Here is a 115343-nt window from a genome sequence, read left to right as displayed (position 1 = left end):
GCTTCCGACCCTCCTTGAGCACGCCCGGGGCCGAAAGGTTGAAGCGGTACGGGAGGAGATTCGGGCGGCTGCTTGAATGGGACGCGTGACCCGAGCCAATCTGGACAAACAGCCGCACGAAGTCGCCTCCATGTTCGACGACGTGGCGGCCAACTACGACCTCACCAACGACGTGCTGTCGCTCGGCCAGGACCGCCGGTGGCGCAAGGAGGTCGCGAAGGCGGTCGACGCGCGGCCCGCGCAGAAGATCCTCGACCTCGCCGCCGGCACCGCCACCTCCTCGCAGCCCTTCGCGCGGGCGGGCGCGTACGTCGTCCCGTGCGACTTCTCGCTCGGCATGCTGCGGGTCGGCAAGCAGCGGCACCCGTGGATGCCGTTCACGGCGGGCGACGGCACGAAGCTGCCCTTCCGGGACGACGTCTTCGACGCGGTGACGATCTCCTTCGGCCTGCGCAACATCCAGGACACCGAGCAGGCGCTGCGCGAGCTGTACCGCGTGACGAAGCCCGGCGGCCGCGTGGTGATCTCCGAGTTCTCCCACCCGACGTGGGCCCCGTTCCGCACGGTGTACGAGGAGTACCTGATGCGCGCGCTGCCGCCGGTGGCCCGCGCCGTCTCCTCCAACCCGGACGCGTACGTCTACCTCGCCGAGTCCATCCAGTCCTGGCCGGACCAGCCCACCCTCGCGGGCCTCCTCCAGAAGGCGGGCTGGTCCAAGGTCGCCTGGCGCGACCTCACCGGCGGCATCGTCGCCCTCCACCGCGGCTTCAAGCCCCAGTAACCCGCCGCCTCGCCCGCTCCCGTCGCGGTCCCAGGATCCCGCCGGGCGATGCCCACCCGCCGTCCCTGTGGGCAGGCGTCCCGCTGGGGCCCCTGGACGAAGTCCTCGGGGGAGGGACGGGCGGGCACAGGACGGCGCCCCGTTGCCGGGCCGAGGCTTCCCGCGCCTGAACCCGCACCACGAGCACGGCGCGCAGTCGGTGCGGGTTCAGGCACAGGAGCGGAGGCACCCGCGAACGGTGCCGTTCCGTTGTGTCCACCCTCCCCCGAGCTCTCGGCTTCGCTCGAGCAGGGGGACCCCCACCGCCCCAGCGGAACGATTGCCCGCAACGGAGCGGCGGCGCGTCGCCCGCGGGGGCGCAGGGGGTGGCCCCCCGGGTGCGGGCGGGTGGTCGTCCTAGACTTCGCTACGACCCTCTTCGCCGACCTTTCGGGAGATTCGCCGTGACCGAGAACCCCCTCTCCGAGCACAGCGCAGACGTGATCGTCGTCGGGGCGGGCCCGGCCGGCTCCACCACCGCGTACTACCTGGCGAAGGCCGGCCTCGACGTGCTGCTCCTGGAGAAGACGGCGTTCCCGCGCGAGAAGGTCTGCGGCGACGGCCTCACCCCGCGCGCCACCAAGCAGCTCGTCGCCATGGGCATCGACATCTCGGAAGAGGCCGGCTGGCTGCGGAACAAGGGCCTGCGGATCATCGGCGGCGGCGTCCGGCTCCAGCTCGACTGGCCCGACCTGGCCTCGTACCCGGACTACGGACTGGTCCGCAAGCGCGACGACTTCGACGAGATGCTGGCGCGCCAGGCGCAGAAGGCCGGCGCGCGGCTGTACGAGCGCTGCAACGTCGGCGCGCCGGTCGTCGACGAGCGCACGGGCCGCATCACCGGCGTCCACGCCAAGCTGGGCGAGGAGAAGACCGAGGTCACCTTCCACGCCCCGCTGGTCGTCGCCGCCGACGGCAACTCGACGCGCCTCTCCCTCGCGATGGGCCTGCACCGCCGCGAGGACCGCCCGATGGGCGTGGCCGTCCGCACGTACTTCACGACGCCGCGGCACGACGACGACTACCTGGAGTCGTGGCTGGAGCTGTGGGACAAGCGCGGCGCCGAGGACCGTCTCCTCCCCGGCTACGGCTGGATCTTCGGCATGGGCGACGGCACGTCCAACGTCGGTCTGGGCATCCTGAACTCCTCCTCGGCCTTCCGCGAGCTGGACTGGCGCGAGGTCCTGAAGGCCTGGTGCGCCTCGATGCCGGAGGACTGGGGCTTCACCCCGGACAACATGACGACGCCGATCCGCGGCGCCGCGCTCCCGATGGCGTTCAACCGCCAGCCGCACTACACGAAGGGCCTGTTGCTCGTCGGCGACGCGGGCGGCCTGGTCAACCCGTTCAACGGCGAGGGCATCGCCTACGCCATGGAGTCCGGCCAGATCGCCGCCGACGTGATCGTGCAGGCCCACGCCCGCGCGACCCCGGCCCAGCGCGAACTGGCCCTGCACAACTACCCGAAGATCCTGAAGGACACCTACGGCGGCTACTACACCCTGGGCCGCGCCTTCGTGAAGCTCATCGGCAACCCGAAGGTCATGAAGATCGCGACCCAGCGCGGCCTCACCCACCCGGTGCTGATGAAGTTCACGCTGAAGATGCTGGCGAACCTCACGGACCCGACGGGCGGGGACGCGATGGACCGCATCATCAACGGCCTGTCGAAGGTCGCCCCGAAGGCCTGACCGCTCGGCACGGCCTTCCGCACGGTACGACGAAGGGCCGTCGCTCCCCCGAGGAGTGACGGCCCTTTCGTACGGTTCCGATCGCGGGGATCAGAGGATGCGGACGGCGCCCGACGGCGTGTCCCAGTCCAGGGAGCGCTCGACGACGCCCGTGGACGGGTTCTGCGCGCCGACGTACTTGCCGCCGCCGACGTAGATGGCGACGTGGTACGAGCCGCTGCGGCTGCCCCAGTACAGGATGTCGCCCGGCTGGAGGTTGCTCAGGGAGACGGACGTGCCCATGCTCGACTGGGAGTACGAGATGCGCGGCAGGTCGATGCCGGCCTGGCGGTAGGCGGCCTGGACGAGGCCGGAGCAGTCCCAGGAGTTGGGGCCGGTGCCGCCGGAGACGTACGCGTCGCCGACCTGCGCCTTGGCGAAGGCGACGATCGCGGCGGCGGAGCCGGAGGCGACCTGGGTCGACTCGGACGCGGACGACGACGAGGACGACGAGGAGTCCGAGTCCGAGGAGTCCGACGCCGAGGTGGCGGTGATCCGGGTGCGGGCGGCGTCGCGGGAGGCGCGGGCCCGGGCCTCGGCGGCGCGGGCCTCGGCGGCGGCGCGCTCGGCCTCCGCCTTCGCCTCGGCCTCCTGGCGGGCCTTCTCGGCGCGCTCGGCCTCGGCCTTGCGGTCGGCCTCGGCCTTGGCCTTCTTGGCGTCCTTGGCGGCCTTCTCCAGGGCGGCGGCCTCCTGGGCCTCCAGGCTCTGGTCGAGGGCCTCCTGCTCGGAGGCCTCGGCGGAGGCGGCCACGGCGCTGGAGAGGTCGGTGCCGAGCGAGCCCAGCGTGGGCATCTCGATGGTCTCGGTCACCGGCTCGGCATTCGCCGGTCCGGCAGCACCGGCCACCGCGATGGTGCTGAGGACGCCACCGGCGACACCGGCGCGGAGCGCGAGCTTGGAGGCGCTGCGGCGGGGCTTCCGGTGGCTGGGTATGTGAGCGGTCTGGGACATGGGTACAACCGCTATCAGGGCTTCACGGTTCCCTTCAAGAAACGTGGGTTGCGCCACAGTTACGACCGGAACCCCTCAATCCGCTTCGCTGTCGCCCTTATTGACGCCGTAACGGGCAAATCGGGCGCGACTCATTGTGCCCTTGATCATGGGTTTTCAATGAGATGCCCGAATTGCCCTTCGCTTACCACCTCTTCACGCCGATGGCCAAGCCCTGTTCTTTTCGGCCTCGGGAGATGTGGCGCAGGTCACAGGGTCGTCTCGTGAACGCATGCACACGGAGTCGGGTCGTCCACTTCGGTCCCGCCGACCCCCTCGGACGGGCGACGTGGACGCCTATATCACCCGGATGCGTCCACAGCCAATTTGCTTGTACAGCCCATCTCTTGATAGGGCAACACCCCTCCGACCAGCGATTTCCGGTCCGAATGTCACACCTGGTGATCACCTGGGCGCTTCACGCGACAAGATCACTGCTCATCCGACTTCATGATCCTTCGTCAGGTGGTAGAGATCACAAATCCGTTGGCGACCCCCGTGTCGCAGATCACAGAGGGGCGGGCTTAAGATACGCGGACGTCGGGCTTGTGAACTGCCTCACATGGGGGCGATCTTTCGCGGACCCGACGGTGCGGTCCAACGGTCAAGGACGACTGGAAGGAGCGAGGAGCGTGAATGCGTACGCGCCCGTCCTCGTGCTCGGTGCCCTGGGTGCGGGGTTTGCGATCTTCTCCGTGGTCATGGCCACGCTGATCGGGCCAAAGCGGTACAACAGGGCAAAATTTGAGGCGTACGAGTGCGGCATCGAGCCGACGCCCACGCCCGCCGGAGGCGGTCGCTTCCCCATCAAGTACTACCTGACGGCGATGCTCTTCATCGTCTTCGACATCGAGATCGTCTTCCTCTACCCCTGGGCCGTCACCTTCGACGCCCTGGGGCTTTTCGGGCTCGTGGAGATGCTGCTCTTCGTGCTCACCGTCTTCGTCGCCTACGCCTACGTGTGGCGGCGCGGCGGCCTGGAATGGGACTGAGGGGCTGAGGAGCACCCATGGGACTCGAAGAGAAGCTGCCCAGCGGTTTTCTGCTGACCACCGTCGAGCAGGCCGCGGGCTGGGTCCGGAAGTCATCCGTCTTCCCCGCGACCTTCGGCCTCGCCTGCTGCGCCATCGAGATGATGACCACCGGCGCCGGCCGCTACGACCTCGCCCGCTTCGGCATGGAGGTCTTCCGCGGCTCCCCGCGCCAGGCCGACCTCATGATCGTCGCCGGCCGGGTCAGCCAGAAGATGGCTCCCGTCCTGCGACAGGTCTACGACCAGATGCCCAACCCCAAGTGGGTCATCTCCATGGGCGTCTGCGCCTCGTCGGGCGGCATGTTCAACAACTACGCCATCGTGCAGGGCGTCGACCACATCGTGCCGGTCGACATCTACCTGCCCGGCTGTCCGCCGCGCCCCGAGATGCTGATGGACGCGATCCTCAAGCTCCACCAGAAGATCCAGACGTCCAAGCTCGGCGTGAACGCCGAGGAGGCGGCCCGCGAGGCGGAGGAGGCGGCGCTCAAGGCGCTGCCGACCATCGAGATGAAGGGCCTGCTGAGGTGACCGACGCACGCGCGGCCACCGGGCCGCAGCCGACGACGAAAGCCGCGCCCTCGCGCCGCGCGGGCGGAGAAGGGAACGGGAGCACACGGTGAGCGACGAAACCCCGAACCCCGAGAAGGAGCTGTCCGAGCAGAACCTGCCCGGCCAGCGCGGCGAGCACGGGGAGGAGGTACGGGTCCAGCGCGGCATGTTCGGCGCGAACAACGGCGGCGACACCTCCGGCTACGGCGGCCTCGTCCGCTCCGTCCGCCTCCCCGGCCCCGCCGTCCGCCCCTACGGCGGCTGGTTCGACGAGGTCGCCGACGAACTCGAAGGCGCCCTGGAGGAGCAGGGGCTCGTCCCCGGGAACGCCATCGAGAAGACGGTCGTCGACCGCGGCGAGCTCACCTTCCACATCGAACGCGAGCACCTCGTCCGCGTGGCCCGCACCCTGCGCGACGACCCGGCGCTCCGCTTCGAGCTCTGCACCGGCGTCTCCGGCGTCCACTACCCGGGCGACAAGGGCCGCGAGCTGCACGCCGTCTACCACCTGCGCTCGCTCACCCACGGGCGGCTGATCCGCCTGGAGGTCTCGGCCCCCGACCACGACCCGCGGATCCCGTCCCTCGTCGCCGTCTACCCGACGAACGACTGGCACGAGCGCGAGACGTACGACTTCTTCGGCATCGTCTTCGACGGCCACCCCGCCCTCACCCGGATCATGATGCCGGACGACTGGCAGGGCCACCCGCAGCGCAAGGACTATCCGCTCGGCGGCATCGCCGTCGAGTACAAGGGCGCCCAGATCCCGGCTCCGGACCAGCGGAGGTCGTACTCGTGAACAGCACAGCATCCAGCCCCCGCGAAACCACCGAGGGATCCGTCTACACGGTCACCGGCGGAGACTGGGACGAGGTCGTCCGGTCCGCGGCCAAGGCCGACGACGAGCGGATCGTCGTCAACATGGGCCCGCAGCATCCCTCCACCCACGGCGTGCTGCGGCTCATCCTGGAGATCGACGGCGAGACCGTCACCGAGGCCCGCTGCGGCATCGGCTACCTCCACACCGGCATCGAGAAGAACCTCGAGTACCGGACCTGGACGCAGGGCACCACCTTCGTCACGCGCATGGACTACCTCACCTCGTTCTACAACGAGACGGCGTACTGCCTCGGCGTGGAGAAGCTGCTCGGCATCACCGACGACATCCCCGACCGGGCCAGCGTCATCCGGGTTCTCCTCATGGAGCTCAACCGGCTCTCCTCGCACCTGGTGTGCATCGCCACCGGCGGCATGGAGCTCGGCGCCACCACGATCATGATCTACGGCTTCCGGGACCGCGAGATGATCCTGGACCTGTACGAGCTGATCACCGGCCTGCGCATGAACCACGCCTACATCCGGCCCGGCGGCCTCGCCCAGGACCTCCCGCCCGGCGGCGTCGACGCCGTGCGTGAGTTCGTGAAGACCATGAAGAAGAACCTGCCGGAGTACGACAAGCTCGCCACCGGCAACCCCATCTTCAAGGCCCGCATGCAGGACGTCGGCTACCTCGACCTCACCGGCTGCATGGCCCTCGGCGCCACCGGACCGATCCTCCGGTCGGCGGGCCTCCCGCACGACCTGCGGAAGTCCGACCCGTACTGCGGCTACGAGAACTACGACTTCGAGGTCCCCACCGCCGACACCTGCGACTCCTACGGCCGCTTCCTCGTCCGCCTGGAGGAGATGCGCCAGTCGCTGCGGATCGTCGAACAGTGCCTCGACCGCCTGGAGCCCGGCCCGGTCATGGTCGGCGACAAGAAGATCGCCTGGCCCGCCCAGCTCGCCCTCGGCCCCGACGGCCTCGGCAACTCCCTCGACCACATCAAGAAGATCATGGGCACCTCCATGGAGGCCCTGATCCACCACTTCAAGCTGGTCACCGAGGGCTTCCGGGTCCCGGCCGGCCAGGCGTACGCGGCCGTCGAGTCCCCCAAGGGAGAGCTCGGCGTGCACGTGGTCTCCGACGGCGGCACCCGCCCCTTCCGCGTCCACTTCCGCGACCCGTCCTTCACCAACCTCCAGGCCATGGCCGCGATGTGCGAGGGCGGCCAGGTCGCCGACGTCATCGTGGCCGTCGCCTCCATCGACCCCGTGATGGGAGGCGTCGACCGATGACGGAGAACGTCAGCCTCGGGATGCCCCAGCTCCCCGCGGCCCCGTACCCGGCGGACGTCCACGCCCGTCTGACGGCGGACGCGAAGGCGATCATCGACCGCTACCCCGGCTCCCGCTCCGCGCTCCTGCCGATGCTGCACCTCGTGCAGTCGGAGGAGGGCCACGTGACCCGCACCGGCATGCAGTTCTGCGCCGACACGCTCGGCCTCACCACCGCCGAGGTCACCGCCGTCGCCACCTTCTACACCATGTACCGCCGCAGGCCGTCCGGCGACTACCAGGTCGGCGTCTGCACCAACACCCTCTGCGCGGTCATGGGCGGCGACGCCATCTTCGAGGAGCTCAAGGAGCACCTCGGCGTCGGCAACGGCGGGACCACCGACGACGGCGCGATCACCCTCGAACACATCGAGTGCAACGCGGCCTGCGACTACGCCCCCGTGGTGATGGTCAACTGGGAGTTCTTCGACAACCAGACCCCCGAGTCGGCCAAGAAGATGGTCGACGACCTCCGCGCGGGCCGCACCGTCGAACCCACCCGCGGCGCTCCCCTCTGCACCTTCAAGGAGACCGCCCGCATCCTCGCCGGCTTCCCCGACGAGCGCCCCGGCGCCGTCGCGGCCACCGGCGGCGCGGGGCCCGCCTCCCTCGTCGGCCTCCGGCTGGCCAAGGGCGAGACCCCGCAGCCCACCCGCATCGTCCACCCGCGCGGCGAAACAGCCGGTCAGGAGGGAGAGTGATGACCTTGGCCGCCGAGATCGACTCCAGCAGCCCCGAGAAGCTGCTCTCCCCGGTCCTCTCCGCCTTCTGGGACCAGCCCGACTCCTGGACCCTGGAGACGTACGAACGCCACGAGGGCTACCAGGGCCTCAGGCGCGCGCTCGCCATGAGCCCCGACGACCTCATCGCGTACGTGAAGGACTCCGGCCTCCGCGGACGCGGCGGCGCCGGCTTCCCCACCGGCATGAAGTGGCAGTTCATCCCGCAGGGCGACGGCAAGCCGCACTACCTCGTCGTCAACGCCGACGAGTCCGAGCCCGGCACCTGCAAGGACATCCCCCTCCTCTTCGCCAACCCGCACTCCCTCATCGAGGGCATCGTGATCGCCTGCTACGCGATCCGCTCCAGCCACGCCTTCATCTACCTGCGCGGCGAGGTCGTCCCCGTCCTGCGCCGCCTGCACGAGGCGGTCCGCGAGGCGTACCAGGCCGGCTACCTCGGCCGGAACGTCCTCGGCAGCGGGCTCGACGTCGAACTCACCGTGCACGCCGGCGCCGGCGCGTACATCTGCGGCGAGGAGACCGCTCTCCTCGACTCCCTCGAAGGCCGCCGCGGACAGCCCCGGCTCCGGCCCCCCTTCCCCGCCGTCGCCGGCCTCTACGCCTGCCCCACCGTGGTGAACAACGTCGAGTCCATCGCCTCCGTTCCCGCGATCCTCCAGCGCGGCAAGGAGTGGTTCACCTCGATGGGCAGCGAGAAGTCCCCCGGCTTCACGCTCTACTCGCTGAGCGGGCACGTCGCCTCGCCCGGCCAGTACGAGGCCCCCCTCGGCATCACCCTGCGCCAGCTCCTCGACATGAGCGGCGGCATGCGCCCCGGACACCGGCTCAAGTTCTGGACCCCCGGCGGCTCCTCCACCCCCATGTTCACCGACGAGCACCTCGACGTGCCGCTCGACTACGAGGGCGTCGGCGCCGCCGGCTCCATGCTCGGCACCAAGGCCCTCCAGTGCTTCGACGAGACCACCTGCGTCGTCCGGGCCGTCACCCGCTGGACCGAGTTCTACGCCCACGAGTCCTGCGGCAAGTGCACCCCCTGCCGCGAGGGCACCTACTGGCTCGTCCAGCTGCTCCGCGACATCGAGGCCGGCCGGGGCGTCCTGTCCGACCTCGACAAGCTGAACGACATCGCCGACAACATCAACGGCAAGTCGTTCTGCGCCCTCGGCGACGGCGCCGCCTCGCCGATCTTCTCCTCGCTGAAGTACTTCCGCGAGGAGTACGAGCAGCACATCACGGGCAAGGGCTGCCCCTTCGACCCGGCCAAGTCGACCGCCTGGGCGGACAACCACAAGGAGGTGACCGCATGACCGTCACCGCGTCCACCCCGGCGGGCGGCGGAAGCCCGGCCGTACCGCCGGAGGACCTCGTCACGCTGACCATCGACGGCGTCGAGATCTCCGTCCCCAAGGGGACCCTGGTCATCCGCGCCGCCGAACAGCTCGGCATCGAGATCCCCCGCTTCTGCGACCACCCCCTCCTCGACCCCGCCGGCGCCTGCCGCCAGTGCATCGTCGAGGTCGAGGGCCAGCGCAAGCCGATGGCCTCCTGCACCATCACCTGCACCGACGGCATGGTCGTCAGGTCGCAGCTGACGTCGCCGGTCGCCGAGAAGGCCCAGCACGGCGTGATGGAGCTGCTGCTCATCAACCACCCGCTGGACTGCCCGGTCTGCGACAAGGGCGGCGAGTGCCCCCTGCAGAACCAGGCCATGTCGCACGGACAGGCCGAGTCCCGCTTCGAGGGCGTCAAGCGGACCTACGAGAAGCCGGTCCCGATCTCCACCCAGGTGCTGCTCGACCGCGAGCGGTGCGTGCTCTGCGCCCGCTGCACCCGCTTCTCCAACCAGGTCGCCGGCGACCCGATGATCGAACTGATCGAGCGCGGCGCCCTCCAGCAGGTCGGCACCGGCGAGGGCGACCCCTTCGAGTCGTACTTCTCCGGCAACACCATCCAGATCTGCCCGGTCGGCGCCCTCACCTCGGCCGCCTACCGCTTCCGCTCCCGCCCCTTCGACCTGGTCTCCTCGCCGTCGGTGTGCGAGCACTGCGCCGGCGGCTGCGCCACCCGCACCGACCACCGGCGCGGCAAGGTCATGCGCCGCCTCGCGCAGAACGACCCCGAGGTCAACGAGGAGTGGATCTGCGACAAGGGCCGGTTCGGCTTCCGGTACGCGCAGCAGCGCGACCGCCTGACGACCCCCCTCGTCCGCAACGCCGACGGCGTCCTCGAACCGGCCTCCTGGCCCGAGGCCCTGGAGGCCGCCGCCCGCGGGCTCGTCCGCGGCCGCACCGGCGTCCTCGCCGGCGGCCGGCTCACCGTCGAGGACGCCTACGCCTACGCCAAGTTCGCCCGCGTCGCCCTCGACACCAACGACGTCGACTTCCGTGCCCGGATCCACTCCGGCGAGGAGGCCGACTTCCTCGCCTCGCACGTCGCCGGCCGCGGCCGGGACCTGGACGGTTCCGGCGTCACGTACGCCTCCCTCGAAGCCGCGCCGATGGTGCTGCTCGTCGGCCTGGAGTCCGAGGAGGAGGCCCCCGGCGTCTTCCTGCGGCTCCGCAAGGCCTGGCGCAAGCACGGGCAGAGGACGTACGCCGTCGCCAGCCACGCCACCCGCGGCCTGGAGAAGGCCGGCGGCACGCTGCTGCCCGCCGCCCCCGGCACCGAGACCGAGTGGCTCGACGCCCTCACCTCCCGGGTCGGCCTCGACTCCACCGGCTGGGCCGCCTCCGAGGCCCTCCGCGAGGCCGGCGCCGTCATCGCCGTCGGCGAGCGGCTCGCCGGAGTGCCCGGCGCGCTCACCGCCGCCCTGCGGGCCTCCGCCGCCACCGGCGCGCGGCTCGTGTGGATCCCGCGCCGGGCCGGCGAGCGCGGCGCCGTCGAGGCCGGGGCGCTGCCCAGCCTGCTGCCCGGCGGCCGGCCCGCCACCGACCCCCGCGCGCGCGAGGAGGTCGCCGCCGCCTGGGGCGTCCGCGAACTCCCGCACGGCTACGGCCGCGACACCGGCCAGATCGTCGAGGCGGCCGCCTCCGGCGAACTCGCCGCGCTCCTCGTCGGCGGCGTCGACGTCGACGACCTGCCCGACCCGCGGCGTGCGCGCGAGGCCCTCGAAGCGGCCTTCGTCGTCTCCCTCGAACTGCGCCCCGGCGCCGTCACCGAGCGCGCCGACGTCGTCCTGCCGGTCGCCGCGGTCGCCGAGAAGTCCGGCACCTTCCTCAACTGGGAGGGCAGGGCGCGGATGTTCGAGGCCGCGCTCAAGCCGGAGCAGATGACCCGCCCGCTCGCCCCCGGCGACGCGCGCGTGCTCCACATGCTCGCCGACGCCATGGACGCCCACCTCGCCCTGCCCGACCTGAAGGCGGCCCGGCGCGAGCTGGACCGGCTCGGCCGCCGCGCCGAGGACCGGGCCTCCGAGCCCACCGCCCACGCGGTCCCGGCCCCCCGGCCCGGCGACGGCGAGGCCGTCCTCGCCGGCCACCGGCTGCTCCTCGACCTCGGCCGCCTCCAGGAGGGCGACGAGGCGCTGGCCGGCACCCGCCACGCGGCCGTCGCCCGGCTCTCCGCCGGCACCGCCGCCGACACCGGCGTCAAGGACGGCGACCTCCTGGAGGTCACCGGCCCCGCGGGCTCCGTCACCTTCCCCCTCCAGGTCACCGAGATGCCCGACCGCGTCGTCTGGCTCCCGCTGAACTCCACCGGCCGCGGCGTCCTCGCCGACACCGGCGCCCACCCCGGCACCCTGGTCCGCATCGGCCCGGCCGCCCCTTCGACTTCGCCGGAGGTGCAGGCGTGAACACCCTCCTCGCCGCGGAGGACCTGTCCATGTTCGGGACGGACCCCTGGTGGCTCGTCGCGATCAAGGCCGTCTTCTGCTTCGCGTTCCTGATGGTGACCGTGCTCTTCTCCATCGTGTGGGAGCGCAAGGTCGTCGCCTGGATGCAGCTGCGCATCGGCCCCAACCGGCACGGCCCCTGGGGCCTCCTCCAGTCCCTCGCGGACGGCATCAAGCTGATGCTGAAGGAGGACGTGATCGTCAAGCGGGCCGACAAGGTCGTCTACGTCCTCGCCCCGATCGTCGCCGCCATCCCCGCCTTCATGGCGATCGCCGTGATCCCCTTCGGGCCGGCCGGCAACGAGGTGTCGATCCTCGGCCAGCGCACCACGATGCAGCTCACCGACCTGCCGATCGCGATGCTGTACATCCTCGCGGTCGCCTCCGTCGGCATCTACGGCATCGTCCTCGCCGGCTGGTCGTCGGGCTCGACGTACCCGCTCCTCGGCGGCCTCCGCTCCTGCGCGCAGATGATCTCGTACGAGATCGCCATGGGCGCCGCGTTCGCCTCCGTCTTCCTCTACTCCGGCTCCATGTCGACCTCGGCGATCGTCGAGGCCCAGCAGGACCGCTGGTTCGTCATCCTGCTGCCGGTGTCGTTCCTCATCTACATCGTGACGATGGTCGGCGAGACCAACCGCGCCCCCTTCGACATGCCGGAGTCCGAGGGCGACCTCGTCGGCGGCTTCAACACCGAGTACTCGTCCATCAAGTTCGCGATGTTCATGCTCGCCGAGTACGTGAACATGGTGACGGTCTCCGCCGTGTCGGTGACCCTCTTCCTCGGCGGCTGGCGGGCCCCGTACCCGATCAGCACCTTCTGGGAGGGCGCCAACCACGGCTGGTGGCCGATGCTCTGGTTCGTCCTCAAGGTGCAGCTGCTGCTCTTCTTCTTCATCTGGCTCCGCGGCACCCTGCCCCGCGTCCGCTACGACCAGCTGATGAAGCTCGGCTGGAAGGTGCTCATCCCGGTCTCCGTGGTCTGGCTGATGCTGGTCGCCACCGTCCGGGCGCTGCGCAACGAGAACATCGCCTTCACCAACATCGTGCTGTACGTGGCCGGTGCCGTCCTCGTGGTGCTGCTCCTCTCCTTCGTCGCCGACCTCTTCCGCGACCGGAAGAGGGAGGAGGCGGCGGGCACGGCCGAGCAGCCGGCCTTCGACCCGATGGCCGGCGGGTTCCCCGTACCGCCCAAGCCAGGACAGACCCTGCCGCCCGTGCCCCGGCGCAGGCCCCGCCACGAGCGGGACCTCGTTGTCAGTGGTGGCCCCGATACTGCTACCGAGAGTGACGAAAGGGGGACGGATCGTGTCTGACTTCCAGAATCCGGTGGCCGGCTTCGGCGTGACCTTCAAGGCCATGTTCAAGAAGCGGCTGACCGAGCAGTACCCCGAGCAGAAGAAGACGACGGCGCCCCGCTTCCACGGCCGGCACCAGCTCAACCGTCACCCGGACGGCCTGGAGAAGTGCGTCGGCTGCGAGCTGTGCGCCTGGGCCTGCCCCGCCGACGCCATCTACGTGGAGGGCGCGGACAACACGGACGAGGAGCGCTACTCGCCCGGCGAGCGGTACGGCCGCGTCTACCAGATCAACTACGCCCGCTGCATCCTGTGCGGGCTGTGCATCGAGGCGTGCCCGACGCGCGCGCTGACGATGACCAACGAGTTCGAACTGGCCGACTCCTCCCGCGAGAACCTGATCTACACCAAGGAGCAGCTCCTCGCGGGCCTCGACGAGCAGATGGTCGACACCCCGCACGCGATCTTCCCCGGCATGACCGAGCAGGACTACTACCGGGGCCTGGTCACCGAGGCCGCGCCCGGGACCGAGCGCCAGGTCGCCGTGTCCAAGGGCGAGGAACCGCAGGAGGCCGCGTCGACCACCGGCGAGAACGAGCCCGCGTCGGGGAAGGTGGTCGGCCGATGAGCGCGCTCGCCGCCTACGCCACCTCCACCGGCGAGGCGTTCCAGTTCTGGGTGCTCGGCACCGTCGCCGTCGTCGGCGCCCTGTGCACCATCCTCATGAGGAAGGCCGTGCACTCGGCGCTCTGCCTGGCCGGCACGATGATCGTCCTCGCGGTCTTCTACCTGGCCAACGGCGCGTACTTCCTCGGCATCGTGCAGATCGTCGTCTACACCGGCGCGATCATGATGCTCTTCCTCTTCGTCGTCATGCTGGTCGGCGTCACGGCCGCGGACTCGCTGAAGGAGACCATCAAGGGCCAGCGCTGGTGGGCCGCCGCCTGTGGCCTCGGCTTCGGCGTCCTGCTCTTCGCCGGGATCGGGAACGCGGCGCTGACCGAGTTCGCCGGCCTCGGCGCGGCCAACGCCGCCCACGGGGGGAACGTGGAGGGCCTCGCGGCCCTCATCTTCACCAAGTACGTCTTCGCCTTCGAGATCACCGGCGCCCTGCTGATCACCGCCTCCGTCGGCGCGATGCTCCTCACCCACCGGGAGCGCACCGAGCGGGCCAGGACCCAGCGCGAGCTGGCCGAGCAGCGCGTGCGCGAGGGCAAGCACCTGCCGCCGCTGCCCGCCCCCGGCGTCTACGCCCGGCACAACGCGGTGGACATCGCGGGCCTGCTGCCCGACGGCACCCCGTCCGAGCTCACCGTCATCTCGACCCTGCGCAAGCGGGGCCAGGTGCGGGACGTGTCGACGGAGGCGCTCGCAGACCTCAAGGCCCTGGAGCAGCGCTCCGCGGAGCGGCTCGGCCGCGACCGGGAAGAAGAGGAGGCCGGACGGTGAACCCCGTCAACTACCTGTACCTCGCCGCCCTGTTGTTCACCATCGGCGCGGTCGGGGTGCTGATCCGGCGGAACGCGATCGTGGTCTTCATGTGCGTGGAGCTGATGCTCAACGCCTGCAACCTCGCGTTCGTCACCTTCTCCCGCATGCACGGCAACCTCGACGGCCAGATCATCGCCTTCTTCACGATGGTCGTGGCCGCCGCGGAGGTCGTCGTCGGGCTCGCGATCATCGTGTCCGTCTTCCGATCCCGCCACTCGGCCTCGGTCGACGACGCCAGCCTGATGAAGCTGTGAGGGGCTGACCGTGGAAAATCTCATTGCGCTCCTCATCGGGGCACCTCTGCTCGGCGCGGCGGTCCTGCTGTGCGGCGGGCGCCGGCTCGACAGGGCCGGGCACTGGCTCGGCACGCTCCTCGCGGCCGTCTCCTTCGTCATCGGCCTCGCGCTCTTCGCCGACATGCTCGGCAAGGCCGCCGACGACCGGGCGATGCACCAGCACCTGTTCTCCTGGATCCCCGTCGAGGGCTTCCAGGCGGACATCGCCTTCCAGCTCGACCAGCTGTCGATGACCTTCGTCCTGCTGATCACCGGCGTGGGCACGCTCATCCACGTGTACTCGATCGGGTACATGGAGCACGACGAGCGGCGCCGCCGCTTCTTCGGCTACCTGAACCTGTTCGTCGCCGCGATGCTGCTGCTCGTCCTGGCGGACAACTACCTGCTGCTGTACTTCGGCTGGGAGGGCGTCGGCCTCGCCTCGTACCTCCTGATCGGCTTCTGGCAGCACAAGCCCAGCGCGGCGACCGCCGCGAAGAAGGCCTTCCTGGTCAACCGGGTCGGCGACATCGGCCTGTCGATCGCGATCATGCTGATGTTCACCACCTTCGGCACCTTCGCCTTCGGCCCCGTCCTGGAGTCGGCGGGGGAGACCGGCGAGGGCACGCTGACCGCGATCGGCCTGATGCTGCTCCTCGCGGCCTGCGGCAAGTCGGCCCAGGTGCCGCTGCAGTCCTGGCTCGGGGACGCGATGGAGGGCCCGACCCCGGTCTCGGCCCTCATCCACGCGGCCACCATGGTCACCGCCGGCGTCTACCTGATCGTCCGCTCCGCCGACATCTTCAACGCGGCCCCGGACGCGCAGCTCGTCGTCACCATCGTCGGCGCGGTCACGCTGCTCTTCGGTGCGATCGTCGGTTGCGCGAAGGACGACATCAAGAAGGCCCTCGCCGGATCCACGATGTCGCAGATCGGATACATGATCCTCGCGGCCGGACTCGGCCCGATCGGCTACGTCTTCGCGATCATGCACCTGGTGACGCACGGCTTCTTCAAGGCCGGCCTGTTCCTCGGCGCCGGTTCGGTCATGCACGGCATGAACGACGAGGTCGACATGCGGAAGTACGGCGGCCTCAGGAAGTACATGCCGGTCACCTTCGCCACCTTCGGCCTCGGCTACCTCGCCATCATCGGCTTCCCGGGCCTGTCCGGCTTCTTCTCCAAGGACAAGATCATCGAGGCGGCCTTCGCCAAGGGCGGCACCGAGGGCTGGATCCTCGGCGCGGTCACCCTGCTCGGCGCCGCCATCACCGCGTACTACATGACGCGCGTGATGCTGATGACCTTCTTCGGCGAGAAGCGCTGGCAGCCGGACGAGCACGGCCACGAGCCGCACCCGCACGAGTCCCCGAAGTCCATGACGGTCCCCATGATCCTGCTGGCCTTCGGCTCGGTCTTCGCGGGCGGGATCTTCGGCATCGGCGACCGGTTCGTGAACTGGCTGAAGCCCGTCACCGACTACGAGCACGGCCACCCGCCGATCAGCGCCATGGCCGTCACCTCGGCCACCGTCGCCGTCATGGTGATCGGCGTCGGCCTCGCGTACCTCCAGTACGGGCGCCGCCCGGTTCCGGTCGTCGCGCCGCGCGGCTCGCTGCTCACCCGGGCCGCCCGCCGCGACCTGCTCCAGGACGACTTCAACCACGCCGTCTTCGTCACCGGCGGCACCCACCTCACCCGCTCGCTGGTCTACGTCGACCACAGCCTGGTGGACGGCGTCGTCAACGGCACGGCGGCGGGCGTCGGCGGGCTCTCCGGCCGGCTGCGCAAGCTCCAGAACGGCCACGTCCGCTCGTACGCGGTCTCCATGTTCGGCGGTACGGCGGTCCTCATCGCCGCGACCCTGCTGATGAGGGCGGTGTAACTCCCATGTCCTTCCCGCTCCTGACGGCGACGGCAGCGGTGCCGGCGGTCGGTGCGATCCTCACCGCCGCCGTGCCCGCCGCCCGCCGCACCGCCGCCAAGTGGCTGGCGCTGCTCGTCTCGCTGGTCACGCTGGTGCTGGCCGGGATCGTCTTCGCCCGCTTCGAACCCGGCGGCGACCGCTACCAGCTCACCGAATCCCACTCCTGGATCAAGGACTTCGGGGTGCGGTACGAGCTCGGCGTCGACGGCATCGGGGTGGCGCTCATCGCCCTGACCGCGCTGCTCATCCCGTTCGTCATCCTGGCGGGCTGGCACGACGCCGACCCCCTGGAGACGCAGTCCAAGCGGTGGCGCCCGACCCAGGGCTTCTTCGCCCTGATCCTCATGGTCGAGGCGATGGTGATCCTCTCCTTCGAGGCCACCGACGTCTTCCTCTTCTACATCCTCTTCGAAGCCATGCTCATCCCGATGTACTTCCTCATCGGCGGCTTCGGCGACCGCGCGCACAGCGGCACCGACGAGAACGCGGCGGCGCAGCGCTCGTACGCGGCGGTCAAGTTCCTGCTGTACAACCTGGTCGGCGGCCTGATCATGCTGGCCGCGGTCATCGGCCTGTACGTGGTCGCGGGGAACTTCTCGCTCACGGAGATCGCCGAGGCGCGGGCGAACGGCTCGCTGGAGATGGCGTCCTCCACAGAGAAGTGGCTGTTCCTCGGCTTCTTCTTCGCCTTCGCGGTGAAGGCGCCGCTGTGGCCGCTGCACACCTGGCTGCCGAACGCGATGGGGGAGGCGACCGCCCCGGTCGCCGTCCTCATCACCGCGGTCGTCGACAAGGTCGGCACCTTCGCGATGCTCCGCTTCTGCCTCGGCCTCTTCCCCGAGGCGTCGAAGTGGGCGACGCCCGCGATCGTCGTCCTCGCCCTGATCAGCATCGTGTACGGGGCGCTGGTCGCGGTCGGCCAGCGGGACATCAAGCGGCTCGTCGCCTACGCGTCGATCTCCCACTTCGGCTTCATCATCCTGGGCATCTTCGCGATGACCAGCCAGGGCCAGTCGGGCGCCACGCTCTACATGGTCAACCACGGCATCTCGACCGCCGCCCTGATGCTCGTCGCCGGCTTCCTGATCTCCCGGCGCGGCTCGCGGCTCATCGCCGACTACGGCGGTGTCCAGAAGGTCGCCCCGGTCCTCGCCGGCACCTTCCTGATCGGCGGCCTCGCGACCCTGTCGCTGCCCGGACTCGCCCCGTTCGTCAGCGAGTTCCTGGTCCTGGTCGGCACCTTCGCCCGCTACCCGGTGGCCGGGATCGTCGCCACCACCGGCATCGTCCTCGCCGCGCTGTACGTCCTCGTCCTCTACCAGCGGACGATGACGGGCCCGGTGAAGGAGGAGGTGCGGTCGATGCCCGACCTGCGGCCGCGCGAGCTCGCCGTCGTCACCCCGCTGATCGCCCTGCTGCTCTTCCTCGGCGTCTTCCCGAAGCCGCTGACGGACGTCGTGAACCCGGCGGTCCGGCACACCATGTCGGACGTGCAGCGGACCGACCCCCAGCCCGAAGTCCCCGTCCAGACCGTGGAGGCGGCCAAGTGAACGCCCTCGCTGTCCACAACCTGTGGACGACGGCTGCCGAGCCGCTGAACAAGATCCCGGCACCGAAGATCGAGTACACCCAGCTCGCCCCGGTCCTGATCGTGGTCGGCGCGGCCGTCCTCGGGATCCTCGCCGAGGCCTTCGTGCCCCGCAAGGGCCGCTACCTCGCCCAGGTCTTCCTGTCGGTCCTGGCCCTCGCCGCCGCGTTCGCCGCGGTCGTCGGCCTCGCGGCCGGAGGCTACGGCACCACCAGGGCCGGCATCGCGGCCATGGGCGCCATCGCCGTCGACGGCCCCGCCCTCTTCCTGCAGGGCACCATTCTCCTCGCCTCGATCGTCGCGATCCTCACCTTCGCCGAGCGCAGGCTCGACCCGGCCGACCACGGCCACAAGGTCGACTCCTTCGCCGCCGAGGCGGCCGCCGTCCCCGGCGGCGACCACGAGAAGGCCGCCGTCAAGGCGGGCTTCACCACCACCGAGGTCTTCCCGCTCGCGCTCTTCGCGATCGCCGGCATGCTGGTCTTCCCGGCCGCCAACGACCTCCTGACCCTCTTCATCGCCCTGGAGGTCTTCTCCCTCCCGCTGTACCTGCTCTGCGCCGTAGCCCGCCGCAAGCGGCTGATGTCGCAGGAGGCGGCCGTCAAGTACTTCCTGCTCGGCGCCTTCTCCTCGGCCTTCCTGCTCTTCGGGATCGCCCTGCTCTACGGCTACGCGGGCTCCGTCTCGTACGCCACGATCGCGGACGTCGTCGACGGCGCGGTCACCTCGGTGAACCCGGCGCTCGCCGGCACCATGGGCAACGACGTCCTCCTCCTGATCGGCTTCGCCCTGCTCCTCATGGGCCTGCTGTTCAAGGTCGGCGCCGTCCCCTTCCACATGTGGACCCCGGACGTCTACCAGGGCGCCCCGACCCCGGTGACCGGCTTCATGGCCGCCGCCACCAAGGTCGCCGCCTTCGGCGCGCTGCTCCGGCTGCTGTACGTCGTCCTTCCCGGCCTCACCTGGGACTGGCGCCCGGTCATGTGGGGCGTCGCGATCGTCACGATGCTGGGCGGCGCGGTCGTCGCCATCACCCAGACGGACATCAAGCGCCTGCTGGCCTACTCCTCGATCGCCCACGCCGGCTTCCTGCTGGCGGGCGTCATCGCGGCCACGCCCAGCGGCATCTCGTCGGTCCTGTTCTACCTGGGCGCCTACTCCTTCGTGACGATCGGCGCGTTCGCCGTCGTCACGCTGGTGCGGGACGCGGGCGGCGAGGCCACCCACCTCTCCAAGTGGGCCGGACTGGGCCGCCGTTCGCCGCTGGTCGCGGCCGTCTTCGCGGTCTTCCTGCTCGCCTTCGCCGGCATCCCGCTGACCTCCGGGTTCTCCGGCAAGTTCGCGGTCTTCAAGGCGGCGGCGGAGGGCGGCGCGGGCGCGCTCGTCGTGGTCGGCGTCATCGCCTCGGCGGTGGCGGCCTTCTTCTACATCCGGGTGATCGTGCTGATGTTCTTCAGCGAGCCGAAGGCGGACGGCCCCACGGTCGCCGTGCCCTCGGCCCTGACCACCGTCACCATCGCGGCGGGCGTGGCCGTCACCCTGGTGCTCGGCCTCGCGCCGCAGTACTTCCTGGACCTGGCGAGCCAGGCGAGCGTCTTCGTACGCTGACCCCACACGGACGGGGCCCGGCTCGGGGGCGAGCCGGGCCCTTCCGCGTACCCGCTACTTCTCCGGGCAGGGGCCGCAGTGCACCCGGGGGTTGTACGGGGCGAAGACGCCGGCCGGGTTCTTCTTGTAGATCCAGGCGTGCAGGGAGTAGACCTCCCCGAGCCCCGGGATCGGGTCCGGCCCGTCGAAGTCCCGGTCGAAGGCGCGCGGCACCGGCTGCCCGGTGTCCGGCACGACCCACTCCAGGGCGACCAGCTCCCGCTTCCCGCTCCCGTGCTCCTCCGCGTAGATCACGGCCGCGGGCCGCGCCGGTTCGGTGGAGCCGATGTTGGCGGGGTTCACGTAGTGGTACCCCATCCCGCCGAGCCTCGCGTCGCTGGTGTCCTCGACGCACACGTCGGTGCGCCGGAACCCGTCGGCGATCGCCTTCTCCTCCGACCGGTACTTCTTCGTCGCCTCGTACGTCTTGTACAGGTCCGGATGCGGGAACCCGTGGTCGCCGCCCGCCACCGGGGCGACGGGCCCGGCCGAGACGGCCGGAGCGGCGGCCCCCAGGGCCAGCGCGACGGAAGCGGTGAGGGCGAAGGCGGCCCTGAGGGCCCGGGGACGTGCGGACATACGGATGTACTCCTCTGGAAGGGGGGAAGCGCCCACCGGGCGCCGGGTCCGGAGCCGGCTCCTCCCCGGAGCCCGCCGCAAGGAGCATCGAACGCCCGCCTCCCACCCGCACCCGGGGCTGGCCCAGCGGAGTGGACACGGGGGGTGACGCCCCCTCTCCGGCAACGGGGGAGTCCCCGGCCCCGGCGGATGCCGGGACCGGGGACTCCGTGTCGTGCGTGCGGGTGACGCTAGGCGAGGTTCTGGAACGGGGTCCAGCCGCCGGTGCCGACGAGCGTGCCCGCGCCCAGGGCGTTCGGGTAGAAGTACAGCTGCCCCCCACCCGTGGTCGCCCAGAGGTCCGAAGTGCCGTCCCTGTTGGCGTCGGGCACGGCGGTGAACAGCGGACGGTTCGTCGCGGTCCAGCCGGTGCCGATGACACTGGAGGTGGAGCCCGCGCCGAGGCCGCCGCCCTGGTTGTCGCTGCCCGGGTAGAGCTTCAGCTCGCCGTTGGTCCTGTGCCTCGCGAGGAGGTCGACCTTTCCGTCCTTGTTGAAGTCGCCGGGAGCGGCCAGGGAATAGCCGGTCCAGCCACCGGTGCCGATCAGCACGGGCGCCTTGACGTCGTCGAGCAGGGACGAGCCCGAACCGAAGTACAGCCACAGCTGGTCGCCCTGCTTGACGAGCAGGTCGGTGCGGCTGGGACGGTCGACGCCCGCTTCGATCTTTCCGTCGCCGTTGAGGTCGGTCGGACCGTCGACGTCGCCCAGGGCGACGATCTCGGTGGCGTCCTTCCAGTGGTTGTTGGCCGCGTACTTGGTCGTGAAGGTCTCCATGTCGAACTGGCAGGCCTTGGAGACGCCGTCGGCTTCCTCGCCGATGCGTGAACAGGCGTGTCCGAAGCCGTTGTTGGGGTAGACCCGGAGCTCCTTGCCCTCGTCGGTGGGGACCAGGGCCACGAGGTCCTCGTAGCCGTCGGCCGTCCAGTCGCCCCGGCGGGTGATGGAGGAGCCGCTGAAGTCCTGGTCAGAGGCGACCGCGTACGGGGCGTGGCGGCCGTTGCCCGTGCCGGCGTAGAACCAGAGGTCGCCGTCCGAGCGGATGCCGTAGAAGTCGGCGAGGCCGTCACCGTTGAGGTCACCGGGCTTGTCCGGGATGCCCGTGCCGTCGGCGTAGAACGGGTACCGGGTCGTGTCGGAGATGTTGCCGCCCGCGTCGATCGACCGCACGCTGAGGGTGTGCCGGCCCACACTCGGCGGGGTGAGGGGCAGGGCGAAGGTCACGTCGCCGGCCAGACCGTTGGTCATGCTGCGGACGGTGGGGTCCCAGTCGGTCCAGTACTCGATCTTGGGCTGGGTGCCGGCGTCCAGGGCGGTCACGTTGAACGTTCCCTGGGTGCGGGCCAGACCCGTCGTCTCGGGCCAGCCGTCGGTGCCGTTGGGGAACTGCGTCGAGCTGACCGTCGGGGCCTTGCTGGGCCGGGTGGCGTCGAAGTCGAAGCTGCAGGAGTCGGTCCAGGGGCTGGACAGCTCGCCGTCCTCGGCGCGCGCGAACCAGTAGAACTTGGCGGTCCCGGTCATGCCCGCGGCGGCCTGGAGCTCCTTCATCTTCTCCTTGGTCACGACGAGCTTGGCATTGCGACCGGAGACGACGTCGACCCTGACGTCGACCTTGGGGCCGGAGTCGTAGTGCCCGTAGGGCCACAGGACGAAGCGGGCCTTGACCATGCCACCGTCAGGGTCGGTGAACTTGCCCTGGAGGGTGATGTCGGTGTTGCCGATGATGGGGGTCCCCATGGACGGCAGGTTCGCCTGGCAGGCGGCGGTCCAGGTGTCCGGCGTGGTGTCGAGGGTCTCGGGCACCTTGGGGTACGTGTTGTACGTCGTGGTGAGTCTGGCCGTCCCGATGTCGAACTTCTTCCATGCCAGGACGTCGGTCTCGCTCGTGGCGCGGAGCCCGAGCGTGATGTTGGTCCACCGCTTGGTAGCGGCTTCCTTGGCGGCGGAGGTGGCGTCGAAGGCGATGTCCGAGCCGGTGCAGCCGACATACCCGTGCGATTCGTTGCGCGTGTCGAGCTTCCTGGCCCACATGGTGGAGTTGTCCGTGTTGGCCCACGTGGTCGCGGAGGAGATGCCTCCGGTGAGCCACAGCTCCACACTGCGGGCGGTGCACGAGTAGGACCAGACGTTCTTGATCCTGAACGTGGAGCCCTTGATCAGCTTCTTCGTGTTCCACAGGTTGTTGGAATCCATGCGGAAGAAGGAGCGTGCGAGCCCGTTGGTGAAGTCCTCGTACCCGACGCGGGCCAGGTTCGTGCCGACCGGGCCGTCCGGGTTGTGCCAGCCGGCTCCGCCGAAGTACGCCGTGTTGGGGGTGGCCTTGTAGACGAGGGCCCACTCTTCCCGCCCCCCGTGTGCGGAGTACTCGGGGTCGATGTAGACCGGGTAGGTGGTGTCCTTGCCCTTGAGGAGCGACTGGTCCGGGGCGAGGGTCATCGCCTTGCCGTCGAACGACACCTTCATCGTGGCCTGCTTGGCCCCGTCTCCCGGAGTGAAGGGCTCGCTCGGGGGCTTCGGCGCCGCCGCCCTGGCCGCCGCGGCGGGAGGGGCGGCGGATGAGCTGTCCCACATGCGCGGCGCGGGAGCGGTGAAGACCTCCTGGCCGGCCGGGTCGGTGGCTCGCATGTTGCCGTGGGCATCCTTGGCGACGGACAGCCCGTTTGCGCTCATGGCCATGCGGATCGACGCCAGGGCGGGGTTCGACGCGGCCTGGGGCGTCTTGACGACCAGGAGCTGGCTGAAGCCCGAGTTGCCCGCGCGCAGCTTGAGGTCGACTCCGGGGAGTACCTCGGGGTAGGTCGCCGTGTCGCCGTCGAGGCGGGGCTCGGGAAGGCTGTCCGTCCAGCTGAAAGCGAGCGAGCGGTTGCTGTGCGCCAGCGTGACCGCCGAGCCGGTGCCGCCCCCGGAGAAGGAGATGCCGGCCTTGGTGGCCTTGGTGGTGATCCGCCCGTCGGCCCCCTTGACCAGGGTCGTGTCGATGGGAACGAAGGTGTTGTCCTTCTCCGTCCACCGGGGCAGTACGTACCGCTCCTCGGTGAAGGTGCCGGACGGGTCGGCGAAGAGCTGCGACGTCTCCGTGCGCTGGGCGATGACCTCGACCCGGCGGCCCTTGTCCTGGGCCTCCTTGCTCGCCTTCTCCTCGGGGGACGGCTGCGGCGCGGCCGTCCTCCCGGGGTTCGCGCTCTCCGTGGCAGGTGTCGCGGCCCCCTGCGGCGACAGTGCCGTGCCGAGCAGTGCGGCCGCCGTGGCGGCCACGACGGCTGCGGAAACCGCCGATCTCTTTCTTGTTGTCTGATTTTCCATATTTTCCCCTCCCTTAATCAGTCGACCCGAACACTAGATCGTTCACGGCTCGTTGTCGGTCCAGGGAGGCCCGTGGTGAAGGGTTGGCTGGAAATGGCCAATGAAGCACTCCTCTTTCGGTTGATTGTCTGCCTCTGAAGCATTGATTCCAGGTGAACTTGACTGATCTCGGACCCTTTTCCGGCCAGGTGAATATTTCTCTGGCATGAAGTTGTTAGTTTCGGTCGGTTATTTACCTGCATGCCGCTGGCGTGCGTGAAATGGGTGGGGAAACCGCATATGAGTGGAATAAGAAAAACGCCGAAATCAAGACAAACTTTCGGGACGGTCTCCGTCCTGACCGCGGGGTTCCTGGCCGCTGGGTTGCTCGGGGGGCCCGTCGCCGCCGCAGCGGTCGCGTGGGAGCCGCAGAAGCCCAAGCAGCTCGACCCCATCGAGGTCGAGCCGGTGAAGGCGTCCGGGAAGGCGGCCAAGAAGAAGGCGTCGTCCGACACCGTCTGGACGGCGCCCGACGTGACCTGGCCGGCCGCCGCCACTGCGGAGCAGGGGCTGGGCCGGGCCTCCGTCCTGCTGTCGTCGGCGAAGGCGGGGGCCCCGGTGTCGCCGCTCGTCGATCCGGCGGTCTCCGGGGTCCGCGTCTGGAAGCAGAACGCGAAGAGCGGCGAGCGGACGCGCGTCCGCGTCCTGGGCCGTGACACGGCGAAGAAGCTCGGCGTCGAAGGCGTCGTGCTCACCGTCGCCCCCCTCCAGAAGGCGACCGGCGACGTCCAGGTCGAGCTCGACTACGACGCCTTCCGCAACGCCTACGGAGGCGACTGGGCCTCACGTCTGACGCTCAAGGCACTGCCCGCCTGCGCGCTGACGACTCCCGAGGCCAAGGGCTGCGGCAAGGCGACGACGCTGCCGACGCTCAACGACACCGAGACCGGGAAGCTCAGCGCCCCCGTCGCGCTGTCCGCCACGGCGGGCGAGGCCACCGTGCTCGCGGCCACGGCCGCGGCCGGCGGCGCCTCCGGAGACTTCCGGGCCACGTCCCTGTCGCCGTCCGCCTCCTGGTCCGCCGGCGGCAGCAGCGGCGGCTTCAGCTGGAACTACGACATCACCGTGCCCGACGTGCCCGGCGACGTCAGCCCCAAGCTGTCCCTCGGTTACAGCTCCCTGGCCATCGACGGCCGGACCGCCGGCACCAACAACCAGCCCGGCGGCATCGGCGACGGCTGGACCATGGAGCCCGGCTACATCGAGCGCCAGTACGTCTCCTGCACCACCGACTCCAGCGGCACCAACGGCACCGCGAAGATCGGCGACCTGTGCTGGAAGAAGGACAACGCCCTGCTGAACCTCGGCGGGCGCACCAGCCAGCTCGTCAAGGACAGCACCACCGGCGACTGGCACATGGAAGCCGACGACGGCACGACCATCGAGAAGGCGACCAACGCCGGCGCCGACAACTTCGGCGACAACAACGGTGACGACAACGGCGAGTACTGGAAGGTGACGACGCCGGACGGCACCCGGTACTACTTCGGCGCCAACCGGCTCGACACCTGGGTCTCCGGCAAGCCGGAGACCCGGTCCACCTGGACCGTCCCCGTCTTCGGCAACAACGCGGGCGAGCCCTGCTACCAGGCTACGTTCAAGGACGCCTGGTGCCAGCAGGCATGGCGCTGGAACCTCGACTACGTCGTGGACCCGCACGGCGACGCCATGACCTACTACTGGGGCGAGGAGGTCAACCACTACGGCCGCAACGTCAACTCCAGCACCGGAGCGTCCACGGCGACCGCCTACGACCGCAGCGGCTACCTGAAGCGCATCGAGTACGGCCTGCGTCAGACCGACCCCTACGCCCAGCCGTCCGCCAAGGTCGAGTTCACCAACACCGAGCGCTGCCTCACCGGCTGCACGACCTTCGACGCCACCAACGCGAAGAACTGGCCGGACGTCCCGTTCGACCAGTACTGCGCCTCCGGGACCGAGTGCAAGGACCGCTACTCGCCTTCCTTCTGGACCCGCATGAAGCTCTCCACCATCGCCACCTCCGTGTGGTCCGGCGGGGCGTGGAAGGCCGTCGACAGCTGGGCCCTGGCCCAGAACTTCCCGGCGACCGGTGACGGCGGCGCCCCGCCGCTCTGGCTCAAGTCGATCACCCGCACCGGTCACACCGGCACGGGCGCGGTCACGCTCCCCGCGGTCACCTTCAACGGCACGCCGATGCGCAACCGCGTGGAAGGCGCCACCACGGGCGGCGACCCCGACCCCGTGCCGGGCCTCTGGCGCTACCGCATCACCGCCGTCAACTCCGAGTCCGGCGGCACCATCGGCATCGGCTACACCGCGCCCGACTGCTCCGCGACCAGCGTCCCCTCGCCCGACGCGACGAACACCCGGCGCTGCTACCCGGTCAAGTGGTCACCGCCGGACGCGCCGGCCGACAACTACGAGCCGTACCTCGACTGGTTCCACGCCTACGCCGTCGACTTCATCCTGGAGGCCGACAACACCAGCGGGATGCCGGACAAGCGGACCCAGTACACGTACCCCGAGGGCATGGCCTGGGCCAAGGCGCAGGACGACGAGTTCACCGACGCCAAGCACCTCACCTACGGCGACCGCAAGGGCTACGGCCTGGTCCAGGTACGGGGCGGCGCCGCCCCCTACCCGAAGACCCTCAAGGAGTACCGCTACTTCCGGGGCATCCCGGGCGCGGCCGTGAAGGACAGCGAGGGACAGTCGGTCACCGACCACGCGGCCTTCGCCGGCATGACGCGAGAGGAGTCCACCTACAACGGCGACGGCGGCAAGCTGGAGACGACCAAGAGCTACACCCCGTGGGTGTCCTCCGCCACCGCGACCGAGAACCGAGCCGAGGGGCTCCCCGCCCGGCACGCGTACGTGACCGCCGGAGCGAAGGAGCGCACCCGTACGGCCGTCGGCCAGACATGGCGCGTCACCGAGACCCAGCGCACCTACGACGGCAACGGCAACGTGCTCACCGACTCCCGGCTCGGCGACACCGCCAAGTCCGGCGACGAGGAGTGCGTCACCACCAGCTACGCCCCCGGCGACATCCTCGGACTGCCGTCCGAGATCAAGACGGTGGCCAAGCCCTGTGGCGCCCCCACGGTGCTGCCCGCCGACCTGGTCTCCGTCGAGCGCCGCTACTACGACGGCGCGACCTCGCTCACCGCCGTCCCGACGAAGGGCGACGTCACCCGCCTCGACGAGCAGGACGCCGCGGGCACCGGTTACCTCACCACGGCGACCCACACCTACGACCAGCACGGCCGAGAGCTGACCGACACCGACGCCCTCGGGAACACCACGACGACGGCCTACACGCCGACGACGGGCATCCCGACGTCCCAGAAGGTCACCAACGCCCTCGGCCACGCCGCGACCACCACCTACGACCCGGTACGCGGGGTCGCGACGGCGGTCGTGGACGCCAACGGCAAGCGCACGGACGCCGTGCACGACGGCCTCGGGCGCGTCCTGAAGGTCTGGCAGCCGGGCTGGCCCAAGACCGGCAACGAGACCCAGCCCTCCGTCCAGTACGAGTACAAGATCTCCCGGACCGAGGCCAACGCGGTCACCACCAAGACGCTCAAGCAGGACGGCACCTACCGGGCCACGTACGCCCTGTACGACGGCCTGCTCCGGGAGCGGCAGACGCAGGCCCCGGCCTACGGCACCGCGCACACCGTCCTGACGGAGACCCGCTACGACACCCGCGGCTGGGTCTCGAAGAGCTTCGCGCCCTACTACGGCGAGGTCGCCCCGTCCGCGACGCTGTACACGGCCAAGGACGAGCACCAGGTCGACAACGCCACCATCAACACCTACGACGGTCTCGGCCGCGTCACCAAGGCGGAGTCGCTCTTCCGCGGCGACCTGAAGTGGCAGACCACGACCGCCTACGCGGGCGACCGGGTCACCGTCACCCCGCCGCAGGGCGGCACCGTCACCACGAAGGTGCTCGACGCCAGGGGGCGGACGACCCAGCTCATCGAGTACGCGGGCGCCGGGCAGACCGACCCCCGGACGACGACGTACACGTACGGCAAGTACGGCGAGCCCACCTCGGTCACCGACCCGGCGGGCAACACCTGGAGCTACACCTTCGACAGCCGCGGGCAGAAGACCGGGGTGAACGACCCCGACAAGGGTGCCGGCGTCCTCACCTACGACGCGCTGGGCCGGATCGTCACCGCCAAGGACGCCCGGAACACCACGCTGACCACGGTCTACGACAAGCTCGGCCGCAAGACCGAACTGAAGAACGGCACGACCACGCTCGCGAAGTGGACGTACGACACCCTCGCCAAGGGGCAGCTCACCAGCAGCAGCCGCTTCGTCGCGGGAGCCGAGTACAAGGAGCAGGTCGGCGGCTACAACGACCGGTACCAGCCCACGTCGAGCAGCCTCGTCGTCCCGGCCGCGGCCGGTGGCCTCGCCGGCACGTACACCTGGGGCTACGGCTATGACGAGAAGACCGGCGCCCCGCGGTGGACGGACAACCCGGCGGTCGGTGACATCCCCGCCGAGTCGGTCGTCACCGACTACAACGCCGAGGACCTGCCGTACCGGACCGTGCGCGGCGGCATCGTGCTCGTCGCCAACGTCCTGTACGACCAGTACAGCCGTCCCACCCGGACCGAGTTCAGCGACGTCCTGGACAAGAAGGTCTGGCGGGACCAGGCGTACGACCCCCACACCGGCCGCGTGATCGAGACGGTCACCGACCGGTTCCTCGCTCCGCAGCGCGTCAACCGGTCGCAGTACGCCTACGACCCGGCGGGCAACGTCACCAGCGTGACCAGCACCACCGGGCAGGACGCCACCGCGTCCGTCGACCGGCAGTGCTTCACCAACGACCAGCTCGGCCGGCTGACCGAGGCGTGGACGGGCAAGACCGACTGCGCCACGGCACCGAGCGCCACGAGCGTCGGCGGGCCGAACGCGTACTGGCTGACGTACGGCTACGACAAGATGGGCAACCGCACCGAGCAGCAGGACAAGCTCGGTTCGGTCACCACCGCGTACACCCACCCCGCCGGCGGCGAGACCCGTCCGCACGCGGTCCAGCAGGCCACCGTCACCGGCGGTGCCGACAACGGGCGCGTCAGCACCTTCGAATACGACGCGACCGGCAACACCACCAAGCGCACCATCGGCACCAAGGTGCAGGACCTCACCTGGGACGCCGAGGGCCACCTCGCCACCCTGGCCGAGGCCGGCAAGACCACCAGCTACGTCTACGACGCCGACGGCAGCCGACTCCTCACCAAGAACGGCGACGGCACGCAGGTGCTGACGCTGCCCAACGGCGACGAGCTGAAGCTGGCGGCGAACGGGACGACGAAGACCGGCACCCGGTACTACACCCACGGCGGCGAGACCGTCGCGGTCCGTACCGGCACGACCGTGTCCTACCTGGTCAACGACCACCAGGGCACGTCGATGACGGCGATCAACGCGAGCACGCTGGCGGTCACCCACCGCAAGCAGCTCCCCTTCGGCGAGCTGCGCACGGCCCAGTCGAACGCCTTCGGCCCCCGCGGCTTCGTCGGCGGCACCAACGACCCCACGGGCCTCACGCACCTCGGAGCCCGCGAGTACGACCCGACGCTGGGCCGCTTCCTCTCGGTCGACCCGGTCGTCGACTTCAACGACCCGGCCCAGATGAACGCGTACTCCTACGCCCACAACAACCCGCTCACCAAGTCCGACCCGACGGGCCTCCGCCCCGACGGCCCGGTGGGCGGCAACGGCGCCGCGGACTACTACTGGGCCCAGGAACGCGGCATGACGACGGGGTACTACACGCAGAAGGGCGGGCGGTACGTCTGGAACCAGAGCCCGCGCAAGGACCGGGAATCCCAGAAGAAGTACAGGGCATACCGTGCGGACCCCGCGAACTACAAGGTGTTCCACTGGGACGCCAAGAAGGATGCCAAGGCGAGGAAGGCCGCCGACGCCCGGAAGGCCAAGCGGGAAGCCGAGGCCGCGCAAGCGGCTGCGGAGGCGCAGAAAAAGAAGAACGGCATCCTCGACAACATCATGGAGGGCAACTGGTCAGCTGCCTGGGACCAGTCGAAATCAGGGCTCCACGACACCTTCGGCACCTGGGAGGGCTGGAAGAACCGAGTACTGCCGGCTGCCAGCTTCGGGGCCTGCATCGTGGTCTCGGCAGGCCTGTGCACCGTCGGGGGTCTCCTGGTCACAGGAGCTACCTTGGTCGGTGACGGCGTGACCACAGGGAGTTGGAACTGGGCCGCAGCCGGCAAGGGCGCCGGGTGGACTGTCCTGGGAGGGGGTGCGGGGCGGCTACTCGCGGGGAGCTGGAAAACCTCGGCCATCGTGAGCCGCACTCGCGTCAAGACCGTCTATCAGGCAGAGAACGTCACCATCTACGGGTATCGCAAGACGGTCGAATGGGGGGCCACGTCTGCGAACATGGGTCTCAACGCAGGTCTCTCCATGTCGTTCTGCGGCGTAGGGGCGTCGAGCCTGGGAAACGCGCCGATCGCCAAGGTCTGTTGATGCGAGGCCGGGAGAGGAGTGAGGCCAGTGAGTGTGGAACCGGTGGTGCTGAGGCGGAGCTCCTGGATGGCGATCTCCTGGGCCGTCGTCGCGGGACTGGGGATCGGCATGATCGTGGCCGTGTACCGGGTGACCGAGGTGAACGGCTTTCGGATGGGCTGGCAGGGGATTCCGGCCTTCCTGGCGCTTGCCGGGGCCATCGGCAGGGTCGCGAACTGCAAGGTGATCCTGGATGAGCAGGGGCTCACGGTGGTGAATCCGTTCCGTACCCATCGCCTCCCGAAGCCGGCGGTCAAAGATGTTTCGGTTGACGAGGGAGGGACACTGGAGATTCACCTGGAGGGGGGCCGGGTCGTCTCGGCATTCGCCTTCGGGGGTTCGGTCGTCGATCACTTCATGGGGTCGAGTGCAAAGGCACAGCGAAGGATCGACGTATGGCTGAAACCCACTCGGCCGGGCATGCATTCCGAGGACTCCGGCGCTGCGAACGTGCGGGATGCCCTTCCTCGGATCACCTGGACGCGATGCGAAAGCGCTGATGCGTCCCTCGCCCTGTGTGTTGTGCTGACGATCTCTGGTGCGATCTGGATGGCTCTCACCGGAAACTGACGCCGATAGCGGCGCGTGGGCCCCTCTTCCCGTGGGCCCCAGTGGGAAAGCCCCGCAGGACTCGGCGAATTCCGGGGGTCGTTGCAACACGTGGTGAGTTGATCAAGCCGCGAGTAGCTTAGCGAGACGCTCGGCTGGGGTTTCCCAGCCGAGCGTTTTGCGTGGCCGGCTGTTGAGTTCGGCGATGACGGCGGCCGGGTGCTCGGGGGTGTGGACGGACAGGTCGGTGGCCTTGGGAAAGTACTGCCGGAGCAGGCCGTTGATGTTCTCGTTCGAGCCGCGCTGCCAGGGGCTGGCCGGGTCGCAGAAGTAGACCGGGATGTCGGTGGCGATGGTGAACGCCTTGTGGGCGGCCATTTCCGTGCCCTGGTCCCAGGTCAGGGATCGCTTCAAGTGCGGCGGGAGCGACCGGACAACCTCGACCAGGGCGTCACGGGTGCTGGATGCGCTGTGGTCCTTGGGGAGTGGTGCCAGCAGCACGTAGCGGATGGAGCGCTCGACGAGCGTGGCGATGGCCGACTTGCCTTCCTTGCCGATGATCAGGCCGCCCTCCCAGTGGCCGGGGACGGCCCGGTCGGCGACCTCGGGAGGCCGCTCGCTGATCATGACCATGTCCCGGATGCGCTGCTGGCGCTTGCAGGACTGCCGGTGCGGCCGGCGCATAGTCCGTCCGGTGCGCAGGGCACGGGCCAGTTCGCGGCGGAGTTCTCCGCGGCCCTGGACGTAGAGGGCCTGGTAGATCGTCTCGTGAACCACGAGCATCTCCGGCCGGTCGGGGAAGGCGGACCGCAGAGCCTGACAGATCTGCTCGGGGCTCCAGCGCAGGGCGAGGTGGTGCTGGATGAAGTCGCGCAGCTCGGGGTTCTGCCCGATCTTCCCGGTCTTCGGACGTGGGCGACGTTCCTCGGCACGTCGCTGAGCAGCATGCGGCCGGTAGGTCCATTCCTTGCCCCGCCAGAGTGCTCCGTTGCGGCGTATCTCCCGGCTGATGGTGGACGGGCTGCGGACCAGCTCAGCGGCTATCTGCCGGACGCAGGCGGTCGGCGATGTGAATGCGGTCGGCCTCGCGGAGGTAGCGCGAGGGCTCGGACGTCGGGGCCTGAACGGTGATGGGAGGTTTCGGCTTCCCCGTCGGAGGAGAGTGCCAGCCGTTACGCCACCGCTTGCCGGTCCGCGGGTTAATACCGGCGATCCGGCTGGCCTCTCGATTGTTGTAGCCCTGCTGCATGAGCTGGAGATGTACCTCCCGCTCACGCAGCAGACGGCCACCGCCCCCAGGTTCCCGGTTCTCCCGGATCTTGAAGTCCATCGCACCCCTTGAACTGGGGTGTTGCGACGACCGCTAGAACGGAAGCTCCCTGCGGGGCTTTCGTGCCGTTGGGCTGGTCTGATGCGTCCTCGTCTGACCTGCGCCCGTGTCATCGTGGACTCTGGAGTAATGGTCTGTACCTGTTGGGGGGATTCCGTGCGCGGGACCACCGTCTTACCCGGGGAGCCCTGTGAAGCGCCCCGGGACGGGGAGCCGCCGGTGCACCGGCTGGAGGTGCGGTTGCCCGATCGGGTGCCGTTCGCGGCCGGGGGGTTCGATGCGATGGGGCCCATGTCGCGGGCCGACTATCCGCACCGGCACACCTTCTACGAGATCGTGCACGTCGTGGCGGGGACGGGCGTGCACGTCATCGACGCCGAGCGGTACGACGTGCGGCCGCCGCAGCTCGGGGTGATCCTTCCCGGGCAGGTGCACCGGTGGGAGGGGGTGCGGGGGCTCGACGGGTCGCTCGTGCTGTTCACGCCGGAGTTCCTGGTGGGCGGGGCGGAGGACGAGGAGCTGCTGCGGCGACTGGGGGAGCGGCCCTGGGTGGACCTCGACGCCGGCGCGCACGAGCGGACCTCGTTGTTGATGGGGGAGTTGGCGGAGGAGTACCGGGGCGGGGACGACGGGTTCGCGGGGGTGCTGCGGTCGTTGCTGCACGTGCTGCTCGTGCGGGCCGCGCGGGTGCCCGGCGGGCGGGTCGTGGTGCCGCCGCGAGGGGTCGCCGGGGAGTTCCTGCGGATCGTGGCCGACGCCGGGGGCGGCGGGCTGTCCGTGCGGGAGTGCGCCGGGCGGATCGGGGTCACGCCGGGGCACCTCAACGAGGTCGTGCGGGCCGCCACCGGGCGGACGCCCGCCGCGCTGCTGCGGGAGGCGCGGGCGCGGGAGGCGCAGCGGCTGCTGATCGCCACGGGACTCTCCGTGCGGCAGGTGGGGGCCCGGGTGGGGTTCGAGGATCCCGCCTACTTCTGCCGGTTCTTCCGGCGGGAGGTGGGGGTGAGTCCGGGGGGCTTTCGAAAACACCACGAGCGCCCTGTTCCGTCCATCGAAGCGGACGCCCCGCCCCCCTAGGTTCGTGCCGATCCCAGACCCCACCTGAGGAGCCAGGCACATGGACAGCGAGAGCAAGACCAGTACCGGGCACGTCACCCGCAAGACCGTGCTGCGGGCGGCGCTCGCGGCCGGCATGGCCGCGCCGGCCGTGCTCATGGGAGTCCCGGCGCTCGCCCGGACGCTGAGCGGGAGCGAGGCGGCCCTCGACCTCACCCCGGAGTGCGACGACGGCGACGACCTGACCGTGCCGCAGATGGAGGGGCCCTACTTCAAGCCCAACTCCCCGCTGCGGAGCGCCCTGAAGGACGGACCGGGGACGCCGCTGACCGTCAGCGGCTACGTGTTCGGGCGGGCCTGCCGGCCGGTGTCCGGCGTGCTGCTCGACTTCTGGCAGGCCGACGCCAACGGGGCGTACGACAACACCGGGTTCAAGTTCCGCGGGCACCAGTTCACCGGCGCCGACGGGTCGTTCAAGCTCACCACGATCGTCCCCGGCCTCTACCCGGGCCGCACCCGGCACCTCCACGTCAAGGTGCAGGCGCCCGGGCGGCCGATCCTCACCACCCAGCTGTACTTCCCGAACGAGCCCCGCAACAACACCGACAGCATCTTCGACCCGCGGCTGCTCATGACCGTCCGGGACGCGGGCGGCGGGCGGGAGGCCGCCTTCGACTTCGTCATCGACGTGCCGCAGAACCCGGGTCCGACGCCGACGGCCACGCCCACCACCGCCCCGCCCGGCGGCACGTGGACCGCCGGGCGGTCGTACGCCGCCGGGGACCGGGTCACGTACGGCGGCGTGGGCTACGTCTGTCTCCAGGCCCACACCGCCATGGCCGGCTGGGAGCCGCCGAACGTGCCCGCCCTCTGGCGGATCGGCTAGCTACGCCACCGCGGGGGCGATCCGGCCCCGGACCTCGCCCAGGCCCACCCGGGTGCCGTCCGGGCCGGGCGCCCACGCGGTCAGCACGACCTCGTCGCCGTCCTCCAGGAACGTCCGCTTGCCGCCGGAGAGTTCGAGGGCGTCGCGGCCGTTCCAGGTGAGTTCGAGGAGCGAGCCGCGCTGGTTCACCTCGGGGCCGGAGACCGTGCCGGAGCCGTACAGGTCACCGGTGCGCAGGGAGGCGCCGTTCACCGTCATGTGCGCGAGCTGCTGCGCGGCCGTCCAGTACATGGTGGAGAACGGCGGCTCGGCCACCACCTCGCCGTTGATCTCGACGGTGATCCGCACGTCGTAGCCGCCGGGCTCGTCCTCCGCCGCGTCGTCCAGGTACGGCAGGAGGGGGAAGTCCCGGGCCGGCGGCGCGACACGGGCCGCGTCCAGGGCCTCCAGGGGCGTCACCCACGCCGACACCGAGGTCTGGAACGACTTGCCGAGGAACGGGCCGAGCGGCACGTACTCCCACGCCTGCACGTCCCGCGCCGACCAGTCGTTCAGCAGCGTCAGGCCGAAGACGTGGTCCCGGAAGGCGGAGAGCGGCACCGGGGTGCCGAGCTCCGACGGGGTGCCGACGAGGAAGCCGACCTCCGCCTCGATGTCCAGCTTCACCGACGGGCCGAAGACCGGCGCCGCGTCGGCGGGCGTCTTCCGCTGCCCGCAGGGGCGCACCACGTCCGTGCCCGAGACGACGACCGTGCCCGCGCGGCCGTGGTAACCGATCGGCAGGTGCTTCCAGTTGGGCGTCAGCGGGTCGCCGTCCGGGCGGAACATCCGGCCCACGTTGGTGGCGTGGTGCTCGCTCGCGTAGAAGTCCACGTAGTCCGCGACCTCGTACGGCAGGTGCAGCGTCACCGCGTCGAGCGGGTGGAGCAGCGGCTCGATGTCGGGGCGGTGGGCCGGGACCGTCACCCAGGCGGTCAGCGCGCGGCGCACGTCCCGCCAGGCGGTCCGGCCGGCGGCGAGCAGCGGGCCGAGGCCCGGCCGGTCGAGCAGGGAGGCGAACGGCGACCCCAGCGCGTGTGCCGCGGCCCCGGCGTCCAGCACGTACCCGCCGATCCGGACGCCGAGCCGGCGCCGGCCCGGCTCGTCGCCGGTGGAGAAGACGCCGTACGGGAGGTTGTGCGGGCCGAAGGGATCGCCCTCGGCCAGGTCGAGCGGGCTGTGCTCGGACATCGGTACGTGCCTCACTTTCCAGCTGGGTATACGGGACACGTTACGACGAGGGCGGACGCGACGGCAGTGTCCGATGGCCGGTGTTCACCGTCCGGCTGGAGGGGCATCCACCGCTGGATACCGGATATATGGCGGCAGAACGCATCACGAGCGGGGCGCGGCTTCCGGGGGCTCCGCCGTGTGCGGACGCTCGGCTCCCGGCCACACGACCGGCGCTCCTCCGGCGGGAGCCGCCGGGCGTTCCATGCGTACCGGACCGGGAGGGAACACCGCACTGCCCGGACCGACCATGTCGCCGCCCGCCACGTACCGGTGCAGCCACTCCGCGAATCCCATGCGGTACTCGTGGAAGTCCTGCTCGTCACCGTCGCAGGTGAGGATCCTCCAGCCGTCCGCCTGCCCGCCCTTCGCGGCGAACACGTACTCGCCGCGGTCGGTGGTGGCGAGCGGGACCATTCCCGCCCTTCCACCGAACCGGGGGCCGGTCTCCTCGAAGCCCGGACAGGCGACGTCCTCGTCCCACGAGGTGTCCCGGAAGGCCCGCATGGTCTGCTCCGTCCACGGGGCGAGGTCCTCCGAGGGGTGGAGGAGGTAGAGGTGCCGGTTCGCCTGGGCGGGGGCGTAGGCCTCCACGATCCTCTTGCAGTCGTCGGGGAGGGCGACACCGAGGCCCGCCTCCAGGCGCCGCCACGCCGCGTCGGAGTCGGCGTGGGCCGGGCTCGGCTCGCCCAGCACGGCGAACACGGCTTCCAGGTGCTGCATGACCGGATGCCTTCCTGTTGTCACGGGCAGGGGGAGGGTACGGGACGGAGCGGGGCCGGGCGGCGGGCGCGGATGACATGGATCACAGAGAAACCGGCCGGGAAGAGGGCAACTGTCCGGGTGCGGGCGGTTTGTTCCAGGCGACGTGTCCGCACCGCTTCCGAGCTGGGGAAACGGGCCTGTCGCCGGGTCCGTCCGGGTCCTACGATCACGGTGGTGGCGCCCCCGCGTGAGGACTTCCGCGGGCGCGCACCCCCCTTTCTCTCTTCTCCTGACCAGGAAAAGGTCCGCCCGTGAAGATTCGCCGCATGCTCGCGACCGCCGTCGCCGCCGCCGTCACCACGCCCGTCGTGCTCCTCTCCGCCGGGCCCGCCTTCGCGGAGACCCCGAAGCCGACCCAGCCGGCCACGGCCCAGGACGAGGCCCCGGACGGGCCCGAGGAGGACGACTTCGCCGAGTACGAGAAGCTCATCGAGGCCGTCGCGACGGCCGAGGCGAAGCTGGAGTCCCTCAAGGCCGAGCGCAAGGCGCTCGTCGCAGACCTCAACGCCGGCAACATCGACCCGGCCGTCAAGGCCGAGTACGAGGCCGCCAAGCTGGCGTACGACGGGGCGAAGACCGCCCGCGGGGCCGCCGACACCGCGCTCACCGAGGCGCAGGCGGACCTCGACGCGGTCCTCGCGGACCCGAACGCCACGGCCGAGGCCAAGGCCGCCGCCGAGCAGGCCGTCACCGCCGCCAAGGAGACCGCCGCGTCCGCCCTCACCGCCGAGACGGACGCCAAGACGCGCTTCGACGCGGCCGCCACGGCCCGGGACGACGCCCGGGTGGCGCTCGCCCGGCAGATCAGCCTGCTGGACCCGAAGATCGAGGCCGCCGAGCAGGAGCTCGCCGACGCCGAGGCGGCCCTGGAGGCGTACGAGGGCGCGGACTGCGTCGAGGACCGCTCCGTCGTCTCCACCCTCACGGGCCCCAAGACCATCACCATCGGTTCCAGCGCCGACTTCTCCCTCACCGTCGAGAACACCTCCGACCGTGACCTCGACTCGGTGCGCTCCTACCTCTTCGCCGCGCACGTGCCGGAGTCCTGGGAGGACATCCTGGACGAGGAGGACCCCGACTTCGGCCAGTACTTCTCCATCGACTGGAAGTCCGCCGCCAACCCGAAGTGGACCGAGCTCGACTTCGAGGACGAGGCCATCGAGCTGGGCGCGATCGCCAAGGGCGGCAAGGCCGACGTCACCCTGCGTCTGACCGTGGACGCGGACGCCCCCGCGGGCGAGGGCATCTCCTTCACCACCGCCGAGTACGAGAACGGCGACGGCTCCTGCGGCATCAGCGAGCAGTACGCGAAGGCCTCCTTCGACATCGTCGAGCCGAAGGGGGAGCCGACGCCGCAGCCGACGGCGGAGCCGACGCAGCAGCCCACCGCGACCCCGTCCCCGTCGACCTCCACCCCCGCCCCCGCGCCGTCCTCGAACGGTGCCGCCCCGCAGGGCGGCCGGGGCGGCGAGCTCGCCGAGACCGGCTCGTCCGACGTCCTGCCGCAGCTCGGCATGGCGGCCGGTGCCGCCCTCGTGCTCGGCGCGGGTGCCGTGTTCGTGGCGCGTCGCCGGAAGGCCGACGCCTAGGAATCCCCGCGATCCCCCGTACGGTCCCGGCCTCAGCCGGCCGTGCGGGGGATCCGCTTTTCCCCGGTGCGGTGGAAGACGTCGGCGTCGCGGAGGGCGAGCCGTTCGGGGCGGGCCTCCTCGGGGGCCTCCAGGGGCTTCGGGGGCGACGTCGCAGAGCCGGGCGGCGATCTGGCCGGTCGGCGCGGGCGTCATGAGGCGGAGGGCGACGCGGGGGCGGCCGAGGATCTCGATCGGCTCGCCGTCGGCGAGCTCGGTGGTGTCGCACTCGTCGCCGGGCAGGCCCCCGCTGTTGCCGTGGCCACGGACGTCGACCCGTACGGAGGCGTAGCCGTGGACCGCGCACCAGGGGCGGCGCTGCCGGTCGCGGGGCGCGGTCCGGTCGGTGAGCCGGTGGGGCGGTACTCCAGGAGGGCGGGGACGGGCTCGTCGGTGACCGGCCGCCACGCGCGCGTACAGCGGGGTCCCGTCCGGCATCGGGGCGCGGAGGTCCTCGTGCCGGGTCTCGTGCGGGAAGCCGGTACGGATCTTCGTCATCGGGCGCTCACCTCAGTGGGCGGGGCGCGTCGTGCGGCGCGGTCCCCGGGGGTGCCCGAGGGAGGCGCCGTCGTCCTCGGGGGGCGGCCGCTCGCCGTTCGCGTCGGTGCCGATCGTTGTTCGGGACAAAACGGCTACTCGTGATCGTATGAGCTGATACCGAACATACCGGGGGTGACGGGAAGGCGCCCACGGTGATCGAAACGTGACCGGATACGCTGGCTTGAGTGAATGGACCGACACATCGACAATCCCCGTCGGCGGCGTACGGTCCGGAGCGTCAAGGACCAGCGTCAGCAGACGTCAGCAGACAGGAGATCCCCTCGTGACCGTCGTCGGGCCGTTCGGTCTTAGCGTGCGGGACCAGGCTCTCGAGGCCGATGTCCAGACGGGGTTGGCGGCCGTCGAGGCCGGCCTCCTCGACGCCACCAAGAGCGATGTCCCCTTCATCACCGAGGCCGCCCAGCACCTGGTGCTCGCCGGCGGCAAGCGGTTCCGGCCGTTGCTCGTGATGCTCGCCGCCCAGTTCGGCGACCCCCACGCGCCCGGCGTCGTGCCCGCGGCCGTCGTCGTGGAGCTCACCCATCTGGCCACGCTCTACCACGACGACGTCATGGACGAGGCGGCCGTGCGCCGGGGCGTGCCCAGCGCGAACAGCCGCTGGGGCAACTCGCTCGCCGTCCTCACGGGTGACTTCCTCTTCGCCCGCGCCTCGCACACCCTCGCGGACCTCGGCCCGGAGGCCGTACGGATCCAGGCCGAGGCGTTCGAGCGGCTCGTCACCGGCCAGATCCTGGAGACCGCGGGTCCCGTCGACGGCCGCGACCCCGTCGACCACTACCTCGACGTCCTCGGCGGCAAGACGGGCTCCCTCGTCGCCGTCTCCTGCCGCTTCGGCGCGATGATGTCCGGCGCCGACGAGTCGGTCGTCGACATCCTCACCCAGTACGGCGAGCGGCTCGGCGTCGCCTTCCAGCTCGCCGACGACGTCCTCGACATCGCCTCCGAGGGCCACGAGTCCGGCAAGACCCCCGGCACCGACCTCCGCGAGGGCGTCCCCACCCTCCCCGTCCTGCGCCTGCGGGCCACCGCGGCCGCCCACGGCCGCCCCGAGGACCTGGAGCTCGTCGCCCTGATCGACGGCGACCTCACCGACGACGACCGGCACGCCGAGGTGCTCCGGCGGCTCCGTCTCCACCCCGCCCTGGAGCAGGCCCGCCGGGACACCGTGCGGTACGCGGAGGAGGCCAGGGCCATGCTGGCGCCGCTGCCCGACGGCTACGCGAAGTCGGCCCTGAGGGAGCTGTGCGACGCGGTGGTGCACCGGGCGGGCTGACCCGCGAGGTCACCGGGGGAAAGGAAGCCGCCCATGATCGGCGTGGTCGTCGTGGACGACGAACCACTGGTCCGCTCCGGCCTGCGCGCGATCCTCGGTTCCGCCGCGGACATCGGCGTCGTGGCCGACTGCGGTGGCGCGGAGGCGGTCGCGGTGGTCGAACGGCACCGCCCCCAGGTGGTCCTGCTCGACATCCGTATGCCCGACGTGGACGGGCTGACCGTGCTGGCACGCCTCGCCGCCGTGTCACCGCCGCCGGCGGTCGCCATGCTGACGACCTTCGACGCCGGTGAGTACGTCGATCGGGCCCTGCGCAGCGGGGCGGCGGGATTCCTGATGAAGAACACGTCCCCCGAGCAGCTGGTGCACGCCGTACGGGTGCTCGCCGGCGGCGGGCGGGTGCTCGGACCCGAGGCGGCCGGCCCCGTCATCGGCGGGTACCTGGCCTCGGCGCCGGCGGACGACGCGGCACGGCTGGTGGCGGGCCTGACCGAGCGCGAACGCCAGGTCCTCGCCCTGGTCGGCCACGGGATGTCCAACCGGGAGATCGCCGCGACGCTCCACCTGGCCCACGGCACCGTCAAGGACCACGTCAGCGCCATGCTGACGAAGCTCGGCGGTGTCAACCGGGTCCAGGCCGCCGTCGTCGCCGAACGCGCGGGCATGATCGCCGGGCGCGGCGCCGCACCCCGGCGGTGAGGGGCGGCATGAGGGCGCGGGCGTACGTCCCCGGGCCCCGTACGCGTCGGAAGGCGACCGCCGCCGTCGGAGCGCCGCTTCCCGCCGCCGACGTAGCGTCGCCCCCCGCCGCCGACGCAGGCCGTTCCCGGCTCTCCGTCGCCGGGCGACTGCGGCGTCTGGGGCCGGCGGCCCTTCCCGTCGGTGTCGCCGTGGTGGACGGACTGGCCGTCAACGGTCCCCACGACGGGCCGGGGCTGTGGCTCGCGCTCGCCGCCGCGGGCGCCCTCGTGGTGCGCCACCGCCTGCCCGAGGTGGCGCTGACCGTCGGACTCCCGGGCCTCTACCTCGGCCATCTGGCCTTCGCCCCGCTGATCGCCCTCTACTGCGTGGCTTCCGTGCGCCGGGGAACGCTCGGGGGTGTGGTCGGCGCGGCCCTGGTGGCACTGGCCCAGTTCCTCCCGCACCCGCCCGGCGACCTGCTGCTGCTCGGCCTCGACCGGGAGACGCTGCTGGCCGCGCTCGACTCCTGCGCATTCGGTGCTGGGGCCTTCGTCCTGGGCCGCTCGGCGCGGCAGCGGCGGGACCGGCTGCGCGAGGCGGCCGAGAGCCGCGAACGCGAGCACCGGTTGCTGACCGAACGCGTCCTGGCGGCCGAACGGGCCCGGCTGGCCAGGGAGATGCACGACGTCGTCGCCCACAAGGTCAGCCTGATCAGCCTGCAGGCCGGGGCCCTCCAGGTCACTGCCCTCCCGGACGCGCCCGCGACCTTGGAGACCGCGCGGGTCATCCGCGAACTGTCGGTCGCCACGCTGACCGAACTCCAGCACCTGCTCGGGGTGTTGCGAACGGCGGGGGGCGAGGCCGGGGAACTGGTCCCACAGCCTCGCCTGGCCGACCTGCGGGCGCTGGCCGAGGCCGGCGCCCCGCAGGTCGGACTCCGGGTCGGAGAGCTCCCGGACGGGCTGCCCGAGGCCGTCGACCGCGCCGTCTACCGCACGGTCCAGGAGGCGCTCACCAACGTCCGCAAGCACGCCCCCGGAGCCGACGCCGACGTCCACGTGTGGTCGGACACCGATGCCCTGCACGTCGCGGTGCGCAACACCGCGCCCGACCGGGCGGCCGCCCCTCTCGGGCTGCCCGACGGCGGGCACGGTCTGATGGGCCTGCGGGAACGGGCGCAGTTGCTCGGCGGCACGTTCGCCGCGGGCCCGCTCCCCGGCGGAGGGTTCCTGGTCCGCGCCAGCTTCCCCGTGCCCCCGGCCCGGACGCCGCCGCGGGCCTAGGAGGCGCCGAGGAGTTCGGCGGGGAGGGCGGCCCGGGCGCCGACGACCTCGACGCCGAGCAGCCGCCCCGACGCGTCGAAGTCGAGGTGCAGGTCCGCCGCACCGCCCGGCACCTCGACGGTGACCTGCTGGACGGCGGCCCCGTCCGCGATGTGCGCGACGAGCGAGACGTACGCGGTGTCGTTCTCCTGGTCGTACTCGATGTGCATGGTTTCGCTCCCTGGGGTCTCGGATCAGTTGCGGCCGACGGAGACGACGTTCCCCTTGTTGTTGACCACGACCCAGATCTTTCCGCTGGTGTACTTCCAGGTGCCCGCCGACTTGCCCCGCGACTTCTTCCCGTGCTTCACGGCGTTCGCGATCATCTGCTCGCTGATGCCCCGCTGCGCCATGCGCTGCGCCGCGTGCTTGGAGATGCTCTTGACGCCGCTGGTCAGCAGCAGGCGCCCGGCGACGATGGCGAGGGGGATGAACCACGCGGGGTCGGCCACGACCGGGTAGGCGGTGTTCGGCCCGGTGCGGATCGTCTGGACGAGGGCGCCGCCCTCGACGCGGTAGTCGGTGGGTACGGCCTCCCCGGCGGCGTCCTTCGCCCACGGTGCGTCGAAGGTCCCCAGGTGCTCCCCGCCCCGGCTGACCAGGACGCTGCCGTCCTCCAGCTGCTCGGTCTCCGCGTCGGCGGGCAGGTCGAGCGGGAATCGGTACTCGGTGGGGGCGTCCGCGTCCCGGAGGGTGATCAGGGTGCGCACGCCGTCCCGGTTGGGCTGGACGGCGAGGTCGAAGTCCTCCTTCACGTCCGCGTACACCACGGTGCCGTGGGCGCCGGTCGCGGCACGGACGTCGGTGGCGCCGGGCAGGCCGAGCCGGACGATGTCGCCGCCGTAGGCGGACTCCACCGCACCGGACGCCGTGGCGGGTACGAGGATGCGAGCGGCGTGCGCGTCCGCGGGCACCTCGACGCGGGTGGCGCCGTCACCCAGGGCGGTTCCCGGGACGAGGTCGGCGGTGCCGGTGACGCGCTCCACCGTCTCGGCCGCCCGGGCGACGCGGTCGGCCGAGGGCACGCCGGTGTCCGCCTGGGCGAACGCGGTGGTCATCAGCACGGATCCGGCGGTGCAGCCCGCCACGAGTATCCGGGCCAGGGTCCGGTGGCGGGGGGACGATCCGTTCATGGTGCGAGGCATGTGCGTCCTTGCTGACGGCCCGGTACGGGCCCGTGGTGAACAATGGCGCCCTCAGCCTGGCGAGCGGCGCCCGCCGGCGGTATCCGCCCCTCGGCGTGACCCGTCCCCGCCGACCGGCGGGGTGGGCGGCCCCGGGGACGTCATCCCGTCCCTAGGGGATGTCATCCCGAAGGGGTACGCGAGGTTGATTCCCCGGGCTGACGATTTCCGGCGCCCGTCCTGGTGAGATGGAGTCATCGAGAGACAGTCCGCCAGGGCACGGAGGGATCACAGACCATGGCAGCACAGCGCAAGGCAAGCAGGTACGTCGTCCCGGTCGCGGTGGCCGGCATCGCCGCCGCGACCATCGGACTCGTCCCGGCGCTCGCCGCGTCCGGTGACCCGGACCTGCCGGAGATCACCGCCCAGCAGCTCGTCGAGAAGATCGCCGCCTCGGACACCCAGACCCTGTCCGGCACCTTCAAGATCTCCACGGACCTGGGCCTGCCGGCCTTCGACGGCCTGCTCGGCGGGCTCGCGGACGGCATGGCCTCCGGCGCCGGCGAGGGCTCCGGCTCGGCCGAGGGCACGGCGGACCCGTCCGCGCAGCTCACCAAGCTGGTCTCCGGCACGCACACCCTGAAGATCGCCGCCGACGGGCCCGAGCGCCAGAAGCTGACGCTGCTCGACGGCAAGGAGCAGTACAGCCTGATCCACGACGGCGACGACGTGTGGGCGTACGACTCCCGCTCGAACACGGTCCTCCACGAGAAGGCCGACGCGGGTGCGGAGGAGGACGGCGGCCGGGCCCCCGAGAAGGAGCTCCCGGCCTCCCCGAAGGAGCTCGCCGACGAGGTCCTGAAGGCCGCCGGGGACACCACCTCGATCACGGTCGGCGGCACGGCGAACGTCGCGGGCCGCGACGCGTACCGGCTCGTCGTCGAGCCGAAGCAGCAGGGCTCGACGGTCGACTCGATCACCATCGCGGTGGACGCGGCCACCGGGACCCCGCTGAAGTTCACCCTCGACTCCACGAGCGGCGGCAAGCCGGTCGTCGACGCGGGCTTCACGAAGGTCGACTTCGGCAGGCCGGCGGCCTCGGAGTTCGACTTCACCGTCCCGAAGGGCGCGAAGGTCACCGAGGGCGACCAGCTGGAGAAGGAGTTCGGCGAGGGCCGCGGCGACCACGGCAAGGCCCCGGAGGACCTGGAGAAGGCCCTCGGCGACTTCGGCCTCGGCGGCGCCGACGCGAACGGCCCCGAGGTCATCGGCGAGGGCTGGACCGCCATCGCCGTCTTCGACTCCGGCGCGCCGGCGCCGAAGACGGAGGAGGCGCCGAAGGAGGTCCAGGGCTTCCTGGACTCGCTCGGCGACAAGGTGAGCGGGAAGTTCGGCTCCGGCACCGTCTTCAAGACCAAGATCGTCAACGCGCTGATGACGGACGACGGCAAGGTCTACGTCGGCGCGGTGACGCCGCAGGCGCTGGTGGACGCCGCCGACGCCGCGAAGTAGCACGGACGTTGGTGCCCCGGGTGGGTCGGGAGCGTGTCACCGGCCCACCCGGGTGGCTTCGTGTCGCCTCCCCGCCTACGGGAAGGTCAGCTTGAACCCGTTGACGTAGCCGACGTCGGCGGACGCCACGTCCTGCGCGCGCAGCTTCCACACGCCGTTGGCGACCTCGCTGGAGGCGTTCACGGTGTAGGTCTGCTGGATGTTGTCGGCGCTGCCGCCACTCCGGTTGTGCAGGTTGTAGACCGTGCCGTCGGGCGCGACGAGGTCGACGACCAGGTCACCGCGGTAGGGGTGGACGATGTCCACGCCGACGGCGAGGGCGGCCGGCGCGTTGCCCGCGACGCCGGAGACGGTCACGGAGGAGGTCACCGCGGCGCCGTTGTCCGGGATGGAGACGTCGGCGGTGTTCTCGAAGACCGTGCCGGTGGGCGGCGTGCTGGTGCCGGAAAGGGTCCAGATCGCGTGCGCGATGGCGTCGCTGTTGCGGTCCAGGGCCGTGTCGTTGATGTTCGCCGTGGTGTCGCAGGAGGAGTGGTAGCAGCGGTCGAAGGCCGTGGCCGTACCGCCCCACTTGGACACCTGGGCGCTGGTCTTCACCCGGCTGGCGCCGGTGAAGAGGCCGCCGACGGGGATGCCGACGTTCTTGAAGGACGCGTGGTCGGAGCGGCCGTCGCCCTCGGTCTCGATCTCGGTCGGGACGCCGATCCCGGCGAAGTAGTTCTTGAAGGTCGCCTCGATCGCCGGGTCGTCGTCGTAGACGAAGTAGCCCGGGTTCGGCGAGCCGATCATGTCGAAGTTGAGGTAGCCCTTGAGCTTCGCGCGCTCGGTGGTGGCGAGGTTGTTCACGTAGTACTTCGACCCGACGAGGCCGAGCTCCTCCGCGCCCCACCAGCCGAAGCGCAGGTGCTTGGAGGGCTGGTAGCCGGAGCGGGCGACGGCGAGCGCGGTCTCCAGGATCGCGGCGGAACCGGAGCCGTTGTCGTTGATGCCGGGGCCCGAGGAGACCGAGTCGAGGTGCGAGCCGGCCATGACGACCTGGTTCGGGTCGCCGCCCGGCCAGTCGGCTATCAGGTTGTAGCCGGTGCTGCCGTTGTACGTGAACTGCTGGACGGTCGTGGTGTATCCGGCCGCGTCCAGCTTCGCCTTCACGAAGTCGATGGAGGCCTTGTAGCCGGGCCGTCCGTGCCCGCGGTTGCCGCCGTTGGCGGTCGCGATGGACTGGAGGTCGGTCAAGTGCTGCTTGACGTTGGCGACCGGGATGTCCGGGGCGGCGGTGGCGCCGGCGGGTGCGGCGGTGGCCGGGGCGGCGCCGGCGAGGGCGCCCAGGACCAGGGCGGAGGAGCCGGCCAGGGCGGCCAGTCTCACGGAGAGCTTCATGTGGGGGCTCCGGATTCCGAACGGGGATGGGACGGAACGTGCGAGCGCCTCGCGCCGTGGGTGACGCGAGGCGTTGGAGCTGTACGGGTGGCACGCGCGGGGCGCAGGGGTGTGTCGGGGATCCCTACGGCCGGTGTGCGTTGCTGAATGCTCAGTGACATGACGATGTCCCGTCAAGACCTGATTCCGGTCAGGGGTGTTCGCTGAACGGACGCCTCGGGGCGGCGACTCGGCGGACGCATTCCCTCCGGCGGATGCCCGGCGGATGCCGCCCGTGTGCGGTGGCTCGGCGGACGTACTCCCTCCGGTGGGGCGCCCGGCGGACGCCGTCCGCGTGCGCGCTGGGGAGGTGCTTGCCGCGGTGGTTCGGGCGGTGGACGTCTTCCGGGGGTGTCCGCCGGACGTACTCCCTCCGGCCCGCCGGGCTCGGATCGGTTCTCGCGTGCCGTCCGGGCTCGGAGTCGGGTTCTCGCGTGCCGTCCGGCAGGATCGTCAGGCGCTCCCGGGGCGGGGCGTGGGCGGAACGGCGGGTACCGCCCGCCGCGCCGGCGGGCCGGGCCCGCTCACTCCTCCGTGAGCAGGGCCACGGTCGTGCGCACGGACGCGTCGGGATCGTCCGCGAGCAGCGCGAGCACAGCGGTGGCGGCAGGCGTGCCGCACGCGACGAGCCCTTCGGCGGCGGCCTCGCGGACGGCGGGGGAGGGGTCGCGGCCGAGGACGGTGAGGAGGAGGGCGGCGGCCTCGGTACGCCGGTGGGCGACGGCCTCGGCGACGCTCACCCGGACGGCGGTCTCGGCGTCCCCCGCCAGCTCGGCCAGCAGCCGGTCCGCCCCGGGCGTCGACCAGGGGGCCACCGCCCGCGCGAGTTCCTGCCGGATGCCGGCGTCCGGGTGGGCCGCGAGCGGCGCGAGCCGCTCCACCGGCCCGCGCCGGCGGAGCCCGTACCAGCGGAGCGTGTCCCGCAGCGCGACCGTGTCCGCCCGCGCCTCGGCCCGGTCGAGGCGGGCGAGGAGGACGCGCGAGGCGGGCGCGGGCCCGTCCATCGGGTGCGGCCGCCGCTCCCGCAGCCGCCGGGACCCGTACGCGCCGGGCTGGACGCACCCCGCGCACACGCACGGCGCGACCCCGTGCGCCCCGGGGAAGTGCCGCCACCCGGCGACCTGCCGCACCGCCCGCACCTGCCGCACCTCGCCCCGCGCGACGGCCCGGGGCAGGAACACCTCCCACCCGAGCGCCCCGTCCCCCAACTCCCGTATCCGCCGGACGGCTTCGGCCGCGGTGACGTCCTCCCGGCTTCGCCCGTACCGCCCCACCGCCACCGGCTCCCCGTCCGGCAGCCGCACCTGCACGGCGACGATCCCCCGGGGGCCGGGTCGACGCGCCAGCTCCCGCAGCCACTGGTGCGTCAGCGCGTACGAGGGGAGCACCGGGAAGAGGTGGACGCCGCCCCGCTCGCCCCCGGCCTTGATCCCGCTCCGCCGGATCGCCGCCGCGCGGGCGGCGGGCGTCAGGTGCACGAAGGTCGCCATGCGGCGATGCTAGTGCCGTGCCCTGGAGGACCTTCCGGACGTCCGGCCGGGGTGGAGCGATCGGGCGGAGCGCGTGGGCGGAGCGGCGGAACCGACCGCGCCTGTGCGGTATCTGAGCGGGCATGTGGGAGTTCCTGTTCTTCGTCCTGGTCTTCGGGCCCTTCCTGGCGCCGTGTGTCGTGCTGTGCACCGCCGTCCCGCTCGCCTGGAGGGCCTGTACCCGGCGGCCGGTCCTGTCCGGGCGGCTTCCCCGCTTCACCACCTGTGTCCTGGCGGCGGTTCTGGGCGGCGCGGGGGCGTACGGCGCCTACTCGTGGGGTGTGATGTCGGGGTTCCACGTCCTGGACCCGGACCAGATGTGCGCGTCGAAGGGAGCCCGGGGGGACCACGTGGTGACGCGATGGACGTTGCCGCTCAGCACGCGGTGCGTCACGTCGGACGGCGCCGGAACCGAGCTGGTGCCGGACTGGGTGAACCCCGTGATCTTCATGGGCCTTGCGCTTCTGCTGGTGGCGCTCGTCGCCGGAACCCTCGCGAAGGCACGGGGACGTCGCGCCGTCGAGTCAGGACCGGCGGCCCGCCCCCGGCCCTCCGACGCCGGCTCTCCGTTCTGACGCACCTCGCCGTCCTGGGCGGTTCCGCCGCCGTCCTGTGCTTCGTGGAGATCCACTGGCGGGCGGGGGGGAAACCCCGACCACCGGGCCGCCGACCCGACACCGTGACCGGTCGGACCGGCCTAGGCGGCGGCCGCGGCCGTGCTCGCGCACGCGCGGCACCGGCCCGGTTCCGGCGCGCGGAAGGCGCGGTCGCAGTCGTCGCAGTTCTGGAAGGGGTCGGGGGGCGGCGGGGCGACGGGCCCGGCGGGGAGGGGCGGCGGCACGAGCGCCGCCAGCCGGTACGCCAGGAGCCCCGCCGGATGCGCGAGGTCGTGGGGGAGGTCGGCGCAGAGCGTACGGCTCACCGCCTCGGGATGCGCCCCGCGCTCCAGCCACTCGGTCACCCCCGGCGCGAGCCGCCGCACGTCCCGCTCCGACAGCAGCAACCGGGGCTCCCGCCCCCGCAGCCCGGCGAGGAGCGCGGCGGCGGCGCGGTGCCGCTCGGGAAGGAGTGACCGCGTCGGTGCGGCTGCCGTTGGGACCGACAGCCGCTCAAGGGCTTTTGGGGCCGGAGGCTCCTCCTGGGCCTGGGGGACCTCGGGTGCCTCTGGTTCCTCCTGGATCTCCGGGGTCTCTTCGGCCTCCGGAGTCTCCCGTACGGCACGGGGCTCAGCCCCCGGCCGGTTGTACGAGATCGTGCGCGGGATGAACCGCCCGTCCGGCAGCCGCTCCCGGGTCCGCGAGAGGAAGCCGGCCGCCTCCAGCTCCCGCAGGGCCGCCGCGATCTTCATCTCGCTCAGCCCCTTGGTACGGGCGGCGAGCGCCTTGATCCCGACGGACGCACCGGCGGGCAGCGACTGGATGATGACGGCGAGCCCGACCGCCGGGATCGTCAGATCCGGGTGCTGGGCGAGGTCGTTGCTGATGACGACGTAGCGGCTGGTGAGCCGGACGTTGCGGTGAATGAGCCCACGGTCGTGCGGGCGCGCGTTAGGGTGCACGGAAGCCATCGGGAAGAGGTCTACTTCCTCGTTGGTCAGGCCCTCGGCCGGGATGCCAGTCCCGCCGGGGGCCGTCGCATTTCAAGTGGAGTGGTGGCTGGAGCATATGCCACGCAACCCGCCCCGAATCCAGCCCAGTTGCCACAGATCACCCAGGAGAGTGACGGGGCTCCGGCGGGGAGGCTGGAGGGGTTGGGTAGGGCTTTCCCCGGGATTTTCTTTTTACGTCGCGCACCGCCGCGACGCGAGCCCCCACGACGCGGGAAAGCCCTCACGGCAGGGGGAGTTCGGCCCAGACGGTCTTCTGCGGAGCGGGCCCCTGCCGCACTCCCCACCCCCGGGCCAGCGCCCCGACGAGCAGGAGCCCGCGTCCGCTCTCGGCGTCGGGGGAGGCCTCCTCGGGACGGGGCACGTCGTCACCCCGCGTGTCCGTCACCTCGACCCGCACCACCGCGCCGGTCGCGACGACCCGCACCCTGAAATCCCTCCCCGGCACGTGCCCGTGCGTCACCGCGTTGTTCGCCAGCTCGGCCACGACCTGCTCCACCGCCTCGACCATGTGCTCCAGCCCCCAGGAACGCAGCTGCTCGCCGGCGAGCAGCCTGGCCAACCGCGCCCCTCTGGGCGTCGAGGAAAGCTGAAGGGTGAAGTGGCGTGCGGTCGCCATGAGTTGGCTGCTTTCGGGGTTCATGCGACCAAGCGTGAGGGGCGGTGCCTACGCTGCGCACCAGAAACGCCCTTACGTACGGTTACTGTCCAGGGACTGTCCCGTCTTGTCTCGACTGTCTCGGGCCGCGCTCCGGGTAGAGGGCCGCCACAAGGAGGTGGGCACGCATGAGCGTGGACGAGGTGGACGGTGTCGTCGTCGAGGACGCGGGCTGGGAGGTGGACCCCGGCGACGAGCCCGGGAAGGCCGTCCTGGCCACGGTCGGTCGCCATCTCAAGACGTGGCGCGAGGCGAAAGGGCTGAGCGCGGCGGAGTTGGGCGAGCGGACGGGTTACGGCGAGGACATGATCCGCAAGCTGGAGCGGGGTGACCGGATCCCGAGGCCGGAGTTCCTGGACAAGGCGGACGAGGTCCTTGGCGCGGATGGGCTCCTTGCGGACATGAAGCAGGACACCTCGGAGATCCGCTACCCGAAGCCGATCCGGGACCTTGCGAAGCTGGAGAGGCGGGCGGTCGAGTTCTGCATGTACACGAACTTTGACGTTCATGGACTGCTACAGACGGACGAGTTCTCACAGGCGATGATGCGGACCTGGCGTCCGGCGTACACCCCCGAACAGCTGGAGCGGTACTCCGTAGCGCGCGAGGGTCGCCGTGCGGTGCTGCGGAAGGTCCCGGCGCCCGAGTTCAGCTTTGTGCAGGAAGAGGTGTCGCTGAGGAGGCCCGTCGGCGGGAGAATGGTGCTGCGTCGTCAGCTGGAGCACCTGCTGGAGGTGAGCGAGTTGCCTCATGTTTCGCTCCAAGTGATGCCGACCGGGTGCGCCGACCATCCCGGAACGAGCGGAGTGATCGAGATCCTGAAGTTCGGGGACGGTACGGCGGTGGGGCGTATGGACGCCGACTTCGGCGGCCGCCCGGTGTCCGACCCGAAACGCCTCCGGCTCCTGGACCTGCGCTATGGCATCATCCGATCCATGGCCCTCACTCCAGCGGAGTCGCGGGACTTCATCGAACAGCTGCTGGGAGAGACATGATCGGCGCGCCCGAACTGGATTGGTTCAAGAGCAGCTACAGCAACGGTGGCAACGGCGAAACGTGCGTCGAAGTCGCCACCACTCCCGGCACCGTCCACGTCCGCGACTCCAAGAACACCGAGGGCCCTCGTCTCGCGTTCGGCCCGGCCGCGTGGGCCGGGTTCGTGGCGTACAGCTCGGAGAAGTAGCGACGTAACCGAAACGGTTCGACCGTTCCGTACGGGAAGGCGTCGCCGCGCTGGGGGTCGACCCCGCCTTCGTCCCGGAGCCCTGAGGCTCTCCCGGCCCGGTCAGCGGGTGGCTGCCCGCGCGGCCCGTTCCACCTGCGCGTAGTGGGCGTCGCGGGCAGCCGCGTCGCGGTCGGTGGCGTGCTGGGCCGTCAGGCCCGTGACGCCGTCGAGGCGTTCGCGGAGGATGTCCGCGTGACCGGTGTGGCGGCTCGTCTCGGTGAGCATGTGGACCAGGACGGTGGAGAGCCGCACGTCGGGGCGGGGCCACCAGGGGACGTGGCCGGGGGCGTCGAGGGGGAGCGCGGTGATCGTCGCGTCGGCGTGGGCCCAGGCGCGGCGGTAGCGGTCGACGATCTCGTCGCGCGTCTCGTGCTCGGTCGCCCACAGGTCGGTGCCGTGCGTCGCGGGGTCGTCCCAGCGGGGGAGGGGCTCGGGGAAGGGGCGGTCGAAGACCATGCCGAAGTACGAGGACTCCAGCAGCGCCAGGTGCTTGACCAGGCCGAGGAGATTGGTGCCCGTCGGGGTCAGGGGGCGGCGGACGTCGTACTCGCCGAGGCCGTCGAGCTTCCAGAGCAGCGCCTCGCGCACCCTCCGGAGACCGTTGTGGAGGTGATCCTTCGCGAAGTCCTCGATCATGACGTGAGCCTGGCAGGCACGGGCCGGAGCCACAAGCCCCGGCCCTACCAGGGCAGGGGCTCGCCGTCCCGGAAGAAGCCGCCGGTGGGGCCGGAGTCGGGCAGGGTGGCGGCCCGGACGATGCCGGTGGCGCCCTGGTCGACGGGGGCGCCGCCCGGGCCGCCCATGTCGGTGGCGATCCAGCCCGGACAGACGGCGTTGACCAGGATCCGCTCGGCGCGCAGTTCGTCCGCGAGCTTGCGGGTCAGGGCGTTGAGGGCGGCCTTCGAGACGCCGTAGGCGGGCGTGCCGCCGGACATGTCCGCCAGGGAGCCGGATTCGCTGGAGACGTTCACCACGCGGGCGTGGGACGAACGCCGGAGCAGCGGCAGGAACTCCTGCGTGGTCCGCCAGGCGCCGAAGAGGTTGGTCTCCAGGGTCCGGCGGACCTCGTCGAGGTCGACGGAGACGGCCCTGCGGGCCGTGTCGTAGTTGACGGCCGCGTTGTTCACGAGGACGTCGAGGCGCCCGAACTCCTCCTCCACGCGCCGCGCGAGGGCCCGGACGGAATCCGCGTCGGTGACGTCCAGCCGGCACGGCACCAGCGTGCCGGACACGCCGGGGGCCGGCTCGGCGGCGGCCCGTTCGGCGTCCTCCAAGCGGCGTGCGGACAGCAGGACCGTGTGCCCGAGTCCGGCGAGCCGGCGTGCGGTCTCCCGGCCGATGCCCCTGTTGCCGCCCGTGACCAGCGATACCGGCGCAGCCGTGCTCATGCCCGCTCCCCTCCGGCGGACGATCCGCCGTCGGGAAGCACGCTATGCCGTCGCCCGGCGCGGGGGGATCGGGCCCGGGGCGGAGACGGGACGGGCCTTCGGACGTACCCCGGAGGTCAGAGCGGGCGCCCCCTCCGGAGGCCGGAGCGGGCGTGCCCCGGGAGCGAGGGCGGGCGTACCCCCGGAGTCGGCGCGGGCGCCCCGGAAGTCAGAGCGGGCGTACCGCCTCGGCCTGCGGGCCCTTGTTGCCCTGGGTCACCTCGAACTCGACGCGCTGGTTCTCGTCGAGGGACTTGTAGCCGTCGGTCTGGATCGCGGAGTAGTGGACGAACACGTCCGCGCCACCGCCGTCCGTCGCGATGAAGCCGTACCCCTTCTCCGCGTTGAACCACTTCACGGTCCCCTGCTGCGGCATCCCCGACGCTCCTTCTTCCGGTCGCGCCCGCGGTGCCGATCACCGCGGACGGAGCGTGTCTCCCCACCCGCGGGAGCGCTTACACCTCCGCCGGCCCGCGGCCCGCACGCGTGGACGGGGCTTGTACGGACCGGAGTTGGCCGACGGGAGGGTGGTGGCGGCATGTCGCCGAGCCGGAGCGAGGCCCCCGCCCTACTCCCAGGTCGCCGTGTCCGGGTCGATGCCGTGGGCACGGGCACTCGCGTCCACGATCCCGCTGAACCAGGCCGCCAGGCCCGGGCGGACGCCGTCGTAGTGCGCGGCGAAGCCCGGATCCGACGCGTACATGCGGGCGAGGCAGACCTGCATCCTCCTCGTCAGCGGGAAGTAGGCGGCGAAGACGGCGCGGTGGCGGTCGACGAGGGCGTTCGCCTCCCGGCTTCCCGGCGTGACGCCCGCGTCCAGGGCTGCCGCGAGGTCGCGGTCCAGGGCGGCCGTCGCGTCGTGGACGGCCTGCCACTCCTCGGGGGTGCGGTCCGCCGCACGCTCGGCGTACTGCCGCCACTGCGGGGTGTCCCCGTACCGCTCCCGGGCCTTCACCGGGCCCTCCGGGTCCCAGTCCGGGCCGAAGATCGCGGCCTGCTGCTCGGCGGTCAGCAGCAGGCCCCGCTCGTGCGCCTCGATCATCCGGTCCAGGCCCGCGCCGAGCCGCCGGAGCCGTTCGACGCGCTCCGCGACCTGCGCGCGCTGGGCGCGCAGCGCGGCGGGGACGTCGGTGCCGGCGTCGTCCAGGACGGCCCGGATCCGGTCAAGGCCGAGACCGAGCTCGCGGTAGACGACGACGCGGTGCAGACGTTCGAGGTCGGCGGCGGTGTAGAGCCGGTACCCGGCGCCCGTACGCAGCGAGGGCCGGGCCAATCCGATCTCGTCCCAGTGGTGCAGCGCGCGGACGGTGACGCCGAGGCGCGCGGAGACCTGGCCGACGGTGAGGCCGTCGGTGTCGGTGTCGTTCCCGGTGCCGGCGGCGACGCCAGTGGTGGTGGCGTCAGGGGCGTCGGTGTGCGCGGCGGACGGCGGGTCAGTGTCGGGCATGCTCCTCATTCTCGTCGGGGTGGGGGGTAGTGGCCGGCCCGGTGATGCCGATCTCGGCGAGGTTCCGCGCCTCCTGACTGGCGGGGTCGTACGGCTTCGCGGCCGTGAGGACGATCCGCGCCCTCTCCGGAGTGATCACCTCGACGTCGCGGGTGTTCCAGGGGGTGTCCCGGGGGCTGTCCTCCGACACGGAGTCGGGGCGGACCGCCCGGCAGGCGTCGACGATCCCGTCGATCTGGCCGAGCACGCACGAGAAGCCGACGCTCATCGCCGGGGCCCCGGCCGGGACGGAGCCCGCCGCGACGAGCAGGACGTCCTGGAACGCCCAGCGGCGCAGGTGCACCAGGACGCCGGGGACGGAGAACAGCTCGAAGAAGCCGAGGCCGCGGGTCCAGAAGTCCACGGAGGCGGCCAGGTCGGCGGTGGGGACGGTGACGAAGGCGGGCATGCCGTAGATGCCGCGGAAGGGCTCCGGCGGCACGGCGTCGGGGCCGGGGGCGGGGACGGGGCTGACCTCGAAGGCGTCGTAGTGGCCGACGCCGTCGGCGTGGTTGTCGCTCATGACCGTCAGCCTTCAGCCTCACGTCGCGTGAGGGTCAAGTCCTGGTTCTCCGGGCCCGGGGCCCGCCGGTGTGGTTGGCTGCCGGGATGACTCAGGACCTGGAGACCATGACGTTCGATTCGGCCGAGGCGTTCGAGGCGTGGCTCGCCGAGCACCACTCCGTCCGGCCCGGCATCTGGCTCAGGATCCGCAAGAAGACGCCCGGAGTCGTCGCCCTGGACTACGCCCAGGCGCTCGACGTGGCGCTCTGCTACGGCTGGATCGACGGGCAGAAGGCGAAGCTCGACGACGTGTGGTGGCTCCAGCGGTTCACCCCGCGCACGCGCACCAGCAGGTGGTCCAAGATCAACCGGGACAAGGTGGCGGCCCTGATCGCGCAGGGCCGGATGCGACCGCCCGGGCAGGCCGAGATCGACCGCGCGAAGGCGGACGGCCGCTGGGAGGCGGCGTACGACAGCCCGAAGGCCGCCACGGTGCCGGACGACCTCGCCGCGGCCCTCGCGGCCGAGCCGGCCGCGGCGGCCTTCTTCGAGACGCTCGACGGCCGGAACCGGTACGCCGTCCTGTACCGGATCCAGGACGCCAAACGGGCCGAGACCCGGGCGCGCCGGATCGCGACGTACGTGGCGATGCTGGCGAAGGGGGAGAAGCTCCACCCGTGACGCCCGGCGCCGGCCGGTTGTCGGAGGGGGCGCGTAACGTGCCCGCGGTCGGGACCGACACCACGCGCTCCCGCTCCCGCTCTCGTACTCCCGCTCCCGTACTTGCTCCCGCTCTCGTACTCGCTCCCGTACTCGCGCTCGGAAGGATCTCCGTGGACGTACTGCTCGTCGCCGGTCTGTGGCTCGACGCGTCCGCCTGGGACGACGTCGTCCCCGAACTCGCCGCCCTCGGCCACCGGGCCGTGCCGGTCGCCCTCCCGGGGCAGGGGGACGGCGACGGGTCCGCGACCCTCGCGGACCAGCGGGCCGCGGTGCTCGCCGCGGTCGACGCGGCGGAGGGGAAACCGCTGGTCGTGGGGCACTCGGCGGCGGCGACCCTGGCCTGGCTGGCCGCCGACGCACGGCCGGGGAAGGTGGGCGGGGTCGCGCTGGTCGGCGGCTTCCCGGCCCCCGACGGGCGGGCGTACGCCGACTTCTTCCCGGTCGTGGACGGCGTCGTGCCCTTCCCCGGCTGGGGCCCCTTCGAAGGCCCGGACGCGGCCGACCTGGACGAGCGGGCCCGGGAGCGGATCGCGTCCACCGCCGTACCCGTGCCCGAGGCGGTCGCCAGGGGGGTCGTGCGCCTCACCGACGAGCGCCGCTTCGACGTGCCCGTCGCCCTCGTCTGCCCCGAGTTCACCCCCGCCCAGGCGCGGGAGTGGATCGCCGCGGGCGAGAGCCCCGAACTCGCCCGCGCCCGCCGCCTCACCTGCCTCGACCTCGACTCGGGGCACTGGCCGATGGCCACCCGCCCACGCGAACTGGCCGCGGTGCTCGCGGAGTCCGGTCGCCACCTGCTCGCGGGGGCCTGACGGCGCTCAGTCCGCCGTCACGCCCCAGTAGCCGATCTCCGACGGCTCCCCGTCCTCGTACAGGACCGTGCAGTTGCCCTGGGCGCGGTCGGGGTAGAGCTCGTGGTCGGCGGCCAGGGCGGCCTCCCACCGCTCGCGGGTGGGGCGGCCGTCCGGGCACCAGGCGCGGATCTCGTCCGGCGTCAACGGCCGCATGTACGGCCCCCATTCCGTGAAGTCGGCGGCGACCGTGTGGACCTGGTCCAGGACCGAGCAGGTGCCGCCGGTCAGGACGTACTCCACCCAGTCCTGGCTCTCCCACAGCTCCGCGATCGTGCGGCCCGTGAAGCCGTGGTCGTCCTTCGCCAGCTCCTCGTCCTGCGCCCGCCGGAACGCGACCGCCAGGTCGGCGTCGTACGGGCCCGTCTGCCACCATCCGTTGCCACCCATGCCCTCCGCCCCTTCCCCCTGTGGGTATTCCTCTGAGGATCTTCCTTCCGGTGGGGAGCGTAGGGCCCGGGTGCGACAACCTAGGCTGCTGCGCGTGGACATAGACCTCGGCAACGGAATCCTCGGCGCCGTCCTCGGCGTCGTCTTCGCCACCCTGTTCCAGCAGTCGGCCCAGAACCTCTGGTTCAAGGCGCGGCGCCGCGCCGCGGGGAAGGTGCGGAGCCTGACGTACCGGCCCGAACACGGCGGCGCCTGGAGCACGTTCTCGATCGGGCCGCTACACACCTCCGCGCTGATCGTCGAAGGCGACGGGGAGCGTCCGATCGCGCCTGGGTCCGTCCACGTGCAGGTGCTCGACGGCGCGGTCGAGCTGCCCGCCGAACTGGCGCCCTGGCGGGCCGAGATCGAGGCCGAGGAGACGCGGGCCGCCGCGGCCGGCGAGCGGCGGCCGGTCTGGAACGGGGAGCGGTACGCGGTCGAGTCCGTCGAGGTGACCCGTACGCCCCTCGACGAGGCCCCCGAGGTGCACCTGCGGCTGCGGCCCACCGACTACTACACCTTCCTCGCCGCCCAGCAGCTCGACCGGCGGCTGCCCGACGGCTCGACCCCGCGCGGACGCTGGCTGGACCCCGACGCGCCGCTGACCGCGCCCGCCTTCCTCCAGTGCAGCTTCGGCGTGAACGTCGCCGTCGTCACCGCCGACGACCTGCTGGTGGTCAGCCGGCGCGGGGACCGGGTCAGGACCGCGCCCGGCCTGTGGAACTCCTCCGTGAACGAGGGCCTCGCCCGGAACATCGACTCCTCCGGCCGTCACGCGCCCGACCTGCACGCGGTCGCCCGGCGCGGCATGCGCGAGGAACTCGCCCTGGATCCGCGCGAGTACACGCTCGCGCTGCTCGCGTTCGTGCTCGACGTCGAGAGCCGGATGTGGAGCGCCCACTTCACCGCACGGCTGACCGGCCTGACGGGCGAGGAGCTGCGGGCCCGCACGAGCCGGGGCGTCGCGGACCGCTGGGAGCACACCGCCATGGAGTACGTGCCGTTCCGCACGGCCGACGTGGTCCGCCACCTCCTCGCGCCGGAGCGGCGCCACCGCTGGGCCCCGCTCGCGCCCGCCCTCTTCCACCTCGCGCTCGTCCACGCCCACGGCCGCGCGTCGGTGGAACGGGCGGAGGCGGCGGTGGTACGGCGTCTTTAGCGGCAGGCCGTCGCCGCCGCCGTCGTCGTGCCGGGACGCCTTCGCGTCGCCGTCGCCGGGAGCGGGGGCGGACCGTACGCTGGAGCGCATGGCATGCCGCATCAGTGAGTTGATCCTCGAATGCGCCGACCCCGAACGGCTCGCCGCGTTCTGGAGCGAGGTCCTCGGGTACGTCGAGATCGGCCGGGAGGACGACGGAAGCATCGAGATCGGGCCGCCCGGCGTCGGCTTCGGCGGACCGCAGCCGACCCTCGTCCTCAGCCCGAACAGCGCACCCCGCGCCGAGAAGCTCCGCCTCCACATCGACGTCAACCCGACCGACCGCGACCAGGACGCCGAACTGGAACGGCTGCTCGCCCTCGGCGCGAAGCCGGCGGACGTCGGGCAGACGGGCGAGGAGAACTGGCACGTCCTGGAGGACCCGGAGGGCAACGTCTTCTGCCTCCTGCACCGGCGCATCGACCCGGCCTAGGGGTCCGAATGCCGCCAGCGGCACGGGGACGGCGGAGTGAGGCTGGGCACATGAACCACTACACACCGCGGGCCGTCGAGCCCGCCGTCCTCGCCGAGCTCCGGTCCGTCGACGACGCCGGGCGCCCCTGCGTCCCGTACACGGCGGAGGAGGGCGGCGAACCGCTGCGCTGCTGCCTGCGCCGCGCCCGCCCCGGCGAGCGGGTCGCCCTCGTCGCGTACGCCCCGCTGCGGCGGTGGGCGGCCGCCACCGGGGCGGCGCCGGGGGCGTACGACGAGGTGGGACCGGTGTTCGTCCACGCGAAGGAGTGCGAGGGCTTCGACGCGAACGGGGAGGCGTACCCCTTCGAGCGGGCGGGCGCGCTGCGGACGGTGCGGCGGTACGGGGCGGACGGCCGGATCCGCGGCGGGCGGCTCGTCGAACTTCCCGGCCTGGAAGAGGCGTTCGACCAAGCCTTCGCGGATCCGGCGGTCGCGCTGGTGCACGTGCGGGCGGTGGAGTACGGCTGCTTCCACTTCGAGGTGCGACGCGACTAGCGCTCTGTCGCCGCTGCCCCCGCTGCTACTGCACGCAGAACTCGTTGCCCTCGGGGTCGGTCATCACCACCCACGAGCCGCCCTGCTCCGCCACCCGCCGCCGCACGGCGGCGCCGAGCTTCACCAGGCGCTCCACCTGGGCGTCGCGCGCGTCGGGGCCGGCGTGCACGTCGAGGTGGAGGCGGTTCTTCACGGTCTTCTCCTCGGGGACCCGCTGGAAGAGGATCCGGCGGCCGAGACCGGCGCCGTTCTCCTCCGACAGCGGGTCGTCCGGGTGCCGTACGGCGGCGAGGTCGTGCCACCCGAGGCGCTGCTCCGGCGTGCCGGGGCGCACGGTCAGGGTCGCCTCGGGCGGTACGGCCCCGATGGCGAGCAGCTTTGCCACGAGGGCGCTGTGGTCCTCCTCGACGTAGCCGAGGGCGGCGGCCCAGAAGGCGGCCTGCGCGTGCGGGTCACGCGCGTCGATCACGACTTTCCAGTGCAGCGGTTCCGTCGGTTCCATCCTCCACGTATACCGCGCGCCACCGACACCAGGCCGTCGTCCGGGCGCGCTCGTCGCCCTCGCCACCCTCGCCGCCCTCCGTGCCCGCCGCCGCGAGCCGGCCGGGTCCGCGCGGGAGGTGCTGGTCCGAGCCCCGGCCGGGCCCGTACGGGAAAGGCCCCGCCCGAGTCGTCGGGCGGGGCCTTCGGCCGGAAGCGGAAGCGGGAGCGTACGACGGGTCAGCCGCGGGGCTCCCGGGCCGTGACCGGGGCCGTCGCCGTCGCCGCCTCCTCCGCCAGCCGCTCCGCCGCCGACGCCGCGGCGCGGGTGACGGCCGCGCGGCTGCGGCGGGCGGTGCGGAGGGCGTCCCAGGTGAGGAGCGTCAGGGCCAGCCAGACCAGCGAGAAGCCCGCCCAGCGCTCGGCCGGCATGGCCTCGTGGAAGTACGCGACGCCGAGGAGGAACTGGAAGGTCGGGGCCAGGTACTGCAGCAGGCCCAGCGTGGAGAGCGGGAGCCGGATCGCCGCCGCGCCGAAGCAGACCAGCGGGATCGCGGTGACGACGCCGGTCGACGCGAGGAGCGCCATGTGCCCGGCGCCCTCCGTGCCGAAGGCCAGCTCGGAGCGCGAGCCGAGGAGGACCAGGTAGCCGAGGGCCGGCAGGAAGAGGACGGCGGTCTCGGCCGCCAGGGACTCCAGGCCGCCGATGTTCACCTGCTTCTTCACCAGGCCGTAGACGGCGAAGGAGACGGCGAGGACGAGGGAGATCCACGGCGGGCGGCCGTAGCCGGCCGCCAGGACGAGCACGGCGGCGAAGCCGATGCCGACGGCCGCCCACTGGGCGGGGCGGAGGCGTTCCTTCAGGACGAGGACGCCGAGCGCGATCGTCACGAGCGGGTTGATGAAGTAGCCGAGCGAGGCCTCGACGACGTGGCCGTTGTTGACCGACCAGATGTACAGGCCCCAGTTCACCGTGATGACGGTCGCGGCGATCGTCAGCAGGCCGAGCTTGCGCGGGTCGGCGAGCAGCTCCTTCATCCAGCCCCAGCGGCGCAGCGCCAGCAGGGCGAGGCCGACGAAGGCGAAGGACCACACCATCCGGTGGGCCAGGATCTCGCCCGCGCTCGCGGGCTTGAGCAGGGGCCAGTAGAGGGGGACCAGGCCCCAGATCGCGTACGCGGCGACGCCGTACGCGAGACCGGCGCGGTTCTCGCCGCCCGCGGCGCCCGCGGCGACCGTCTCCGCCGCCCCGCCACCGGCCCCCTCGGCCGTCCCGTCGGCCGTCGCACCGGTCCCGCCGGTCCCGGTGACCGTGCTTCTTCCCCAGCCCATGGATGCCTCCCGCCCTGCGCCGCGCTGTTCCGACGACGGTAGCGCCGCACGGGGCACGCTGTCATGTGTGTACCGCTATACGGTCATGACCTTGAGCGCCTCGGCGACCGTCGTGCCGATCGGGGTGGTCGGGCGGCTGATCAGCCGCGCCAGGTCGCCGGTCCGGACGGCCAGCGCGCCCCGCCCGATCGCCTCGTCCACGTCGACGAGGATCGCCGCGAAGGGCTCCGGGACCCCGGCGCCGGTCAGGATCTCCAGGTGGGTTTCCGCCGGCACGTCCGTGTACGCGATCGGCCGCCCGCTGCGGGCGGCGATCTCCGCCGCGTACTCGGCGAGCGACCAGGCCTCGTCGCCGCTCAGCTCGTACGCGCGGTTCAGGTGCCGCCCGTGCTCCTCGTCGGGGCCGGTCAGCACCGCCGCCGCGGCGGCCGCGTAGTCGGCGCGGGTGGCGGAGGCGATCCGGCCCTCGCCGGCGTTGCCGACGACGGCGCCGTGGGCGAGGACGGGGGCGAGGTTGTCGGTGTAGTTCTCGCTGTACCAGCCGTTCCGCAGGAACGTGTACGGCAGGCCGGAGGCCAGGATCAGCTCCTCCGTCGCCTTGTGCTCCGCCGCCAGGTCGAAGTCGGCCCCGGGCCCGCCCAGGACGCCGGTGTACGCGAGCTGGGCCACGCCCGCCGCCTTGGCCGCGTCGATCACGGCGGCGTGCTGCGGCACCCGCTGCCCGACCTCGCTGCCGGAGATCAGCAGCACCCGGTCGCCCGCCTCGAAGGCGCCGGCCAGCGTCTCCGGCCGGCTGTAGTCCGCGATCCGCAGCTCGACGCCGCGGTCCGCGAGGTCGGCGGCCTTCTCCTTGTTCCGCACGACGGCGGCGACGGCCCCGGCGGGGACGGCCGGGTCGGCGAGGAGGGCGTCGACGACGAGACGGCCGAGCTGTCCGGTGGCTCCGGTGACGACGATGCGCATGGGAATTCCTTCGGGGAGGGATGCGGGAGGGACGAACACACTCACCGTACGTCTGGCACTAACCAATCGAAAGTACCCACTTTGAAGTAAGGTACTGGCATGAAGGTGAGCACCGAGGTCGCGGTCAAGCCCCTGCTGGCGGACGTGGACGGCGCCATGTGCCCGTCCCGGCTCGTCCTGGAGCACGTCACCAGCCGCTGGGGCGTCCTCGTCCTGATGGCGCTCCTGGAGCGCTCGTACCGCTTCAGCGAACTGCGGCGCAGGATCGGCGGCGTCAGCGAGAAGATGCTCACGCAGACCCTCCAGACCCTGGAGCGGGACGGCTTCGTCCACCGCGACGCCAAGCCCGTCATCCCGCCCCGCGTCGACTACACCCTCACCCCCCTCGGCGAGGACGCCGCCGGACGGATCACGGCCCTCGCCCTCTGGACCGAGTCCCTCGTCCCCGACGTCGAGGCCGCCCGCGCCCGCTACGACGAGGCCCGCGGCCGATGACGCCGCCGCGCCCGTCGGGCGGTACGCGGCCGAGGTGATCGAGAAGGACGTCCCCCGCCGCCCCGGCCGCTTCCGGGAGGCCGGCGAGGAGGGGCGGGAACCCGTCGAGGCCCCCGACGGGCCGAGGGGCGCGGCCGGTGACCCGGCCGCGCCCCTCGGGAGATCCGTGACCGGCCGTCAGCCGACCACCGTCCAGGTGTCGTTGCCCGCGAGGAGCCGCCCGAGGTCACCCTCGCCCTGCTGCTCCACGGCCCTGTCCAGCTGGTCGGCCATCAGGGTGTCGTAGACCGGGCGTTCCACCGACCGGAAGACGCCGATGGGCGTCTGGTGGAGGGTGTCGGGGTCGGCGAGGCGGGAGAGGGCGAAGGCGGTCGTCGGGGAGGCGGCGTGCGCGTCGTGGACGAGGATCCGCGACTCGTTCTCCGGGGTGACCGCGACGACCTCCAGGTCGCCGGTGGCGGGGTCGCGGACGACGCCCTTGCCGTGCTCGGCGCCGAAGCGGATCGGCTGCCCGTGCTCCAGGCGGATGACGGCCTCCGCGGCCCGGTCCTTGTCCTTGAGGACCTCGAAGGCGCCGTCGTTGAAGATGTTGCAGTTCTGGTAGATCTCCACCAGCGCCGTGCCGTCGTGGTCGGCGGCCTGCCGCAGCACCTCGGTGAGGTGCTTGCGGTCGGAGTCGACCGTCCGGGCCACGAAGGACGCCTCCGCGCCGAGGGCCAGCGACACCGGGTTGAAGGGGGCGTCGAGGGAACCCATCGGGGTCGACTTGGTGATCTTGCCGACCTCGGAGGTGGGGGAGTACTGGCCCTTGGTGAGTCCGTAGATCCGGTTGTTGAAGAGCAGGATCTTCAGGTTCACGTTGCGGCGCAGGGCGTGGATGAGGTGGTTGCCGCCGATCGACAGCGCGTCGCCGTCGCCGGTCACCACCCACACCGACAGGTCGCGGCGGGAGGTCGCCAGGCCGGTGGCGATGGCCGGGGCGCGGCCGTGGATGGAGTGCATCCCGTAGGTGTTCATGTAGTACGGGAAGCGGGACGAGCAGCCGATGCCCGAGACGAAGACGATGTTCTCCTTCGCCAGGCCGAGCTCGGGCATGAAGCCCTGGACGGCGGCGAGCACGGCGTAGTCGCCGCACCCCGGGCACCAGCGGACCTCCTGGTCCGACTTGAAGTCCTTCATGGACTGGGCGGCCTCGGCCTTGGGCACCAGACTCAGCAGGTTCTCAGGCATCGATGGCCTCCTTGAGCGCGGCGGCGAGCTGCTCGGCCTTGAACGGCATGCCGTTGACCTGGTTGTGGCTGCGGGCGTCGACGAGGTACTTCGCGCGGATCAGGGTGGCGAGCTGCCCGAGGTTCATCTCGGGGATCACGACCTTGTCGTACCGCTTCAGGACCTCGCCGAGGTTCTTCGGGAAGGGGTTGAGGTGGCGCAGGTGGGCCTGCGCGATGTGGCCGCCCTCGCGGCGGATGCGGCGTACGGCGGCGGTGATCGGGCCGTACGTCGAGCCCCAGCCGAGGACCAGGGTCCGGGCGCCGTCCGGGTCGTCGGCCTCGATGTCGGGGACGTCGACGCCGTCGACCTTGGCCTGGCGGGTGCGGACCATGAAGTCGTGGTTGGCGGGGTCGTACGAGATGTTGCCGGTGCCGTCCTGCTTCTCGATGCCGCCGATGCGGTGTTCGAGGCCGGGGGTGCCGGGGACGGCCCAGGGGCGGGCCAGGGTCTCCGGGTCGCGCTTGTACGGCCAGAAGACCTCGGTGCCGTCGGCCTGGGTGTGGTTCGGGCCGGTGGCGAAGGCCGTGCGCAGGTCGGGCAGCGCGTCGACGTCGGGGATCCGCCAGGGCTCGGAGCCGTTGGCGAGGTAGCCGTCGGAGAGCAGGAGGACCGGGGTGCGGTACGCGAGAGCGATCCGGGCCGCCTCCAGGGCGGCGTCGAAGCAGTCGGCCGGGGTCCTCGGGGCCACGACCGGCACCGGCGCCTCGCCGTTGCGCCCGTACATGGCCTGGAGCAGGTCGGCCTGCTCGGTCTTGGTGGGGAGGCCGGTGGACGGGCCGCCGCGCTGGATGTCGACGATGAGGAGCGGCAGCTCCAGGGAGACCGCGAGGCCGATCGTCTCGGACTTCAGGGCCACGCCCGGGCCGGAGGTGGTGGTGACGGCGAGCGAGCCGCCGAAGGCGGCGCCGAGGGCGGCGCCGATGCCGGCGATCTCGTCCTCGGCCTGGAAGGTCCGCACGCCGAAGTTCTTGTGCTTCGACAGCTCGTGCAGGATGTCGGAGGCCGGGGTGATCGGGTAGGAGCCCAGGTAGAGCGGCAGCTCCGCCTGGCGGCTCGCGGCGATCAGGCCGTAGGACAGGGCGAGGTTCCCGGAGATGTTCCGGTAGGTGCCGGTGGGGAACGCGCGGGTCGCGGGGGCGACCTCGTAGGAGACGGCGAAGTCCTCGGTGGTCTCGCCGAAGTTCCAGCCGGCCCGGAAGGCGGCCACGTTCGCCTCGGCGATCTGCGGCTTCTTCGCGAACTTCTGCCGGAGGAAGTTCTCCGTGCCCTCGGTCGGCCGGTGGTACATCCAGGAGAGCAGTCCGAGCGCGAACATGTTCTTGCTCCGCTCGGCCTCTTTCCGGGACAGCCCGAACTCCTTGAGCGCCTCGATGGTCAGCGTCGTCAGCGGCACGGGGTGGACCCGGTAGCCGTCGAGCGAGCCGTCCTCCAGGGGGCTCTGCGCGTACCCGACCTTGGCCATGGCCCGCTTCGCGAACTCGTCCGTGTTCACGATGACCTCGCCGCCGCGCGGCACGTCGGCGATGTTCGCCTTCAGCGCGGCGGGGTTCATCGCGACCAGCACGTTCGGCGCGTCGCCGGGGGTCAGGATGTCGTGGTCGGCGAAGTGCAGCTGGAAGGACGAGACGCCCGGCAGGGTGCCGGCGGGCGCCCGGATCTCGGCCGGGAAGTTCGGCAGGGTGGAGAGGTCGTTCCCGAAGGACGCCGTCTCCGAGGTGAACCGGTCACCCGTGAGCTGCATGCCGTCACCGGAGTCACCCGCGAACCGGATGATCACCCGGTCGAGTCGGCGGACTTCCTTCTCGGCGCCGTCACGGCCCTCCACGGGGGCGCTGCGCTGCTCCCCGAGCAAGGCTTCACCGGCCTCGCTACTGACCTGGCTGGTCACTTACTGGACCTCCCTAGCGGCAAGCGGGACTCTGCGGCCCACCCTACGACGGTGAGGTGCGCCTTCCCGGGACTTCTCACATGGTGGGCCTCTGCTTGAGATGCCCTTTCGCCGTACATTGTCCTGTTGTGCACCTACCCGGATTGCACCGGAACGCGGTATTCCGCCTCGTTCTTTCCTCCTAGGTCCGCCCTAGGTCCCCACGAGGTCCGCTCCAGATCCGGACAGGCGTCCGGAACGGTCGCATCCGACAGGGTGACGGACGGACGGGGTCCGGGAACGGGAGACCGGCTCGGAGTCCGGGAAGGCGGGCGGCTCACGACCTGAGGTACGTCAGCACCGCCAGGACCCGGCGGTGGTCGCCCTCGCTCGGCGAGAGGCCCAGCTTCAGGAAGATGTTGCCGATGTGCTTCTCCACCGCGCCGTCGCTCACGACCAGCTGCTTCGCGATCGCCGAGTTCGTCCGCCCCTCCGCCATCAGACCCAGGACCTCCCGCTCGCGCGGGGTCAGATGGGCCAGGACGTCCTGCTGCCGGCTGCGGCCGAGCAGCTGCTGCACCACCTCCGGGTCCAGGGCCGTACCGCCCTCCGCGACCCGCACCACCGCCTCGGTGAACTCGCGCACCTCCGCGACCCGGTCCTTCAGCAGGTAGCCCACGCCCCGCGTGGAACCGGCCAGGAGTTCGGTGGCGTACTGCTCCTCCACGTACTGCGACAGCACGAGCACGGCCAGCTCCGGGTACTCCGCCCGCAGCCGCACCGCCGCCCGCACCCCCTCGTCCGTGTGCGTCGGCGGCATCCGCACGTCCGCCACCACCACGTCCGGCAGCGCGCCCGCGTCTGCGAGCTCCGCCACCGTCTTCACCAGCGCCTCGCCGTCCCCGACCCCCGCGACGACCTCGTGCCCCCGGTCCGTGAGCAGCCGCGTCAGCCCCTCGCGCAACAGCACCGAATCCTCGGCGATGACCACCCGCACCCGGTCCGCCACCTCTCCCACGCCCACGTCCGCCGCCCCCAGTCCCTGCGATAGCCCTGCGATACCCGATCACGCGGCCCGGTCGGCGCCGCGTGATCAAGCATCGCAGGAAAGCCCCCGCCGGGGCGCGGGACCGGGACACGGAACCGGGGTCGCGGCCCCGGGCGTTCCGGACCCCTCAGGCGCGCCAGGGGAGCTCGGCCGTCACCGTCGTCGGACCGCCCCCGGGCGAATCCACCGCGAGGACGCCGTCCACCGCCCGCAGCCGCTCCGCGAGCCCCGCGAGGCCCTGTCCGCGCGCGGGGTCCGCGCCGCCGACGCCGTCGTCCCGCACCTGGAGCATCAGCCGCGCGCCCGACCGCCACACGTCCACCGAGGCCCGCCGCGCCCGCGCGTGCCGGGTCACGTTCTCCAGGAGCTCCGTCACCGTGAAGTAGGCGAGGCCCTCGATCGCCGCCACCGGCCGCCCCGGCAGGTCCACCGTCACCGACACCGGCACCGCGCAGCGGGCCGCCACCGACGACAGCGCCGCGTCCAGGCCCCGGTCGGTCAGGACCGCCGGGTGGATGCCCCGCGCCAGGTCCCGCAGCTCCTTCAGCGCCAGCTTCACCTCGCCGTGCGCCTCGTCCACCAGCACCGCCGCCGCCCCCGGGTCGCGGGCCAGCGTCTCCCGGGCGAGGCCCAGGTCCATCGCCAGCGACGCCAGCCGCGCCTGCGGCCCGTCGTGCAGGTCCCGCTCGATCCGCCGCAGGTCCGCCGCCGCCGTGTCCACGGCCGCGCCCCGGTCCGACTCCAGCTCCGTCACCCGCTCCGCCAGCCGCCCCGGCCCCAGCAGCCCCGCCGCCAGGACCCGGTCCACCGCCGTCAGCCCCCGCACCACCGGCGGCCACGCCAGTACGAACAGCAACCCGATCCCGCAGGTGACGGCGATCTCGAAGGGCGAGTCCAGGTACAGGGCGTGGGTCTCGTCCCCGTACAGCTGGATGCCGTCCTGCCCGAGGTACGCCGGGAAGACCCACCGCCACAGCGGATACGTGAACAGCCCCCAGCCCCACGCGAAGAACGTCAGCGACACGGAGAACGAGAACACCGCCCACGGGAAGTGCGCGATCCCGTACAGCAGGTGCCGCCACGAGGCCCCCGACCGCAGGGACGCGGCCATCCACGAGAACGCCCCGCCCGTCCGCCCCCGCACCGGCTCCGGCGCGGCCACGTGCGCCCCGAGCAGCCCCCGCACCCGCGCCCGCTCCACCGCGCCGAACGCCCGGCTCACGGTCAGCGAGGCGGCCAGCACCGGCACCCCGAGGAAGGTGATCAGGAGCCCCAGGCCCGCGGAGGTGAGGGCGACGGCGAGCGAGAACCACAGCACGCTCAGCGGCAGCCCCACCAGGGTGAAGAGGAACCCGCGCCAAGTCCGCCCCTGGAAGGGCGCCCGGAGCGCGGCGGGAACGAGGCTCGAATCCATGGGGAGGTCCTTCTACTCGTCACTGGGTACGCGACCAGGGTTCCGTCCGGGACCCCCTCGGCACCATGAGGCGGGTCGGCGTCTCCGCAGGGGGGATATCCCTACCGGCGGGAGACGGGGGAGACGGGGGAGCCAGGGAGTCAGAGGGGGGCAGGGAGTCGGGGGGCAGGGAGCCAGGGGGGCAGGGGCGAGGGCGACCGGAGACCGGAGACCGGGCCGTCAGGCGGCCGTCATGCCCACCGGCCCCAGAGACCCCACTGGGCCTACAGACCCCACTGGGCCTACAGACCCCACTGGGCCTACAGACCCCACTGGGCCCACAGACCCCACAGATCCCACTGGCCCCACCGGCCCTGCCGACCCCACCAGACCCGTCAGGCCTGCCGCGTCCGCCACGGCAGCTCCGCCGTGACCGTCGTCGGGCCGCCCTCGGGGGAGTCCACGACCAGCAGGCCGTCCACCGCGCCGAGGCGTTCCGCCAGGCCCGCCAGGCCCGTGCCGGCGCCGTCGAGACGCGCGCCGCCGACGCCGTCGTCCCGCACCTGGAGCAGCAGGCGGTCCTTCGCCCGCCACGCCTCCACCGAGGCCGCGCGGGCCTTCGCGTGCTTGGACACGTTCTGCAGCAGCTCCGAGACGGTGAAGTACGCGATCCCCTCGATCGCCTCCGCGGGCCGCTCCGGCAGGTCCACCGTCACCGTCGCCGGCACCGTGCACCGGCCCGCGAGCGACGACAGCGCCGCGCCGAGCCCCCGGTCGGTCAGGACCGCCGGGTGGATGCCCCGCGCCAGGTCCCGCAGCTCCTGGAGGGCCAGCTTCACCTCGCCGTGCGCCTCCGCGACCATCTCGGCCGCCGCCTCCGGGTCCTCGTGGAGCTTCTCCTTCGCGAGCCCGAGCCCCATCGCGAGGGCCACGAGGCGCGCCTGCGCCCCGTCGTGCAGGTCCCGCTCGATCCGCCGCAGGTCGGCCGCCGCCGTGTCCACGACCACGCCCCGGTCCGACTCCAGTTCGGCGATCCGCCGCTCCAGCTCGTCCGAGGGCGAAAGCAGCCCCCGCACCATGCCCCGGTCCGCCGCCGCCAGGCCCCGCGCGATGAACGGCAGCACCGGCCACAGCGCCACCAGCGACACCAGGACGACGGAGAAGGTGACGATCCCCCACGGCAGCCGCATCAGCCCGTACAGCTGCGTCCGCCACGCCACCGGGTCCTTGAGCCGCGTCCACAGCCACGGCACCGCGCCGCCCGGCCGCGGCAGCGGCGAGGGCTCCGCCACGTCCGCGTCGAGGAGCGCCCGCGCCCGGGCCCGCTCGGACCGGCCGATCCCCCGCGCGCCCGACAGGCCGACCGCCAGCAGCGGCAGGCCGATCACGGTGACGGACAGGGCGACCCCGACGGCGACCGTGGTGACGGCGTAGACGAAGCCGACGAGGGCGGTGGGGAGGTTGAGCAGCAGGAAGGAGATCTCCTTCCAGGTCTCCTTCCCGTACGCGGTCCGCCGCCGCGCGGGCGGGTCCCCGGCCGCGACGGCGGGGGCGGAAGGGCTCGGGTGATCAGCGGTCATGCCCCCAGCCTGCCGTCCCCCGCCCGCCGCGGGCCATGGGGGAGGTGGGTGTCGGCCAGGGGGGATAACCCCACCCGCACCTGCTTACGCTGCTTTTAGCAGGGCCTAGACTCGCGTCGGTGAATTCGGCCAGGAAACCGGCGAGGGACCGAGAGGGGCGGCGGACGTGCGGGAACCGACCGTAGTCGCGGCGGGATATTTCGATACGTACTCCGTCGTCGGCCTGCTCGCCGTCGTCGGCGTGCTCTTCGTGGCGGTCGCCTTCGGCGCCGGCCGGCTGCTCCGGCCCGTCGTGCCGACCCCGGAGAAACTCCTCACCTACGAGTGCGGCGTCGACCCGGTGGGGGAGGGCTGGGCCCACACCCAGGTCCGCTACTACGTGTACGCCTTCCTCTACGTCATCTTCGCCGTCGACTCGATCTTCCTCTTCCCGTGGGCGACGGTCTTCGCCGCGCCCGGCTACGGCGCCACCACCCTCGTCGAGATGTTCGTCTTCCTCGGCTTCCTGGCTGTCGGGCTGCTCTACGCGTACAAGAAGGGCGTCCTGGCATGGACGTAACACCCGACACCACTCCCGGGGGCGGCCCCGTCCCCCTGCCGGCACCGAAGCTCGGCACGCTCTCCCGCCTGGCCCCCGAGCCCATGAAGGTGGTCCTGAACTGGGGCCGTCGCTACAGCCTCTGGGTCTTCAACTTCGGCCTCGCCTGCTGCGCGATCGAGTTCATCGCCGCGTCCATGGCCCGGCACGACTTCATCCGGCTCGGCGTGATCCCCTTCGCGCCCGGCCCCCGCCAGGCCGACCTGATGATCGTCTCCGGCACGGTCACGGACAAGATGGCCCCGGCCGTGAAGCGGCTCTACGAGCAGATGCCCGAGCCGAAGTACGTGATCTCCTTCGGCGCCTGCTCGAACTGCGGCGGCCCGTACTGGGACTCGTACTCCGTGACCAAGGGCGTCGACCAGATCATCCCGGTCGACGTGTACGTCCCCGGCTGCCCGCCCCGGCCCGAGGCGCTGCTCCAGGGCATCCTCAAGCTCCAGGAGAAGATCGCCCGCGAGAGCCTGGGGGAGCGGTACGGCACGACGGCACGGCCCTCGGTGTCCCAGCTCACCAGCCCGCTGGTCCCCCCGCCGCCGGGAGGCGACGACCGATGAACCGCTACGACTCCCTTCCCGAAGCCGTGACGGACCTGTTCGGCGACGAGGCGGCGGCGGAGCGGGCGTACGACCTGCTGACCGTCGACGTCCCCGTCACGGAGTGGCTCGACGCGCTGCGGACCGCCCGGGACGAGCTGGGCTGCACCTACTTCGACTGGCTGAGCGCGGTGGACGAGCCGGGCACGGGCTTCCGCGTCTGCGCGCACGTCGTGGCCCTCGGGGCCGGCGCCCCGCGGCGCCTGCTCCTGCGCACGACCGTGCCCCACGAGGCCGCGGCCCTCCCCACCGCCATCGGCGTGTACGCGGGCGCGGCCTGGCACGAGCGCGAGACGCACGAGATGTTCGGCGTCGTCTTCGAGGGCCACCCGAACCTCACGCCGCTCCTCCTCCCCGAGAACTTCGAGGGCCACCCCCTCCGCAAGGACTTCGTCCTCGCCGCCCGGGTCGCCAAGGCGTGGCCCGGCGCGAAGGAGCCGGGCGAGTCGCACGACGGCGGCCCCAAGCGCCGCCAGATGCTCCCGCCCGGAGTCCCCGACCCCAACGAGTGGGGCCCCCTCAAGGGCCAGCTCCCCCCGGCCCCCGAGCGCCCCGCCCGGGGCGCCGCCGCCGACCGCCCCCGCCGCACCCGCACCACCGCGGAGGGCTCGGCCACCCAGGACGCCCCGGTCCGCCGCACCCGCACGGCATCGGCGGGCTCCGCGAGCCAGACCGCCCCGGCGGCGCCCGCGACCCCGGACGCCCCCGAGGCGGGCGCCCGCCCGCCCCGCCGTACCCGCTCCGCCTCGGAGGGCTCCGCGAGCCAGCAGGCCGCGCCGGCCCCGCGCCGCACGCGCAGCGCGAGCCAGGGCTCGGCGAGCCGGCAGACGCCGGCGGCCCCGCCGGAGGCCGGGGAGGCCCCGGCGGCCGCCTCGCCGCCCCCGCGCACCCGCGGCTCCGACGCCCCCTGGCACCACGCCGTCCCGGCGTTCGACGAGCCGTCGAAACCGACCGCCCCGGAAGGCGAGCCCCCGACCACCGGGCCCGCCCCGGACGCGAAGCCCGGCACCGAGCCCGCGCCCGGCGCGAAGCCCGGCACCGAGCCCGCCCCGGACACGAAGCCCGCGCCCGACGGCGAGCCCGCCCCGGAAAGCGAGCTCCCGGCCGCCGAACCCGCCCCGGACACGAAGCCCGGCACCGAGCCGGAGTCCGGCACCGACACCCACCCCGACCCCGACCCCGCCGGAGGCGATCCGCGTGACTGACGCACTCGATGTCGCCGTGCGGCTGCTGCTCGTCTTCGTCGCGTTCCTCGTGCTGCCGCTCGTCGTCGGGCAGACCGAGCACAAGGTGATGGCGCACATGCAGGGGCGGCTCGGCCCCATGTACGCCGGCGGTTTCCACGGCTGGGCCCAGCTCGTCGCCGACGGCGTGAAGTTCGCGCAGAAGGAGGACGTCGTCCCGAAGGACGCCGACCGGCGGGTCTTCCAGCTCGCGCCGGCCGTCGCCCTCCTCCCGTACCTGCTCGTGCTCGTCGCGATCCCGGTCGCACCGGGCTCCGTCGGCGCCGTCGTCGACGCGGGGATCTTCTTCGCGCTCGCCGTCATGGGCGTCGGCGTGCTCGGCAGCCTGATGGCCGGCTGGGCGTCCGCGAACAAGTTCTCGCTGCTCGGCGGCCTGCGCACGGCCGCGCAGCTGCTCGCGTACGAGCTGCCGATGCTGCTCGCCGCCGCGTCCGTCGCGATGGCCGCCGGCACCGTCTCCCTCACCGGCGTCCTCGACGCCTTCGCGTGGTGGTGGGTGCCGTGGCAGATCGTCGGCGCGCTCGTCTTCTTCGTCGCGGGCCTCGCCGAGCTCCAGCGCCCGCCGTTCGACATGCCGGTCGCCGACTCGGAGATCATCTTCGGCGCGTACACCGAGTACACCGGTCTCCGCTTCGCGCTCTTCCTGCTCGCCGAGTACGCCGGCATCGTCGTCCTCTGCGCCCTCACCACCGTCCTCTTCCTCGGCGGCTGGCACGGCCCCTGGGGCGACGACGGCCTCGGCTGGCTCTGGACCCTCCTGAAGACCGCCGTCCTGGCCTTCGTCGTGATCTGGCTGCGGGTCTCCTACCCGCGCCTGCGCGAGGACCAGCTCCAGAAGCTCGCCTGGACGGTCCTCGTCCCGCTCGCCCTCGCGCAGATCGCGCTCACCGGCATCGTGAAGGTGGCGATCAACTAGATGTCCCCGAAGATCCCCGGCTCCGGCCTCGCCAAGGGCCTCGCCGTCACCCTCCGCACGATGACCCGGAAGACGGTCACCGCGCAGTACCCGGACGCGCAGCCCGAGCTGCCGCCCCGCTCGCGCGGGGTGATCGCGCTGTTCGAGGAGAACTGCACGGTCTGCATGCTGTGCGCCCGCGAGTGCCCCGACTGGTGCATCTACATCGACTCCCACAAGGAGACGGTCCCGGCCGCCGCCCCCGGCGGCCGCGAGCGCAGCCGGAACGTCCTCGACCGCTTCGCCATCGACTTCTCCCTCTGCATGTACTGCGGGATCTGCATCGAGGTGTGCCCCTTCGACGCCCTCTTCTGGTCGCCGGAGTTCGAGTACGCCGAGACGGACATCCTGGAGCTGACCCACGAGCGCGACAAGCTCCGCGCGTGGATGTGGACGGTCCCCGAGCCGCCCGCGCTCGACCCGGGGGCCGAGGAGCCCAAGGAGATCGCCGCCGCCCGCAAGGCCGCCGAGAAGGCGGCCGCCGCCGCGGCCCAGGCAGCCGCCGACGCCCAGGCCGACGCCCCGCAGCAGGAGGGCCCGCAGTGATCCTCGCCGCCCCGCCGGCCCACCCCGGCTTCCTCTCGCCCACCGGCGTCGAGGTCGCCTTCCTCCTGGTCGGCCTCGTCACCCTCGGCGCCGCCGTCGTCTCCGTCACCACGAAGCAGCTCGTGCACGCCGCGCTCTGGCTCGTGGTCGCGCTCGGCGGCCTCGCCGTCGAGTACCTCCTGCTGACCGCCGAGTTCATCGCCTGGGTCCAGGTCCTGATCTACGTCGGCTCCGTCGTCGTCCTGCTGCTCTTCGGGCTCATGCTCACCAGGGCGCCCATCGGCCGCTCACCGGACGCCGACTCGGGCAACAGGCCCGTCGCCCTCGCCGTCGCCGCGGCCGCCGCCGCGGCGCTCGTCTGGGTGGTCTGGGACGCCTTCCGCAAGAGCTGGATCGACCTGGAGGGACCCGCCCAGGGGTCCACCGGAGTGACCGGCGAGATCCTCTTCCGGCACTGGGTGCTGCCCTTCGAGGCGCTCTCGGTGCTGCTGCTCGCCGCCCTGGTCGGCGCCATCGTCCTGTCCCGCAAGAAGCCGGAAGGGGAGCGGGACTGATGCACCTCGCCTACCCCGCCGTCCTCGCCGCGCTCCTCTTCTGCGTCGGCCTGTACGGCGTCCTCGCCCGCCGCAACGCGATCCTGGTCCTGATGTCGGTCGAGCTGATGCTCAACGCCGTCAACCTCAACCTGGTCGCCTTCGACGTCTGGCTCCGCGACGCCCTCCACGCCGGCCAGGCCCTCACCCTCTTCACCATCGCCATCGCCGCCGCCGAGATCGGCATCGGCCTCGCGATCGTCCTGATGGTGTACCGCAACCGCGGCACGGCCGACGTCGACCGCCTCCGCGACACGGCGGAGTCCCCCGAGACCCCCGAGAGCCCGGAAAGCACCGCCGAGAAGGCCGAGGCCGCCGCGTGACCACCACGACCCTCGCCGCCCTCGTCCCCGTCCTGCCCTTCCTCGGCGCCGCTGCCGGACTCGCCCTGGGCCGCACCGCGCCCGGCTTCGTCCGGCCGCTCGCCGTCCTCCCCACGCTCGCCGCCGCCGTCCTCGCCGTCCTCGTCGCCGTCCGCCAGGGCGGGAACACGGTGATCGAGGCCGCCACCGAGCTGACGCCCACCGGCTCCGTGCCGATCACCCTGGGCCTCCACATCGACGGCTTCGCCGCCCTCGTCGCCGTCCTCGTCGGCGTGGTCGCGAGCTGCGTGCAGATCTACTCGACCGGCTACCTCCGCGAGGACCCGCGCTACCCCTCGTACGCGGCCCTCGTCTCCCTCTTCACCGCCGCGATGCTCCTCGTCGTCTACTCGGGCGACCTGATGGTCCTCCTGGTCGGCTGGGAGATCATGGGCATCTGCTCGTACTTCCTCGTCGGGCACTACTGGGAGACCCCCGAGGCGCGCTCCGCCTCCCTGAAGGCCTTCCTCGTCACCAAGCTCGGCGACGTCCCGTTCCTCTTCGGGCTCTTCGCGCTCGCCGCCGACGCCGGCACCTTCCGCATCGACGGCATCCTGTCCACCGTCGCGAGCGGCGGCCTCGACCACCCCACCCTGGTGGCCCTGCTGCTCCTCGCCGGCGTCGCCGGCAAGTCCGCGCAGTTCCCGCTGCACACCTGGCTGCCCGACGCCATGGCCGGCCCGACGCCGGTCTCCGCGCTCATCCACGCGGCCACCATGGTCGCCGCCGGCGTCTACTTCGTCGCCCGGCTGCTCCCGGTGTTCGCCGCCTCCGCCGCCGCGCTGACCGTGCTCGCCGTGATGGCGGCCGTCACCATGGTCGGCTCGGCGCTCGCCGCCCTCGCCCAGGACGACATCAAGCGGGTCCTCGCCTACTCGACGATCGGCCAGCTCGGCTACATGGCCGGCGCGCTCGCCGTCGGCGACCGGGGCGCCGCGGTCTTCCACCTCCTGTCGCACGCCGCCTTCAAGGCGCTGCTCTTCCTCGCCGCCGGCGCGGTCATCCACGCCGCCGGCACCAACTCGCTCACCGCCATGTCCCGGATGGGCGGCCTGGCGAAGCGGATCCCCGACGCGTACTGGACGATGACCGTCGCCCTCCTCGCGCTCGCCGCGATCCCGCCGTTCGCCGGCTTCTTCTCCAAGGAGGCCGTCCTGGTCGCCGCCGAGCACACCGCGCTCGGCGACCGGCCCGGCGTCCCCGCCGGCGCCGGCTGGACCGTCCTCGTCGCGGGCCTGCTGACGGCCCTCCTCACCGCCGCGTACGCGCTCCGCCTCTGGCTCCGGACCTTCCGCGGCCGCGGCGCCGAAGCCCCCCATCACGGGCGTCAGCCGATCGCGATGACCTCCGTCCTCTGGGTCCTCGCCGTCCCCTCCCTCGGCTTCGGCCTGAGCGCGCTCGTCCTCGACGACTGGTTCGACGGCGAGAGCCTCCTCCCGACCCTCACCACCGCCGTCCTCGGCACCGGCCTCGCCGTCGCCGGCGGCGCCGTGACGTACGCCGTCTGGCGGACCGTCGCCGCCAGGGCCGTACCCCCGATGGCCACCCCGCACGTCGCCCACCCGGACGCCGACGCCGGTCTCGTCGAGGCCGAGGCGCTGCGCCTGCCGCACCCCGCCGAGGACCCGGCCGACCCCGGCCGCGTCCTCCTCGGCCCGCTGCACGGACCGGCCGCCGACGGCTTCCACCTGGACGCCCTCTACCGGACGGTGTTCGTCCGCCCGGTGGTCGGCGCCGCGTCCCTGGTCCGCTTCCTGGACCGCGAGGTCGTCGACACCTACGTGAGCGGCGCCGCGAACACCGCCAAGGGCCTCGGATGGCTCGTCCGCCGCGCCCAGACAGGCAACGTGCAGACCTACCTGAGCGCCCTGCTCGCCGGCTCCGTCGTCCTGGCGATCGCCGCCGTCGCCCTCGCCAACGCCTTCGCCGGAGCGTGAGCCGTGATCGATATCAGCGAATCCGTGATGCAGTTCCTCCTCGCGTTCATCGTCGCGGCCCCGCTCCTGGGCGCCGCCGCCGCGCTCCTGCCCGCCCCGCCCGGACTGAAGGGGAAGTCGCCCGACCAGGCGGTGCTCCGCCACGGCGTCACCGTCACCGGCGCGATCCTCCTCGCCGCGCTCGCCCTCGCCGCCGGCTTCGACCACGACGACCCGTCGAGGATGCAGGCGACCACGGACGTCAGCTGGATCAGGGCCCTCGACGTGCGGATCCACCTCGGCGTCGACGGCATCTCGCTCCCCCTCCTGGTGCTGACCGCGCTGCTGACCTTCCTCTGCGCGCTGCACTCGTACTTCAAGCCGCCCGCGGGCCCGTCCCCGAAGGCCTTCGTCGCGCTGCTGCTGGTCCTGGAGGCCGGCACCCTCGCCACCTTCGCCGTCCTCGACCTGGTCCTCTTCTTCCTCGCCTTCGAGATGGTCCTGGTCCCGATGTACTTCCTCATCGCCCGCTGGGGCGGCGAGGGCCGGCGGGCCGCCGCCGGGAAGTTCATCCTCTACACGCTGCTCGGCTCCGTCGTCATGCTGCTCGGCCTGCTCCTCGTCGGAATAAAGGGCGGCACCTTCGACATGGTGGCGCTCGCCGCCGACAACGGCCGCGGACTGACCACGTCGGTGCAGGTCACCGCCGTCCTCGCGATCGGCGTCGGGCTCGCCGTGAAGACCCCGATGTGGCCGCTGCACTCCTGGCTGCCGGACGCCCACACCGCCGCCCCCACGGTCGGCTCGGTCCTCCTCGCCGGCGTGCTCCTCAAGATGGGCACGTACGGCTTCGTCCGCATCGCGCTGCCCGTCGCCCCCGACGGCATGCGCACCCTCGCCCCCTACCTGGCCGCCTTCGCCGCCGTCGGCATCGTCTACGGCTCCCTCGCCTGCCTCGCCCTGGCGCGGCCCGGCGCCAAGGGCGACCTCAAGCGCCTGATCGCGTACTCATCCGTCGGCCACATGGGCTTCGTCCTCCTCGGCATCGCCACCCTGACCCCCACCGGCGTCAACGGCGCCCTCTTCGCCAACATCGCCCACGGCCTCGTCACCGGCCTGCTGTTCTTCCTCGTCGGCGCGGTGAAGGACCGGTACGGCACCGCCGACCTCGACACCCTCGCCGGGGCCACCGGCGCCGCCCTCTACGGCCGCGCCCCCCGCCTCGGCGCCCTCCTCGCCTTCGCCGCCGTCGCCTCCCTCGGCCTCCCGGGCCTGGCCGGCTTCTGGGGCGAGATGCTCGCCCTCTTCGCCGCCTTCGACCCGGCCGAGGGGCTCAGCCGCCCCGCGTACCTCGTCTTCATGGTCCTCGGCGGCCTCGGCACCCTGCTCACCGCCGCGTACCTGCTGATCGTGGTCCGCCGCGTCTGCATGGGTGGCCCGCGCCCGGCCGGCGAGCCCGAGCTCGCCGACGTCCGGGCGTACGAGCTGGCCGCCTGGACCCCCCTCGTCGCCCTCACCGTCCTCGCCGGACTCTGGCCCGCGGTCCTCCTCGGCCTCACCGACCCGGCCGTCCAGCAGCTCCTCGCGGGAGGCACCCAGTGATGACCGCCGACGCCTCGCTCGTCCAGTCCGTCGACTGGGCGACGATCGCGCCCCCCACCCTCACCGCCCTGGTCGCGCTCGGCGTCCTCGTCGCCGACCTCTTCGTGCCCGCCGCGCGCAAGCAACTCCTCGGGTGGATCTCCCTCGCCGGCCTCGCCGCCGCCCTCCTCCTGCTCCTGCCGCTGCGCGCCGGCGACCGCGCCACCTTCTGCCTCACCCCCGGCGCCCAGACCGCCGGCCACGTCCAGACCACCGGGTGCAGCTACACCGCCGACCACTTCACGCTGGTCGTCCAGCTCCTGGTGCTCGGCGGCGCCCTGGTCGCCGCCCTGCTCTCGCTGCCCGCCACCCGGGAGAAGCTCCCGGCCGGCGAGTACTGGTTCCTGCTGCTGTCCTCCGCCGCGGGCGCCGCCCTGCTGCCCGCCGCCCGCGACCTCGCCACCCTCGTGGTCGCCCTGGAAGTGGCCTCGCTGCCCGCCTTCGCGCTCGTCGGCCTCAAGCGCGGCGACCGCCGCTCCGGCGAGGCCGCCCTCAAGTTCTTCCTCTCCTCGGTGACCGCCACCGCCGTCACCCTCCTCGGCGTGAGCTTCGTCTACGCCGCCACCGGCACCCTCCACCTCACCGAGATCGCCGCCCGCCTCGGCGAGGTCCCCGGCCCCTTCCACACCCTCGTCCAGACCGGCGTCGCCCTCACCCTCGTCGGCTTCGCCTTCAAGATCGCCGCCGTCCCCTTCCACTTCTGGGTCCCCGACACCTACAGCGGCGCCCCGCTGCCCGTCGCCGCCTACCTGTCGGTCGTCGGCAAGGCCGTCGGCTTCACCGGCCTCATCCTGGTGACGGTCGTCGCCTTCCCCTCGTACGCCGACGTCTGGGGCCCGGCCCTGGCGGTCCTCGCCGCCCTCACCATGACGGCCGGCAACGTCGCCGCCCTCCGGCAGGACCCCACCCGCGAGCGGAGCGCCGTCCGGCTGCTCGCCTGGTCCTCCGTCGCCCAGGCCGGCTACCTGCTGGTGCCGATAGGAGCCGCCGCGTACTCCAGCGACGAGCAGGTCGGCGCCACCGTCGCGTACGCCCTCATGTACGCCGCCGTGAACCTCGGCGCCTTCGCGGTCGTCGCCCTCGTCGCCCGTACGCACCCCGGCAAGCGGATCACCGACCACGCCGGGCTGTACGCCACCAGCCCCGCCGCCGCCCTCGCGCTCGCCTTCTTCCTCCTGAACCTGGCCGGTCTGCCCCCGGGTATCATCGGCCTCTTCGCCAAGGTGACCGTCTTCTCGTCGGCCGTCGACGCGGGCCTCGGCTGGCTGGCCGTCGTCATGGGCGTCAACGTCGTCATCGGCCTCGCGTACTACCTGCGGTGGACGGCCCTGCTGTTCCGCACGCCGGAGCACGCCCCGGAGAAGCCCGGGAGGACCGCGCACCGGGCCCCCGCGCCCGTCACCCTGGCGATCGCGCTGACCGCCGCCGTCGGAGCCGTCCTGTCGGGCTACCCGCAGTTCGTCCTCCGCTACGCGACGACCAGCCTCTTCTGACCCCCACGCACCCCCCCACTAGGAGCAACACCCCGTGCTGAACGGATTCAAGGACTTCATCCTCCGCGGGAACGTCGTCTCGATGGCCATCGGCCTCGCCGTCGGCTCGGCGTTCACGGCCGTCGTCACCGGCTTCAGCAAGGCGTTCATCACCCCGCTCATCGGCCTCGCCACCGGCTCCGTCGGCGACTTCAGCGAGGCGAGGTTCAGCATCGGCAAGACCGTCTTCCCGTACGGCCTCGCCATCGCCGCCACCATCGCCTTCGCCATCACCGCCCTCGTCCTCTACTTCCTCTTCGTCGTCCCCATGGCGAAGGTCCAGGAGAGGTTCGCGAAGGAAGAGGCCGCCGACCCCAAGTCCGAGAAGCGCGACTGCCCCCGCTGCTACGCGGAGATCCCGGCCATCGCCTCCCGCTGCGCCCACTGCACCAGCGAGGTCGAGCCGGTCGCCGACGCCCTCGTCAAGGCGGGCCTCGCCCCGGGCGCCGACAAGGTCCCCGCCGCGCGCTGATTCGGCCGGGATCACCCGGACGGCGCAACCCCTCCCCGGTGCGGCCGGGGGAACCGCAGCCTCCCGCCTGGCGTTGACCAGTACGTGAGGGTCCACTGGACCGGGGGTCCTCCCCCGACGAAGTCCGGGGAGGACCACGAAGCAAAGGGTTCCCCTGCCGCACCACTTGGAGGGCGTACCGTGCACCGCCGGCACAACGGGCTGAGGACCGCCGTACTCCTCGGAGGGCTCTCCGCCCTCATCATCGTCATCGGCAGCTTCTTCGGCCGTACGGGCCTGATCGTCGGACTCGTCGTCGCGATCGGCACCAACGCGTACGCGTACTGGAACAGCGACAAGCTGGCGCTGCGGGCCATGCGCGCCCGCCCGGTCAGCGAATTCGAGGCCCCCGCGCTCTACCGGATGGTCAGGGAGCTCTCCACCCAGGCCCGCCAGCCGATGCCGCGCCTCTACATCTCGCCGACCCAGGCGCCCAACGCCTTCGCCACCGGCCGCAACCCGCGCAACGCCGCCGTCTGCTGCACCGAAGGCATCCTCTCCCTGCTCGACGAGCGCGAGCTCCGCGGCGTCATCGGCCACGAGCTGAGCCACGTCTACAACCGGGACATCCTCATCTCCTCGGTCGCCGGAGCCCTCGCCTCCGTCGTGATGTTCCTCGTCAACTTCGCCTGGCTGATCCCGGTCGGCCGCTCCAGCGACGACGACGGCCCCGGCCTCCTCGGCTACCTGATGGTCCTCGTCCTCGGCCCGGTCGCCGCCTCCATCATCCAGCTGGCCATCTCCCGCTCCCGCGAGTACGAGGCCGACGCCTCCGGCGCCCAGCTCACCGGCGACCCGCTCGCCCTCGCCGACGCCCTCCGGAAGCTCGAAGCGGGCACCAAGCAGCTCCCGCTGCCGCCCGAACCGCGCATCGAGACCGCGAGCCACATGATGATCGCGAACCCCTTCCGCCCGGGTAAGGGACTCTCCAAGATGTTCTCGACCCACCCGCCCATGGCCGAGCGGATCGCCCGGCTCGAAGAGATGGCAGGTCCCCGCCCGTGAAGACCGTCCTCAACGTCATATGGCTCGTCCTCTCCGGCTTCTGGCTCTTCCTCGGCTACCTCCTCGCCGGCCTCGTCCTCTGCATCACGATCATCGGCATCCCCTTCGGCCTCGCCGCCTTCCGCGTCGGCCTCTACGCCCTCTGGCCCTTCGGCCGCACCGTCGTCGACAAGCCCGGCGCCGGTGCCGCCTCCTGCGTCGGCAACGTCCTGTGGCTGGTCCTCGCCGGCTGGTGGCTCGCCCTCGGCCACGTCGTCACCGGCGTCGCGCTCTGCGTCACGATCATCGGCATCCCGCTCGGCATCGCGAACTTCAAGCTCATCCCCGTCTCGCTGCTGCCCCTCGGCAAGGACATCGTCCCCACCGACCAGGCGTACGGCGGCCAGGTGCCCGGGCAGCAGCAGTACGGTCGCCCGGGCTTCTGAGACCGGCCGCGCCGTGCAGAACCCGCGCTACGCCCTGCTCTCCGGCCTCTACGCCGTCGCCCTCTGCCACGACGTCAGGGGCCTCTACGGGGACGCCGTCCCGCCGCCGCGCGCCCGCCACGAGCTGCGCGGCTGCGAGCCGCGCGGCGAACTGGCCCGGGCCGTCACCCAGGCCATCGTCGAAGGCACCGCCCCGCTCGGCACCCTCGACGTCGAGACCCACGACGGCGCCTGGCGGCTCACCGCCGTCCGCGTCGTCGGCGCCCGCGGCGACGTCGTCACCGTCGAGTCCGCGGGCACGCCCCGCCGCCTGCACGGCGCGGCCGGCGCCGTTCCCTGCGGCAACCTCGTACGGGTCTCACCGGAGCCCCCGGCCGAGCTCACCCACGGGGAGGTCACCTTCCTCGGCTGCTCCCCGCGCGGCGCCCTCCGCGACGCCCTCGCCACGGGCGCCCGGGAGTTCGAGGCCGTCCGCTACCAGGTCCTCGACGGGATGGCGGCCTCGCAGCACGAGGCCGAGGCCGGCCGGGTCACCGGCGTGGGCGCCTCCCGCCACCACCACGGACTCGTGGACCTGAGCGTCGCCTTCCCCCGCTCCGGCCTGCTGCCCCACCAGCACCGCGAGGTCTGGGACCTCTTCCACGGGTACGCGCCGCCGTCCGAGCCCGGCACCTGGCGCCGCTTCGGCGGCACCGCCCGCGCCGAATGGCTGAACCAGGCCGCCCGCCGCGCCCACCGGGCCTCCCAGCCCGCCCCCGGAAACACCTATGAACTCGACGGCCGCGGGATCACCGACGCGGACGCCTTCCTCTGCGCCCTCGGCGAGGCCGTCCTCGGCCCCGGCCACGCCTTCCCGACCGGCTCCCCCCGCGCCCTCGGCGAGGAGCTCTCCGGCTGCACCCTGATCTGGCGGCGCGCCGACATCGCCCGCGCCTGCCTCGGCGTCACCCCGCTCCTCACCGTCCCCCGCCCGGCCACCTTCCAGGAATGGGTCGACGGCCTCAGGGCCGAGGGGGTCCGGGTCGTCCTCGACTGACCGCGTACGCCACCACACCGGCCGCCAGCACCCCGGAACCGGCGAGGACCGACCCCAGCGGCAGCGCCCCCGCCAGCGCCGCGCAGCCGGCGAGCCCCAGCACCGCCAGGAACCGGTCCCGGCGGCCCAGCGTCCACGCCGAGGCGTTCGCGATCCCGTAGTAGACGAGCACGCCGAACGACGAGAAGCCGATCGCGCCCCGCACGTCCGCCGTCGCCGCCGCCACGGCCACCACCGCGCCCACCACGAGCTCCGCCCGGTGCGGCACCCGGAAGCGGGGGTGCACCACGGCGAGCCCGGCCGGCAGATAGCCGTCCCTGGCCATCGCCAGCGTCGTCCGGGACACCCCGAGGATCAGCGAGAGCAGCGAGCCGAGCGCCGCCACGGCCGCGCCGGCCGTGACCACCGGCACCAGCCAGGAGGAGCCCGCCGCCCGCACCGCGTCGGCGAGCGGCGCGGCCGAGTCGGCCAGCGCGAGCGGCCCGAGGGCCAGCAGCACCCCCACCGCGACCAGCGCGTACACGCCGAGCGCGATGCCGAGCGCGAGCGGCACCGCGCGGGGGATCGTCCGGGCCGGATCGCGCACCTCCTCGCCGAGCGTGGCGATCCGCGCGTACCCCGCGAACGCGAAGAAGAGCAAACCCGCGGCCTGGAGCACCCCGCCCGCCGTGACCTCCCCGCCGAGCCCGAAGCGCCCGTCGGGGGCGCCCGCGAAGGAGGCCGTGACGACCGCCGCGAGCACCGCGAGCACCCCGGCCACGATCACCCGCGCCAGCAGCGCCGACTTCTGCACGCCTCCGTAGTTGACGGCCGTCAGGGCCACCACGGCGGCCACCGCCACCGCGTGCGCCTGGTCCGGCCACAGATAGGCGCCGACGGTCAGCGCCATCGCTGCGCAGGAGGCCGTCTTGCCCACCACGAAGGCCCAGCCGGCCAGATACCCCCAGAAGGGCCCGAGCCGTTCGCGACCGTACACATAGGTGCCGCCGGACTCCGGATACAGGGCGGCGAGCCGGGCCGAGGCCATCGCGTTGCAGTACGCGACGACCGCGGCGAGCCCCAGCGCGACGAGCAGCCCGGCGGAGGTCCCGGCCGCACCGGCCGCGGGCCCGAGGGCGACGAAGATCCCGGCGCCGACCATGGCGCCGAGACCGATGACGACGGCGTCCAGGACGCCGAGGGACCGGCGCAGTGGTGCGCTCACGAGCGACCTGTCTCCCGCAGAGTGAGGTTGAGCCGCCCGGTGAGCCCGAGCGACGGGTCGGCGGTGCCGGGAAACACCCTCGGCACACCGTGGTACGCCCAGCGCGATTCCCGCCCGAAGACGAACAGGTCCCCGGACGCCAGTTCCACATCGTTCCACGGCCGCCCGCGCCCCTCGGCGTTGCCCAGCCGGAAGACGCAGCGGTCCCCGAGGCTCAGCGACACCACCGGCGCCCCGGACCGCTCCTCCTTGTCCTGGTGCATCCCCATCCGGGCGCCGTCCCCGTAGAAGTTCACCAGCGCGGTGTCCGGCGCGAAACCGCCGTCGTCCCCGTACGCCTCGGCCACCGCCGCCCGCCCCAGCGCGACCAGCCACTCCGGCAGTTCGACGGCGACGGCGTCGAGGTACCGGTACGGCACCCACTGCCGGCCCAGGCACAGCGACCGCACCGACATCACGCCCCCGCCGGGCAGCACGGTGTGCCGGTACGCCAGCGGCCCGCGCCCGAACTCCCGGCAGGCGGCGACCATGGCGCGCTGCCGCTCGACCGGCAGCCAGCCCGGCACGTGCACCGCCCCGGGCGCGATCTCGGCCCGCTCGCGCGGAAACAGCCCCTCGGTCACCCGAGGGCCCCCTCCAGCGCGAGCAGCGCCCGCTTCCGCTCCAGACCGGCCGCGTACCCGCGCAGGCTCCCGTCCGCGCCGATCACCCGGTGGCAGGGCCGCACCACGAGCAGCGGATTGCGCCCGATCGCCGTGCCCACCGCCCGCACCCCGGCCCCGCCGGCCCCGACCCGCCGCCCGATCTCCCCGTAGCCGACGGTCTCCCCGTACGGGATCTCCTCCAGGGCCGCCCAGACCCGCCGCTGGAACTCCGTCCCGGCGTCCGCGGCCAGCGGCACCTCGAACCGCTCCCGCCGCCCGGCGAAGTACTCCTCCAGCTGCGCCGCGACCTCCGCGAAGGCCTCCTGGTCGCGTACCCAGCCGTCCCCGACCGCGACCGCCCCCTTCTGCTCGGGCAGCGAGAGCGACCGCAGCGCGAGACGGCCCCCCGTCGAGAGCCGCCCGGTCAGCAGCATCTCGCCCAGGGGGCCGCCGGCGTACGCGTACACGGTGATGTCGTCCATGACTCCAGTGTGCGAGCCCCGCCGACCCGTCGACCGGCGGCTTTCGGACACGTACCTACCGGTAGTTCACGAACTGGATCGCGAAGTCGAAGTCCTTGCCCTTGAGCAGCGCCTGCACCGCCTGGAGGTCGTCACGGCTCTTCGAGCTGACCCGCAGCTCGTCGCCCTGCACCTGCGCCTTGACGCCCTTGGGGCCCTCGTCGCGGATGGTCTTCGCGACCTTCTTCGCGTTCTCCTGCGAGATGCCCTCGGTGACCGACGCGAAGAGCTTGTACTCCTTGCCGGACAGCTGCGGCTCGCCCTCGACGTCCAGCGACTTCAGCGAGATGCCCCGCTTGATCAGCTTGGACTGGAAGATGTCGAGGATCGCCATCACGCGCTCCTCGCCGTTCGCCTGCATCAGGATCTTCTCGCCCGACCAGGAGATCGAGGCGTTGGTTCCCTTGAAGTCGTAGCGCTGGGAGATCTCCTTCACGGCCTGGTTGAGGGCGTTGTCGACCTCCTGCCGCTCGACCTTGGAGACGATGTCGAAACTGGAGTCGGCCATGACTCGTGGCTCCTTGCTCGGATGCTGTGGGGTACCCCCAAAGCCTAGGGGGTGACCCGCCGCCCGAACCGCTGATCAATCCGGTGGCGAACCACCCCCGGGGATCAGGTATCGTTTACGTCGTTGCCACGGAGCACCGCCGAAAAGCGGGAAACCAAGGCGACGGATCCCATGGCGGTGTGCCCGAGTGGCCAATGGGAGCGGACTGTAAATCCGTCGGCTTAGCCTACCCAGGTTCGAATCCTGGCGCCGCCACGCGATACGAGAAGGTCCCCGGTGTTCGCACCGGGGACCTTCTCCGTTTCCGGGGGGAGATGCGGTCGGGGGGTCAGTTGCCGGCCACGTCCTTCACCGCGACCACGACCGGGGTCGAGCCCGAGACGAGTTCCAGGGTCAGGCCGGCCGTGCCGGGGGAGTCCACCAGCTCGGCCAGGACCGCCGCCACGTCGTCCCGGGGGACCGGGCCGCGGCCCGTGCGGGCCTCCAGGCGGACCAGGCCCGTGCCGGCGTCGTCGGTGAGCATGCCGGGACGCAGGACCGTCCAGTCCAGGCCCGGACGGGACCGGACCGCGTCGTCCGCCGCGCCCTTCGCCCGCAGGTAGACGTCGAAGACCTCGTCGCCCGCGTGCCCGGCGTCCGCGCCCATCGACGAGACGACCACGAAGCGCCGGACGCCCGCCCGCTCCGCCGCGTCCGCGAGCAGGACCGCCGCGTCCCGGTCCACCGTGTCCTTGCGGGCCGCCCCGCTGCCCGGGCCCGCGCCCGCCGCGAAGACGGCCGCGTCCGCGCCCCGCAGGACCTCCGCGACCTCCTCCACCGACGCCGACTCCAGGTCGAGCACGACGGGCTCCGCGCCCGCCGCCCGCAGGTCCTCCGCCTGCTCCGGGCGGCGGATCAGCCCGACCGCCTCGTGTCCGCCCGCCGAGAGCAGCCGCTCCAGGCGCAGGGCGATCCGTCCGTGTCCTCCAGCGATGACGATGCGCATGCTCCGACCGTACGACTCAGCGGGCCGCCGGGCCTCCCGGATCGGTCCGCGCCTGCCGCGGCAGGTCCAGCGCCGCCGCCGAGTCGCAGTACTCCCGCACCGCGCTCGTCCGCGCCACCACCCGCCCCCGGTGCACCACGATCCGGCTGTACGCCGGCGACAGCACGCCCGCGAGCCGTTCGCCCCGCACCGCGAGCAGCTCCGCCGGGAAACCCGCCTCCACCCGCACCTCCGGAAGGCCCATCGCCTCCCGCGCCCGCGCGCTCACCGCCCCGTACGCCTCCGCCGGCTCCAGGCCCTCCAGGGAGGCCAGCAGGAAGGCCGCCTCCAGCGGGTCGCCGCGCCCCACCGGGTTCGCCGCGTCCCGCAGCGCCCCGCCGCCCGCCGCGAGCCGCACCCCCGCCGACCGCAGCAGCCGCACCGGGGCCGTGCCCCGCCGCTCGGTCCCCGCGCAGCCGCCCTGCGGCAGGCACATCACCGTCACGCCCGCCGCCGCGAGCCGGTCCGCCGCCCGGCCCGCCACGTCCTCCGGCAGCCGCGCGAGGCCCGCGCACGGGCCGATGGTCACTCCGGGCCGCAGCCCGCCGGCCATCGCCGCGAGGCGCGCGAGCCGCGCCGGGTCGTCCCCGTCCGTGTGCAGGTCCACCGGCACCCCGTGCTCGGCCGCCACCGTCAGGACCGCCTCCACGTACCCCGCCGGGTCCGGGTCCAGGTCCGGGCAGCCGCCCACCACCCCGGCGCCCATCTTCACCGCGTCCCGCAGCAGCGCGAGCCCGTCCGCGCCCGCCGCCCCGGTCAGCAGCCGCGGCACCGCCACCGCCGAGAGGTCCACGAGGCCGCGCAGCGACCGCCGCGCCTGGAGCACGGCCTCCAGGGGCCCGAGCGCGTGCACGTCGCCGATCCGCACGTGGGCCCGCAGCGCGGTCGCCCCGTGCCCGAGCTGGAGCAGCGCCGCCTCGGTGGCCCGCCGCTGCACCTCGTCGGGGGCGTACGAGACCGGGCCGGCGGTGTCGGCGGAGAGGGCCGTGTCGGCGTGGGCGTGCGGTTCGGCCGGCGCGGGCAGCAGCAGATAGCCGGCCAGGTCCACCCGGGCGCCCGCCGTGCTCAGGCTCCCGGCGGTGCCGACGGCCTCGATCCGGCCGCGGACGAGGCGCACGTCCACGGTCCGCCCGTCGGTCAGCCGGGCGTTCGACAGCAGGAGCGAGCTCGTGTCCTCGGTCGCCGCGCCGCCCGCGTCGTCGGAAGGCGGGCGGGGCTGCTTGCTGTCGGCCGACATCGGGCTCCTCACCAAGTCACCAAGATCGAGATCACGCAGCGTGGGGCAGAGCCTAGGGGCGGGCACGGCCGCCTTCGAGGAGGAGCGCAATAGTCGTACCGATGAGTCCACGAGTGGCGTACGAGGCGGGTGCGAGCCCCTCCCGGGCGGCCGGGGGAAACGGATTTGGGTGATGGGCGAAGGACCGTGTAATGTCTTCCTCGCTCGCCCCAATAGCTCAGTCGGCAGAGCGTCTCCATGGTAAGGAGAAGGTCTACGGTTCGATTCCGTATTGGGGCTCTGGTGAAGGGAATCCCGCCTTCGGGCGGGATGACCGACATCAAAGCGGTGTAGCTCAGTCGGTAGAGCAAGCGGCTCATAATCGCTGTGTCACCGGTTCAAGTCCGGTCACCGCTACACACAGTAGCCGATTGCGGGGTCGGTCCTGCGATCGGCTACTCTTTCATGTCCCCTACGTTCCGGCGTGGGGGGTGCGACCCATCCATTCCCAATCCGTCCGTCAAGGAGCACTCACGTGGCTGCCACCGACGTCCGCCCGAAGATCACGCTGGCCTGCGTGGAGTGCAAGGAGCGGAACTACATCACCAAGAAGAACCGGCGCAACAACCCGGACCGTCTTGAGATGAAGAAGCACTGCCCCCGCTGCAACTCGCACACCGCGCACCGCGAGACGCGCTAATCAGGCTCGTTCACGAGGCCGCCCCCCTCTCAGGGGGCGGCCTCGTGGCGTTTTTCGCAACAGATCCAGCAGGAGGTATCGAGGCCATGGCGCTCGACCAGTCCTTCGTGGGGCGGACCTATCCGCCCACCCCGGCCTACGAGGTCGGCCGCGAGAAGATCCGCGAATTCGCCGAGGCGATCGGTGACGCGAATCCCGCGTACACCGACGCGGAAGCGGCCAAGGAACTCGGCCACCCCGATGTGATCGCGCCGCCGACCTTCGTGTTCGCCATCACGTTCAAGGCCGCCGGCCAGGTCATCGAGGACCCGCAGCTCGGCCTCGACTACAGCCGCGTCGTCCACGGCGACCAGAAGTTCGCCTACACCCGGCCCGTCCGCGCCGGCGACCGCCTCTCGGTCACCTCCACCATCGAGGCGATCAAGTCGCTGGCCGGCAACGACATCCTGGACATCCGCGGCGAGGTCCACGACGAGACCGGCGAGCACGTCGTCACCGCCTGGACCAAGCTCGTCTCCCGCGCCCCCGAGGAGGCCTGACCATGACCGCGAAGATCGCCTACGACGAGGTCGAGGTCGGCACCGAGCTGCCCGCGGGGACCTTCCCCGTGACCCGCGCCACCCTCGTCCGGTACGCCGGCGCCTCCGGGGACTTCAACCCCATCCACTGGAACGAGAAGTTCGCGGTGGAGGTCGGCCTCCCCGACGTCATCGCCCACGGCATGTTCACCATGGCCGAGGCCATCCGCGTCGTCACCGACTGGGCCGGCGACCCCGCCGCCGTCGTCGAGTACGGCGTCCGCTTCACCAAGCCCGTCGTCGTCCCGAACGACGGCGTCGGCGCCGTGATCGAGGTCTCCGCGAAGGTCGCCGCCAAGCTGGACGACCGGCAGGTGCGGGTGGACCTCACGGCCACCAGCGCGGGCCAGAAGGTCCTGGGCATGAGCCGGGCGGTCGTCCGGCTGGCGTGACGGTGACGGCTGGCTTTTCTGTGCGCCAGTTTGGCGCACAGAAAAGCCAGCCCCCGTACCCTTGTGCCCGTGCAGCAGCTCAAGGACGCCCCCCTCGCCCCCCTGACCACCTTCCGGCTCGGCGGCCCCGCCGCCCGGCTCGTCACGGCCACCACCGACGACGAGGTGATCGCGGCGGTCCGCGAGGCCGACGCGTCCGGGACGCCGCTGCTCGTCGTCGGCGGCGGCTCCAACCTGGTCATCGGGGACAAGGGCTTCGACGGCACCGCGCTGCACATCGCCACCACCGGCTTCTCCCTCGACGGGACCCGCCTGGAGCTCGCCGCGGGCGAGGTCTGGACGGACGCGGTCGCCCGGACCGTGGAGGCCGGGCTCGCCGGCGTCGAGTGCCTGGCCGGCATCCCCGGCTCGGCCGGTGCCACCCCGATCCAGAACGTCGGCGCGTACGGGCAGGACGTCTCCGCCACCATCAGCGAGGTCGTCGCGTACGACCGCCGGGCCGAGGAGACGGTCACCCTCACGAACGCCGAGTGCGCCTTCTCGTACCGGCACAGCCTCTTCAAGGAGCACCCGGAGCGGTACGTCGTGCTGCGGGTCCGCTTCGAGCTCGAGGACGCCGACGGGCTCTCCTCCCCGATCGCGTACCCGGAGACCGCCCGCGCCCTCGGCGTCGAGGCGGGCGACCGCGTCCCGCTCGCACGCGCGCGCGAGACCGTCCTGAAGCTCCGCGCCGGCAAGGGCATGGTCCTCGACCCCGAGGACCACGACACCTGGTCCGCCGGCTCCTTCTTCACCAACCCGATCCTCACGGCGGGGGAGTACGAGGCCTTCCTCGCGCGCGTGGCCGAGCGCCTCGGCCCCGACGCCGCCGCGCCCGCCTACCCGGCCGGCGACGGCCGCACCAAGACCTCCGCCGCCTGGCTCATCGACAAGGCCGGCTTCACCAAGGGGTACGGTTCCGGCCCCGCCCGCATCTCCACCAAGCACACCCTCGCCCTGACGAACCGCGGCGAGGCCACCACCGAGGACCTCCTGGCCCTCGCCCGCGAGGTCGTCGCCGGTGTCCGCGCCGCCTTCGGCATCACCCTCGTCAACGAACCGGTCATGGTCGGCGTCGAGCTCTAGGACCCCTCGGGCCCTAGTAGGCGACGCCCACGCCCCGGCGGACCGTCGACGGGTCGGCGAGGACCGCCAGCATCGCGTGGGCCACGTCCGCGCGGGCCAGGGTGCGGCCCCTGGGCGGGGTGCCGCCGACGACCGTGCGGTAGCGGCCGGTGAGCGGCCTGTCGGTCAGCCTGGGCGGCCGGACCGAGGTCCAGTCGGCGGCGCTCGCCGCCAGTTCGGACTCCATGACCCGCAGGTCGGCGTAGACGTCCTTCAGGACGTTGCCGACGACCGCCAGGACGGCCTTGTCCAGCAGGCCGTCGCCCTCCGCGGCGGGGCCCACCGGGGCCGCGCTGACCACGACGAGCCGCCGCACGCCCTCCGCGTCCATCGCCGCGAGCACCGGCCGCGTGAGCCGGGCCGCGACGCCGGAGGCCGCGTCCGCGCGGTTGCGGGCGCCCAGGCCCGAGAGGACCGCGTCCCGGCCCGCCACCGCGCCGCGCAGGGCCCCGGCGTCGGCGAGGTCGCTGCGGAAGACCTCCAGGCGCTCGCCGGTGACGGTGAACCGCGCGGGGTCCCGGACGACCGCCGTCACCTCGTGACCCGCGTCCAGCGCCTGCCGGACGACCTCCCGGCCCACACCACCGGTCGCACCGAAGACGGTGAGCTTCATGACGCCCTCCCACACTGGTAAGTGAGTACTCACTCACCTCAGGGTGGGTGGATACTCGCCTACGCGTCAAGAGTGAGTGGAGGACGCATGGAACAGAAGCCGACCCGGGTCCGGATCGTCGACGCCGCGCGCGACCTCATGGGCACCGTGGGGCTCGCCCGCACCACCACCAAGGAGATCGCCCGGGCCGCGGGCTGCTCGGAGGCCGCGCTCTACAAGCACTTCGCGAGCAAGGAGCAGCTCTTCCTCACCGTCCTCACGGAACGGCTCCCGCGGCTCGGCGGCCTCCTGGAGGCGCTCGCCGCCGACCCCGGCGGACGCACGGTCGAGGAGAACCTCACCGAGGTCGCCCGGCAGGCCGCCCGCTTCTACGAGCACTCCTTCCCGATCGCCGCCTCGCTCTACGCCGAGCCCCGGCTCAAGGCCCGCCACGACGCCGCCGTCCGGGAGCTCGGCGCCGGCCCGCACCGGCCGATCGAGGGGCTCACCGCCTATCTGCGGGCCGAGCAGCGGCACGGCCGCATCGGCCCGGACGCCGACCCGAGGGCCGCCGCCGCGCTCCTCCTGGGCGCCTGCGCGCAGCGGGCCTTCGCCTACGACGCGCTGCCGGAGGGGGAGCAGCCCCCGCCCGTCGAGGACTTCGCCCGCGCGATCGCCCGCACCCTGATGCGGGGACTCAGCTAGCCAGCCAGTCGTCGATCCCCGCCAGGAGCGACTTCCGGACGTCCTCCGGGGCCGCCGAGCCGCGGACCGACTGGCGGGCCAGCTCCGCCAGCTCCGGGTCCGTGAATCCGTGGTGCCGGCGGGCGAGCTCGTACTGGGCGGCCAGCCGGGAGCCGAAGAGGAGCGGGTCGTCGGCGCCGAGGGCCAGCGGGACGCCCGCCTCGAAGAGGGTGCGCAGGGGGACGTCCTCGTGCTTCTCGTAGACGCCGAGGGCCACGTTCGAGGCGGGGCACACCTCGCAGGTCACGCCCCGCTCGGCGAGCTTGCGCAGCAGCCGCTCGTCCTCCGCCGCCCGTACGCCGTGCCCGACGCGGGACGCCCGCAGGTCGTCCAGGCAGTCGCGGACGGAGGAGGGGCCGGTCAGCTCACCGCCGTGCGGGGCCGCCAGGAGCCCGCCCTCGCGGGCGATCGCGAAGGCCCGGTCGAAGTCGCGGGCCATGCCCCGGCGCTCGTCGTTGGAGAGCCCGAAGCCGACCACGCCCCGGTCCGCGTACCGCACCGCGAGCCGGGCCAGCGTGCGGGCCTCCAGCGGGTGCTTCATGCGGTTCGCGGCCACCAGGACCCGCATCCCGAGGCCGGTCTCCCGGGAGGCGGCGTCGACCGCGTCCAGGATGACCTCCAGGGCCGGGATGAGGCCGCCCAGGTGGGGCGCGTACGAGGTCGGGTCGACCTGGATCTCCAGCCACCCGGAACCGTCCCGGACGTCCTCCTGCGCCGCCTCCCGCACCAGCCGCTGGATGTCCTCGGGGGCGCGCAGGCAGGAGCGGGCGATGTCGTACAGGCGCTGGAAGCGGAACCAGCCGCGCTCGTCGGTCGCCCGGAGCTGAGGGGGCGTGCCGCCCTTCAGCGCCTCCGGGAGGTGCACCCCGTACTTGTCGGCCAGTTCGAGGAGGGTCGAGGGCCGCATCGAACCGGTGAAGTGCAGGTGCAGGTGGGCCTTGGGCAGGGTGCTGAGGTCGCGGGGGTGCTCCATTGCCCGATCCTGCCTTACCCGAATGGCGGTATGCACGGCGATTCCCCGATCGATACCCGCCCGAACGCAAAAACGGGCCCCGGTTCCGCCGGAACCGGGGCCCGTCTCGTACGGCCTGCTCAGTCGCGGGCCTCGGCCAGCAGCTTCTGCATGCGGGACACGCCCTCCACCAGGTCCTCGTCGCCGAGCGCGTACGACAGGCGCAGGTAGCCGGGGGTGCCGAAGGCCTCGCCCGGGACGACCGCGACCTCGGCCTCGTCCAGGATCAGCGCGGCCAGCTCGACGGAGGTCTGCGGGCGCTTGCCGCGGATCTCCTTGCCGAGGAGCCCCTTCACCGACGGGTACACGTAGAACGCGCCCTCCGGGGTCGGGCAGACGACGCCCTCGATCTCGTTGAGCATCCGCACGATGGTCTGGCGGCGGCGGTCGAAGGCCCGGCCCATCTCCTCGACGGCGTCCAGGTTCCCGGAGACGGCGGCGAGCGCGGCCACCTGGGCCACGTTGGAGACGTTGGAGGTGGCGTGCGACTGCAGGTTCGTCGCGGCCTTCACGACGTCCTTCGGGCCGATGATCCACCCCACGCGCCAGCCGGTCATCGCGTAGGTCTTCGCGACGCCGTTGACCACGATGCACTTGTCGCGCAGCTCCGGCAGGACCGCCGGCAGCGAGGCGGCGGTGGCGCCGCCGTACACCAGGTGCTCGTAGATCTCGTCGGTGAGGACCCACAGGCCGTGCTCGACGGCCCAGCGGCCGATCGCCTCGGTCTCGGCCTCGCTGTAGACGGCGCCGGTCGGGTTCGACGGGGAGACGAAGAGGACGACCTTCGTCTTCTCCGTGCGGGCCGCCTCCAGCTGCTCCACCGAGACGCGGTAGCCGGTGGTCTCGTCGGCGACGACCTCCACCGGGACGCCGCCGGCGAGGCGGATCGACTCCGGGTAGGTGGTCCAGTACGGCGCCGGGACGATGACCTCGTCGCCCGGGTCGAGGATCGCGGCGAAGGCCTCGTAGATCGCCTGCTTGCCGCCGTTGGTCACCAGGACCTGGGAGGCGTCCACCTCGTAGCCGGAGTCGCGGAGCGTCTTGGCGGCGATCGCGGTCTTCAGCTCGGGCAGGCCGCCGGCCGGCGTGTAGCGGTGGAACTTCGGGTTCTTGCAGGCCTCGACGGCCGCGTCGACGATGTAGTCCGGGGTCGGGAAGTCGGGCTCTCCGGCGCCGAAGCCGATCACCGGGCGCCCGGCGGCCTTGAGTGCCTTGGCCTTGGCGTCGACGGCGAGGGTGGCGGACTCGGAGATCGCACCGATCCGGGCGGAGACCCGACGCTCGGTGGGAGGGGTAGCAGCGCTCATGCGGCCATCGTCCCAGACCGTTTCCCGGCCCGGCACACAGGTTTCAGGGAGCGGACAGGAGCGGTCGATACCGGTCGCGGAGAGGCCCTCGGGCAGGTCGGCGCGGTTCCTGTTCGACGTGAGGCCCCAAGACCACGTACACTCACTCCTCGTTGGCCCGCAGCCACCCCGTCACACATGGGGTAGGTTGGGGGACACCGCAAAGGGTCGTAGCTCAATTGGTAGAGCACCGGTCTCCAAAACCGGCGGTTGGGGGTTCAAGTCCCTCCGGCCCTGCTACACACACCGCCAGGCTGTGTGCGCATGTACGTCTTCATTGCATTGTCGTGCGGCTCCACCCGGGCGCGGCACGGCCACGACCCGGAATCAGGTGAGAGATCGTGACGGACGCCGTTGGCTCCATCGACATGCCTGATGCCGAAGACGCCGAGTCGAAGAAGAAGGGCCGCAAGGGCGGCAAGCGCGGGAAGAAGGGCCCCCTGGGCCGTCTCGCCGTCTTCTACCGGCAGATCATCGCCGAGCTCCGCAAGGTCGTCTGGCCGACGCGTAGTCAGCTCACCTCGTACACCACGGTCGTCATCATCTTCGTGGTCGTGATGATCGGCCTGGTGACCGTGATTGACTTGGGCTTCCAGGAAGCAGTCAAGTACGTCTTCGGCTGACTTTTTGTTCCACCCCATCTGTATCGCAGGAAGAAGCAGCCACCGTGTCTGACGCGAACCTGAACGACGCCTTCGAGTCCGAGTCCGTCGAGGACGAGCTGGACATCGTCGAGGCCGCCGACGAGGACGAGGACCTGGACGAGGCTGCGGACGCCGCGGCGGGCGACGTCGAGGACGACGCGGACGACACCGAGGACGCCGAGGACGCGGACGAGGAGTCCGTCGACGAGGACGCCGACGACTCCGAGGCCGATGCGGCCGACGACGTCGAGGCCGAGGTCGAGACCGAGGAGGAGGCCGAGCCGGCCGCCCCCGTCGACCCCGTCGCCGCCCTCCGCGAGGAGCTGCGCACCCTGCCCGGCGAGTGGTACGTCATCCACACCTACGCGGGCTACGAGAAGCGCGTGAAGGCCAACCTGGAGCAGCGCGCCGTCTCGCTCAACGTCGAGGACTTCATCTACCAGGCCGAGGTGCCCGAGGAAGAGATCGTCCAGATCAAGGGCGGCGAGCGGAAGAACGTCAAGCAGAACAAGCTCCCCGGCTACGTCCTCGTCCGCATGGACCTGACGAACGAGTCCTGGGGCGTCGTCCGCAACACGCCCGGCGTCACCGGCTTCGTGGGCAACGCCTACGACCCGTACCCGCTGACCCTGGACGAGATCGTCAAGATGCTCGCCCCCGAGGCCGAGGAGAAGGCCGCCCGCGAGGCCGCCGAGGCCGAGGGCAAGCCGGCTCCGGCCCGCAAGCTGGAGGTCCAGGTCCTCGACTTCGAGGTCGGCGACTCGGTCACCGTCACCGACGGCCCCTTCGCCACCCTCCAGGCCACGATCAACGAGATCAACCCGGACTCGAAGAAGGTCAAGGGCCTCGTCGAGATCTTCGGTCGCGAGACCCCGGTCGAGCTCAGCTTCGACCAGATCCAGAAGAACTGACGACACAAGTTTCCGGACAGGTCAGAGGGGCTGCCACAGCCCCTCTGACCTGCTCGGTTTTTGGACGCACAGCCATACCCGTTATCGTTGTGCGGTATGCCTCCATCCGGATGACCGGACGGATCGGCTGAAAACTCTCACTAGGACCCGGAGAGAGCTATGCCTCCCAAGAAGAAGAAGGTCACGGGGCTTATCAAGCTCCAGATCAACGCCGGTGCGGCCAACCCGGCCCCGCCGGTCGGCCCCGCGCTCGGCCAGCACGGCGTCAACATCATGGAGTTCTGCAAGGCCTACAACGCCGCGACCGAGTCGCAGCGTGGCTGGGTGATCCCGGTGGAGATCACGGTCTACGAGGACCGTTCCTTCACCTTCATCACCAAGACCCCGCCGGCCGCGAAGATGATCCTCAAGGCCGCGGGCGTGGAGAAGGGCTCCGGCGAGCCGCACAAGACCAAGGTCGCCAAGATCACCGAGGCGCAGGTCCGCGAGATCGCCACCACCAAGATGCCCGACCTCAACGCGAACGACCTGGACGCCGCGTCGAAGATCATCGCCGGCACCGCCCGCTCCATGGGCATCACGGTCGAGGGCTGATCACCCCCCCTCGTGACCTCAGTGGTAGGGCCAAGCGCTGGCCCGCACCACGACTCCAAACCTGAACACACCAGGAGTAGAAGTGAAGCGCAGCAAGTCCCTCCGGGCTGCCGACGCCAAGATCGACCGGGAGAAGCTCTACGCCCCGCTCGAGGCCGTGCGTCTCGCCAAGGAGACCTCCACCACCAAGTTCGACGGCACCGTCGAGGTGGCCTTCCGTCTGGGCGTCGACCCGCGCAAGGCCGACCAGATGGTCCGTGGCACCGTGAACCTTCCGCACGGCACCGGCAAGACCGCCCGGGTCCTGGTCTTCGCGACCGGTGAGCGTGCCGAGGCCGCGGTCGCCGCGGGCGCCGACATCGTCGGCTCCGACGAGCTGATCGACGAGATCGCCAAGGGCCAGCGCCTGAACGAGTTCGACGCCGTGGTCGCCACCCCGGACCTCATGGGCAAGGTCGGCCGCCTCGGCCGCGTGCTCGGTCCGCGTGGTCTCATGCCGAACCCGAAGACCGGCACCGTGACCCCCGATGTCGCCAAGGCTGTCAACGACATCAAGGGCGGCAAGATCGAGTTCCGCGTCGACAAGCACTCGAACCTGCACTTCATCATCGGCAAGACGTCCTTCGACGACACGCAGCTGGTGGAGAACTACGGCGCGGCCCTGGAGGAGATCCTCCGCCTGAAGCCGTCCGCCGCCAAGGGCCGCTACATCAAGAAGGCCGCCATCAGCACCACGATGGGCCCCGGCATCCCGGTCGACGGCAACCGCACCCGCAACCTCCTCGTCGAGGAGGACCCGGCCGCGGTCTGAGCCCTTCCGGCTTAGGCGCAGTCCGTCCTGAAGCCGCCCCCCGTTCCTCTCCGGAGGAACGGGGGGCGGCTTTATTTGCGTCTCCTCCTGTCGTAGCCGTCGGATACGGTTCAAGAGAACGCAAAGACGATGATCACGAAGATCTAGGGGTGGGGAACACCTATGAGCAAGTCCACCTGGAAGCGCGCGGGCGTCGCGACCCTCTCCGCGGCGGCCCTCGTCGCGGGCCTGGCCGGCTGTGACGACGGCGACGCGAAGGCGGTCGGCAAGGCCCTCGGCGACCCGCTGCAGGCCCTGACGGCGGCGTACGAGAAGACCTCGGCCGCGAAGTCCGCCAAGATCCAGATGACCATGAGCATCGAGGGCGTCGGCGCCGAGTCCGGCACCATGGAGATGACCGGCGTCCAGGGCTGGGCCCCGGCGTCGATGGACATCACCATGAAGGGCTCCATGCTGAGCGCGGGCAACCCCGACGCGCCCGAGCAGATGCGCATGGTCATGCTCGACAACGTCATGTACATGGACATGGGCGAGAAGCAGGCCGCCGAGATGGACGGCAAGCGCTGGATGAAGCTGGACCTCAAGGCCGCGGCCGCGGAGTCCGGCGACAAGGCCCTCCAGAAGCAGATGACCGGCGGCCTGGACAACATGAACCAGGACCCGTCCCAGCAGCTCGCCCTGCTGCTCGACTCCCCGGACCTCAAGCACGTCGGTGCCGAGAAGGTCAACGGCATGGAGACCGAGCACTACAAGGGCACGCTCACCTTCGAGCAGATGCTGGCGGCGAACGAGTCCTCGAAGCTCCTCTCCAAGGAGGAGCACGACAAGCTCATCGAGAACGTGAAGAAGACCGGCCTCAAGGGCTACGAGACCGAGGTCTGGGTCAACAAGGACGGCTACCCGGCCCGTATGGACATCGGCATGGAGATGGCCGAGGGCAAGGTGCGGATCCGCGCCGACTACAGCGACTACGGCACCCAGAGCGCCGTCGAGGCCCCGCCGGCGAGCGAGACCGTCGACCTCTTCAAGATGCTCCAGGAGGCCGGCGCCGGCGAGGGCGCCCAGGGCTGATCCGCCCTGGATTTGCCCTTGGATCGGGACATCACGTACTCTTCCACAGAAGCCAAAGACCGCTGGTCGTTGCTGTGCCCTTACCGGGTGCGGTGGCCGAAGGATCCGTTGACGACGGACGACCCGCGCAGGTGACTGTGGAGAGTTCCCGGATGTTCCATCCGGTCGAGCTGAGCCCCGTGCGCCTGCGCCCGGGGCGTTTTCGTTTGTTCAGCCCCTTCTGAGCGGTCCTCATCACCCGGAAGGAGGCGAACGCACTATGCCGACGCCCAACAAGGCTGCATCGGTGGCCGAGCTCACGGACCAGTTCCGCAGCTCCAACGCCGCCGTGCTGACCGAGTACCGGGGTCTCACCGTGGCGCAGCTCAAGACGCTGCGTCGCTCGCTCGGTGAGAACGCCCAGTACGCCGTGGTGAAGAACACGCTGACCAAGATTGCGGCCAACGAGGCCGGGATCACCGCACTGGACGAGCACTTCGCTGGTCCGACCGCGGTCGCCTTCGTCACCGGTGACCCGGTGGAGTCGGCGAAGGCCCTGCGTGACTTCGCCAAGGAGAACCCGAACCTCATCATCAAGGCCGGTGTCCTTGACGGTAAGGCTCTCTCCGCCGACGACATCAAGAAGCTTGCGGACCTCGAGTCCCGCGAGGTTCTGCTCAGCAAGCTGGCCGGCGCCTTCAAGGGCAAGCAGTCTCAGGCTGCTCAGCTCTTCCAGGCTCTGCCGTCGAAGCTCGTCCGCACCGTGGACGCGCTCCGTGCCAAGCAGGCCGAGCAGGGCGGTGCCGAGTAATTCGGCTCGCGCATTGATCCGCGCCGCGTAGTGCGCGGGTCGTAGCGGGCCGTTACGCCCGCCTCTATAGACACATCGGCACCTGCCGAATTAGTGGAAGGATCGCCCATCATGGCGAAGCTCTCTCAGGACGACCTCCTCGCCCAGTTCGAGGAGATGACCCTCATCGAGCTCTCCGAGTTCGTGAAGGCCTTCGAGGAGAAGTTCGACGTCACCGCCGCCGCGGCCGTCGCCGTTGCCGCCCCCGCCGCCGGTGGTGGCGACGCTGCCGGTGCCGCCGAGGAGCAGGACGAGTTCGACGTCATCCTCGAGGGTGCCGGCGACAAGAAGATCCAGGTCATCAAGGTCGTGCGCGAGCTCACCTCCCTGGGCCTCAAGGAGGCCAAGGACCTCGTCGACGGCACCCCGAAGCCGGTCCTCGAGAAGGTCGCGAAGGACGCCGCCGAGAAGGCCGCCGAGGCCCTCAAGGGTGCCGGCGCCACCGTCACGGTCAAGTAAGGCCGTTTCGGCTCGCTGAGCTGACTCTCGCCCCCGTGTAACGCGGAGGCACCGAAAGGCGATCATCCATCTGGGTGGTCGCCTTTCGGCGTTCCCGGGACCCGCGTGGCGGGGGTCCTCAGGGCCGCTGGAAGCGGAGTATGGTGATCTTCGCCGTGCGCCGCTCGCGGGCGGGGGCCTTGACGAACGGCACGCCGCGCGCAATTCTCAGGACGCGTCGTCACAACGATCCGATTCCGAGGCATGGATCGACGACCGAACGGGCAGTATCGAGGTGCGCCGCACGGCGCGAGTACCGCGGAGTTGAGAGCAACGAGGGTCGCGAGGAAGTCGCCCTGGACATCAGTGGGCCAAGTGGCTACACTGTCCCTTTGCGCTGCCTGTTAGCTGCCTCCTGCCCGTCACCAGGGGCATACCTTCGCATCAGCTTCGTGGACCGACCCCGTCTGACCTGGCCTTTTAGCCACTTCAGGAAACGTCTGCCGTGAAGCGTTGCTGGGGACCGGTACGCGCGTAGTGAGTCCGAGCCCTCGGAAGGACCCCCTCTTGGCCGCCTCGCGCAACGCCTCGAACAACATGAACAACGCCGCCAGCACCGCCCCGCTGCGCATCTCCTTCGCAAAGATCAAGGAGCCCCTCGAGGTTCCGAACCTCCTCGCGCTGCAGACCGAGAGCTTTGACTGGCTGCTCGGCAACGCCGCCTGGAAGGCTCGCGTCGAGGCCGCCCTCGAGTCGGGACAGGACGTCCCCACGAAGTCCGGTCTGGAGGAGATCTTCGAGGAGATCTCCCCGATCGAGGACTTCTCCGGGTCGATGTCGCTGACCTTCCGCGACCACCGCTTCGAGCCGCCGAAGAACTCGATCGACGAGTGCAAGGACCGTGACTTCACGTACGGCGCCCCGCTCTTCGTCACCGCCGAGTTCACCAACAACGAGACCGGCGAGATCAAGTCCCAGACGGTCTTCATGGGCGACTTCCCGCTCATGACGAACAAGGGCACCTTCGTCATCAACGGCACCGAGCGTGTCGTCGTCTCGCAGCTCGTCCGCTCGCCGGGCGTCTACTTCGACTCCTCCATCGACAAGACGTCCGACAAGGACATCTTCTCCGCCAAGATCATCCCGTCCCGGGGCGCCTGGCTGGAGATGGAGATCGACAAGCGCGACCTCGTCGGCGTCCGCATCGACCGCAAGCGCAAGCAGTCGGTCACCGTCCTCCTGAAGGCCCTCGGCTGGACCACCGAGCAGATCCTCCAGGAGTTCGGCGAGTACGAGTCCATGCGCGCCACCCTGGAGAAGGACCACACCCAGGGCCAGGACGACGCGCTGCTCGACATCTACCGCAAGCTCCGTCCGGGCGAGCCGCCGACCCGCGAGGCCGCGCAGACGCTGCTCGAGAACCTGTACTTCAACCCCAAGCGCTACGACCTGGCCAAGGTCGGCCGCTACAAGGTCAACAAGAAGCTGGGCGCCGACGCTCCGCTGGACGCCGGGATCCTGACCGTCGAGGACATCATCGCGACGATCAAGTACCTGGTGAAGCTGCACGCCGGCGAGACCGAGACCGTCGGTGACAGCGGCGCGTCGATCGTCGTCGAGACCGACGACATCGACCACTTCGGCAACCGCCGTCTGCGCAACGTCGGCGAGCTCATCCAGAACCAGGTCCGCACGGGTCTGGCTCGTATGGAGCGCGTCGTGCGCGAGCGCATGACCACCCAGGACGTCGAGGCGATCACGCCGCAGACCCTGATCAACATCCGGCCGGTCGTCGCCTCCATCAAGGAGTTCTTCGGCACCAGCCAGCTGTCCCAGTTCATGGACCAGAACAACCCGCTCTCGGGTCTGACGCACAAGCGTCGTCTGTCCGCGCTGGGCCCCGGTGGTCTCTCCCGCGAGCGGGCCGGCTTCGAGGTCCGAGACGTGCACCCGTCCCACTACGGACGCATGTGCCCGATCGAGACCCCCGAAGGCCCGAACATCGGTCTGATCGGTTCGCTCGCCTCGTACGGCCGCGTCAACGCGTTCGGCTTCATCGAGACGCCGTACCGCAAGGTCGTCGACGGCCAGGTCACCGACGAGGTCGACTACGTCACCGCCGACGAGGAGGACCGGTTCGTCATCGCGCAGGCCAACGCCGCGCTCGACGACGACCTGCGCTTCACCGAGAACCGCGTCCTGGTCCGCAAGCGTGGCGGCGAGGTCGACTACGTCGAGCCGTCGGACGTGGACTACATGGACGTCTCGCCGCGCCAGATGGTGTCGGTCGCGACCGCCATGATCCCCTTCCTCGAGCACGACGACGCCAACCGTGCCCTCATGGGCGCGAACATGATGCGCCAGGCCGTCCCGCTCATCAAGGCGGAGGCCCCGCTCGTCGGCACCGGCATGGAGTACCGCTGCGCCACCGACGCCGGCGACGTCCTCAAGGCCGAGAAGTCCGGCGTCGTCCAGGAGCTGTCGGCCGACTACATCACGGTCGCCAACGACGACGGCACGTACAACACGTACCGCCTGCACAAGTTCTCCCGGTCGAACCAGGGCACCTCCGTCAACCAGAAGGTCGTCGTCGCCGAGGGCGACCACGTCATCGAGGGCCAGGTCCTCGCCGACGGTCCCGCCACCGAAGACGGCGAGATGGCGCTCGGCAAGAACCTCCTCGTGGCGTTCATGCCGTGGGAGGGCCACAACTACGAGGACGCGATCATCCTGTCGCAGCGCCTCGTGCAGGACGACGTCCTCTCCTCGATCCACATCGAGGAGCACGAGGTCGACGCCCGTGACACCAAGCTCGGCCCCGAGGAGATCACCCGGGACATCCCGAACGTCTCCGAGGAGGTCCTCGCCGACCTCGACGAGCGCGGCATCATCCGCATCGGTGCCGAGGTCGTCGCCGGCGACATCCTGGTCGGCAAGGTCACGCCCAAGGGCGAGACCGAGCTCACCCCGGAGGAGCGCCTGCTCCGCGCGATCTTCGGCGAGAAGGCCCGCGAGGTCCGTGACACCTCCCTGAAGGTCCCGCACGGCGAGACCGGCAAGATCATCGGTGTCCGCGTCTTCGACCGCGAGGAGGGGGACGAGCTTCCCCCGGGCGTGAACCAGCTGGTCCGCGTCTACGTCGCCCAGAAGCGCAAGATCACCGACGGTGACAAGCTCGCCGGCCGCCACGGCAACAAGGGTGTCATCTCCAAGATCCTCCCGATCGAGGACATGCCCTTCCTGGAGGACGGCACCCCGGTCGACATCATCCTCAACCCGCTGGGCGTCCCGTCCCGAATGAACCCGGGACAGGTCCTGGAGATCCACCTCGGCTGGCTCGCCAGCCGCGGCTGGGACGTCTCCGGCCTCGCGGACGAGTGGGCGCAGCGCCTCCAGGCCATCGGCGCCGACCAGGTCGCCCCCGGCACCAACGTCGCGACCCCGGTCTTCGACGGTGCCCGTGAGGACGAGCTCGCCGGTCTGCTCCAGCACACCATCCCGAACCGCGACGGCGAGCGCATGGTGCTCCCGACCGGTAAGGCGCGCCTGTTCGACGGCCGCTCCGGCGAGCCGTTCCCGGACCCGATCTCGGTCGGGTACATGTACATCCTCAAGCTGCACCACCTGGTCGACGACAAGCTGCACGCGCGTTCGACCGGCCCGTACTCGATGATCACCCAGCAGCCGCTGGGTGGTAAGGCCCAGTTCGGTGGCCAGCGCTTCGGTGAGATGGAGGTGTGGGCGCTGGAGGCTTACGGCGCCGCGTACGCCCTCCAGGAGCTGCTGACGATCAAGTCCGACGACGTGACCGGCCGCGTGAAGGTCTACGAGGCCATCGTCAAGGGCGAGAACATCCCTGAGCCCGGCATCCCCGAGTCCTTCAAGGTGCTCATCAAGGAGATGCAGTCCCTGTGCCTCAACGTGGAGGTGCTGTCCTCGGACGGCATGTCCATCGAGATGCGCGACACCGACGAGGACGTCTTCCGCGCAGCGGAGGAGCTCGGCATCGACCTGTCCCGGCGCGAGCCGAGCAGCGTCGAAGAGGTCTGACGGGAGTCCGGCGGACCTTGAGTGATCAAGGTCCGCCGGCCCCAGGACCCCCGTATCAGACCCCACAGCCTTACAACCCTGAGAGGGATTGACGCATAGTGCTCGACGTCAACTTCTTCGACGAGCTCCGGATCGGTCTGGCCACCGCTGACGACATCCGTCAGTGGAGCCACGGCGAGGTCAAGAAGCCGGAGACCATCAACTACCGCACCCTGAAGCCCGAGAAGGACGGACTCTTCTGCGAGAAGATCTTCGGTCCGACCCGGGACTGGGAGTGCTACTGCGGCAAGTACAAGCGTGTCCGCTTCAAGGGCATCATCTGTGAGCGGTGTGGCGTCGAGGTCACCCGCGCCAAGGTGCGCCGTGAGCGGATGGGCCACATCGAGCTGGCCGCTCCCGTCACCCACATCTGGTACTTCAAGGGCGTCCCGTCGCGCCTCGGGTACCTGCTCGACCTCGCCCCGAAGGACCTGGAGAAGGTCATCTACTTCGCGGCGTACATGATCACCTTCGTCGACGAGGAGCGCCGCACGCGCGACCTGCCGTCGCTGGAGGCCCACGTCTCCGTCGAGCGCCAGCAGATCGAGCAGCGCCGCGACTCCGACCTGGAGAACCGCGCCAAGAAGCTCGAGTCCGACCTGGCCGAGCTGGAGGCCGAGGGCGCCAAGGCCGACGTGCGCCGCAAGGTGCGCGAGGGTGCCGAGCGCGAGATGAAGCAGCTGCGCGACCGCGCGCAGCGCGAGATCGACCGTCTGGACGAGGTCTGGTCCCGCTTCAAGAACCTCAAGGTCCAGGACCTGGAGGGCGACGAGCTCCTCTACCGCGAGCTGCGTGACCGCTTCGGCACGTACTTCGACGGCTCGATGGGTGCCGCGGCGCTGCAGAAGCGCCTGGAGTCCTTCGACCTGGAGGAGGAGGCGGAGAAGCTCCGCGAGATCATCCGCACCGGCAAGGGCCAGAAGAAGACCCGTGCGCTCAAGCGCCTCAAGGTCGTCTCCGCGTTCCTGCAGACCGCGAACAGCCCCAAGGGCATGGTTCTCGACTGCGTGCCGGTCATCCCGCCGGACCTCCGTCCGATGGTGCAGCTGGACGGTGGCCGCTTCGCGACCTCCGACCTGAACGACCTGTACCGCCGTGTGATCAACCGCAACAACCGTCTGAAGCGTCTGCTCGACCTCGGTGCCCCCGAGATCATCGTGAACAACGAGAAGCGGATGCTCCAGGAGGCGGTCGACGCCCTCTTCGACAACGGCCGTCGCGGTCGCCCGGTGACGGGCCCCGGCAACCGTCCGCTGAAGTCCCTCAGCGACATGCTGAAGGGCAAGCAGGGTCGTTTCCGTCAGAACCTGCTCGGCAAGCGTGTCGACTACTCGGCGCGTTCCGTCATCGTCGTCGGCCCGCAGCTCAAGCTGCACCAGTGCGGTCTGCCGAAGGCCATGGCCCTGGAGCTCTTCAAGCCGTTCGTGATGAAGCGCCTGGTGGACCTGAACCACGCGCAGAACATCAAGTCGGCCAAGCGGATGGTCGAGCGCGGCCGCACGGTCGTGTACGACGTCCTCGAAGAGGTCATCGCCGAGCACCCGGTCCTGCTGAACCGTGCGCCCACGCTGCACCGCCTCGGCATCCAGGCCTTCGAGCCGCAGCTGGTCGAGGGCAAGGCCATCCAGATCCACCCGCTCGTCTGCACCGCGTTCAACGCGGACTTCGACGGTGACCAGATGGCCGTGCACCTGCCGCTCTCCGCGGAGGCGCAGGCCGAGGCCCGCATCCTGATGCTGTCCTCGAACAACATCCTCAAGCCCGCCGACGGCCGCCCGGTGACGATGCCGACCCAGGACATGGTCCTCGGTCTGTTCTTCCTCACCACCGACGGCGAGCTGCGTGACGTCAAGGGCGAGGGCCGCGCGTTCGGCTCCACGGCCGAGGCGATCATGGCGTTCGACGCCGGCGAGCTGTCGCTGCAGTCGCAGATCGACATCCGCTTCCCGATCGGCACCGTTCCGCCGCGCGGCTGGGTCCCCCCGGTCGCGGAGGAGGGCGAGCCGGAGTGGCAGACGGGTGACTCGTTCCGTCTGAAGACGACGCTGGGCCGCGCGCTCTTCAACGAGCTGCTGCCCGAGGACTACCCGTTCGTCGACTACTCGGTGGGCAAGAAGCAGCTCTCCGAGATCGTCAACGACCTGGCGGAGCGCTACCCCAAGGTCATCGTGGCGGCGACGCTCGACAACCTGAAGGCGGCCGGCTTCCACTGGGCGACCCGTTCGGGCGTCACCGTGGCCATCTCCGACGTCGTCGTGCCCGAGGCCAAGAAGGCCATCGTCAAGGGCTACGAGGAGCAGGACGAGAAGGTCCAGAAGCAGTACGAGCGCGGTCTCATCACCAAGGAAGAGCGCACTCAGGAGCTCATCGCGATCTGGACCAAGGCGACCAACGAGGTCGCCGAGGCGATGAACGCGAACTTCCCCAAGACGAACCCCATCTTCATGATGGTTGACTCGGGTGCCCGAGGAAACATGATGCAGATGCGGCAGATCGCCGGTATGCGTGGTCTGGTGTCGAACGCCAAGAACGAGACCATCCCGCGTCCGATCAAGGCGTCCTTCCGCGAGGGCCTGTCCGTCCTCGAGTACTTCATCTCGACGCACGGTGCCCGTAAGGGTCTGGCCGACACCGCCCTGCGTACCGCCGACTCGGGTTACCTGACCCGTCGTCTGGTGGACGTCTCGCAGGACGTCATCATCCGCGAGGAGGACTGTGGCACCGAGCGCGGTCTGAAGCTGCGGATCGCGGCCAAGGACGAGGCCGGTGTCCTGCGGAAGACGGACGACGTCGAGACCTCCGTGTACGCGCGGATGCTCGCCGAGGACGTCGTCGTGGACGGCAAGGTCATCGCGCCGGCCAACGTCGACCTGGGTGACGTGCTCATCGACGCCCTGGTCAACGCGGGCGTCGAGGAGGTCAAGACCCGCTCGGTCCTGACCTGTGAGTCCGCCGTCGGCACCTGTGCCTTCTGCTACGGCCGCTCGCTGGCCACCGGCAAGCTGGTCGACATCGGTGAGGCGGTCGGCATCATCGCCGCCCAGTCCATCGGTGAGCCCGGTACCCAGCTGACGATGCGTACCTTCCACACCGGTGGTGTGGCCGGTGACGACATCACCCAGGGTCTGCCGCGTGTCGTCGAGCTCTTCGAGGCGCGTCAGCCGAAGGGTGTCGCCCCGATCTCCGAGGCGGCCGGTCGCGTCCGCATCGAGGAGACCGAGAAGACCAAGAAGATCGTCGTCACCCCGGACGACGGCACCGACGAGACGGCCTACCCGATCTCGAAGCGTGCCCGTCTGCTCGTGGGCGAGGGCGACCACGTCGAGGTGGGCCAGAAGCTCACCGTGGGTGCCACCAACCCGCACGACGTGCTCCGGATCCTCGGTCAGCGCGCGGTCCAGGTCCACCTGGTCGGCGAAGTCCAGAAGGTCTACAACTCGCAGGGCGTGTCGATCCACGACAAGCACATCGAGATCATCATCCGGCAGATGCTCCGCCGCGTGACGATCATCGAGTCCGGCGACGCGGAGCTCCTCCCGGGCGAGCTGGTCGAGCGCTCGAAGTTCGAGCAGGAGAACCGTCGTGTGGTCACCGAGGGCGGTCACCCCGCCTCCGGCCGTCCGCAGCTGATGGGTATCACCAAGGCCTCGCTGGCCACGGAGTCCTGGCTGTCGGCCGCCTCCTTCCAGGAGACGACCCGAGTCCTGACGGACGCGGCGATCAACGCCAAGTCCGACAGCCTCATCGGCCTCAAGGAGAACGTGATCATCGGTAAGCTCATCCCGGCCGGTACGGGCCTGTCCCGCTACCGCAACATCCGGGTCGAGCCGACCGAGGAGGCCAAGGCGGCGATGTACTCGTCCGTCGGCTACGACGACCTCGACTACTCGCCGTTCGGCACCGGCTCCGGCCAGGCCGTTCCGCTGGAGGACTACGACTACGGTCCGTACAACCAGTAAGCGAGTCGCTTGACCGAAGGGCGGCCACCCCGTGCGCGGGGTGGCCGCCCTTCGGGCTTCCGGCGCCCAGGGCGCCCGGGGCCCGGGCCCGGCGCCCTGGGCCCGGCTTCCGTGGCACCGGCCCCCGGTAGGTTGGCCCTTCCAGACCCCCGAGGAGCCGCCCGTGCCCGCCCCCCGCCCCCGCCTGCTCTACGTCACCGACCTCGCCTACCCGGCCCGCGGACGCCGTTACTGCGACGAGGACATCGACCTCACCGCCCGGCTCCGAGCCTCCTTCGACCTGGCGCTCTGCCACCCGCGTGACGCCGCCGCCCTCATGGGGGCCTTCGACGCCGTCGTCGTCCGCAACAGCGGCCCGGTCCTCCACCACCAGGAGGCGTACGACCACTTCCGGGAGCGCGCCACCGCCCTCGGCACCCGCGTCTACAACCCGCTCCACGGGCGCGGAGACATGGCCGGCAAGCAGTACCTCGTCGACCTCACCGCGGCCGGGTACCCGGTCATCCCCACGGTCGACCGCGCCGAGGACCTGAAGCGCCTCCCCGAGGCCGGGGAGTACGCGGTCAAGCCGAAGGCCGGCGCCGATTCGATAGGTCTGCGCTTCCTGCCGTACGAGGAGCTGTCCGGCCTCACGGTGGACGGCGACCTCCTGGTCCAGCCGCGGATCGACTTCGCGTACGAGGTCTCCTTCGTCTTCGTCGACGACGTCTTCCAGTACGCGCTGTACGCCCCCGATCCCGAGCGCCGCTGGGTCCTGGAGCCGTACGAGCCCACCGGGGCGGACCTCGCCTTCGCCCGCCGTTTCGTCGAGTGGAACACCCTCGACCACGGCGTCCAGCGCGTCGACGCCTGCCGTACCCGGGCGGGGGAGCTGCTCCTGGTCGAGTTGGAGGACCTCAATCCGTACCTCTCGCTCGACCGGGTCGGCGAGCCCGTCCGCGTCCGCTTCACCGAGTCCCTGACCCGCTCGCTTCGTGGCTTCCTGGCGGCCTGACGAGCTTGGTTGACAGTGGGGCGGAAATGTGCCTCATGAGGGGCGGGGTAAGATCCAACCGGCGTCCGGACCGGCGGCATGGGCTTTTCTTTTGACCGCAGTCCGTGCGATAGGTACGCTCATGCCTTGTGCCTGGGGTGTGCCTGGGCTCCTGTGCGTGTCCACAACCGCACGGTGAGTCCGAGAACGGCCACCGTGATCCGCGCCTCTCCGCGCTCTGCGGAAGGTCCACCGGGTCCGACACGCCCGACCGCGTGGGTCGGTGAATGTTCCAGGTTAGTAGTACTTACGGCACACAGAAACCGGAGAAGTAGTGCCTACGATCCAGCAGCTGGTCCGGAAGGGCCGGCAGGACAAGGTCGAGAAGAACAAGACGCCCGCTCTCGAGGGTTCGCCCCAGCGCCGTGGCGTCTGCACGCGTGTGTTCACGACCACCCCGAAGAAGCCGAACTCGGCCCTCCGTAAGGTCGCGCGTGTGCGTCTGACCAGCGGCATCGAGGTCACGGCCTACATCCCGGGTGAGGGACACAACCTGCAGGAGCACTCCATCGTGCTCGTGCGCGGCGGCCGTGTGAAGGACCTGCCTGGTGTTCGTTACAAGATCATCCGCGGCTCCCTCGACACCCAGGGTGTCAAGAACCGCAAGCAGGCCCGCAGCCGCTACGGCGCCAAGAAGGAGAAGTAAGAATGCCTCGTAAGGGCCCCGCCCCGAAGCGCCCGGTCATCATCGACCCGGTCTACGGTTCTCCTCTTGTCACGTCGCTGATCAACAAGATCCTGCTCGACGGCAAGCGCTCCACCGCTGAGCGCATCGTCTACGGCGCCATGGAGGGCCTGCGCGAGAAGACCGGTGCTGACCCGGTCGTCACGCTGAAGCGCGCCCTCGAGAACGTCAAGCCGGCTCTCGAGGTCAAGTCCCGCCGTGTCGGTGGCGCCACCTACCAGGTGCCGATCGAGGTCAAGCCCGGTCGTGCCTCCACCCTCGCGCTGCGCTGGCTCGTCGGCTACTCCCGCGCCCGCCGCGAGAAGACCATGACCGAGCGCCTCATGAACGAGCTCCTGGACGCCTCGAACGGCCTGGGTGCTTCGGTCAAGAAGCGCGAGGACACGCACAAGATGGCCGAGTCCAACAAGGCCTTCGCGCACTACCGCTGGTAGTCGCAACCCCCATCGAGACCGAGAGAAGACTGAAGCCTTATGGCTACCACTTCGCTTGACCTGGCCAAGGTGCGCAACATCGGCATCATGGCCCACATCGACGCGGGCAAGACGACCACCACCGAGCGGATCCTGTTCTACACCGGCGTTTCGTACAAGATCGGTGAGGTCCACGACGGCGCTGCCACGATGGACTGGATGGAGCAGGAGCAGGAGCGTGGCATCACGATCACGTCCGCTGCCACCACCTGCCACTGGCCGCTCGAGAACGTCGACCACACGATCAACATCATCGACACGCCGGGCCACGTCGACTTCACCGTCGAGGTGGAGCGTTCGCTGCGCGTGCTCGACGGTGCTGTCACCGTGTTCGACGGCGTGGCCGGCGTCGAGCCCCAGTCCGAGACCGTCTGGCGTCAGGCGGACCGCTACGGCGTTCCGCGCATCTGCTTCGTCAACAAGCTCGACCGCACGGGTGCCGACTTCTTCCGCTGCGTCGAGATGATCGTGGGCCGCCTCGGCGCCACCCCGATCGTCATGCAGCTCCCGATCGGTGCCGAGGCCGACTTCCAGGGCGTCATCGACCTCGTGAAGATGAAGGCCCTCGTCTGGTCCGCCGAGGCGACCAAGGGCGAGATGTACGACGTCGTCGACATCCCGGCCGACAAGCAGGAGCTCGCCGACGAGTGGCGCGCCAAGCTCGTCGAGGCCGTCGCCGAGAACGACGAGGAGCTCATGGAGCTCTTCCTCGAGGGCGAGGAGCCCACCGAGGAGCAGCTCTACACCGCGATCCGTCGCATCACCATCGCCTCCGGCAAGGGCGGCGACACCACGGTCACCCCGGTGTTCTGTGGCACCGCGTTCAAGAACAAGGGCGTCCAGCCCCTGCTCGACGCCGTCGTCCGCTACCTGCCGTCGCCCCTCGACGTCGAGGCCATCGAGGGCCAGGACGTCAAGGACGCCGAGGTCGTCGTCAAGCGCAAGCCGTCCGACGACGAGCCGCTGGCCGCCCTCGCGTTCAAGATCGCGAGCGACCCGCACCTGGGCAAGCTCACCTTCGTCCGGATCTACTCCGGTCGCCTGGAGGCCGGCACCGCGGTGCTGAACTCCGTCAAGGGCAAGAAGGAGCGCATCGGCAAGATCTACCGCATGCACGCGAACAAGCGTGAGGAGATCGACTCGGTGGGCGCCGGCGACATCGTCGCCGTCATGGGCCTGAAGCAGACCACCACCGGTGAGACGCTGTGCGACGAGAAGAACCCGGTCATCCTGGAGTCCATGGACTTCCCGGCGCCGGTCATCCAGGTCGCGATCGAGCCCAAGTCCAAGGGTGACCAGGAGAAGCTGGGTGTCGCCATCCAGCGTCTCGCGGAGGAGGACCCCTCCTTCCAGGTGCACTCGGACGAGGAGACCGGCCAGACCATCATCGGTGGCATGGGCGAGCTCCACCTCGACATCCTCGTCGACCGCATGCGTCGCGAGTTCAAGGTCGAGGCCAACGTCGGCAAGCCGCAGGTCGCGTACCGCGAGACGATCCGCAAGGCCGTCGAGCGCGTGGACTACACCCACAAGAAGCAGACCGGTGGTACCGGTCAGTTCGCCAAGGTGCAGATCGCGATCGAGCCCATCGAGGGCGGCGAGGCGTCGTACGAGTTCGTGAACAAGGTCACCGGTGGCCGCATCCCGAAGGAGTACATCCCTTCGGTCGACGCGGGTGCGCAGGAGGCCATGCAGTTCGGCATCCTGGCCGGCTACGAGATGACGGGCGTCCGCGTCATTCTTCTCGACGGTGCCTACCACGAGGTCGACTCCTCCGAGCTCGCGTTCAAGATCGCCGGTTCGCAGGCCTTCAAGGAGGCCGCGCGCAAGGCTTCTCCCGTGCTCCTTGAGCCGATGATGGCCGTCGAGGTCACCACGCCCGAGGACTACATGGGTGAGGTCATCGGCGACATCAACTCCCGCCGTGGCCAGATCCAGGCCATGGAGGAGCGGGCCGGTGCCCGCGTCGTGAAGGGCCTCGTGCCCCTCTCGGAGATGTTCGGCTACGTCGGCGACCTGCGCAGCAAGACGTCCGGCCGTGCCAGCTACTCCATGCAGTTCGACTCCTACGCCGAGGTTCCGCGGAACGTCGCCGAGGAGATCATCGCGAAGGCCAAGGGCGAGTAACGCACCGCGTTCAACGCACCGCGTCCACACGCTTTAGGCTTGTCACCGACCGATGGGGGGCCGTCCCGACAGGGACACCCCCTGTCGGCCGGCACCCCAGCAAAGATCACCTGGCGCCGATGAAGCAAGGCGTTCAGAACCACTCCAGGAGGACCCCAGTGGCGAAGGCGAAGTTCGAGCGGACTAAGCCGCACGTCAACATCGGCACCATCGGTCACATCGACCACGGTAAGACGACCCTCACGGCCGCCATTACCAAGGTGCTGCACGACGCGTACCCGGACCTGAACGAGGCCTCGGCCTTCGACCAGATCGACAAGGCTCCCGAGGAGCGCCAGCGCGGTATCACGATCTCGATCGCGCACGTCGAGTACCAGACCGAGTCGCGTCACTACGCCCACGTCGACTGCCCCGGTCACGCGGACTACATCAAGAACATGATCACGGGTGCCGCGCAGATGGACGGCGCCATCCTCGTGGTCGCCGCCACCGACGGCCCGATGCCGCAGACCAAGGAGCACGTGCTCCTGGCCCGCCAGGTCGGCGTTCCGTACATCGTCGTCGCCCTGAACAAGGCCGACATGGTGGACGACGAGGAGATCCTGGAGCTCGTCGAGCTCGAGGTCCGTGAGCTCCTCTCCGAGTACGAGTTCCCGGGCGACGACCTGCCGGTCGTCCGCGTCTCGGCGCTCAAGGCGCTCGAGGGCGACAAGGAGTGGGGCGAGAAGCTCCTCGGCCTCATGAAGGCCGTGGACGAGTCCATCCCGCAGCCCGAGCGTGACGTCGACAAGCCGTTCCTGATGCCGATCGAGGACGTCTTCACGATCACCGGTCGTGGCACCGTCGTCACCGGCCGCATCGAGCGTGGTGTCCTCAAGGTCAACGAGACCGTCGACATCATCGGCATCAAGACCGAGAAGACCACCACCACGGTCACCGGCATCGAGATGTTCCGCAAGCTCCTCGACGAGGGCCAGGCCGGTGAGAACGTCGGTCTGCTCCTCCGTGGCATCAAGCGCGAGGACGTCGAGCGCGGCCAGGTCATCATCAAGCCGGGCTCGGTCACGCCGCACACCTCCTTCGAGGCCCAGGCGTACATCCTGTCGAAGGACGAGGGTGGCCGTCACACCCCGTTCTTCAACAACTACCGCCCGCAGTTCTACTTCCGTACCACGGACGTGACCGGCGTCGTGACCCTCCCCGAGGGCACCGAGATGGTCATGCCGGGCGACAACACCTCCATGTCCGTCGAGCTGATCCAGCCCGTCGCCATGGAGGAGGGCCTCAAGTTCGCCATCCGTGAGGGTGGCCGGACCGTCGGCGCCGGCCAGGTCGTCAAGATCAACGCCTGATCTTGAACTGACCTGGTAGCTCGTACGAGCTGCTAGCAGTGGGGAAGGCCCCGCACCGCGAGGTGCGGGGCCTTCTCGCGTTCCCGGCCGACTCCTACGGCCGCCAGGACCAGGGCCGGCCGTCCGGGCCGAGTCCCACCACCGTCACCCCGCCGGCGCCCACGTGCAGCGCGGCCGCCACCGCCGGCGGCCCCTCCGTCCGGGTGCGCAGCCGTCCGCCGTACCGGACGCACGCCCTGCCCTCCCCGTCCGTGCCGAGCAGCACCGTGCCGAGCGCCGCCGAGCGCGCCGCCGCCACCGCCCCGTGGCCGTCCAGCCCCGCGTCGCCGCCGTCCGGGCCGGTCAGCCGCGCCGAGGCCGGCGCCCGGAACCAGAGCCCGCCGCCCGCGCTCGCCACCGTCGAACCCGACAGCGGCAGCGCGCCCGGCGCCTCCCGGCCGTCCACCCAGTGGCGTACGGACTCCCGCCCCGCCGCGTACACATGGGTCCGGCCCGCCGCGTCCGCCGAGACGCCGAGACCGTCCTGCACCACCGCGTCCCCCGGCAGCGCCCGCCACGGCCCCCAGCCGCCGTCCGGCTCGCGGACCCGCTCGGCGACGCCCCGCGCCGCGTTCCGCAGGTACAGCCGGACCCGGCCGTCCGGGGCCGCCACCGCCACCGGCACGCCGAGCCGGCGGCTGCGGTCCGCCCCCGCGTCCGGGGCGCCGAGGCCGCGCCACGCGAGGAACGGGCCGCCGGGGGAGCGCTGCTCCAGGAGGACCACCTCCCGCCGGTTCGGCCCGCCGCGGCCCTCCAGGGCCGCGAACCGCACCCCGAGGAGCAGCACCCGCCCGTCCGGCAGCACCGCGGAACCGAGCCCCGGCGCCAGCGGGCCGCCGCCCAGGTCCTCGGGACCGTCCCACACCCCCGGCGCGGCCTCCCGCCACCGCACCGCCCGCAGCCCCAGCACCCCGTACGCGACGAGCCGGCCGTCCGGCTCCGGGGCGAGCGCGAGGCCGGGACCCGGCCAGCGGCGGTGGGTGGAGCGGACCCAGCCCTTGCGGTTGGTCAGCGGCCGGTCGCCGCCGACGCCGTAGTCGCCGCATCCCGAGGGGTTCCCGCACGCCCAGGACGGATCGCCGCCGTACGGCACCAGCCGGGCCGCCTTCTCCGCCAGCACGTCCGGCGGCAGGTTCTTCGGCCAGTGGCGGTTGTAGTAGCCGCGGAAGGCGGCCGCCGCGAAGAGCGGGACCGGCGCCCCGGCCCGTATCTCCTCCGCCACCCAGCGCACCAGGGCCGACCAGGCGAAACAGGCCGCCGCCGTGTGGTCCCCGTGGTCGGAGTGGCCCGGCTGCTCGGAGTCCCGCCGACGGACCGCCTCGGGGCTCGGCTGGACGTCCGGGTCCGGGTCGAGGGTGTGCACCACGGTGGGCCGGTAGCGGCGCAGCAGCCCGGTCAGCGCCGCGACCAGGCCCTCGTGGTCGTACGACCCCGGGCGCGCGACCGGCGAGCCCGCCGAGCGGTGCGCGGACAGCTCCAGGCCCCGGTCCTCCCACAGCGCCGGCAGCGCCATGTACCGGCGCGGGGTGTGCATCGGCAGGTCGAGGTGGACCAGCTCGACCCGGCGCCCGCCGTGCGCGAGCACCGCCCGTTCGGCCGTCCGGCCGCCGCCCAGGGCCAGCGCCTCGCGCCGCCACGGGGTGAAGAGCGGCAGGCCGATGGCCCGGGCGTAGCTCTGCCGCAGGCCCTGGCGGCGGGCGGAGGAGTACGCGGCCCGGTCCGGCGGGGTCCTCGGCATGCCCTTGATCCGGTTGACGCCGGTGTGCTCGCCGGCCGTCACGTAGACGGAGACCAGCGGCACCCCGGCGTCGAGGAGCCGCTGCGCGTCCGGGTTCATGAAGTACAGGTCGTCGTCCGGGTGCGCCACGATCTGGAGCAGCAGCGCGCGGCGCGGCTCCCCGCCGGCGAAGGGCTTTCCCGGCGCCGGGTCCGCGGCCGGGGAGGCCCGGCTCGGGGCGGGTACGGAGCAGCCCGCGGTGACCGCCGCCGTCACGGCGGCGGTCAGGAGCGTGCGGCGGGACGGTCGGTGCACGGCGGAAGGCCCTTTCCCCCGAGGTCGGTCCCTGGCTAGACGGCCGGAGCGGGGCCGGGGTTGCCCGCCGCCGCGGGCGCCTCCCGGGGGACCGCCGCCGTCTCGCATCCCGGACGGTCCCGAATGCTTACTGGTGCGTGCATTCACCTGGATGTAACACTGCGCCCGGCGGCGGTCCCACAGGTGCGGGGGCGCGCGAGGACGCCGCCCGTCAACGCTCGGCAACGGCGCCGAGCTCCGCACCGCTTCCCTGGCGCGCACCGCCGTGCCAGAAGGGGGTACTCCGTGCCGTCCCGTCCCACCGCCGAGACCACCGCCGGCAGCGCCCGCTCCGCGCTCGACGCCCTGCGCGCCGAGATCGAGCACCGCAACCCGGCGCAGCCCGAGTTCCACCAGGCCGTCCACGAGGTCCTCGACAGCCTCGCGCCGGTGCTCGCCGCCCGCCCCGAGTACGCCGAGCCCGGGCTCCTGGAGCGGCTCGTCGAGCCCGAGCGGCAGATCCTCTTCCGGGTCCCGTGGCAGGACGACCGGGGCCGCGTGCGGGTGAACCGCGGCTTCCGCGTCGAGTTCAACAGCGCCCTCGGTCCCTACAAGGGCGGGCTGCGCTTCCACCCGTCGGTGAACCTCGGCATCGTCAAGTTCCTCGGCTTCGAGCAGATCTT

At 71.5% G+C, this 115343-nt stretch carries 103 protein-coding genes, 4 tRNA genes and 2 pseudogenes; 72 read left to right on the top strand and 37 right to left on the bottom strand.

The window, feature by feature from the left end; genetic code table 11:
- Positions 1–85 precede the first annotated feature (85 nt).
- On the top strand, positions 86–781 hold the full coding sequence (locus IE245_RS17560; protein ID WP_189948467.1) for a demethylmenaquinone methyltransferase: 696 nt from the start codon (positions 86–88) through the stop codon (positions 779–781).
- A gap of 443 nt (positions 782–1224) precedes the next feature.
- Complete coding sequence (locus tag IE245_RS17555) at positions 1225–2511, top strand: geranylgeranyl reductase family protein (RefSeq protein WP_189948465.1); 1287 nt, start codon at positions 1225–1227, stop codon at positions 2509–2511.
- 90 nt (positions 2512–2601) lie between these two features.
- Here the strand turns inward: IE245_RS17555 and IE245_RS17550 are convergent, their stop codons facing one another.
- Positions 2602–3501: a C40 family peptidase gene (locus IE245_RS17550; protein WP_189948463.1), complete on the bottom strand. Its 900-nt coding sequence runs from the start codon at positions 3499–3501 to the stop codon at positions 2602–2604.
- Between the two features lie 671 nt (positions 3502–4172).
- Here IE245_RS17550 and IE245_RS17545 point away from each other — a divergent pair.
- The 14 genes from IE245_RS17545 (at position 4173) to nuoN (ending at position 20044) form a co-directional block, all read left to right on the top strand.
- Complete coding sequence (locus tag IE245_RS17545; RefSeq protein WP_189948461.1) at positions 4173–4532, top strand: NADH-quinone oxidoreductase subunit A; 360 nt, start codon at positions 4173–4175, stop codon at positions 4530–4532.
- A 17-nt stretch (positions 4533–4549) separates the two neighbouring features.
- Positions 4550–5104, top strand: a complete 555-nt coding sequence (locus IE245_RS17540) for a NuoB/complex I 20 kDa subunit family protein (RefSeq protein ID WP_010041554.1) — start codon at positions 4550–4552, stop codon at positions 5102–5104.
- Positions 5105–5192: 88 nt separating this feature from the next.
- Complete coding sequence (locus tag IE245_RS17535; RefSeq protein WP_189948459.1) at positions 5193–5924, top strand: NADH-quinone oxidoreductase subunit C; 732 nt, start codon at positions 5193–5195, stop codon at positions 5922–5924.
- Complete coding sequence (locus IE245_RS17530) at positions 5921–7243, top strand: NADH-quinone oxidoreductase subunit D (protein WP_189948456.1); 1323 nt, start codon at positions 5921–5923, stop codon at positions 7241–7243. Before IE245_RS17535 ends, IE245_RS17530 begins: the two co-directional genes overlap by 4 nt.
- Positions 7240–7983 carry an NADH-quinone oxidoreductase subunit NuoE gene (gene nuoE, locus IE245_RS17525; protein ID WP_189948454.1) on the top strand — a complete coding sequence of 248 codons (744 nt, stop codon included), beginning with the start codon at positions 7240–7242 and terminating at the stop codon, positions 7981–7983. The genes IE245_RS17530 and nuoE overlap by 4 nt, the downstream gene beginning before the upstream one ends.
- Positions 7983–9332, top strand: coding sequence for an NADH-quinone oxidoreductase subunit NuoF (gene nuoF / locus IE245_RS17520; protein ID WP_189948452.1), 1350 nt, complete (start codon positions 7983–7985; stop codon positions 9330–9332). Before nuoE ends, nuoF begins: the two co-directional genes overlap by 1 nt.
- Positions 9329–11818 (top strand): NADH-quinone oxidoreductase subunit G, encoded by a 2490-nt coding sequence (locus IE245_RS17515; RefSeq protein WP_189948450.1) that lies wholly within the window; start codon positions 9329–9331, stop codon positions 11816–11818. The genes nuoF and IE245_RS17515 overlap by 4 nt, the downstream gene beginning before the upstream one ends.
- 29 nt (positions 11819–11847) lie before the next feature.
- The gene (nuoH, locus tag IE245_RS17510; protein WP_229851347.1) at positions 11848–13173 is read left to right on the top strand and encodes an NADH-quinone oxidoreductase subunit NuoH; all 1326 of its coding nucleotides are present in this window, start codon (positions 11848–11850) and stop codon (positions 13171–13173) included.
- A complete protein-coding gene (gene nuoI / locus IE245_RS17505; protein WP_373305341.1) occupies positions 13133–13783 on the top strand; it encodes an NADH-quinone oxidoreductase subunit NuoI in 651 nt (216 codons plus the stop codon). Before nuoH ends, nuoI begins: the two co-directional genes overlap by 41 nt.
- On the top strand, positions 13780–14604 hold the full coding sequence (locus IE245_RS17500) for an NADH-quinone oxidoreductase subunit J (protein WP_189948444.1): 825 nt from the start codon (positions 13780–13782) through the stop codon (positions 14602–14604). Before nuoI ends, IE245_RS17500 begins: the two co-directional genes overlap by 4 nt.
- Positions 14601–14900, top strand: coding sequence for an NADH-quinone oxidoreductase subunit NuoK (gene nuoK, locus IE245_RS17495; RefSeq protein WP_043227770.1), 300 nt, complete (start codon positions 14601–14603; stop codon positions 14898–14900). Before IE245_RS17500 ends, nuoK (IE245_RS17495) begins: the two co-directional genes overlap by 4 nt.
- Before the next feature lie 10 nt (positions 14901–14910).
- Positions 14911–16806 carry an NADH-quinone oxidoreductase subunit L gene (gene nuoL / locus IE245_RS17490; RefSeq protein ID WP_189948443.1) on the top strand — a complete coding sequence of 632 codons (1896 nt, stop codon included), beginning with the start codon at positions 14911–14913 and terminating at the stop codon, positions 16804–16806.
- Between the two features lie 5 nt (positions 16807–16811).
- Positions 16812–18398 (top strand): NADH-quinone oxidoreductase subunit M, encoded by a 1587-nt coding sequence (locus IE245_RS17485; protein WP_189948441.1) that lies wholly within the window; start codon positions 16812–16814, stop codon positions 18396–18398.
- Complete coding sequence (gene nuoN / locus IE245_RS17480; protein ID WP_189948439.1) at positions 18395–20044, top strand: NADH-quinone oxidoreductase subunit NuoN; 1650 nt, start codon at positions 18395–18397, stop codon at positions 20042–20044. The genes IE245_RS17485 and nuoN overlap by 4 nt, the downstream gene beginning before the upstream one ends.
- A gap of 54 nt (positions 20045–20098) precedes the next feature.
- On the opposite strand, the gene IE245_RS17475 is transcribed toward nuoN, so the two are convergent.
- Both IE245_RS17475 and IE245_RS17470 read right to left on the bottom strand, forming a co-directional pair.
- A complete protein-coding gene (locus IE245_RS17475) occupies positions 20099–20662 on the bottom strand; it encodes a hypothetical protein (RefSeq protein ID WP_189948437.1) in 564 nt (187 codons plus the stop codon).
- A gap of 230 nt (positions 20663–20892) precedes the next feature.
- Entirely contained in the window at positions 20893–23955 is a 3063-nt protein-coding gene (locus tag IE245_RS17470; RefSeq protein WP_229851341.1) for an FG-GAP repeat domain-containing protein, read from the bottom strand.
- Positions 23956–24366: 411 nt separating this feature from the next.
- On the opposite strand from IE245_RS17470, the gene IE245_RS17465 reads away from it, so the two are divergent.
- Both IE245_RS17465 and IE245_RS17460 read left to right on the top strand, forming a co-directional pair.
- A complete protein-coding gene (locus tag IE245_RS17465; RefSeq protein WP_229851340.1) occupies positions 24367–30549 on the top strand; it encodes an RHS repeat domain-containing protein in 6183 nt (2060 codons plus the stop codon).
- Positions 30550–30615: 66 nt separating this feature from the next.
- Positions 30616–31158 carry a PH domain-containing protein gene (locus tag IE245_RS17460; protein ID WP_189948433.1) on the top strand — a complete coding sequence of 181 codons (543 nt, stop codon included), beginning with the start codon at positions 30616–30618 and terminating at the stop codon, positions 31156–31158.
- Between the two features lie 102 nt (positions 31159–31260).
- On the opposite strand, the pseudogene IE245_RS17455 reads toward IE245_RS17460, so the two are convergent.
- Positions 31261–32467: pseudogene (locus IE245_RS17455) on the bottom strand (IS30 family transposase).
- A gap of 156 nt (positions 32468–32623) precedes the next feature.
- On the opposite strand from IE245_RS17455, the gene IE245_RS17450 reads away from it, so the two are divergent.
- Together IE245_RS17450 and IE245_RS17445 are read left to right on the top strand one after the other, a co-directional pair.
- On the top strand, positions 32624–33541 hold the full coding sequence (locus IE245_RS17450; RefSeq protein ID WP_189948431.1) for a helix-turn-helix transcriptional regulator: 918 nt from the start codon (positions 32624–32626) through the stop codon (positions 33539–33541).
- A 40-nt stretch (positions 33542–33581) separates the two neighbouring features.
- Positions 33582–34406: a dioxygenase family protein gene (locus IE245_RS17445; RefSeq protein WP_189948429.1), complete on the top strand. Its 825-nt coding sequence runs from the start codon at positions 33582–33584 to the stop codon at positions 34404–34406.
- Here IE245_RS17445 and fahA read toward each other — a convergent pair whose 3' ends face one another.
- Together fahA and IE245_RS17435 are read right to left on the bottom strand one after the other, a co-directional pair.
- Positions 34407–35636: a fumarylacetoacetase gene (fahA, locus tag IE245_RS17440; protein WP_189948427.1), complete on the bottom strand. Its 1230-nt coding sequence runs from the start codon at positions 35634–35636 to the stop codon at positions 34407–34409. It lies immediately after the preceding gene.
- Between the two features lie 144 nt (positions 35637–35780).
- Positions 35781–36398, bottom strand: a complete 618-nt coding sequence (locus IE245_RS17435) for an SMI1/KNR4 family protein (RefSeq protein WP_189948424.1) — start codon at positions 36396–36398, stop codon at positions 35781–35783.
- Positions 36399–36691: 293 nt separating this feature from the next.
- On the opposite strand from IE245_RS17435, the gene IE245_RS17430 reads away from it, so the two are divergent.
- Entirely contained in the window at positions 36692–38029 is a 1338-nt protein-coding gene (locus IE245_RS17430; protein ID WP_189948422.1) for an LAETG motif-containing sortase-dependent surface protein, read from the top strand.
- Positions 38030–38269: 240 nt separating this feature from the next.
- Here the strand turns inward: IE245_RS17430 and IE245_RS17425 are convergent.
- Positions 38270–38566 (bottom strand): annotated as a pseudogene (locus IE245_RS17425) (CocE/NonD family hydrolase); the annotation flags it as partial.
- Positions 38567–38891: 325 nt separating this feature from the next.
- Here IE245_RS17425 and IE245_RS17420 point away from each other — a divergent pair.
- The 3 genes from IE245_RS17420 to IE245_RS17410 all read left to right on the top strand — a co-directional run bounded on the left by IE245_RS17420 (position 38892) and on the right by IE245_RS17410 (position 41866).
- Positions 38892–39902 carry a polyprenyl synthetase family protein gene (locus IE245_RS17420; protein ID WP_189948420.1) on the top strand — a complete coding sequence of 337 codons (1011 nt, stop codon included), beginning with the start codon at positions 38892–38894 and terminating at the stop codon, positions 39900–39902.
- 33 nt (positions 39903–39935) lie between these two features.
- On the top strand, positions 39936–40601 hold the full coding sequence (locus IE245_RS17415) for a response regulator (protein WP_189948418.1): 666 nt from the start codon (positions 39936–39938) through the stop codon (positions 40599–40601).
- Positions 40602–40792: 191 nt separating this feature from the next.
- Entirely contained in the window at positions 40793–41866 is a 1074-nt protein-coding gene (locus IE245_RS17410) for a sensor histidine kinase (RefSeq protein WP_229851339.1), read from the top strand.
- On the opposite strand, the gene IE245_RS17405 is transcribed toward IE245_RS17410, so the two are convergent.
- Together IE245_RS17405 and IE245_RS17400 are read right to left on the bottom strand one after the other, a co-directional pair.
- The gene (locus IE245_RS17405) at positions 41863–42075 is read right to left on the bottom strand and encodes a DUF2283 domain-containing protein (RefSeq protein WP_189948415.1); all 213 of its coding nucleotides are present in this window, start codon (positions 42073–42075) and stop codon (positions 41863–41865) included. The two genes, IE245_RS17410 and IE245_RS17405, sit on opposite strands and share 4 nt — an antisense overlap.
- 24 nt (positions 42076–42099) lie before the next feature.
- A complete protein-coding gene (locus IE245_RS17400) occupies positions 42100–43038 on the bottom strand; it encodes a DUF4258 domain-containing protein (protein WP_189948414.1) in 939 nt (312 codons plus the stop codon).
- 288 nt (positions 43039–43326) lie between these two features.
- Between IE245_RS17400 and IE245_RS17395 the strand changes: the two genes are divergently transcribed.
- Positions 43327–44541: a LolA family protein gene (locus IE245_RS17395; protein WP_189948411.1), complete on the top strand. Its 1215-nt coding sequence runs from the start codon at positions 43327–43329 to the stop codon at positions 44539–44541.
- A 75-nt stretch (positions 44542–44616) separates the two neighbouring features.
- Here IE245_RS17395 and IE245_RS17390 read toward each other — a convergent pair whose 3' ends face one another.
- Positions 44617–45918 (bottom strand): M28 family metallopeptidase, encoded by a 1302-nt coding sequence (locus IE245_RS17390; protein WP_189948409.1) that lies wholly within the window; start codon positions 45916–45918, stop codon positions 44617–44619.
- A 563-nt stretch (positions 45919–46481) separates the two neighbouring features.
- Positions 46482–47447, bottom strand: a complete 966-nt coding sequence (locus IE245_RS17385; RefSeq protein WP_189948407.1) for a HEAT repeat domain-containing protein — start codon at positions 47445–47447, stop codon at positions 46482–46484.
- 122 nt (positions 47448–47569) lie between these two features.
- Here IE245_RS17385 and IE245_RS17380 point away from each other — a divergent pair, with 122 nt between their 5' ends.
- Positions 47570–48061, top strand: a complete 492-nt coding sequence (locus IE245_RS17380; protein WP_189948405.1) for a hypothetical protein — start codon at positions 47570–47572, stop codon at positions 48059–48061.
- Positions 48062–48183: 122 nt separating this feature from the next.
- Here the strand turns inward: IE245_RS17380 and IE245_RS17375 are convergent, their stop codons facing one another.
- A complete protein-coding gene (locus tag IE245_RS17375) occupies positions 48184–49053 on the bottom strand; it encodes a helix-turn-helix domain-containing protein (RefSeq protein WP_189948403.1) in 870 nt (289 codons plus the stop codon).
- Positions 49054–49315: 262 nt separating this feature from the next.
- Positions 49316–49735 carry an ATP-binding protein gene (locus IE245_RS17370; RefSeq protein ID WP_189948401.1) on the bottom strand — a complete coding sequence of 140 codons (420 nt, stop codon included), beginning with the start codon at positions 49733–49735 and terminating at the stop codon, positions 49316–49318.
- Positions 49736–49878: 143 nt separating this feature from the next.
- On the opposite strand from IE245_RS17370, the gene IE245_RS17365 reads away from it, so the two are divergent.
- A complete protein-coding gene (locus tag IE245_RS17365; protein WP_189948399.1) occupies positions 49879–50745 on the top strand; it encodes a helix-turn-helix domain-containing protein in 867 nt (288 codons plus the stop codon).
- The gene (locus IE245_RS17360; protein WP_189948397.1) at positions 50742–50933 is read left to right on the top strand and encodes a DUF397 domain-containing protein; all 192 of its coding nucleotides are present in this window, start codon (positions 50742–50744) and stop codon (positions 50931–50933) included. Before IE245_RS17365 ends, IE245_RS17360 begins: the two co-directional genes overlap by 4 nt.
- Positions 50934–51035: 102 nt before the next feature.
- Here the strand turns inward: IE245_RS17360 and IE245_RS17355 are convergent, their stop codons facing one another.
- The 5 genes from IE245_RS17355 to IE245_RS17335 form a co-directional block, all read right to left on the bottom strand.
- A complete protein-coding gene (locus IE245_RS17355) occupies positions 51036–51611 on the bottom strand; it encodes a DinB family protein (RefSeq protein WP_189948395.1) in 576 nt (191 codons plus the stop codon).
- 44 nt (positions 51612–51655) lie between these two features.
- Complete coding sequence (locus tag IE245_RS17350) at positions 51656–52363, bottom strand: SDR family oxidoreductase (RefSeq protein ID WP_189948394.1); 708 nt, start codon at positions 52361–52363, stop codon at positions 51656–51658.
- A 208-nt stretch (positions 52364–52571) separates the two neighbouring features.
- Positions 52572–52778: a cold-shock protein gene (locus IE245_RS17345; RefSeq protein ID WP_189948392.1), complete on the bottom strand. Its 207-nt coding sequence runs from the start codon at positions 52776–52778 to the stop codon at positions 52572–52574.
- A gap of 192 nt (positions 52779–52970) precedes the next feature.
- The gene (locus IE245_RS17340; protein ID WP_189948390.1) at positions 52971–53849 is read right to left on the bottom strand and encodes a MerR family transcriptional regulator; all 879 of its coding nucleotides are present in this window, start codon (positions 53847–53849) and stop codon (positions 52971–52973) included.
- Positions 53836–54411, bottom strand: a complete 576-nt coding sequence (locus tag IE245_RS17335) for a VOC family protein (RefSeq protein WP_189948388.1) — start codon at positions 54409–54411, stop codon at positions 53836–53838. Before IE245_RS17335 ends, IE245_RS17340 begins: the two co-directional genes overlap by 14 nt.
- 107 nt (positions 54412–54518) lie before the next feature.
- Between IE245_RS17335 and IE245_RS17330 the strand changes: the two genes are divergently transcribed.
- Positions 54519–55073, top strand: coding sequence for a YdeI/OmpD-associated family protein (locus IE245_RS17330; protein ID WP_229851338.1), 555 nt, complete (start codon positions 54519–54521; stop codon positions 55071–55073).
- Positions 55074–55225: 152 nt separating this feature from the next.
- The gene (locus tag IE245_RS17325; RefSeq protein WP_189948376.1) at positions 55226–55924 is read left to right on the top strand and encodes an alpha/beta fold hydrolase; all 699 of its coding nucleotides are present in this window, start codon (positions 55226–55228) and stop codon (positions 55922–55924) included.
- Positions 55925–55930: 6 nt separating this feature from the next.
- On the opposite strand, the gene IE245_RS17320 is transcribed toward IE245_RS17325, so the two are convergent.
- Positions 55931–56353: a hypothetical protein gene (locus IE245_RS17320; RefSeq protein ID WP_189948374.1), complete on the bottom strand. Its 423-nt coding sequence runs from the start codon at positions 56351–56353 to the stop codon at positions 55931–55933.
- Positions 56354–56447: 94 nt separating this feature from the next.
- Here IE245_RS17320 and IE245_RS17315 point away from each other — a divergent pair, with 94 nt between their 5' ends.
- The 3 genes from IE245_RS17315 to IE245_RS17305 all read left to right on the top strand — a co-directional run bounded on the left by IE245_RS17315 (position 56448) and on the right by IE245_RS17305 (position 58559).
- Positions 56448–57551: an NUDIX hydrolase gene (locus IE245_RS17315; RefSeq protein WP_189948372.1), complete on the top strand. Its 1104-nt coding sequence runs from the start codon at positions 56448–56450 to the stop codon at positions 57549–57551.
- An 88-nt stretch (positions 57552–57639) separates the two neighbouring features.
- Positions 57640–58023, top strand: a complete 384-nt coding sequence (locus tag IE245_RS17310) for a VOC family protein (protein WP_189948370.1) — start codon at positions 57640–57642, stop codon at positions 58021–58023.
- 50 nt (positions 58024–58073) lie between these two features.
- Positions 58074–58559, top strand: coding sequence for a DUF1203 domain-containing protein (locus IE245_RS17305; RefSeq protein WP_189948368.1), 486 nt, complete (start codon positions 58074–58076; stop codon positions 58557–58559).
- Positions 58560–58584: 25 nt separating this feature from the next.
- On the opposite strand, the gene IE245_RS17300 is transcribed toward IE245_RS17305, so the two are convergent.
- The 3 genes from IE245_RS17300 to IE245_RS17290 all read right to left on the bottom strand — a co-directional run bounded on the left by IE245_RS17300 (position 58585) and on the right by IE245_RS17290 (position 61334).
- A complete protein-coding gene (locus IE245_RS17300) occupies positions 58585–59061 on the bottom strand; it encodes a VOC family protein (protein ID WP_189948366.1) in 477 nt (158 codons plus the stop codon).
- A 218-nt stretch (positions 59062–59279) separates the two neighbouring features.
- The gene (rarD, locus tag IE245_RS17295) at positions 59280–60371 is read right to left on the bottom strand and encodes an EamA family transporter RarD (RefSeq protein ID WP_189948364.1); all 1092 of its coding nucleotides are present in this window, start codon (positions 60369–60371) and stop codon (positions 59280–59282) included.
- Between the two features lie 75 nt (positions 60372–60446).
- A complete protein-coding gene (locus IE245_RS17290; RefSeq protein ID WP_189948362.1) occupies positions 60447–61334 on the bottom strand; it encodes an NAD(P)H-binding protein in 888 nt (295 codons plus the stop codon).
- Positions 61335–61433: 99 nt separating this feature from the next.
- Here IE245_RS17290 and IE245_RS17285 point away from each other — a divergent pair, with 99 nt between their 5' ends.
- Complete coding sequence (locus tag IE245_RS17285; protein WP_189948360.1) at positions 61434–61829, top strand: winged helix-turn-helix transcriptional regulator; 396 nt, start codon at positions 61434–61436, stop codon at positions 61827–61829.
- A 177-nt stretch (positions 61830–62006) separates the two neighbouring features.
- On the opposite strand, the gene IE245_RS17280 is transcribed toward IE245_RS17285, so the two are convergent.
- From IE245_RS17280 to IE245_RS17260, 5 genes are all read right to left on the bottom strand, one after another.
- A complete protein-coding gene (locus tag IE245_RS17280) occupies positions 62007–63059 on the bottom strand; it encodes a 2-oxoacid:ferredoxin oxidoreductase subunit beta (protein WP_189948358.1) in 1053 nt (350 codons plus the stop codon).
- Complete coding sequence (locus IE245_RS17275; RefSeq protein WP_189948356.1) at positions 63052–64989, bottom strand: 2-oxoacid:acceptor oxidoreductase subunit alpha; 1938 nt, start codon at positions 64987–64989, stop codon at positions 63052–63054. Before IE245_RS17275 ends, IE245_RS17280 begins: the two co-directional genes overlap by 8 nt.
- Positions 64990–65305: 316 nt before the next feature.
- Positions 65306–65965, bottom strand: coding sequence for a response regulator transcription factor (locus tag IE245_RS17270; RefSeq protein WP_189948648.1), 660 nt, complete (start codon positions 65963–65965; stop codon positions 65306–65308).
- 178 nt (positions 65966–66143) lie between these two features.
- Positions 66144–67430 (bottom strand): sensor histidine kinase, encoded by a 1287-nt coding sequence (locus IE245_RS17265; RefSeq protein ID WP_189948354.1) that lies wholly within the window; start codon positions 67428–67430, stop codon positions 66144–66146.
- A gap of 374 nt (positions 67431–67804) precedes the next feature.
- Positions 67805–68989, bottom strand: coding sequence for a sensor histidine kinase (locus IE245_RS17260; protein ID WP_189948352.1), 1185 nt, complete (start codon positions 68987–68989; stop codon positions 67805–67807).
- A gap of 166 nt (positions 68990–69155) precedes the next feature.
- Between IE245_RS17260 and IE245_RS17255 the strand changes: the two genes are divergently transcribed.
- From IE245_RS17255 to IE245_RS17190, 14 genes are all read left to right on the top strand, one after another.
- Positions 69156–69548, top strand: a complete 393-nt coding sequence (locus IE245_RS17255) for an NADH-quinone oxidoreductase subunit A (protein WP_189948350.1) — start codon at positions 69156–69158, stop codon at positions 69546–69548.
- The gene (locus tag IE245_RS17250; RefSeq protein WP_189948347.1) at positions 69539–70144 is read left to right on the top strand and encodes an NADH-quinone oxidoreductase subunit B; all 606 of its coding nucleotides are present in this window, start codon (positions 69539–69541) and stop codon (positions 70142–70144) included. The genes IE245_RS17255 and IE245_RS17250 overlap by 10 nt, the downstream gene beginning before the upstream one ends.
- Complete coding sequence (locus IE245_RS17245) at positions 70141–71388, top strand: NADH-quinone oxidoreductase subunit C (RefSeq protein ID WP_189948345.1); 1248 nt, start codon at positions 70141–70143, stop codon at positions 71386–71388. The genes IE245_RS17250 and IE245_RS17245 overlap by 4 nt, the downstream gene beginning before the upstream one ends.
- Positions 71381–72343, top strand: coding sequence for a complex I subunit 1/NuoH family protein (locus IE245_RS17240; RefSeq protein ID WP_189948343.1), 963 nt, complete (start codon positions 71381–71383; stop codon positions 72341–72343). Before IE245_RS17245 ends, IE245_RS17240 begins: the two co-directional genes overlap by 8 nt.
- Positions 72344–72928 carry a NuoI/complex I 23 kDa subunit family protein gene (locus IE245_RS17235; protein WP_189948341.1) on the top strand — a complete coding sequence of 195 codons (585 nt, stop codon included), beginning with the start codon at positions 72344–72346 and terminating at the stop codon, positions 72926–72928.
- Positions 72925–73482 carry an NADH-quinone oxidoreductase subunit J family protein gene (locus tag IE245_RS17230; RefSeq protein WP_189948339.1) on the top strand — a complete coding sequence of 186 codons (558 nt, stop codon included), beginning with the start codon at positions 72925–72927 and terminating at the stop codon, positions 73480–73482. The genes IE245_RS17235 and IE245_RS17230 overlap by 4 nt, the downstream gene beginning before the upstream one ends.
- Positions 73482–73844, top strand: coding sequence for an NADH-quinone oxidoreductase subunit NuoK (gene nuoK / locus IE245_RS17225; RefSeq protein ID WP_189948337.1), 363 nt, complete (start codon positions 73482–73484; stop codon positions 73842–73844). The genes IE245_RS17230 and nuoK (IE245_RS17225) overlap by 1 nt, the downstream gene beginning before the upstream one ends.
- The gene (locus IE245_RS17220; RefSeq protein ID WP_189948335.1) at positions 73841–75820 is read left to right on the top strand and encodes an NADH-quinone oxidoreductase subunit 5 family protein; all 1980 of its coding nucleotides are present in this window, start codon (positions 73841–73843) and stop codon (positions 75818–75820) included. Before nuoK (IE245_RS17225) ends, IE245_RS17220 begins: the two co-directional genes overlap by 4 nt.
- A 3-nt stretch (positions 75821–75823) precedes the next feature.
- Positions 75824–77401 carry a complex I subunit 4 family protein gene (locus tag IE245_RS17215; RefSeq protein ID WP_189948333.1) on the top strand — a complete coding sequence of 526 codons (1578 nt, stop codon included), beginning with the start codon at positions 75824–75826 and terminating at the stop codon, positions 77399–77401.
- Positions 77401–78933 (top strand): NADH-quinone oxidoreductase subunit N, encoded by a 1533-nt coding sequence (locus tag IE245_RS17210; RefSeq protein ID WP_189948330.1) that lies wholly within the window; start codon positions 77401–77403, stop codon positions 78931–78933. The genes IE245_RS17215 and IE245_RS17210 overlap by 1 nt, the downstream gene beginning before the upstream one ends.
- 34 nt (positions 78934–78967) lie before the next feature.
- On the top strand, positions 78968–79444 hold the full coding sequence (mscL, locus tag IE245_RS17205; protein ID WP_189948329.1) for a large conductance mechanosensitive channel protein MscL: 477 nt from the start codon (positions 78968–78970) through the stop codon (positions 79442–79444).
- A 180-nt stretch (positions 79445–79624) separates the two neighbouring features.
- Positions 79625–80488, top strand: a complete 864-nt coding sequence (htpX, locus tag IE245_RS17200; protein ID WP_189948327.1) for a zinc metalloprotease HtpX — start codon at positions 79625–79627, stop codon at positions 80486–80488.
- On the top strand, positions 80485–80913 hold the full coding sequence (locus tag IE245_RS17195; protein WP_189948325.1) for a YccF domain-containing protein: 429 nt from the start codon (positions 80485–80487) through the stop codon (positions 80911–80913). Before htpX ends, IE245_RS17195 begins: the two co-directional genes overlap by 4 nt.
- Before the next feature lie 13 nt (positions 80914–80926).
- Positions 80927–81949, top strand: coding sequence for a barstar family protein (locus IE245_RS17190; protein WP_189948323.1), 1023 nt, complete (start codon positions 80927–80929; stop codon positions 81947–81949).
- Here the strand turns inward: IE245_RS17190 and IE245_RS17185 are convergent.
- From IE245_RS17185 to IE245_RS17170, 4 genes are read right to left on the bottom strand one after another with little or no spacing between them, the layout of a single operon-like run.
- Complete coding sequence (locus tag IE245_RS17185) at positions 81915–83153, bottom strand: APC family permease (RefSeq protein ID WP_189948321.1); 1239 nt, start codon at positions 83151–83153, stop codon at positions 81915–81917. The genes IE245_RS17190 and IE245_RS17185 overlap by 35 nt on opposite strands.
- Positions 83150–83776, bottom strand: a complete 627-nt coding sequence (locus IE245_RS17180; protein WP_189948318.1) for an alpha-ketoglutarate-dependent dioxygenase AlkB family protein — start codon at positions 83774–83776, stop codon at positions 83150–83152. The genes IE245_RS17185 and IE245_RS17180 overlap by 4 nt, the downstream gene beginning before the upstream one ends.
- Positions 83773–84279, bottom strand: coding sequence for a methylated-DNA--[protein]-cysteine S-methyltransferase (locus tag IE245_RS17175; RefSeq protein ID WP_189948317.1), 507 nt, complete (start codon positions 84277–84279; stop codon positions 83773–83775). The genes IE245_RS17180 and IE245_RS17175 overlap by 4 nt, the downstream gene beginning before the upstream one ends.
- Positions 84280–84334: 55 nt before the next feature.
- Positions 84335–84826: a YajQ family cyclic di-GMP-binding protein gene (locus IE245_RS17170; RefSeq protein WP_031009290.1), complete on the bottom strand. Its 492-nt coding sequence runs from the start codon at positions 84824–84826 to the stop codon at positions 84335–84337.
- 173 nt (positions 84827–84999) lie between these two features.
- Between IE245_RS17170 and IE245_RS17165 the strand changes: the two genes are divergently transcribed.
- Positions 85000–85081: transfer RNA gene (locus tag IE245_RS17165), tRNA-Tyr, on the top strand.
- A gap of 73 nt (positions 85082–85154) precedes the next feature.
- On the opposite strand, the gene IE245_RS17160 is transcribed toward IE245_RS17165, so the two are convergent.
- Positions 85155–85811 carry an NAD(P)H-binding protein gene (locus IE245_RS17160; RefSeq protein WP_189948315.1) on the bottom strand — a complete coding sequence of 219 codons (657 nt, stop codon included), beginning with the start codon at positions 85809–85811 and terminating at the stop codon, positions 85155–85157.
- Positions 85812–85827: 16 nt separating this feature from the next.
- Positions 85828–87087, bottom strand: a complete 1260-nt coding sequence (locus IE245_RS17155) for an amidohydrolase family protein (protein WP_189948313.1) — start codon at positions 87085–87087, stop codon at positions 85828–85830.
- Positions 87088–87293: 206 nt separating this feature from the next.
- Between IE245_RS17155 and IE245_RS17150 the strand changes: the two genes are divergently transcribed.
- The 6 genes from IE245_RS17150 to IE245_RS17125 all read left to right on the top strand — a co-directional run bounded on the left by IE245_RS17150 (position 87294) and on the right by IE245_RS17125 (position 89861).
- A tRNA-Thr gene (locus IE245_RS17150) sits at positions 87294–87366 on the top strand.
- A 44-nt stretch (positions 87367–87410) separates the two neighbouring features.
- Positions 87411–87483, top strand: a tRNA-Met gene (locus IE245_RS17145).
- Positions 87484–87601: 118 nt separating this feature from the next.
- Positions 87602–87766 (top strand): 50S ribosomal protein L33, encoded by a 165-nt coding sequence (rpmG, locus tag IE245_RS17140; protein WP_003956487.1) that lies wholly within the window; start codon positions 87602–87604, stop codon positions 87764–87766.
- A gap of 86 nt (positions 87767–87852) precedes the next feature.
- On the top strand, positions 87853–88305 hold the full coding sequence (locus IE245_RS17135; protein WP_189948311.1) for a MaoC family dehydratase N-terminal domain-containing protein: 453 nt from the start codon (positions 87853–87855) through the stop codon (positions 88303–88305).
- A 2-nt stretch (positions 88306–88307) separates the two neighbouring features.
- Positions 88308–88736, top strand: a complete 429-nt coding sequence (locus IE245_RS17130) for a MaoC family dehydratase (protein ID WP_189948309.1) — start codon at positions 88308–88310, stop codon at positions 88734–88736.
- A 30-nt stretch (positions 88737–88766) separates the two neighbouring features.
- Positions 88767–89861, top strand: coding sequence for a UDP-N-acetylmuramate dehydrogenase (locus IE245_RS17125; protein ID WP_268256562.1), 1095 nt, complete (start codon positions 88767–88769; stop codon positions 89859–89861).
- A 13-nt stretch (positions 89862–89874) separates the two neighbouring features.
- Here IE245_RS17125 and IE245_RS17120 read toward each other — a convergent pair whose 3' ends face one another.
- Positions 89875–90513, bottom strand: coding sequence for an NAD(P)-dependent oxidoreductase (locus tag IE245_RS17120; RefSeq protein WP_189948305.1), 639 nt, complete (start codon positions 90511–90513; stop codon positions 89875–89877).
- 87 nt (positions 90514–90600) lie between these two features.
- On the opposite strand from IE245_RS17120, the gene IE245_RS17115 reads away from it, so the two are divergent.
- Positions 90601–91197, top strand: a complete 597-nt coding sequence (locus tag IE245_RS17115) for a TetR/AcrR family transcriptional regulator (protein WP_189948302.1) — start codon at positions 90601–90603, stop codon at positions 91195–91197.
- On the opposite strand, the gene IE245_RS17110 is transcribed toward IE245_RS17115, so the two are convergent.
- Positions 91190–92209 carry an adenosine deaminase gene (locus IE245_RS17110; RefSeq protein ID WP_189948300.1) on the bottom strand — a complete coding sequence of 340 codons (1020 nt, stop codon included), beginning with the start codon at positions 92207–92209 and terminating at the stop codon, positions 91190–91192. The genes IE245_RS17115 and IE245_RS17110 overlap by 8 nt on opposite strands.
- A gap of 119 nt (positions 92210–92328) precedes the next feature.
- Positions 92329–93555 (bottom strand): pyridoxal phosphate-dependent aminotransferase, encoded by a 1227-nt coding sequence (locus IE245_RS17105; protein WP_189948298.1) that lies wholly within the window; start codon positions 93553–93555, stop codon positions 92329–92331.
- Positions 93556–93758: 203 nt separating this feature from the next.
- On the opposite strand from IE245_RS17105, the gene IE245_RS17100 reads away from it, so the two are divergent.
- From IE245_RS17100 to tuf, 15 genes are all read left to right on the top strand, one after another.
- A tRNA-Trp gene (locus tag IE245_RS17100) sits at positions 93759–93831 on the top strand.
- A 104-nt stretch (positions 93832–93935) separates the two neighbouring features.
- Positions 93936–94217 (top strand): preprotein translocase subunit SecE, encoded by a 282-nt coding sequence (gene secE / locus IE245_RS17095; protein ID WP_189948295.1) that lies wholly within the window; start codon positions 93936–93938, stop codon positions 94215–94217.
- A 44-nt stretch (positions 94218–94261) separates the two neighbouring features.
- Positions 94262–95149 carry a transcription termination/antitermination protein NusG gene (gene nusG / locus IE245_RS17090; RefSeq protein ID WP_189948293.1) on the top strand — a complete coding sequence of 296 codons (888 nt, stop codon included), beginning with the start codon at positions 94262–94264 and terminating at the stop codon, positions 95147–95149.
- A 159-nt stretch (positions 95150–95308) separates the two neighbouring features.
- A complete protein-coding gene (rplK, locus tag IE245_RS17085; protein WP_030494213.1) occupies positions 95309–95743 on the top strand; it encodes a 50S ribosomal protein L11 in 435 nt (144 codons plus the stop codon).
- 82 nt (positions 95744–95825) lie between these two features.
- Complete coding sequence (gene rplA / locus IE245_RS17080) at positions 95826–96554, top strand: 50S ribosomal protein L1 (RefSeq protein ID WP_169088411.1); 729 nt, start codon at positions 95826–95828, stop codon at positions 96552–96554.
- Positions 96555–96716: 162 nt separating this feature from the next.
- Positions 96717–97625: an SCO4651 family lipoprotein gene (locus tag IE245_RS17075; RefSeq protein WP_189948291.1), complete on the top strand. Its 909-nt coding sequence runs from the start codon at positions 96717–96719 to the stop codon at positions 97623–97625.
- Between the two features lie 259 nt (positions 97626–97884).
- Positions 97885–98415: a 50S ribosomal protein L10 gene (rplJ, locus tag IE245_RS17070; protein WP_030494216.1), complete on the top strand. Its 531-nt coding sequence runs from the start codon at positions 97885–97887 to the stop codon at positions 98413–98415.
- A 111-nt stretch (positions 98416–98526) separates the two neighbouring features.
- Positions 98527–98913: a 50S ribosomal protein L7/L12 gene (gene rplL / locus IE245_RS17065; RefSeq protein WP_031009366.1), complete on the top strand. Its 387-nt coding sequence runs from the start codon at positions 98527–98529 to the stop codon at positions 98911–98913.
- Between the two features lie 546 nt (positions 98914–99459).
- On the top strand, positions 99460–102942 hold the full coding sequence (gene rpoB / locus IE245_RS17060) for a DNA-directed RNA polymerase subunit beta (protein ID WP_189948289.1): 3483 nt from the start codon (positions 99460–99462) through the stop codon (positions 102940–102942).
- Positions 102943–103040: 98 nt separating this feature from the next.
- Positions 103041–106940 (top strand): DNA-directed RNA polymerase subunit beta', encoded by a 3900-nt coding sequence (locus tag IE245_RS17055; RefSeq protein WP_189948288.1) that lies wholly within the window; start codon positions 103041–103043, stop codon positions 106938–106940.
- Between the two features lie 163 nt (positions 106941–107103).
- Positions 107104–107934, top strand: coding sequence for an ATP-grasp domain-containing protein (locus tag IE245_RS17050; protein WP_189948287.1), 831 nt, complete (start codon positions 107104–107106; stop codon positions 107932–107934).
- A 313-nt stretch (positions 107935–108247) separates the two neighbouring features.
- The gene (gene rpsL / locus IE245_RS17045; RefSeq protein ID WP_003948652.1) at positions 108248–108619 is read left to right on the top strand and encodes a 30S ribosomal protein S12; all 372 of its coding nucleotides are present in this window, start codon (positions 108248–108250) and stop codon (positions 108617–108619) included.
- Positions 108620–108621: 2 nt separating this feature from the next.
- Positions 108622–109092 (top strand): 30S ribosomal protein S7, encoded by a 471-nt coding sequence (gene rpsG, locus IE245_RS17040; protein WP_030494244.1) that lies wholly within the window; start codon positions 108622–108624, stop codon positions 109090–109092.
- 39 nt (positions 109093–109131) lie between these two features.
- Positions 109132–111258, top strand: coding sequence for an elongation factor G (fusA, locus tag IE245_RS17035; protein ID WP_189948286.1), 2127 nt, complete (start codon positions 109132–109134; stop codon positions 111256–111258).
- 158 nt (positions 111259–111416) lie between these two features.
- Positions 111417–112610: an elongation factor Tu gene (gene tuf / locus IE245_RS17030; RefSeq protein WP_031012088.1), complete on the top strand. Its 1194-nt coding sequence runs from the start codon at positions 111417–111419 to the stop codon at positions 112608–112610.
- A 94-nt stretch (positions 112611–112704) separates the two neighbouring features.
- Here the strand turns inward: tuf and IE245_RS17025 are convergent, their stop codons facing one another.
- On the bottom strand, positions 112705–114789 hold the full coding sequence (locus IE245_RS17025) for a PIG-L family deacetylase (RefSeq protein ID WP_189948284.1): 2085 nt from the start codon (positions 114787–114789) through the stop codon (positions 112705–112707).
- Between the two features lie 177 nt (positions 114790–114966).
- Between IE245_RS17025 and IE245_RS17020 the strand changes: the two genes are divergently transcribed.
- A partial coding sequence (locus tag IE245_RS17020) for a Glu/Leu/Phe/Val dehydrogenase dimerization domain-containing protein (RefSeq protein WP_373305340.1) occupies positions 114967–115343 on the top strand: 377 nt, incomplete at its 3' end.

Source organism: Streptomyces roseolus (assembly GCF_014649855.1).
Classification (GTDB): Bacteria; Actinomycetota; Actinomycetes; order Streptomycetales; family Streptomycetaceae; genus Streptomyces; species Streptomyces roseolus.
Note: the sequence above shows the minus strand (reverse complement) of the source record. Positions and strands in the feature narration are given on the sequence as shown.

Excerpts from the sequence above, each read along its gene's own strand:
- IE245_RS17550 (WP_189948463.1), bottom strand. The coding sequence starts at position 3,501 with ATGTCCCAGACCGCTCACATACCCAGCCACCGGAAGCCCCGCCGCAGC.
- IE245_RS17540 (WP_010041554.1), top strand. The coding sequence starts at position 4,550 with ATGGGACTCGAAGAGAAGCTGCCCAGCGGTTTTCTGCTGACCACCGTC.
- nuoE (WP_189948454.1), top strand. The coding sequence starts at position 7,240 with ATGACGGAGAACGTCAGCCTCGGGATGCCCCAGCTCCCCGCGGCCCCG.
- nuoF (WP_189948452.1), top strand. The coding sequence starts at position 7,983 with ATGACCTTGGCCGCCGAGATCGACTCCAGCAGCCCCGAGAAGCTGCTC.
- IE245_RS17515 (WP_189948450.1), top strand. The coding sequence starts at position 9,329 with ATGACCGTCACCGCGTCCACCCCGGCGGGCGGCGGAAGCCCGGCCGTA.
- nuoH (WP_229851347.1), top strand. The coding sequence starts at position 11,848 with ATGTTCGGGACGGACCCCTGGTGGCTCGTCGCGATCAAGGCCGTCTTC.
- IE245_RS17500 (WP_189948444.1), top strand. The coding sequence starts at position 13,780 with ATGAGCGCGCTCGCCGCCTACGCCACCTCCACCGGCGAGGCGTTCCAG.
- IE245_RS17485 (WP_189948441.1), top strand. The coding sequence starts at position 16,812 with ATGTCCTTCCCGCTCCTGACGGCGACGGCAGCGGTGCCGGCGGTCGGT.
- IE245_RS17475 (WP_189948437.1), bottom strand. The coding sequence starts at position 20,662 with ATGTCCGCACGTCCCCGGGCCCTCAGGGCCGCCTTCGCCCTCACCGCT.
- IE245_RS17460 (WP_189948433.1), top strand. The coding sequence starts at position 30,616 with ATGGCGATCTCCTGGGCCGTCGTCGCGGGACTGGGGATCGGCATGATC.
- IE245_RS17445 (WP_189948429.1), top strand. The coding sequence starts at position 33,582 with ATGGACAGCGAGAGCAAGACCAGTACCGGGCACGTCACCCGCAAGACC.
- fahA (WP_189948427.1), bottom strand. The coding sequence starts at position 35,636 with ATGTCCGAGCACAGCCCGCTCGACCTGGCCGAGGGCGATCCCTTCGGC.
- IE245_RS17435 (WP_189948424.1), bottom strand. The coding sequence starts at position 36,398 with ATGCAGCACCTGGAAGCCGTGTTCGCCGTGCTGGGCGAGCCGAGCCCG.
- IE245_RS17415 (WP_189948418.1), top strand. The coding sequence starts at position 39,936 with ATGATCGGCGTGGTCGTCGTGGACGACGAACCACTGGTCCGCTCCGGC.
- IE245_RS17405 (WP_189948415.1), bottom strand. The coding sequence starts at position 42,075 with ATGCACATCGAGTACGACCAGGAGAACGACACCGCGTACGTCTCGCTC.
- IE245_RS17400 (WP_189948414.1), bottom strand. The coding sequence starts at position 43,038 with ATGAACGGATCGTCCCCCCGCCACCGGACCCTGGCCCGGATACTCGTG.
- IE245_RS17395 (WP_189948411.1), top strand. The coding sequence starts at position 43,327 with ATGGCAGCACAGCGCAAGGCAAGCAGGTACGTCGTCCCGGTCGCGGTG.
- IE245_RS17390 (WP_189948409.1), bottom strand. The coding sequence starts at position 45,918 with ATGAAGCTCTCCGTGAGACTGGCCGCCCTGGCCGGCTCCTCCGCCCTG.
- IE245_RS17385 (WP_189948407.1), bottom strand. The coding sequence starts at position 47,447 with ATGGCGACCTTCGTGCACCTGACGCCCGCCGCCCGCGCGGCGGCGATC.
- IE245_RS17380 (WP_189948405.1), top strand. The coding sequence starts at position 47,570 with ATGTGGGAGTTCCTGTTCTTCGTCCTGGTCTTCGGGCCCTTCCTGGCG.
- IE245_RS17375 (WP_189948403.1), bottom strand. The coding sequence starts at position 49,053 with ATGGCTTCCGTGCACCCTAACGCGCGCCCGCACGACCGTGGGCTCATT.
- IE245_RS17370 (WP_189948401.1), bottom strand. The coding sequence starts at position 49,735 with ATGAACCCCGAAAGCAGCCAACTCATGGCGACCGCACGCCACTTCACC.
- IE245_RS17365 (WP_189948399.1), top strand. The coding sequence starts at position 49,879 with ATGAGCGTGGACGAGGTGGACGGTGTCGTCGTCGAGGACGCGGGCTGG.
- IE245_RS17360 (WP_189948397.1), top strand. The coding sequence starts at position 50,742 with ATGATCGGCGCGCCCGAACTGGATTGGTTCAAGAGCAGCTACAGCAAC.
- IE245_RS17355 (WP_189948395.1), bottom strand. The coding sequence starts at position 51,611 with ATGATCGAGGACTTCGCGAAGGATCACCTCCACAACGGTCTCCGGAGG.
- IE245_RS17350 (WP_189948394.1), bottom strand. The coding sequence starts at position 52,363 with ATGAGCACGGCTGCGCCGGTATCGCTGGTCACGGGCGGCAACAGGGGC.
- IE245_RS17345 (WP_189948392.1), bottom strand. The coding sequence starts at position 52,778 with ATGCCGCAGCAGGGGACCGTGAAGTGGTTCAACGCGGAGAAGGGGTAC.
- IE245_RS17340 (WP_189948390.1), bottom strand. The coding sequence starts at position 53,849 with ATGCCCGACACTGACCCGCCGTCCGCCGCGCACACCGACGCCCCTGAC.
- IE245_RS17335 (WP_189948388.1), bottom strand. The coding sequence starts at position 54,411 with ATGAGCGACAACCACGCCGACGGCGTCGGCCACTACGACGCCTTCGAG.
- IE245_RS17330 (WP_229851338.1), top strand. The coding sequence starts at position 54,519 with ATGACGTTCGATTCGGCCGAGGCGTTCGAGGCGTGGCTCGCCGAGCAC.
- IE245_RS17320 (WP_189948374.1), bottom strand. The coding sequence starts at position 56,353 with ATGGGTGGCAACGGATGGTGGCAGACGGGCCCGTACGACGCCGACCTG.
- IE245_RS17310 (WP_189948370.1), top strand. The coding sequence starts at position 57,640 with ATGGCATGCCGCATCAGTGAGTTGATCCTCGAATGCGCCGACCCCGAA.
- IE245_RS17305 (WP_189948368.1), top strand. The coding sequence starts at position 58,074 with ATGAACCACTACACACCGCGGGCCGTCGAGCCCGCCGTCCTCGCCGAG.
- IE245_RS17300 (WP_189948366.1), bottom strand. The coding sequence starts at position 59,061 with ATGGAACCGACGGAACCGCTGCACTGGAAAGTCGTGATCGACGCGCGT.
- rarD (WP_189948364.1), bottom strand. The coding sequence starts at position 60,371 with ATGGGCTGGGGAAGAAGCACGGTCACCGGGACCGGCGGGACCGGTGCG.
- IE245_RS17290 (WP_189948362.1), bottom strand. The coding sequence starts at position 61,334 with ATGCGCATCGTCGTCACCGGAGCCACCGGACAGCTCGGCCGTCTCGTC.
- IE245_RS17285 (WP_189948360.1), top strand. The coding sequence starts at position 61,434 with ATGAAGGTGAGCACCGAGGTCGCGGTCAAGCCCCTGCTGGCGGACGTG.
- IE245_RS17280 (WP_189948358.1), bottom strand. The coding sequence starts at position 63,059 with ATGCCTGAGAACCTGCTGAGTCTGGTGCCCAAGGCCGAGGCCGCCCAG.
- IE245_RS17265 (WP_189948354.1), bottom strand. The coding sequence starts at position 67,430 with ATGGATTCGAGCCTCGTTCCCGCCGCGCTCCGGGCGCCCTTCCAGGGG.
- IE245_RS17260 (WP_189948352.1), bottom strand. The coding sequence starts at position 68,989 with ATGACCGCTGATCACCCGAGCCCTTCCGCCCCCGCCGTCGCGGCCGGG.
- IE245_RS17250 (WP_189948347.1), top strand. The coding sequence starts at position 69,539 with ATGGACGTAACACCCGACACCACTCCCGGGGGCGGCCCCGTCCCCCTG.
- IE245_RS17245 (WP_189948345.1), top strand. The coding sequence starts at position 70,141 with ATGAACCGCTACGACTCCCTTCCCGAAGCCGTGACGGACCTGTTCGGC.
- IE245_RS17235 (WP_189948341.1), top strand. The coding sequence starts at position 72,344 with ATGTCCCCGAAGATCCCCGGCTCCGGCCTCGCCAAGGGCCTCGCCGTC.
- nuoK (WP_189948337.1), top strand. The coding sequence starts at position 73,482 with ATGCACCTCGCCTACCCCGCCGTCCTCGCCGCGCTCCTCTTCTGCGTC.
- IE245_RS17210 (WP_189948330.1), top strand. The coding sequence starts at position 77,401 with ATGACCGCCGACGCCTCGCTCGTCCAGTCCGTCGACTGGGCGACGATC.
- IE245_RS17175 (WP_189948317.1), bottom strand. The coding sequence starts at position 84,279 with ATGGACGACATCACCGTGTACGCGTACGCCGGCGGCCCCCTGGGCGAG.
- IE245_RS17170 (WP_031009290.1), bottom strand. The coding sequence starts at position 84,826 with ATGGCCGACTCCAGTTTCGACATCGTCTCCAAGGTCGAGCGGCAGGAG.
- IE245_RS17160 (WP_189948315.1), bottom strand. The coding sequence starts at position 85,811 with ATGCGCATCGTCATCGCTGGAGGACACGGACGGATCGCCCTGCGCCTG.
- IE245_RS17155 (WP_189948313.1), bottom strand. The coding sequence starts at position 87,087 with ATGTCGGCCGACAGCAAGCAGCCCCGCCCGCCTTCCGACGACGCGGGC.
- IE245_RS17135 (WP_189948311.1), top strand. The coding sequence starts at position 87,853 with ATGGCGCTCGACCAGTCCTTCGTGGGGCGGACCTATCCGCCCACCCCG.
- IE245_RS17130 (WP_189948309.1), top strand. The coding sequence starts at position 88,308 with ATGACCGCGAAGATCGCCTACGACGAGGTCGAGGTCGGCACCGAGCTG.
- IE245_RS17120 (WP_189948305.1), bottom strand. The coding sequence starts at position 90,513 with ATGAAGCTCACCGTCTTCGGTGCGACCGGTGGTGTGGGCCGGGAGGTC.
- IE245_RS17115 (WP_189948302.1), top strand. The coding sequence starts at position 90,601 with ATGGAACAGAAGCCGACCCGGGTCCGGATCGTCGACGCCGCGCGCGAC.
- IE245_RS17110 (WP_189948300.1), bottom strand. The coding sequence starts at position 92,209 with ATGGAGCACCCCCGCGACCTCAGCACCCTGCCCAAGGCCCACCTGCAC.
- IE245_RS17105 (WP_189948298.1), bottom strand. The coding sequence starts at position 93,555 with ATGAGCGCTGCTACCCCTCCCACCGAGCGTCGGGTCTCCGCCCGGATC.
- rplK (WP_030494213.1), top strand. The coding sequence starts at position 95,309 with ATGCCTCCCAAGAAGAAGAAGGTCACGGGGCTTATCAAGCTCCAGATC.
- IE245_RS17075 (WP_189948291.1), top strand. The coding sequence starts at position 96,717 with ATGAGCAAGTCCACCTGGAAGCGCGCGGGCGTCGCGACCCTCTCCGCG.
- rplJ (WP_030494216.1), top strand. The coding sequence starts at position 97,885 with ATGCCGACGCCCAACAAGGCTGCATCGGTGGCCGAGCTCACGGACCAG.
- rplL (WP_031009366.1), top strand. The coding sequence starts at position 98,527 with ATGGCGAAGCTCTCTCAGGACGACCTCCTCGCCCAGTTCGAGGAGATG.
- rpsG (WP_030494244.1), top strand. The coding sequence starts at position 108,622 with ATGCCTCGTAAGGGCCCCGCCCCGAAGCGCCCGGTCATCATCGACCCG.
- fusA (WP_189948286.1), top strand. The coding sequence starts at position 109,132 with ATGGCTACCACTTCGCTTGACCTGGCCAAGGTGCGCAACATCGGCATC.
- IE245_RS17025 (WP_189948284.1), bottom strand. The coding sequence starts at position 114,789 with ATGCGAGACGGCGGCGGTCCCCCGGGAGGCGCCCGCGGCGGCGGGCAA.